Origin of the sequence: Klebsiella sp. R445 (assembly GCF_051131755.1) — a bacterium.
In the GTDB taxonomy this organism is placed as follows: domain Bacteria; phylum Pseudomonadota; class Gammaproteobacteria; order Enterobacterales; family Enterobacteriaceae; genus Klebsiella; species Klebsiella lignicola.
In genome coordinates, this window is the sequence record NZ_CP180446.1 from 4,754,795 (window position 1) to 4,870,137 (window position 115,343).

94 protein-coding genes, 1 tRNA gene and 1 pseudogene (2 of these 96 running past the window's edge) are annotated in these 115,343 nt (G+C 56.6%); 54 read left to right on the forward strand and 42 right to left on the reverse strand.

Annotation, left to right across the window (positions count from 1 at the left end):
- From nuoL to nuoN, 3 genes are all read left to right on the forward strand, one after another.
- Positions 1 to 1,470, forward strand: partial view of an NADH-quinone oxidoreductase subunit L gene (gene nuoL, locus ACMYSN_RS22500; protein ID WP_123755227.1) — the 3' portion only. The gene continues 372 nt to the left of window position 1, outside the view; the window shows 1,470 of its 1,842 coding nt (coding positions 373-1,842); the start codon falls outside the window, past its left edge; its stop codon occupies positions 1,468 to 1,470.
- A 251-nt stretch (positions 1,471 to 1,721) separates the two neighbouring features.
- Entirely contained in the window at positions 1,722 to 3,251 is a 1,530-nt protein-coding gene (gene nuoM / locus ACMYSN_RS22505; protein ID WP_462496218.1) for an NADH-quinone oxidoreductase subunit M, read from the forward strand.
- A 6-nt stretch (positions 3,252 to 3,257) separates the two neighbouring features.
- Positions 3,258 to 4,715: an NADH-quinone oxidoreductase subunit NuoN gene (gene nuoN, locus ACMYSN_RS22510; RefSeq protein WP_123755225.1), complete on the forward strand. Its 1,458-nt coding sequence runs from the start codon at positions 3,258 to 3,260 to the stop codon at positions 4,713 to 4,715.
- 105 nt (positions 4,716 to 4,820) lie between these two features.
- On the opposite strand, the gene rnz is transcribed toward nuoN, so the two are convergent.
- Positions 4,821 to 5,738: an MBL fold metallo-hydrolase gene (gene rnz / locus ACMYSN_RS22515; protein WP_462496219.1), complete on the reverse strand. Its 918-nt coding sequence runs from the start codon at positions 5,736 to 5,738 to the stop codon at positions 4,821 to 4,823.
- Positions 5,739 to 5,790: 52 nt separating this feature from the next.
- Here rnz and ACMYSN_RS22520 point away from each other — a divergent pair, with 52 nt between their 5' ends.
- From ACMYSN_RS22520 to menE, 7 genes are all read left to right on the forward strand, one after another.
- A complete protein-coding gene (locus ACMYSN_RS22520; RefSeq protein ID WP_123755223.1) occupies positions 5,791 to 6,252 on the forward strand; it encodes a GNAT family N-acetyltransferase in 462 nt (153 codons plus the stop codon).
- A gap of 163 nt (positions 6,253 to 6,415) precedes the next feature.
- Positions 6,416 to 7,711: an isochorismate synthase MenF gene (menF, locus tag ACMYSN_RS22525; protein ID WP_462496220.1), complete on the forward strand. Its 1,296-nt coding sequence runs from the start codon at positions 6,416 to 6,418 to the stop codon at positions 7,709 to 7,711.
- A gap of 76 nt (positions 7,712 to 7,787) precedes the next feature.
- The gene (gene menD / locus ACMYSN_RS22530; RefSeq protein WP_462496221.1) at positions 7,788 to 9,458 is read left to right on the forward strand and encodes a 2-succinyl-5-enolpyruvyl-6-hydroxy-3-cyclohexene-1-carboxylate synthase; all 1,671 of its coding nucleotides are present in this window, start codon (positions 7,788 to 7,790) and stop codon (positions 9,456 to 9,458) included.
- Entirely contained in the window at positions 9,455 to 10,213 is a 759-nt protein-coding gene (gene menH, locus ACMYSN_RS22535; protein WP_462496222.1) for a 2-succinyl-6-hydroxy-2,4-cyclohexadiene-1-carboxylate synthase, read from the forward strand. Before menD ends, menH begins: the two co-directional genes overlap by 4 nt.
- A gap of 14 nt (positions 10,214 to 10,227) precedes the next feature.
- The gene (gene menB / locus ACMYSN_RS22540) at positions 10,228 to 11,085 is read left to right on the forward strand and encodes a 1,4-dihydroxy-2-naphthoyl-CoA synthase (protein ID WP_123755219.1); all 858 of its coding nucleotides are present in this window, start codon (positions 10,228 to 10,230) and stop codon (positions 11,083 to 11,085) included.
- Positions 11,085 to 12,050 carry an o-succinylbenzoate synthase gene (menC, locus tag ACMYSN_RS22545; RefSeq protein ID WP_462496223.1) on the forward strand — a complete coding sequence of 322 codons (966 nt, stop codon included), beginning with the start codon at positions 11,085 to 11,087 and terminating at the stop codon, positions 12,048 to 12,050. The genes menB and menC overlap by 1 nt, the downstream gene beginning before the upstream one ends.
- Positions 12,047 to 13,420, forward strand: a complete 1,374-nt coding sequence (gene menE / locus ACMYSN_RS22550; protein ID WP_462496224.1) for a 2-succinylbenzoate--CoA ligase — start codon at positions 12,047 to 12,049, stop codon at positions 13,418 to 13,420. Before menC ends, menE begins: the two co-directional genes overlap by 4 nt.
- Here menE and ACMYSN_RS22555 read toward each other — a convergent pair.
- From ACMYSN_RS22555 to ACMYSN_RS22565, 3 genes are read right to left on the reverse strand one after another with little or no spacing between them, the layout of a single operon-like run.
- Entirely contained in the window at positions 13,417 to 14,934 is a 1,518-nt protein-coding gene (locus ACMYSN_RS22555) for a tripartite tricarboxylate transporter permease (protein WP_123755216.1), read from the reverse strand. The genes menE and ACMYSN_RS22555 overlap by 4 nt on opposite strands.
- A gap of 11 nt (positions 14,935 to 14,945) precedes the next feature.
- The gene (locus ACMYSN_RS22560; RefSeq protein WP_462496225.1) at positions 14,946 to 15,377 is read right to left on the reverse strand and encodes a tripartite tricarboxylate transporter TctB family protein; all 432 of its coding nucleotides are present in this window, start codon (positions 15,375 to 15,377) and stop codon (positions 14,946 to 14,948) included.
- 15 nt (positions 15,378 to 15,392) lie between these two features.
- Complete coding sequence (locus tag ACMYSN_RS22565) at positions 15,393 to 16,373, reverse strand: Bug family tripartite tricarboxylate transporter substrate binding protein (protein WP_123755214.1); 981 nt, start codon at positions 16,371 to 16,373, stop codon at positions 15,393 to 15,395.
- A gap of 423 nt (positions 16,374 to 16,796) precedes the next feature.
- Between ACMYSN_RS22565 and ACMYSN_RS22570 the strand changes: the two genes are divergently transcribed.
- On the forward strand, positions 16,797 to 17,828 hold the full coding sequence (locus ACMYSN_RS22570; protein ID WP_462496226.1) for a linear amide C-N hydrolase: 1,032 nt from the start codon (positions 16,797 to 16,799) through the stop codon (positions 17,826 to 17,828).
- Between the two features lie 31 nt (positions 17,829 to 17,859).
- On the opposite strand, the gene ACMYSN_RS22575 is transcribed toward ACMYSN_RS22570, so the two are convergent.
- The gene (locus tag ACMYSN_RS22575; RefSeq protein WP_462496227.1) at positions 17,860 to 18,399 is read right to left on the reverse strand and encodes a TetR/AcrR family transcriptional regulator; all 540 of its coding nucleotides are present in this window, start codon (positions 18,397 to 18,399) and stop codon (positions 17,860 to 17,862) included.
- Between the two features lie 146 nt (positions 18,400 to 18,545).
- Here ACMYSN_RS22575 and ACMYSN_RS22580 point away from each other — a divergent pair, with 146 nt between their 5' ends.
- The 3 genes from ACMYSN_RS22580 to ACMYSN_RS22590 all read left to right on the forward strand — a co-directional run bounded on the left by ACMYSN_RS22580 (position 18,546) and on the right by ACMYSN_RS22590 (position 21,587).
- Positions 18,546 to 19,265: an SDR family NAD(P)-dependent oxidoreductase gene (locus ACMYSN_RS22580; RefSeq protein ID WP_462496228.1), complete on the forward strand. Its 720-nt coding sequence runs from the start codon at positions 18,546 to 18,548 to the stop codon at positions 19,263 to 19,265.
- A gap of 221 nt (positions 19,266 to 19,486) precedes the next feature.
- Positions 19,487 to 20,161, forward strand: coding sequence for a transcriptional regulator TctD (gene tctD / locus ACMYSN_RS22585; RefSeq protein ID WP_123755524.1), 675 nt, complete (start codon positions 19,487 to 19,489; stop codon positions 20,159 to 20,161).
- Entirely contained in the window at positions 20,148 to 21,587 is a 1,440-nt protein-coding gene (locus ACMYSN_RS22590; protein WP_462496229.1) for a sensor histidine kinase, read from the forward strand. The genes tctD and ACMYSN_RS22590 overlap by 14 nt, the downstream gene beginning before the upstream one ends.
- On the opposite strand, the gene nudI is transcribed toward ACMYSN_RS22590, so the two are convergent.
- Positions 21,564 to 21,989: a nucleoside triphosphatase NudI gene (gene nudI, locus ACMYSN_RS22595; protein ID WP_462496230.1), complete on the reverse strand. Its 426-nt coding sequence runs from the start codon at positions 21,987 to 21,989 to the stop codon at positions 21,564 to 21,566. The genes ACMYSN_RS22590 and nudI overlap by 24 nt on opposite strands.
- 231 nt (positions 21,990 to 22,220) lie before the next feature.
- On the opposite strand from nudI, the gene ACMYSN_RS22600 reads away from it, so the two are divergent.
- Together ACMYSN_RS22600 and ACMYSN_RS22605 are read left to right on the forward strand one after the other, a co-directional pair.
- On the forward strand, positions 22,221 to 22,763 hold the full coding sequence (locus ACMYSN_RS22600; RefSeq protein ID WP_123755210.1) for a YfaZ family outer membrane protein: 543 nt from the start codon (positions 22,221 to 22,223) through the stop codon (positions 22,761 to 22,763).
- 98 nt (positions 22,764 to 22,861) lie between these two features.
- Positions 22,862 to 24,061, forward strand: a complete 1,200-nt coding sequence (locus tag ACMYSN_RS22605; RefSeq protein ID WP_462496231.1) for a competence/damage-inducible protein A — start codon at positions 22,862 to 22,864, stop codon at positions 24,059 to 24,061.
- A 7-nt stretch (positions 24,062 to 24,068) separates the two neighbouring features.
- On the opposite strand, the gene glpC is transcribed toward ACMYSN_RS22605, so the two are convergent.
- From glpC to glpA, 3 genes are read right to left on the reverse strand one after another with little or no spacing between them, the layout of a single operon-like run.
- On the reverse strand, positions 24,069 to 25,256 hold the full coding sequence (glpC, locus tag ACMYSN_RS22610) for an anaerobic glycerol-3-phosphate dehydrogenase subunit GlpC (protein ID WP_462496232.1): 1,188 nt from the start codon (positions 25,254 to 25,256) through the stop codon (positions 24,069 to 24,071).
- Complete coding sequence (gene glpB / locus ACMYSN_RS22615; RefSeq protein ID WP_462496233.1) at positions 25,253 to 26,512, reverse strand: anaerobic glycerol-3-phosphate dehydrogenase subunit B; 1,260 nt, start codon at positions 26,510 to 26,512, stop codon at positions 25,253 to 25,255. Before glpB ends, glpC begins: the two co-directional genes overlap by 4 nt.
- Positions 26,502 to 28,124 carry an anaerobic glycerol-3-phosphate dehydrogenase subunit A gene (gene glpA, locus ACMYSN_RS22620; protein WP_462496234.1) on the reverse strand — a complete coding sequence of 541 codons (1,623 nt, stop codon included), beginning with the start codon at positions 28,122 to 28,124 and terminating at the stop codon, positions 26,502 to 26,504. The genes glpB and glpA overlap by 11 nt, the downstream gene beginning before the upstream one ends.
- Before the next feature lie 273 nt (positions 28,125 to 28,397).
- Here glpA and glpT point away from each other — a divergent pair, with 273 nt between their 5' ends.
- Positions 28,398 to 29,744, forward strand: a complete 1,347-nt coding sequence (gene glpT / locus ACMYSN_RS22625) for a glycerol-3-phosphate transporter (protein ID WP_462496235.1) — start codon at positions 28,398 to 28,400, stop codon at positions 29,742 to 29,744.
- A gap of 71 nt (positions 29,745 to 29,815) precedes the next feature.
- Here the strand turns inward: glpT and yfaE are convergent, their stop codons facing one another.
- The 4 genes from yfaE to ubiG all read right to left on the reverse strand — a co-directional run bounded on the left by yfaE (position 29,816) and on the right by ubiG (position 34,672).
- Positions 29,816 to 30,070 (reverse strand): ferredoxin-like diferric-tyrosyl radical cofactor maintenance protein YfaE, encoded by a 255-nt coding sequence (gene yfaE / locus ACMYSN_RS22630; protein WP_462496236.1) that lies wholly within the window; start codon positions 30,068 to 30,070, stop codon positions 29,816 to 29,818.
- Positions 30,070 to 31,200 carry a ribonucleotide-diphosphate reductase subunit beta gene (gene nrdB, locus ACMYSN_RS22635; RefSeq protein ID WP_462496237.1) on the reverse strand — a complete coding sequence of 377 codons (1,131 nt, stop codon included), beginning with the start codon at positions 31,198 to 31,200 and terminating at the stop codon, positions 30,070 to 30,072. The genes yfaE and nrdB overlap by 1 nt, the downstream gene beginning before the upstream one ends.
- A 100-nt stretch (positions 31,201 to 31,300) precedes the next feature.
- Entirely contained in the window at positions 31,301 to 33,586 is a 2,286-nt protein-coding gene (gene nrdA, locus ACMYSN_RS22640) for a ribonucleoside-diphosphate reductase subunit alpha (protein ID WP_462496238.1), read from the reverse strand.
- A gap of 357 nt (positions 33,587 to 33,943) precedes the next feature.
- A complete protein-coding gene (gene ubiG, locus ACMYSN_RS22645) occupies positions 33,944 to 34,672 on the reverse strand; it encodes a bifunctional 2-polyprenyl-6-hydroxyphenol methylase/3-demethylubiquinol 3-O-methyltransferase UbiG (RefSeq protein ID WP_462496239.1) in 729 nt (242 codons plus the stop codon).
- Between the two features lie 182 nt (positions 34,673 to 34,854).
- On the opposite strand from ubiG, the gene gyrA reads away from it, so the two are divergent.
- Together gyrA and rcsC are read left to right on the forward strand one after the other, a co-directional pair.
- Entirely contained in the window at positions 34,855 to 37,494 is a 2,640-nt protein-coding gene (gyrA, locus tag ACMYSN_RS22650) for a DNA topoisomerase (ATP-hydrolyzing) subunit A (protein WP_462496240.1), read from the forward strand.
- A 169-nt stretch (positions 37,495 to 37,663) separates the two neighbouring features.
- Entirely contained in the window at positions 37,664 to 40,510 is a 2,847-nt protein-coding gene (rcsC, locus tag ACMYSN_RS22655; RefSeq protein ID WP_462496241.1) for a two-component system sensor histidine kinase RcsC, read from the forward strand.
- Between the two features lie 96 nt (positions 40,511 to 40,606).
- Here the strand turns inward: rcsC and rcsB are convergent, their stop codons facing one another.
- Both rcsB and rcsD read right to left on the reverse strand, forming a co-directional pair.
- Complete coding sequence (rcsB, locus tag ACMYSN_RS22660; protein WP_123755198.1) at positions 40,607 to 41,257, reverse strand: response regulator transcription factor RcsB; 651 nt, start codon at positions 41,255 to 41,257, stop codon at positions 40,607 to 40,609.
- A gap of 15 nt (positions 41,258 to 41,272) precedes the next feature.
- Entirely contained in the window at positions 41,273 to 43,930 is a 2,658-nt protein-coding gene (rcsD, locus tag ACMYSN_RS22665; RefSeq protein WP_462496242.1) for a phosphotransferase RcsD, read from the reverse strand.
- An 893-nt stretch (positions 43,931 to 44,823) separates the two neighbouring features.
- Between rcsD and ACMYSN_RS22670 the strand changes: the two genes are divergently transcribed.
- From ACMYSN_RS22670 to mgtE, 6 genes are all read left to right on the forward strand, one after another.
- Complete coding sequence (locus tag ACMYSN_RS22670; RefSeq protein WP_462496243.1) at positions 44,824 to 45,915, forward strand: porin OmpC; 1,092 nt, start codon at positions 44,824 to 44,826, stop codon at positions 45,913 to 45,915.
- Between the two features lie 103 nt (positions 45,916 to 46,018).
- Complete coding sequence (apbE, locus tag ACMYSN_RS22675) at positions 46,019 to 47,071, forward strand: FAD:protein FMN transferase (RefSeq protein WP_462496244.1); 1,053 nt, start codon at positions 46,019 to 46,021, stop codon at positions 47,069 to 47,071.
- A 72-nt stretch (positions 47,072 to 47,143) separates the two neighbouring features.
- Positions 47,144 to 48,208, forward strand: coding sequence for a bifunctional DNA-binding transcriptional regulator/O6-methylguanine-DNA methyltransferase Ada (ada, locus tag ACMYSN_RS22680; protein WP_462496245.1), 1,065 nt, complete (start codon positions 47,144 to 47,146; stop codon positions 48,206 to 48,208).
- Complete coding sequence (alkB, locus tag ACMYSN_RS22685) at positions 48,208 to 48,855, forward strand: alpha-ketoglutarate-dependent dioxygenase AlkB (protein WP_462496246.1); 648 nt, start codon at positions 48,208 to 48,210, stop codon at positions 48,853 to 48,855. Before ada ends, alkB begins: the two co-directional genes overlap by 1 nt.
- A gap of 78 nt (positions 48,856 to 48,933) precedes the next feature.
- Complete coding sequence (locus ACMYSN_RS22690; RefSeq protein ID WP_462496247.1) at positions 48,934 to 50,577, forward strand: multidrug ABC transporter permease/ATP-binding protein; 1,644 nt, start codon at positions 48,934 to 48,936, stop codon at positions 50,575 to 50,577.
- Positions 50,578 to 50,719: 142 nt separating this feature from the next.
- Positions 50,720 to 52,156 (forward strand): magnesium transporter, encoded by a 1,437-nt coding sequence (gene mgtE / locus ACMYSN_RS22695; RefSeq protein WP_462496248.1) that lies wholly within the window; start codon positions 50,720 to 50,722, stop codon positions 52,154 to 52,156.
- On the opposite strand, the gene ACMYSN_RS22700 is transcribed toward mgtE, so the two are convergent.
- A complete protein-coding gene (locus ACMYSN_RS22700; RefSeq protein ID WP_462496249.1) occupies positions 52,119 to 53,366 on the reverse strand; it encodes a SulP family inorganic anion transporter in 1,248 nt (415 codons plus the stop codon). The genes mgtE and ACMYSN_RS22700 overlap by 38 nt on opposite strands.
- A gap of 273 nt (positions 53,367 to 53,639) precedes the next feature.
- Between ACMYSN_RS22700 and mqo the strand changes: the two genes are divergently transcribed.
- A complete protein-coding gene (gene mqo, locus ACMYSN_RS22705; protein WP_123755189.1) occupies positions 53,640 to 55,271 on the forward strand; it encodes a malate dehydrogenase (quinone) in 1,632 nt (543 codons plus the stop codon).
- 47 nt (positions 55,272 to 55,318) lie between these two features.
- On the opposite strand, the gene eco is transcribed toward mqo, so the two are convergent.
- Positions 55,319 to 55,810 carry an ecotin gene (gene eco / locus ACMYSN_RS22710; protein WP_462496250.1) on the reverse strand — a complete coding sequence of 164 codons (492 nt, stop codon included), beginning with the start codon at positions 55,808 to 55,810 and terminating at the stop codon, positions 55,319 to 55,321.
- A 217-nt stretch (positions 55,811 to 56,027) separates the two neighbouring features.
- On the reverse strand, positions 56,028 to 57,137 hold the full coding sequence (locus ACMYSN_RS22715; RefSeq protein ID WP_462496251.1) for an AI-2E family transporter: 1,110 nt from the start codon (positions 57,135 to 57,137) through the stop codon (positions 56,028 to 56,030).
- Between the two features lie 229 nt (positions 57,138 to 57,366).
- Here ACMYSN_RS22715 and ACMYSN_RS22720 point away from each other — a divergent pair, with 229 nt between their 5' ends.
- Both ACMYSN_RS22720 and ACMYSN_RS22725 read left to right on the forward strand, forming a co-directional pair.
- Positions 57,367 to 58,065: an integrase gene (locus tag ACMYSN_RS22720; protein ID WP_462496252.1), complete on the forward strand. Its 699-nt coding sequence runs from the start codon at positions 57,367 to 57,369 to the stop codon at positions 58,063 to 58,065.
- Positions 58,058 to 58,729 (forward strand): RES family NAD+ phosphorylase, encoded by a 672-nt coding sequence (locus ACMYSN_RS22725; protein ID WP_462496253.1) that lies wholly within the window; start codon positions 58,058 to 58,060, stop codon positions 58,727 to 58,729. Before ACMYSN_RS22720 ends, ACMYSN_RS22725 begins: the two co-directional genes overlap by 8 nt.
- 130 nt (positions 58,730 to 58,859) lie before the next feature.
- Here ACMYSN_RS22725 and ACMYSN_RS22730 read toward each other — a convergent pair.
- The 3 genes from ACMYSN_RS22730 to ACMYSN_RS22740 all read right to left on the reverse strand — a co-directional run bounded on the left by ACMYSN_RS22730 (position 58,860) and on the right by ACMYSN_RS22740 (position 61,322).
- Positions 58,860 to 58,936 (reverse strand) — tRNA-Pro (locus ACMYSN_RS22730).
- A gap of 378 nt (positions 58,937 to 59,314) precedes the next feature.
- The gene (gene yejM / locus ACMYSN_RS22735; protein ID WP_462496254.1) at positions 59,315 to 61,075 is read right to left on the reverse strand and encodes a DUF3413 domain-containing protein; all 1,761 of its coding nucleotides are present in this window, start codon (positions 61,073 to 61,075) and stop codon (positions 59,315 to 59,317) included.
- 19 nt (positions 61,076 to 61,094) lie between these two features.
- Positions 61,095 to 61,322: a YejL family protein gene (locus ACMYSN_RS22740; protein WP_015583825.1), complete on the reverse strand. Its 228-nt coding sequence runs from the start codon at positions 61,320 to 61,322 to the stop codon at positions 61,095 to 61,097.
- A 189-nt stretch (positions 61,323 to 61,511) separates the two neighbouring features.
- Between ACMYSN_RS22740 and yejK the strand changes: the two genes are divergently transcribed.
- A complete protein-coding gene (yejK, locus tag ACMYSN_RS22745; RefSeq protein WP_123755182.1) occupies positions 61,512 to 62,519 on the forward strand; it encodes a nucleoid-associated protein YejK in 1,008 nt (335 codons plus the stop codon).
- 52 nt (positions 62,520 to 62,571) lie between these two features.
- Here the strand turns inward: yejK and ACMYSN_RS22750 are convergent, their stop codons facing one another.
- A complete protein-coding gene (locus ACMYSN_RS22750) occupies positions 62,572 to 63,336 on the reverse strand; it encodes a DeoR/GlpR family DNA-binding transcription regulator (protein WP_462496255.1) in 765 nt (254 codons plus the stop codon).
- An 81-nt stretch (positions 63,337 to 63,417) separates the two neighbouring features.
- On the opposite strand from ACMYSN_RS22750, the gene ACMYSN_RS22755 reads away from it, so the two are divergent.
- Entirely contained in the window at positions 63,418 to 64,032 is a 615-nt protein-coding gene (locus ACMYSN_RS22755; RefSeq protein WP_462496256.1) for an NUDIX hydrolase, read from the forward strand.
- A 60-nt stretch (positions 64,033 to 64,092) separates the two neighbouring features.
- Here the strand turns inward: ACMYSN_RS22755 and rplY are convergent, their stop codons facing one another.
- Positions 64,093 to 64,377, reverse strand: coding sequence for a 50S ribosomal protein L25 (gene rplY / locus ACMYSN_RS22760; protein WP_095100671.1), 285 nt, complete (start codon positions 64,375 to 64,377; stop codon positions 64,093 to 64,095).
- 138 nt (positions 64,378 to 64,515) lie between these two features.
- On the reverse strand, positions 64,516 to 66,273 hold the full coding sequence (locus tag ACMYSN_RS22765) for a DEAD/DEAH box helicase (RefSeq protein ID WP_462496257.1): 1,758 nt from the start codon (positions 66,271 to 66,273) through the stop codon (positions 64,516 to 64,518).
- A 160-nt stretch (positions 66,274 to 66,433) separates the two neighbouring features.
- Between ACMYSN_RS22765 and rsuA the strand changes: the two genes are divergently transcribed.
- The 3 genes from rsuA to ACMYSN_RS22780 all read left to right on the forward strand — a co-directional run bounded on the left by rsuA (position 66,434) and on the right by ACMYSN_RS22780 (position 69,034).
- Positions 66,434 to 67,153, forward strand: a complete 720-nt coding sequence (gene rsuA / locus ACMYSN_RS22770; RefSeq protein ID WP_462496258.1) for a 16S rRNA pseudouridine(516) synthase RsuA — start codon at positions 66,434 to 66,436, stop codon at positions 67,151 to 67,153.
- Positions 67,150 to 68,346: a Bcr/CflA family multidrug efflux MFS transporter gene (locus tag ACMYSN_RS22775; protein ID WP_462496259.1), complete on the forward strand. Its 1,197-nt coding sequence runs from the start codon at positions 67,150 to 67,152 to the stop codon at positions 68,344 to 68,346. Before rsuA ends, ACMYSN_RS22775 begins: the two co-directional genes overlap by 4 nt.
- Positions 68,347 to 68,689: 343 nt before the next feature.
- The gene (locus tag ACMYSN_RS22780; RefSeq protein ID WP_123755175.1) at positions 68,690 to 69,034 is read left to right on the forward strand and encodes a YejG family protein; all 345 of its coding nucleotides are present in this window, start codon (positions 68,690 to 68,692) and stop codon (positions 69,032 to 69,034) included.
- 3 nt (positions 69,035 to 69,037) lie between these two features.
- Here the strand turns inward: ACMYSN_RS22780 and yejF are convergent, their stop codons facing one another.
- The 9 genes from yejF to ACMYSN_RS22825 all read right to left on the reverse strand — a co-directional run bounded on the left by yejF (position 69,038) and on the right by ACMYSN_RS22825 (position 80,693).
- Positions 69,038 to 70,627, reverse strand: a complete 1,590-nt coding sequence (gene yejF / locus ACMYSN_RS22785) for an ABC transporter ATP-binding protein (RefSeq protein WP_462496260.1) — start codon at positions 70,625 to 70,627, stop codon at positions 69,038 to 69,040.
- Between the two features lies 1 nt (position 70,628).
- Positions 70,629 to 71,654, reverse strand: coding sequence for an ABC transporter permease family protein (locus tag ACMYSN_RS22790; RefSeq protein ID WP_462496261.1), 1,026 nt, complete (start codon positions 71,652 to 71,654; stop codon positions 70,629 to 70,631).
- Positions 71,654 to 72,748 (reverse strand): microcin C ABC transporter permease YejB, encoded by a 1,095-nt coding sequence (locus ACMYSN_RS22795; protein ID WP_462496262.1) that lies wholly within the window; start codon positions 72,746 to 72,748, stop codon positions 71,654 to 71,656. Before ACMYSN_RS22795 ends, ACMYSN_RS22790 begins: the two co-directional genes overlap by 1 nt.
- 9 nt (positions 72,749 to 72,757) lie before the next feature.
- Complete coding sequence (locus ACMYSN_RS22800; protein WP_462496263.1) at positions 72,758 to 74,563, reverse strand: extracellular solute-binding protein; 1,806 nt, start codon at positions 74,561 to 74,563, stop codon at positions 72,758 to 72,760.
- A gap of 70 nt (positions 74,564 to 74,633) precedes the next feature.
- Positions 74,634 to 76,196: a cyclic di-GMP phosphodiesterase gene (locus tag ACMYSN_RS22805; RefSeq protein ID WP_462496264.1), complete on the reverse strand. Its 1,563-nt coding sequence runs from the start codon at positions 76,194 to 76,196 to the stop codon at positions 74,634 to 74,636.
- A 183-nt stretch (positions 76,197 to 76,379) separates the two neighbouring features.
- Positions 76,380 to 76,952 carry a bifunctional murein DD-endopeptidase/murein LD-carboxypeptidase gene (mepS, locus tag ACMYSN_RS22810; protein WP_462496265.1) on the reverse strand — a complete coding sequence of 191 codons (573 nt, stop codon included), beginning with the start codon at positions 76,950 to 76,952 and terminating at the stop codon, positions 76,380 to 76,382.
- Between the two features lie 425 nt (positions 76,953 to 77,377).
- Positions 77,378 to 78,085 carry a phosphatase PAP2 family protein gene (locus ACMYSN_RS22815; protein ID WP_462496266.1) on the reverse strand — a complete coding sequence of 236 codons (708 nt, stop codon included), beginning with the start codon at positions 78,083 to 78,085 and terminating at the stop codon, positions 77,378 to 77,380.
- Between the two features lie 42 nt (positions 78,086 to 78,127).
- Positions 78,128 to 79,105, reverse strand: coding sequence for a CobW family GTP-binding protein (locus tag ACMYSN_RS22820; protein WP_462496267.1), 978 nt, complete (start codon positions 79,103 to 79,105; stop codon positions 78,128 to 78,130).
- Between the two features lie 121 nt (positions 79,106 to 79,226).
- Positions 79,227 to 80,693, reverse strand: coding sequence for a mannitol dehydrogenase family protein (locus ACMYSN_RS22825; protein ID WP_462496268.1), 1,467 nt, complete (start codon positions 80,691 to 80,693; stop codon positions 79,227 to 79,229).
- 206 nt (positions 80,694 to 80,899) lie between these two features.
- Here ACMYSN_RS22825 and uxuA point away from each other — a divergent pair, with 206 nt between their 5' ends.
- Positions 80,900 to 82,090: a mannonate dehydratase gene (gene uxuA, locus ACMYSN_RS22830; RefSeq protein ID WP_123755165.1), complete on the forward strand. Its 1,191-nt coding sequence runs from the start codon at positions 80,900 to 80,902 to the stop codon at positions 82,088 to 82,090.
- Between the two features lie 77 nt (positions 82,091 to 82,167).
- Here uxuA and yeiP read toward each other — a convergent pair whose 3' ends face one another.
- Positions 82,168 to 82,740, reverse strand: a complete 573-nt coding sequence (yeiP, locus tag ACMYSN_RS22835; RefSeq protein WP_039079953.1) for an elongation factor P-like protein YeiP — start codon at positions 82,738 to 82,740, stop codon at positions 82,168 to 82,170.
- 148 nt (positions 82,741 to 82,888) lie between these two features.
- Here yeiP and ACMYSN_RS22840 point away from each other — a divergent pair, with 148 nt between their 5' ends.
- Complete coding sequence (locus ACMYSN_RS22840; RefSeq protein WP_123755164.1) at positions 82,889 to 83,143, forward strand: YkgJ family cysteine cluster protein; 255 nt, start codon at positions 82,889 to 82,891, stop codon at positions 83,141 to 83,143.
- Here the strand turns inward: ACMYSN_RS22840 and setB are convergent.
- Positions 83,140 to 84,321, reverse strand: a complete 1,182-nt coding sequence (gene setB, locus ACMYSN_RS22845; RefSeq protein WP_462496269.1) for an MFS transporter — start codon at positions 84,319 to 84,321, stop codon at positions 83,140 to 83,142. The two genes, ACMYSN_RS22840 and setB, sit on opposite strands and share 4 nt — an antisense overlap.
- 331 nt (positions 84,322 to 84,652) lie before the next feature.
- Here setB and fruB point away from each other — a divergent pair, with 331 nt between their 5' ends.
- From fruB to fruA, 3 genes are read left to right on the forward strand one after another with little or no spacing between them, the layout of a single operon-like run.
- The gene (gene fruB, locus ACMYSN_RS22850) at positions 84,653 to 85,783 is read left to right on the forward strand and encodes a fused PTS fructose transporter subunit IIA/HPr protein (RefSeq protein WP_123755162.1); all 1,131 of its coding nucleotides are present in this window, start codon (positions 84,653 to 84,655) and stop codon (positions 85,781 to 85,783) included.
- Positions 85,784 to 86,722, forward strand: coding sequence for a 1-phosphofructokinase (gene fruK, locus ACMYSN_RS22855; protein ID WP_123755161.1), 939 nt, complete (start codon positions 85,784 to 85,786; stop codon positions 86,720 to 86,722). It begins immediately after the preceding gene.
- 16 nt (positions 86,723 to 86,738) lie between these two features.
- Positions 86,739 to 88,430 carry a PTS fructose transporter subunit IIBC gene (gene fruA, locus ACMYSN_RS22860; protein ID WP_462496270.1) on the forward strand — a complete coding sequence of 564 codons (1,692 nt, stop codon included), beginning with the start codon at positions 86,739 to 86,741 and terminating at the stop codon, positions 88,428 to 88,430.
- A 102-nt stretch (positions 88,431 to 88,532) separates the two neighbouring features.
- Here fruA and nfo read toward each other — a convergent pair whose 3' ends face one another.
- On the reverse strand, positions 88,533 to 89,390 hold the full coding sequence (nfo, locus tag ACMYSN_RS22865; RefSeq protein WP_123755159.1) for a deoxyribonuclease IV: 858 nt from the start codon (positions 89,388 to 89,390) through the stop codon (positions 88,533 to 88,535).
- 93 nt (positions 89,391 to 89,483) lie between these two features.
- Entirely contained in the window at positions 89,484 to 90,533 is a 1,050-nt protein-coding gene (locus ACMYSN_RS22870) for a YeiH family protein (protein ID WP_462496271.1), read from the reverse strand.
- A 180-nt stretch (positions 90,534 to 90,713) separates the two neighbouring features.
- Here ACMYSN_RS22870 and yieE point away from each other — a divergent pair, with 180 nt between their 5' ends.
- The 4 genes from yieE (at position 90,714) to ACMYSN_RS22890 (ending at position 97,264) form a co-directional block, all read left to right on the forward strand.
- Positions 90,714 to 91,580, forward strand: a complete 867-nt coding sequence (gene yieE, locus ACMYSN_RS22875) for a DNA-binding transcriptional regulator YeiE (protein WP_434669859.1) — start codon at positions 90,714 to 90,716, stop codon at positions 91,578 to 91,580.
- A 191-nt stretch (positions 91,581 to 91,771) separates the two neighbouring features.
- Complete coding sequence (gene lysP / locus ACMYSN_RS22880; protein WP_462496272.1) at positions 91,772 to 93,241, forward strand: amino acid permease; 1,470 nt, start codon at positions 91,772 to 91,774, stop codon at positions 93,239 to 93,241.
- A gap of 312 nt (positions 93,242 to 93,553) precedes the next feature.
- Positions 93,554 to 95,527: a catecholate siderophore receptor CirA gene (cirA, locus tag ACMYSN_RS22885; RefSeq protein ID WP_174507842.1), complete on the forward strand. Its 1,974-nt coding sequence runs from the start codon at positions 93,554 to 93,556 to the stop codon at positions 95,525 to 95,527.
- A 213-nt stretch (positions 95,528 to 95,740) separates the two neighbouring features.
- Positions 95,741 to 97,264 carry an EAL domain-containing protein gene (locus ACMYSN_RS22890; protein WP_462496273.1) on the forward strand — a complete coding sequence of 508 codons (1,524 nt, stop codon included), beginning with the start codon at positions 95,741 to 95,743 and terminating at the stop codon, positions 97,262 to 97,264.
- A gap of 70 nt (positions 97,265 to 97,334) precedes the next feature.
- On the opposite strand, the gene fghA is transcribed toward ACMYSN_RS22890, so the two are convergent.
- Positions 97,335 to 98,171 (reverse strand): alpha/beta hydrolase family protein, encoded by an 837-nt coding sequence (gene fghA, locus ACMYSN_RS22895; protein ID WP_462496274.1) that lies wholly within the window; start codon positions 98,169 to 98,171, stop codon positions 97,335 to 97,337.
- A gap of 266 nt (positions 98,172 to 98,437) precedes the next feature.
- On the opposite strand from fghA, the gene folE reads away from it, so the two are divergent.
- The 7 genes from folE to ACMYSN_RS22930 all read left to right on the forward strand — a co-directional run bounded on the left by folE (position 98,438) and on the right by ACMYSN_RS22930 (position 105,844).
- The gene (folE, locus tag ACMYSN_RS22900; protein WP_462496275.1) at positions 98,438 to 99,106 is read left to right on the forward strand and encodes a tunnelling fold family protein; all 669 of its coding nucleotides are present in this window, start codon (positions 98,438 to 98,440) and stop codon (positions 99,104 to 99,106) included.
- A 16-nt stretch (positions 99,107 to 99,122) separates the two neighbouring features.
- A complete protein-coding gene (gene yeiB, locus ACMYSN_RS22905; protein ID WP_462496276.1) occupies positions 99,123 to 100,280 on the forward strand; it encodes a DUF418 family protein in 1,158 nt (385 codons plus the stop codon).
- A gap of 155 nt (positions 100,281 to 100,435) precedes the next feature.
- A complete protein-coding gene (gene galS / locus ACMYSN_RS22910) occupies positions 100,436 to 101,458 on the forward strand; it encodes an HTH-type transcriptional regulator GalS (RefSeq protein ID WP_462496277.1) in 1,023 nt (340 codons plus the stop codon).
- Between the two features lie 293 nt (positions 101,459 to 101,751).
- On the forward strand, positions 101,752 to 102,750 hold the full coding sequence (gene mglB / locus ACMYSN_RS22915; protein ID WP_462496278.1) for a galactose ABC transporter substrate-binding protein: 999 nt from the start codon (positions 101,752 to 101,754) through the stop codon (positions 102,748 to 102,750).
- Between the two features lie 178 nt (positions 102,751 to 102,928).
- Entirely contained in the window at positions 102,929 to 104,449 is a 1,521-nt protein-coding gene (gene mglA, locus ACMYSN_RS22920) for a galactose/methyl galactoside ABC transporter ATP-binding protein MglA (protein ID WP_123755148.1), read from the forward strand.
- A gap of 15 nt (positions 104,450 to 104,464) precedes the next feature.
- The gene (gene mglC / locus ACMYSN_RS22925; RefSeq protein WP_462496279.1) at positions 104,465 to 105,475 is read left to right on the forward strand and encodes a galactose/methyl galactoside ABC transporter permease MglC; all 1,011 of its coding nucleotides are present in this window, start codon (positions 104,465 to 104,467) and stop codon (positions 105,473 to 105,475) included.
- 234 nt (positions 105,476 to 105,709) lie between these two features.
- Positions 105,710 to 105,844, forward strand: coding sequence for a nucleotidyl cyclase domain-containing protein (locus ACMYSN_RS22930; RefSeq protein WP_462496280.1), 135 nt, complete (start codon positions 105,710 to 105,712; stop codon positions 105,842 to 105,844).
- On the opposite strand, the gene sanA is transcribed toward ACMYSN_RS22930, so the two are convergent.
- The 4 genes from sanA to ACMYSN_RS22950 all read right to left on the reverse strand — a co-directional run bounded on the left by sanA (position 105,836) and on the right by ACMYSN_RS22950 (position 108,779).
- The gene (sanA, locus tag ACMYSN_RS22935; protein WP_123755145.1) at positions 105,836 to 106,549 is read right to left on the reverse strand and encodes an outer membrane permeability protein SanA; all 714 of its coding nucleotides are present in this window, start codon (positions 106,547 to 106,549) and stop codon (positions 105,836 to 105,838) included. The genes ACMYSN_RS22930 and sanA overlap by 9 nt on opposite strands.
- Positions 106,550 to 106,674: 125 nt before the next feature.
- Positions 106,675 to 107,559 carry a cytidine deaminase gene (gene cdd, locus ACMYSN_RS22940; RefSeq protein ID WP_462496281.1) on the reverse strand — a complete coding sequence of 295 codons (885 nt, stop codon included), beginning with the start codon at positions 107,557 to 107,559 and terminating at the stop codon, positions 106,675 to 106,677.
- Positions 107,560 to 107,686: 127 nt separating this feature from the next.
- Positions 107,687 to 108,382, reverse strand: a complete 696-nt coding sequence (locus ACMYSN_RS22945) for a CidB/LrgB family autolysis modulator (RefSeq protein ID WP_434583861.1) — start codon at positions 108,380 to 108,382, stop codon at positions 107,687 to 107,689.
- Complete coding sequence (locus tag ACMYSN_RS22950) at positions 108,372 to 108,779, reverse strand: CidA/LrgA family protein (protein ID WP_123755142.1); 408 nt, start codon at positions 108,777 to 108,779, stop codon at positions 108,372 to 108,374. Before ACMYSN_RS22950 ends, ACMYSN_RS22945 begins: the two co-directional genes overlap by 11 nt.
- 305 nt (positions 108,780 to 109,084) lie before the next feature.
- Between ACMYSN_RS22950 and dusC the strand changes: the two genes are divergently transcribed.
- The 5 genes and pseudogenes from dusC to ACMYSN_RS22975 form a co-directional block, all read left to right on the forward strand.
- Entirely contained in the window at positions 109,085 to 110,017 is a 933-nt protein-coding gene (gene dusC / locus ACMYSN_RS22955) for a tRNA dihydrouridine(16) synthase DusC (RefSeq protein ID WP_123755141.1), read from the forward strand.
- A gap of 356 nt (positions 110,018 to 110,373) precedes the next feature.
- Complete coding sequence (locus ACMYSN_RS22960; protein WP_462496282.1) at positions 110,374 to 111,738, forward strand: carbohydrate porin; 1,365 nt, start codon at positions 110,374 to 110,376, stop codon at positions 111,736 to 111,738.
- Positions 111,739 to 111,914: 176 nt separating this feature from the next.
- A complete protein-coding gene (gene bglG, locus ACMYSN_RS22965; RefSeq protein WP_462496283.1) occupies positions 111,915 to 112,748 on the forward strand; it encodes a Bg1G family transcriptional antiterminator in 834 nt (277 codons plus the stop codon).
- Positions 112,749 to 112,903: 155 nt separating this feature from the next.
- A pseudogene (gene bglF / locus ACMYSN_RS22970) lies at positions 112,904 to 114,875 on the forward strand (PTS beta-glucoside transporter subunit IIABC).
- A gap of 15 nt (positions 114,876 to 114,890) precedes the next feature.
- Positions 114,891 to 115,343, forward strand: the beginning of a protein-coding gene (locus ACMYSN_RS22975; RefSeq protein ID WP_462496284.1) for a glycoside hydrolase family 1 protein. The gene runs 942 nt beyond the window's last position; only the first 453 of its 1,395 coding nucleotides appear in the window; its start codon is at positions 114,891 to 114,893; the stop codon falls past the right edge of the window.

Genomic DNA, 115,343 nt, shown 5'->3' on the forward strand with positions numbered 1-115,343 from the left:
GCCAGCATGGTGGTTCTGGTGCTGGCCGATAACCTGCTGTTGATGTACCTCGGTTGGGAAGGGGTGGGCCTGTGCTCCTATCTGCTGATCGGTTTCTATTATACCGATCCGAAGAACGGTGCCGCGGCGATGAAAGCGTTCGTGGTGACCCGTGTCGGTGACGTGTTCCTCGCCTTCGCGCTGTTCATCCTCTACAACGAACTGGGTACCCTGAACTTCCGCGAAATGGTCGAACTGGCGCCAGCACACTTCGAAGCCGGCAACAATATGTTGACCTGGGCGACGCTGATGCTGCTGGGTGGTGCGGTCGGTAAATCCGCGCAGCTGCCGTTGCAGACTTGGCTTGCGGATGCGATGGCTGGCCCGACGCCAGTCTCCGCGCTGATCCACGCCGCGACCATGGTGACCGCCGGTGTCTACCTGATTGCCCGTACTCACGGCCTGTTCCTGATGACCCCGGAAATTCTGCATCTGGTCGGGATCGTCGGGGCGGTGACGCTGGTTCTGGCAGGCTTTGCCGCGCTGGTGCAGACCGATATCAAACGCGTACTCGCTTACTCCACCATGAGCCAGATTGGCTACATGTTCCTCGCGCTTGGCGTGCAGGCGTGGGATGCGGCGATTTTCCACCTGATGACCCACGCGTTCTTTAAAGCGTTGCTGTTCCTGTCGTCCGGCTCGGTGATTCTGGCCTGCCATCACGAACAGAACATCTTCAAAATGGGCGGCCTGCGTAAGTCTATCCCGCTGGTGTACGTCTGCTTCCTGGTCGGGGGCGCGGCGCTGTCCGCACTGCCGCTGATCACCGCAGGCTTCTTCAGTAAGGACGAGATCCTCGCCGGTGCGATGGCCAACGGTCATATCAATCTGATGGTTGCGGGCCTGGTCGGTGCGTTTATGACCTCGCTGTATACCTTCCGCATGATCTTCATCGTCTTCCACGGTAAAGAACAAATTCATGCCCACGCAGGGAAGGGGATTACCCACCATCTGCCGCTGATCGTGCTGTTGGTTCTGTCGACCTTCGTTGGCGCGCTGATTGTTCCACCGCTGCAGGGCGTCCTGCCGCAGACCACGGAACTGGAGCACGGTCGCGTGATGACACTGGAAATCACTTCCGGGATTATCGCGATTGCCGGGATCCTGATTGCCGCCTGGCTGTGGCTGGGTAAACGCACGCTGGTGACGGCTATCGCCAACAGCGCGCCGGGCCGTCTGCTGGGCACCTGGTGGTACAACGCCTGGGGCTTCGACTGGTTATACGACATGGTGTTCGTGAAACCATTCCTTGGCATCGCGTGGCTGCTGAAACGCGACCCGCTGAACGCCATGATGAACATTCCGGCGATCCTCTCCCGCTTTGCAGGTAAAGGCCTGCTGTTCAGCGAGAACGGGTATCTGCGCTGGTATGTGGCATCCATGAGCGTAGGTGCGGTTATCGTGCTGGCGCTGCTGATGGTATTGCGTTGAGTTTGTTGGCTGGGTGAGCGATTGCCGGATGGCGCTGCGCTTATCCGGCCTACAAACCCAAAAAGAATTTTTAGAATTCGTTGAAAATCTGTTCCTGAGGTACAGGCGTCATCGGCGAAGTCAGACCGGAGACCGCCAGCGCAGAGCAACCGGAGCGTACTAAAGTACGTGAGGATTGCGAGCACTGCCGGAATTCGGACTGCCGAGCGAGATAGCCTGAGCAGGAGTAAATATAAGGGACATACTCAGCTATGTTATTACCCTGGTTAATACTAATCCCCTTTATTGGCGGCTTCCTGTGCTGGCAGACCGAACGCTTTGGCGTGAAGTTGCCGCGCTGGATCGCGCTGATCACCATGGGATTGACGCTTGTACTTGGCCTGCAGCTGTGGATGCAGGGCGGCTATTCTCTGACGCAATCCGCGGGTATTCCGCAGTGGCAGTCAGAATTTGTCATGCCGTGGATCCCACGCTTCGGTATCAGCATTCACCTTGCTATCGACGGCCTGTCGTTGCTGATGGTGGTGCTGACCGGTCTGCTTGGCGTGCTGGCGGTGCTGTGCTCGTGGCGCGAAATTGAAAAATACCAGGGCTTCTTCCATCTCAACCTGATGTGGATCCTGGGCGGCGTTATCGGCGTGTTCCTTGCCATCGACCTGTTCCTGTTCTTCTTCTTCTGGGAGATGATGCTGGTGCCGATGTACTTCCTGATCGCGCTGTGGGGCCACAAGGCGTCCGACGGTAAAACGCGTATCACGGCGGCCACCAAGTTCTTCATCTACACCCAGGCGAGCGGTCTGGTGATGCTGATTGCCATCCTGGCGCTGGCATTTGTGCACTTCAACGCCACCGGCGTCTGGACCTTCGATTACGAAGCGCTGCTGAAGACCCCGATGTCCCACGGCGTGGAATATCTGCTGATGCTGGGCTTCTTTATCGCCTTCGCGGTGAAGATGCCGGTTGTGCCGCTGCACGGCTGGCTGCCGGATGCCCACTCCCAGGCACCGACTGCGGGTTCCGTTGACCTCGCGGGGATCCTGCTGAAAACCGCAGCTTACGGTCTGCTGCGTTTCGCTTTACCGCTGTTCCCGAATGCCTCCGCTGAATTTGCCCCTATTGCGATGTGGCTGGGCGTTATCGGTATTTTCTACGGCGCGTGGATGGCGTTCTGTCAGTACGATATCAAACGTCTGATTGCCTACACCTCGGTCTCCCACATGGGCTTCGTGCTGATTGCTATCTATACCGGCAGCCAGCTGGCGTACCAGGGCGCGGTGATTCAGATGATTGCCCACGGCCTGTCCGCGGCGGGTTTGTTCATCCTGTGCGGCCAGCTGTACGAGCGTCTGCACACCCGTGATATGCGTCAGATGGGCGGTCTGTGGAGCAAAATTAAATGGCTGCCAGCGCTGTCGATGTTCTTTGCGGTGGCGACGTTGGGGATGCCGGGTACTGGTAACTTCGTCGGCGAATTTATGATTCTGTTCGGCAGCTATAAAGTGGTGCCGGTGATTACCGTGATCTCCACCTTTGGTCTGGTATTCGCCTCCGTCTACTCGCTGTCGATGCTGCACCGGGCGTACTTCGGGAAAGCGAAGAGTGAAATAGCGGCGCGGGATCTGCCGGGCATGTCGCTGCGTGAACTGTCGATTGTTCTGCTGTTGGTGGTTCTGCTGGTGCTGTTGGGCTTCTTCCCGCAGCCGATTCTGGACACCTCACATGCTGCGATGAGCAACATTCAGCAGTGGTTTGTTAATTCTGTTTCTACTACAAGGCCGTAATTCGCCATGACAATAACTCCACAACAACTGATCGCACTGCTACCGCTGCTGATCGTCGGCTTGACGGTGGTGGTTGTGATGCTCTCCATTGCGTGGCGACGCAATCATTTCCTCAATGCCACGCTGTCGGTTCTCGGCCTGAACGCCGCGCTGATCTCGCTCTGGTTCGTGGGTCAGAATGGCGCGATGGACGTCACGCCGCTGATCCGCGTCGACGGTTACGCCATGCTCTATACCGGGCTGGTGCTGCTGGCGAGTCTGGCCACCTGTACCTTCGCGTACCCGTGGCTGGAAGGGTACAAGGACAACAGAGAAGAGTTCTACCTGCTGGTGTTAATCGCCGCGCTGGGTGGCATTCTGCTGGCGGGTGCCAACCATCTGGCGGCGCTGTTCCTCGGTATTGAACTGATTTCGCTGCCGCTGTTCGGCCTTGTCGGCTACGCCTTCCGTCAGAAACGGTCGCTGGAAGCGAGTATCAAATACACCATTTTGTCCGCCGCAGCGTCGTCGTTCCTGCTGTTTGGTATGGCGCTGGTGTATGCCAACTCCGGTAACCTGTCGTTCCTGGCGCTGGGCAAGAGCCTGGCCGATAACACCCTGCATGAACCGTTGCTGCTGGCGGGTCTGGGTCTGATGATCGTTGGCCTGGGCTTCAAGCTGTCGCTGGTGCCGTTCCACCTGTGGACTCCGGACGTGTATCAGGGCGCACCTGCGCCGGTATCAACCTTCCTGGCCACCGCCAGCAAGATTGCTATCTTCGGCGTCGTTATGCGTCTGTTCCTGTACATGCCGGTAGGCAATAGCGAAGCGGTACGCGTGGTGCTGGGGCTGATCGCCTTCGCCTCTATCCTCTTCGGTAACCTGATGGCGCTGAGCCAGACCAATATCAAGCGTCTGTTGGGTTACTCTTCTATCTCGCATCTCGGCTATCTGCTGGTGGCGCTGATCGCCCTGCAGAGCGGTGAAATGTCGATGGAAGCGGTCGGGGTTTATCTGGCCGGCTATCTGTTCAGCAGCCTCGGTGCGTTTGGCGTGGTGAGCCTGATGTCCAGCCCGTATCGTGGCCCGGACGCCGATTCACTGTACTCCTATCGCGGCCTGTTCTGGCACCGTCCAATTCTGTCGGCGGTGATGACGGTGATGATGCTGTCGCTGGCGGGTATCCCGATGACGCTGGGCTTTATCGGTAAGTTCTACGTGCTGGCGGTCGGTGTGCATGCACACCTGTGGTGGCTGGTCGGGGCGGTGGTGCTCGGTTCGGCAATTGGCCTCTACTACTATCTGCGCGTGGCGGTGAGCCTGTACCTGAGCGCGCCGGATAAACTGAACCGCGATGCGCCGTCGAACTGGCAGTACAGCGCGGGCGGTATCGTGGTGCTGATTTCTGCGCTGCTGGTTCTGCTGCTCGGCGTGTGGCCGCAGCCGCTGATTAGCCTGGTGCAGCTGGCAACTCCGCTGATGTAATCCCCATGGCCGGGGTTGATACCTCCGGCCCTGAAATCATGCCTGTCAGTCGCAATACTGACAGGCATTTTTTTTGCCTTTTTGTCCGGACCGTTGTTCGACGCGCTACAGGCTGTAGACCATAAAATCCTCGGCCAGCAGCGTGCGGGGAAACAGCTCCCGACACTCCGTCAGCAGACGCTGGCAGCCCTCGGCGTCATAGCGCGAACTGAAGTGGGTGGCGATAAACATGCGCACCCCGGCATCGCGCGCCAGCGCCGCCGCCTGCTGGCTTGAGGAATGCCCGCGGCTATTGGCCTTTTCCGCCATCGCCTGCTCCAGCGTCGTTTCATGCACCATCAGATCAACGCCACGCGCCAGCTCCAGTGCGGCGTCGCAGGGCGCGGTGTCGCCAAAAATCGCCAGCTTCTTGCCGGGTGTCGCCGGGCCGAGATACTGGCTGCCGTCAATCAGCCGTCCGTCTTCCAGCTCTACGGTCTCGCCCTGTTTCAGGCGCTGGAATAACGGCCCCGGCGGGACGCCATCGGCCACCAGGCGGGCGGAATCCAGTGTACCGGGTCTGGCGTGTTCCTCGATGCGGTAGCCGTAGCATTCCACCGGGTGATTGAGCGCAAAGGCGCTGACCCGATATCCCCCTTCATCAAACACCAGACCGGGCCCCACTTCGACAATCGTCAGCGGGTAATCGGTCCACGAGCCGCTCAGGCGCAGGGCGGTTTCGACAAACTCTTTTAGTCCCGTCGGCCCGTACAGCGTCAGCGGCAGCGAGTTGCCCTGCATTGAACGGCTGCACAGCAGGCCCGGCAGGCCGAACAGGTGATCGCCGTGCAGGTGGGTGATAAAAATCTTGTTCAGTTTTCCGGGATGATACGGGGTGTCGAGAAACTGATGCTGGGTTCCTTCTCCACAATCGAACAGCCACATCTCCGCCGCCGTTGGTTGTTGCAAATTCAACACGATAGACGTCATATTACGCGTACGGGTCGGCACGCCTGCGGATGTCCCCAAAAATGTTAATTCCATCGTCCAGTGTCCTCAGGGCCGGGTGAAAAACTCAAGTATACAGGAGCAGTTGATGATTACATGGCAGGATCTTCACCACGCAGAGTTGACCGTTCCACAGCTGTACGCCTTGCTGAAGCTGCGTTGTGAGGTGTTTGTCGTTGAGCAAACTTGCCCCTATCTGGATGTCGACGGGGACGATTTGGTCGGTGAAAACCGCCATCTTCTTGCCTGGCGGGGCGATGAGCTGCTGGCCTACGCGCGGATCCTGAAAAGCGACGATGAATTTGACCCGGTGGTGATTGGCCGGGTCATCGTCAGTTCGGCGGCGCGCGGCGAGAAACTGGGCAATCAGTTGATGCAGCGGGCTGTGGCGAGCTGCCAGCAGCACTGGCCGCAAAAAGCGATCTACCTCGGCGCCCAGGCACACCTGCAGAATTTCTATGCCAGCTTCGGTTTTCAGCCGGTGACAGAAGTGTACGACGAAGACGGTATTCCCCATATTGGTATGGCCCGCGAAGCCAGCGCCGGGTAAACGAATTCGCGTAATCGTTTAAAGAATCTATACTTTTTCACCTTCAGCCTGCCAGCTTTGCTGGCAGCGCCGCCCGGCGTAAAAGCCGCTCCCTCATTATGGGTACTGCAATTTCAGGCTAGTACCCCGTATAATCTGTGGTTTTTATTCTGTGGAGGTTTGCGTGCTGTCTGTTTCCACTGCGCTGGAACGCTTACGTGGCTGTCTGACCGACGATTTCCCGACGTCACCCGGCATGCGAGTTTTTACTCTGGCTTTCCCGCTTGATGATGCCTTTGACCCGCTGCTGTGGTGCGGTCATCAGGCGCAGTGGCCGCAATTCTACTGGCAGCAGCGTTCGGGCGATGAAGAGTTGGCCGCCCTTGGGGCGGTAAAAACCTTCACCTCGCTGAGCCAGGCCCATCAGTTTTTGCAGGAGCAGGCCCCTGAGGATCTGCGTATTTGCGGCCTTAATACGTTCAATCCGCAGGAGGGCAGCCTGTTTCTGCCGCGGCTGGAGTGGCGACGGGTTGCAGGCAAAGCGACTCTGCGCCTGCTGTTGTGGAGCGATGTCTCACTGCACGAAGAGGCCCGCGTGGCCCGCGACTTTCTTGCCACTTTAACTCCCGATCAGGCGTCGCCCGCGACGTTACCCGCGGTACTCCACGAACAGCATTTCCCTGACTATCCACAATGGTGTGCCTTGATTAGCCAGGCAAGCGCGGCAATCGCCGTCGGAGAGATGGAGAAAGTGGTGCTGGCGCGCGCCACGGATCTGCAGTTTGCCGCCCCGGTCGATCCGCTGGCGGTGGTCGCCGCCAGCCGACGTAGCAATCATCACTGTTTTCATTTCATGATGGCTTTTAGCGCTCAGCAGGCTTTCTTTGGCTCCACGCCGGAACGGCTGTGGCGTCGGCGCGGGACGCAGCTGCGCACTGAAGCCCTGGCCGGGACCGTCGCCAGCCATGCCGACGATCGGCAGGCGCAAGGGTTGGCCGACTGGTTAATGAAAGATGATAAAAACCAGCGTGAAAATATGCTGGTGGTGGAGGACATCTGCCAGCGTATGCAGGATGAGGTGTGCTCGCTGGACGTTCTGCCGCCGCAGGTGATACGTCTGCGCAATGTACAGCATCTGCGCCGCTGCATTTGGGGCGAACTGCAGCAACCTGACGATGCCCGCTGCCTGCATCAGCTGCAGCCAACCGCCGCGGTCGCCGGATTACCGCGCCGGGCGGCACTGGATTTTCTTACTCGTCACGAACCTTTCAGGCGTCAATGGTACGCCGGCTCCGCAGGCTATCTGTCGCGGGCGCAAAGCGAATTCTGCGTGGCCCTGCGTTCAGCGCAGGTCGACAACGCCACCCTCCGGTTGTATGCCGGTGCCGGGATTGTCAGCGGCTCCGATCCGCAGCAGGAGTGGCAGGAAATCGAGAATAAGGCAGCAGGACTGCGTTCGTTATTACTGATAAAAACGTAGATAAACGACCCATATCAATACTCCATTGCTTTGTATTACCTATACTTATCCTCATTATTTGATACCGGACAATTTCATGTCAGTAAGCGCATTTAACCGACGCTGGGCGGCGGTGATCCTCGAAGCATTAACCCGCCACGGCGTGCAGCATATCTGCATTGCGCCTGGTTCGCGCTCGACACCCTTAACCCTGGCCGCGGCGGCCAACCGCGCATTGATCCCCCACACCCATTTCGATGAGCGCGGGCTGGGTCATCTGGCACTGGGACTGGCAAAAGCCAGCCGTCAGCCGGTGGCGGTGATTGTCACCTCCGGCACGGCAACGGCCAATCTCTACCCGGCGTTGATTGAAGCCGGGTTGACCGGTGAAAAACTGATTTTACTGACCGCTGACCGCCCTCCGGAGCTGATTGACTGCGGCGCCAACCAGGCGATCCGCCAGCCGGGGATGTTTGCTTCCCATCCGTCGCAGACGCTGTCGCTGCCGCGCCCGTCGCAGGATATTCCAGCCCGCTGGCTGGTCTCGACGATTGATCAGGCGCTGGGTGAGCTGCACACCGGCGGTGTCCATATCAACTGTCCGTTCGCCGAACCGCTGTACGGTGATATGGACGAGACCGGCGTGGCGTGGCAGCAGCAACTTGGTAGCTGGTGGCAGAGCGATAAACCCTGGCTGCGGCAGTCGCTGCAGCTGGAAAGCGAGAAGCAACGCGACTGGTTCTTCTGGCGGCAAAAGCGCGGCGTGGTCGTCGCCGGTCGCATGAGCGCCAGCGAAGGAGTGAAAGTGGCGGCGTGGGCCAAAACCCTCGGCTGGCCGCTGATTGGCGACGTACTGTCGCAAACCGGGCAGCCGCTGCCCTGCGCCGATCTATGGCTGGGGAACGGCAACGCGGTCAGCGAACTGCAGCAGGCGCAAATCGTGGTCCAACTGGGCAGCAGCCTGACCGGTAAACGGCTGCTGCAGTGGCAGGCGACCTGTGAACCTGACGAATACTGGGTGGTGGATAATCTGCCCGGACGACTGGATCCGGCTCATCACCGTGGCCGTCGTCTGGTATGCGCGGTGGATCGGTGGCTGGATCTGCATCCGGCGGAAAGCCGTCAGCCGTGGGCAACAATTATCCCGACGCTCTCCCGCCAGGCCTGGCAGGCCGCAGTTGACAATAGCGAGACCTTTGGTGAAGCCCAGCTGGCTCACAGGATCGCGCGCTACCTTCCGGAACAGGGGCAGTTGTTTGTTGGCAACAGCCTGGTGGTGCGCTTGATTGATGCGCTGTCGCAGCTTCCGGCAGGTTATCCGGTCTATAGCAATCGCGGGGCCAGCGGTATCGATGGTCTGCTGGCGACGGCGGCTGGTGTCCAGCGGGCCAGCGCGCGTCCTCTACTTGCGATCGTCGGCGATCTCTCGGCGCTCTACGATCTGAACTCGCTGGCGCTGCTGCGTCAGGCCTCCGCGCCGCTGGTGCTGATGGTGGTTAACAACAACGGCGGGCAGATATTTTCTCTGCTACCGACGCCGCAGGATGAACGACGCCAGTTTTATCTGATGCCGCAGGAGGTGAATTTCGACCATGCGGCGGCCATGTTTGGCCTCAATTACCATCGCCCGACAAGCTGGGAGGCGCTGGAAGCGGTGCTGGCCGGCGCATGGCGACAGCCAGGTGCTACGGTTGTCGAGCTGGTGGTGGAAGAAACCCAGGGGACACAGACGTTGCAAGCGCTGCTGGCGCAGGTCAGCCGCCTGTGACGCTGCATGCCGTGTGCCAACAAGGTCAGGCGGGTTATCCCTGGCTGGTCTTTTTGCACGGTTTTTCCGGCGACTGCCGGGAGTGGCAAACGGTGGGCCAGCGGTTCGCGGCCTGGCCCCGGCTGTATCTTGACCTGCCGGGCCACGGCGGCTCGCGGGAGGTGGCGGTCAGCGGTTTTGCTGATGTCTGCCAGCTGCTGGAGCAGACCCTCGCGCACCATCAGGTGCAGGATTACTGGCTGATTGGCTACTCGCTGGGCGGACGTATCGCAATGGTCTTTGCCAGCCAGCCGCGACACGGGCTGCGCGGGCTGGTGGTGGAGGGCGGCCATCCCGGATTACAGGATGACCACCAACGTCACCAACGCTATCAGGCCGACAGCGCCTGGGCAGCGCGCTTTCGCCAGCAGCCGCTCGCCGAAGTCTTTGCCGACTGGTATCAACAGCCGGTGTTCGCCTCTCTGAGCGCTACCCAGCGCCAGGCGCTGGTGACGCTGCGTAGCCACAACAGCGGTGAGAATCTCGCCGCGATGCTGGAGGCCACTTCTCTGGCCGTGCAGCCGGACCTGCGTGCAGCTCTGCACACCCGACGCTACGCTTTTCATTATCTTTGCGGCGAATACGACGCCAAATTTCGCGCCCTCGCGAGTGACACGGGGGCAACGACGCATATTATCGATCATGCCGGACATAACGCGCATCGGGACAACCCCGCTGCAGTCGCCGCTTGTCTGGCGCAGCTATTAACGAATTAACCAAAGGACATCCTATGCTCTCTCTTGATGAAGCCATGCTGTACGCCCCTGTGGAATGGCACGATTGCTCCGAAGGCTACACCGACATTCGCTACCAGAAATCGACGGACGGGATTGCCAAAATCACCATCAACCGCCCGGAAGTACGCAACGCGTTCCGTCCGCTGACGGTGAAAGAGATGATTCATGCGCTATCCGACGCCCGCTATGACGACAATATTGGCGTCATCATCCTGACCGGCGAAGGCGATAAAGCGTTCTGCGCCGGCGGTGACCAGAAAGTGCGCGGCGATTACGGCGGCTACCAGGATGACTCCGGGGTGCATCACCTCAACGTGCTCGACTTCCAGCGTCAAATCCGTACCTGCCCGAAACCGATTGTGGCGATGGTCGCCGGGTTCTCCATCGGTGGCGGCCACGTGCTGCACATGATGTGTGACCTGACGATTGCCGCAGAGAATGCCATTTTCGGCCAGACCGGCCCTAAAGTCGGCTCGTTCGACGGCGGCTGGGGCGCATCCTATATGGCGCGGATCGTCGGGCAGAAAAAAGCGCGGGAAATCTGGTTCCTGTGCCGTCAGTACGACGCTCAGCAGGCGCTAGACATGGGGCTGGTCAACACCGTGGTTCCGCTGGCAGATCTGGAAAAAGAGACCGTCCGCTGGTGCCGCGAAATGCTGCAAAACAGCCCGATGGCGCTGCGTTGCCTGAAGGCGGCCCTGAACGCAGACTGCGACGGTCAGGCGGGTCTGCAGGAGCTGGCGGGCAATGCCACCATGCTGTTCTATATGACTGAAGAAGGTCAGGAAGGGCGCAACGCCTTTAATCAGAAGCGTCAGCCGGACTTCAGCAAATTTAAACGGAATCCATAATGCGTCAGGCGCAGGTTTACCGCTGGCAGGTACCGATGGACGCGGGTGTGGTGCTGCGCGAACGGCGGTTAAAAACTCGCGATGGGCTGTTCATTCGTCTGCAGGAGGGTGAACGCACGGGCTGGGGTGAAATTGCGCCGCTGCCGGGGTTTAGTCATGAGTCGCTGGAAGCGGCGGAATCTGCGCTGCTGACGTGGGCGCAAGCCTGGCGACGGGGCGAGGAGATCGCCGGGCCATCGCTGCCTTCCGTGGCTTTCGGCGTCAGCTGTGCGCTGGCAGAGCTGAACGATGAGCTGCCGACGTCGGCGGATTATCGTGCGGTGCCGCTATGTAGCGGTGACCCGGATGAGCTGTTCGCCAGGCTGGCGAGCCTGCCCGGCGAAAAAGTGGCGAAGGTTAAGGTCGGGCTGTATGAGGCGGTCCGTGATGGCATGGTGGTGAACCTGCTGCTGGAGGCGATCCCCGAGCTGACGCTGCGTCTCGACGCCAACCGTGCCTGGACGCCGCTGAAAGCGCAACAGTTCGCCAAATACGTCAACCCGGACTATCGCCAGCGTATCGCCTTCCTCGAAGAACCCTGTAAAACCCGTGACGACTCGCGGGCTTTTGCCGCCGAAACTGGTATTGCCATTGCCTGGGACGAAAGTCTGCGTGAAGCCGATTTTCGTTTTCAGGCGGAGCCAGGGGTGCGTGCGCTGGTGATCAAGCCCACGCTGACCGGCAGCCTGCAGAAGGTGCAGGAACAGGTGGCGGCCGCCCACGCGCTGGGGCTAACGGCGGTGATCAGTTCATCGATCGAGTCGAGCCTCGGGCTGTCGCAGCTGGCGCGGATTGCCGCCTGGCTAACGCCGCAGACCATCCCCGGCCTCGACACCCTGGCGCTGATGCGCGCCCAGCTAATTCGCCCCTGGCCGGACAGCCCGCTGCCTTGCCTGGGCCTGGACGAACTGGAGCCGTTGCTGTGACCTTTAGCGACTGTCCGTGGCGGCACTGGCGCCAGCTGCGTGGCGACGCGCCGGCGCTGCGTTTACACCACCGTATCCTGAGCTGGCATCAGCTGTGCGCCGAGATCGATACGCTGGCATCGGGGTTTCGCGAACAAGGGGTGAGCGAAGGCGATGGGGTGCTGCTGCGGGCCTACAATCAACCCGCCACCGTGCTGGCGTGGCTGGCGCTGCTCCAGTGCGGCGCCCGGGTGCTGCCCCTCAACCCTCAACTGCCCGCTTCACTGCTTGCGGCGCTATTGCCGTCTCTGAACCTCCGTCACGCGCTGGTGCTGAACGGCGAGCCGATGGACCATGGTTATCCGTTGCTGGCGCTGCAACGCGCGGTGGGGGAGTACGCGCTACCGTGGCGCGAAGAACGGCTGGCATCGATGACGCTGACCTCCGGTTCCACCGGATTGCCGAAGGCGGCGGTACACACATATCACGCACACCTTGCCAGCGCGCAGGGGGTGCTGGCGATGATCCCGCTGGCGGCGGACGATGACTGGCTGCTGTCGCTGCCGTTGTTTCACGTCTCCGGCCAGGGCATTGTCTGGCGCTGGCTGCTGGCGGGGGCCCGCCTGACGGTGGCGGAGAAACAGCCGCTGGAGCAGGCGCTGCAGGGCTGTAGCCACGCCTCGCTGGTGCCAACGCAGCTGTGGCGACTGCTCAAGAGCGAAGCCGAGGTGTCCCTGAAAGCGGTGCTGCTGGGCGGAGCGGCGATCCCGGTGGCGCTGACCACCGAGGCCCGCGCCAGAGGGATCCGCTGCTGGTGCGGCTACGGCCTGACCGAGTTTGCCTCGACGGTGTGTGGCAAAGAGGCTGACGGCGCACCTGATGTCGGCCAACCGTTGCCCGGCCGGGCGCTGAAAATCGTCGACGGTGAAGTGTGGCTACGCGGCGATAGCCTGGCCTCCGGCTACTGGCGTGACGGCGAGATGCTGCCGCTACTCAACGACGCCGGGTGGTTTGCTACCCGCGACCGTGGTGAGCTACACAACGGCAGGCTCACTATTCTGGGTCGCATGGATAATCTCTTTTTCAGCGCTGGCGAAGGCATTCAGCCTGAAGAGGTAGAGCGGACGATCGTGGCCCATCCGCAGGTGCAGCAGGTGTTTATCGTGCCGCTGGATGACGTTGAATTTGGTCAACGGCCGGTCGCGGTGGTGGAGTGTGATGTCGGGTGCGATATGGCCACGCTGGCGGCCTGGTCCCAGGATAAGCTGGCGCGTTTTCAGCAGCCGGTACGTTGGCTGACGCTGCCGGAATCGTTAAAAACCGGCGGGATTAAAATCTCCCGCCGGGCGTTACGTGATTGGGTTAATACCGCTGGGCGCGAACCCGATTAGGCCTGATTCGCCTCGGCGCGGCGCTGGCGCTGCTTGCGTAAATAGCGCAGCACCGGGGGAACGATAATCACGGCGATGGCGAGGAACAGCAGGGTTTTAGTGACGCCGCTTCCCCACAAGATCCCGAGGTTGCCGTTGCTGATGGACAGCGCGCGGCGCAGGTTTTGCTCGAGCATTTCTCCCAGCACGAAACCTAAAATCAGCGGAGACATCGGGAAATGCATCTTACGTAGGATGTAACCGAGTACGCCCAGTCCGACCATCAGCAGTAAATCGAAGGTGGTGCTGTGAACGGCGTACACCCCGACGGCGGATACTGCGGCAATCGCCGGCACCAGGAACCACAGCGGGATCGTCAGCATCCGGGTAAACAGGCCAATCAGCGGAATGTTCATGATCAGCAGCATCACGTTGGCGATCAGCAGCGCCGCGATCAATCCCCAGACGATATCCGGCTGTTCGGTAAACATCGCCGGACCCGGCGTGATGTTGTACAGCGTCAGCGCGCCCATCATTACCGCCGTGGTGCCGGAACCGGGAACCCCGAGGGTCAGCATCGGGATAAAGGAGCCGCAGGCGGAGGCGTTGTTGGCCGCTTCAGGAGCCGCGACGCCACGAATATCGCCCTTGCCGAAGTTGTCGCTGTTACCGCTGAGCTTTTTCTCGGTCATATAGGTGATGGCGCTGGCAATCGTCGCTCCGGCGCCGGGCAGGATGCCGACGAAGAAGCCCACGACCGAGGAACGCAACGTCGCCCCGACGCACTGACCGGCTTCTTTGGCATTAAACAGCATGCGCCCGGTTTTACGTACCAGCGTCTGACCGCCGCTGGTGCTTTCCAGCATCAGCAGGATTTCAGATACTGAGAACAGCCCGATGACCACCACGATAAACTGCACGCCATCGGAGAGGTGGACGCTGTCGAAGGTGAAACGGTAGACGCCGGTATTGGCATCCACGCCCACCGTCGCCAGGCCTAAGCCAATTAACGCGGCGAGGAACGACTTCAGCGGGTTCTGCGCCATCATGCTGCCCAGGCAGGCGATAGCGAACACCATCAAGGCAAAGTACTCTGCCGGGCCAAATGCCAGCGACCACTGGGCCAGCACCGGCGCGAACAGAATGATGCCGCCAATGGCGATTAACGAGCCGACGAACGAGCTGACCGCCGAGATCGACAGCGCCACGCCACCGCGCCCTTGTTGCGCCATCGGATAGCCATCCAGCGCGGTCATGATCGCGGCGGCGTCGCCGGGCACATTGAGCAGGATTGACGAGATACGCCCGCCGTACTCGCAGCCAATATAGACCGTGGCCAGCAGGATCAGGGCCGATTCCGCGGGGAGATGTAAGGCAAACGCCAGCGGCAGCAGGATCGCCACGCCGTTAATCGGCCCCAGCCCCGGCAACAGGCCGACAATGGTCCCCACGAAACAGCCGATCAGGGCAATCATCAGGTTCGTTGGCGTCATCGCCACGGCGAAGCCCTGTGAAAGATAAATCCAGGTATCCATAAACTTCTCCGTTAACTTAACCAGACGCCAAGCGGCAGGGTGACATCAAGCAGGGTGTCAAAGGCGTACCATAAGGCGATACCCATCACCGCGCCGGCAACGGCAGTCGCACGGAGCGTGGCGCCAAACAGCAGGCCGATAACGGCGGTTAATAGCGCGGTGGCAAGCGGAAAACCGAGCCATTCAAAGCCCCACGCGTAGAGCATCAGCACCACCACCATGGTCAACAGACGCTGCAATACCAGGCGTCCGGGCCAGGCCACCACATCCGGACGGCGCAACAGCAGCAGCACTGAGCACAGCAACATCAGGCCGATAATCCCCACCGGGAACGGGCGGGGGCCAACGGGCTCATAGGAGTACTCACTGTGAATCTGCCAGGCGATGAACATCCCGCCTATGCATAGCAGCAGCCAGATCCCGGCAAAAATACGATCGCTCATGGCAACCCCCGTAGATTATTTCGCCAGGCCGAAGGCTTTGGCCTGCTCGCGATAGTCGTTGACCTGCTTCTTCACGTAACTATCCAGTTCTTTGCCGTTCATGTTGAATTCAAACAGGCCGCGCAGTTCACGCTGTTTTTTGAACTCTTCGGTTTGCTGGAGCTTCGCGAATTCATCGACCCACCACTGGTAGTCGGCATCGCTGACTTTCGGGCCGACGTAAAAGCCGCGGATAATTGGCCACACCAGGTCGTAGCCCTGCTCTTTGGCGGTCGGGACGTTGGCCAGCGCACCGGGTAAGCGCTCGCTGGAGAAGACCGCCAGGACGCGGATTTTATTGCCCTGCAGGTACGGCACCATTTCGCTCAGATCGCCAGACACCGCCTGCACGTGATTACCCAGCAGGGCGGTCACCGGCTCACCGCCGCCTTCAAATGCGACGTAGCGCATTTTGTGGGGATCGACATTGGCCTTTTGCGCCATCAGCGCGGCTTTCATCCAGTCCTGGCTGCCAATAGAAGCACCGGCACCGATGACGATACTGGCTGGGTCTTTCTCCATGGCGGCGAGAAACGACGGTAAATCTTTCCACGGCGAGTCGGCGCGCACGGCAATCATGCCGTAGTCGGTGCCGACGCTGGCCAGCCAGCGCACATCGTCGACGCCATAGCGGCCAAATTTGCCTTGCGAGAGGTTGAGTAATGAACCGCCAGAGAAGGCCACCACGGTGCCCGGTTCGCCGGGACGCTGCGCGACAATGGCGTTATAGGCCACCGCGCCGACGCCGCCGGGCATGTAGGTGACGCGCATCGGTTTTTTGATGGTGCCGGTTTCCATCAGGCTGACCTGAATCAACTTGCAGGTCAGGTCAAAGCCGCCGCCCGGTTTGGCGGGAGCAATACACTCGGTACGAGACGGTGCTTCAACCGCCCAGGCTGAAGCGGTACAGAGGCATAACGCAAGCGCGCTAAGATGGCGAAGGAGTGGTCTGTTCATAAGCTTCCTCAATCGGGTGCAGGGTCTGTTTATTGTGGTTATGTGAACCAATATCGAGTGACTTGGTTGCGCAATTGTTAAATCAAAAACCTTTCATTTCCCTTTCAATGGCGGCGCAACTTTGCAGGATGTGATAGACCTCTCCAAATTGGATTAGCGGCAAGGGGATAACGTGATCATTGACGTGTCTGGGGTGACGCGTAGCGTGAAAAAAATAATGGGGTCTGCGTTGGCCCCGTTATTTAGCGGTATGATGTGAAAAAGCGAGAAAGTGAACCGGTGAATATCGATGTCAGATTAATTAGTGGGATCATGCAATCATATTAGTACTCAACGTCGTCTTACTGAACCGCGCTGGTGGCGCGGGCGAGGCTGGCAGCAAGACGCAGTGTTCGACAGACCAAATGAACAGAGGGGAAGACAATGTGCACACGGGTTATCTGGCCTGACGCCAATGGTGCGGTGATTGTTGGGCGTAATATGGATTTTCATAAAGATCTGCTGACCAATTTATGGACGCAACCGCGCGGGATCTCTCGTGACGATGGTGTACAGGGGACGCTGAAGTGGACCTCGAAATATGGCAGCCTGGTGGCGACCGCGTTTGACATGATTTCGGTCGACGGGGTGAATGAGCAGGGGCTGGCCGGGCACGTCTTATGGCTGGCGGAATCTGACTATGGTACCCCCGATCCGACACGCACGCAGTTGAGCCAGGCGGTGTGGCTGCAGTACTTCCTCGACAACTTCACCACGGTGGGCGATGCCGTCGCCTGGATCGACACCTCCGATGTTCAGGTGGTACAGCTGGCGGATCCCACCGGCGGGCACCCGCCGGCTATCCACCTCGCGCTCGATGATGCCACCGGAGATTCATGCATCATTGAGTACAGCGGCGGGAAGGCTAGCGTCTACCACAGCCCGGATTACCGGGTGATGACCAACTCGCCGACCTACGACCGCCAGCTTGAACTGGTCAAAACGATTGACGGGCTGGGTGGTGACAGGCCACTTCCGGGTTCTACGCTGGCGAGCGACCGCTTTGCCCGCGCCAGTTACTACGTCAGCCGGCTGAGCCAGCCGCAGACCCAGGTGCAGGCCATCGCGGCAATGTTCAGCGTCATTCGCAATGCGGCGCAGCCGTTTCGCATCCCGGATCCCGGCAAACCGGATGCCTCTCAGACCCTGTGGCAGACGGTGATTGACTTGACCAGAAAACGCTTTGTTTTCGAGTCCACCACCCGCCCGAACATTGTCTGGGTCGACCTTGAGAAGCTGAATTTTGCCGAAGGAGCGCCTCAGATGAAGCTCAACCTGGTCGATGACCTGGCGGTTGAGCAGGGGATCGCCGGAGAGGTCAGCCAGAAATTCACCTCCGGCGCGACGCTGACCTTCCTGACGCTTGAGATGGAAAAACAGATGCTGGCAGCGGCGCACCGAGGGGCCGGGCAGTAGCGCGTTTTTTGTCGCCGCCTGAGCCGCGAGATTACGGGGCGGCGGCCAGACGACGGGCGGCCTCGATCACCGATGCGCGCCGTCTGGCATGTTCTGCTGCGTCGTCACTGCCGGTAAACATGCGCGCCACCTGCGGCACCGCCGACCACCATCCCGCCAGCGCCAGTATCAGAAACGCCAGATGGTCTGGCGCCAGCGCCTGGGTGAGCGCGCCCCGGCTCTGAGCGTCTGCTACTGCCTGAATCTTGTCGCTGTAATACTCCCGCCGCTGCGCTTCGTCCGGCACTTCGCCATCAAACGTTAACCCTTCCCAACGCATCAACCGGCTTAACTCTGGATGCTCACGGTGATAGTCGTAGGCGCGCCCGGCGTAATCGCCAATGTCGTCGGCGGCTAAGGCATCAATGGGGACCGCCTGTGCCACTTTAGCCAGTTCGCTGCGCAGCACGGCGGTAAATAACCCACGCTTGTCGCCGAAATAGTTGTAGACACGTTCTTTGTTGGCTCCCGCCGATTTGGCGATCTTCTCCACCGTGGTGCCATCCGGGCCAAAGCGGGCAAACTCGCTCACAGCCGCTGCCAGAATCCTGCGTTTTGTCCCTTCGGTATCCCATGCCATGGCGTCTGTTGTCCTCGCTGTTTTTACGTTGTGCTCAGCGCTAAAGCATACTAGGATAAACTCCAACGTTGTAGTTGGAATTTAAAAGAGGAGTACCTATGAAGCACACTATTCTGATTTGCGGTTATGGCCCAGGTATCTCCCAGGCCGTCGCCCGCCGCTTTGGTCACGCGGGGCACCCCGTGGCGCTGATTGCCCGCAACGCCGGGCGCCTGACTCAGGCCGTGGAGGCGCTGGCTGAAGAGGGGATTGAGGCGCACGCCTTTCCTGCCGACCTGAGCGATCTGCAAGCCACGGGGCGCGTCATTGCCCAGGTGAGTGGCACGCTCGGGCCAATCGGCATTCTGCACTGGAACGCCTTTGTCGATGTCGACGGTGATCTGCTGAGCACCGCGCTGTCCAATCTGAGCCTGAGTTTTCATCTACGGGTGACCGGCTTTATCGCCGCGGTTCAGGCGAGCCTGGAGGATCTGAGCTCCCTGCAAGGCAGCGTGCTGGTGACCAGCGGGATTATGGCGCTGGACGATCCGCTTATCGATGCCTTCGCGACCGATTACGCCGCGCTGGCGATCGGCGTGGCGGCGCAGCACAAGGCCACCGGTATCCTCAGCAGCACCCTGGCAGCACGCGGCGTGCATGTTGGCGAGGTCATTGTGAATGGCTTTGTTGAAGGTACGCCTGGCGGCACGGGCAAAAGCAATACCGTCGCGCCGGCGGAGATTGCTGCGCGATTCTGGGAACTGCATACCGTACGCCAGACGCACTCGGTGATCCTCGGGAACGGGGTAGCGCTTTCGCAGGCGGCCTGTTACCGCTAATCGTCATGCTGCCCAGAGTCTGTCCGGCAGTAGCGCGGTTTTATGTTAGGCCGCTTGCAATTACGTCGGGCAAATGTTGCAAGTCTGTTGCATTTTGACATGCTCAATTTTCTGCTCGTTCCGCTAACCGTGTATTGCGGGTTAGCCTGCGGATCGGCAGCAGGAAAGAAATGGCATTGAAATAGCATTTATTTCAATACAAACATGGAGATATGTTAAAAATGCGCCTCTTATTAGCCGAGGATAACCGCGAGCTGGCCCACTGGCTGGAAAAAGCGTTAGTGCAGGGCGGGTTTGCCGTGGACTGCGTTTTCGATGGCCGGGCGGCAGACCATCTGCTGCAAAGTGAAAAGTACGCGCTGGCGGTGCTGGATATCGGCATGCCTGGGCTGGACGGTCTGGAGGTGGTTCAGCGGCTGCGCAAACGCGGGCAGACGCTGCCGGTGCTGCTGCTGACGGCCCGCAGCGCCGTGGCGGATCGGGTGAAAGGGCTGAACGTCGGCGCCGATGATTATCTGCCGAAACCCTTTGAGCTGGAGGAGCTGGACGCCCGGCTGCGGGCGCTGCTGCGGCGCAGCGAAGGGCAGGTGCATGAAGTTCAGCAGCTTGGCGAGCTGGAGTACCGCGATGAGGGCTATTTTTTACTGCGCGGTGAGATGCTGTCGCTGACGCCCCGCGAGCAGGCGCTGCTGACGGTGCTGATGTTTCGCCGCCTGCGTCCCGTCTCGCGCCAGCAGCTGTTTGAACAGGTCTTCAGCCTCAACGACGAAGTCAGCCCTGAAAGTATCGAACTCTATATTCACCGTTTGCGTAAAAAACTGCAGGACAGCAACGTGCGGATCACCACTCTGCGGGGCCTGGGGTATGTGCTGGAGTGCGGGAATGAAGTGGCATAAACCGCAGTCGTTGTTTGCCCAGCTGTTGCTGTTTCTCGGCCTGCCGCTGGTGCTCTTATGGGGGCTATCCGCCTTTAACAGCTACGTCAGCGCGCTGCAGGCGGCGACGCAGGCCTACGACCGGACCTTGCTCTCTTCCGCCCGCACCGTGGCCGAGCGGCTGGTGGTGCGCCATGGCAAGCTCGAGGTCAACGTGCCGTGGGTGGTGCTGGACAGCTTCGAGCTCAACATGAACGATCGTCTGTACTACAAGGTGGTCGATCCCCAAGGGAAGGTGATTTCCGGGTTTGACGATTTGCCCGCCATGCCGCCCTCCACGTCGCGCACTCAGCTCTATCCGGCCTTAGCCTGGTTTTATCACACCGAGTATCGCGGCCAGGCGATACGAGTGGCGCGCCTGTTACAGCCGGTGAACGAAGGTGGGATCGTCGGCATGGCGGAAATCTACATCGCAGAGACGCTGCAGTCGCGGCGATGGCTGGCCGGGCAGCTGCTGTTCTCGTCGTGGGTATCCCAGGGACTGCTGGTGCTGTTGACTCTGGTGTTGACCGGCTGGCTGCTGCGGCGGGTGCTGCGCCCGATGCGTCAGCTGTCGGCGCTGATGGTACGCCGTGAACCCGGCCTGCTGACGCCGCTGCCGGAGCTACTACCATGGTCAGAAACCCGACTGCTGATCGTGGCCTTCAACCGCTACATTGACCGCCTGCGGGTGATGATCTCGCGCCAGGAGCGGTTCAGTGCCGACGCTTCCCATCAACTCAAGACTCCGCTGGCGGTCTTAAAAACCCAGGCCTCGGTTGCCTTAGCCAGCGATGATCCGCAGCTGTGGCGCGAAAGCCTGCAGGCCATGCGCACCACGCTGGATGGTACGATCCTGCTGACGGAGCGGCTGTTACAGCTGGCGAGCGTGAAGCGCAAAGAGCAGGGAGAGCGGGCCTTTGCGGTTGTCGATCTGCATGAGATTGCGCAGAACAGCTGTTTTTCTCGGATCCCGCAGGCGAGAAGCAAACATATCGATCTCGGCTACGAAGGGGAGCAGGCGGCGGTGCTGATTGAGGGCGATGGCGTCCTGCTCGGCGAGCTGTGCGCGAACCTGCTCGACAACGCCATTCGCTATACTCCCGCCAACGGCACCGTGACCCTGAGCCTGCGCGATGAGGGAAACAGCGTGGTGATGACCATCGAAGATAGCGGTCCGGGGATTGACGACAGCCAGGTTGAGCAGGCGCTGCTGCCGTTTCATCGTCTGGAGAACGTCGGCGATAACCCTGGTGCCGGCATCGGGCTGGCGCTGGTTAACGATATCGCGCGCCTGCACCGCAGCCATCCGCAGCTGCAGCGCAGCGAAACGCTGGGGGGCCTCAAGGTCAGCCTGCGCTTTCTGAGCGCGGCGTCGAAGCGATCAGAGCAGCCCTTTCAGAGTTAAGGTTTTGCGGGTGGCGACGTTCAGGTCATACAGGGGTAAATCCTGCGGCTTAACCCACGCGTACTCCTGGAATTCCTCGTTGATGGTGACGTCGCGATTGGCGCTGATGCAGTCGAAGATCAGATAGATCATATAAATCTCTTCCTGATGGCCATCGGCAAAGGTTTTCACCCGGACGTCGTCGCTGAAGGTCCACGGGGTAATGCTCACCAGTTGCAGGGCCTCTCCCAGCTCTTCGCGGACCTCTCTGCGCAGCGCCTCTTCGATACGTTCCCCGGGCTCCACGCCGCCGCCGGACAGCGCCCATTGACCGGGGAATACGCCGCGATCGTCCGCCATTTTGCACAACAGATAGTGCCCTTCATGTTGGATCAACGGGCAGACGATAGTTCTTTGGCGCATGGCAGTCTCCTTGAGGTAATGGCCAGAAAAATGACCTGAAGGTGCAGTGTGCGAGCCGCTTACCTAAATCGCAAGCTTCATTGCGACCCTGTTGGCTATCCTGGCGGAAGCAACTGGTTACAATCACGATGGTAAAGGTTGTTTTAGTGGATTGATTCCTTTGCGATCGGCAGTACAATTCTGCGGTTTTTGGGACTTTTTTTGATTCTTGTTTACTGGATAGAGTAAAAAATGAAAAAGCGCGTTTTATTAGGTCTGGCTGGTGTGATGTTCGTTTCCACTGCGGCACATGCGATCAGCGTGACCGGCGAAGCCGGTGAGCATTTCACCAACCTCGGCGTCGGTTTCGGTACCGAATCCGCAGGTCTGGCAGTAACCGGCAACTGGATGCATAGCGATAACGATGGCGATGCAGCCGGTCTGGGCCTCGGCCTGAATATCCCGCTGGGGCCATTCCTGGCAACGGTTGGCGGCAAAGGGGTTTATACCAATCCGAAGAGCGGCGATGAAGGCTATGCTGCGGCGGTTGGCGGCGGCCTGCAGTGGAAAATTGGCGACAGCTTCCGTCTGTTCGGCGATTACTACTACTCCCCGGACTCTCTCTCCAGCGGCATCCAGAGCTATCAGGAAGCTAACGTTGGCGGGAGCTGGACCGTCATGCGTCCGCTGAGCATCACCGCCGGTTATCGCTACCTGACCCTCGAAGGCAAAGACGGCAACAAAGATAATACGATTGCCGATGGTCCGTACGTCGGCGTCAGCGCCAGCTTCTGATTATCTCCCCCGGCGCGGTTTCTTCCGCGCCGTATTCCTGTCTACTCCGCCCGCACCTTACGCTATAGTGTTCCTTCTGGCAGGCAAGGAGTACAAAAATGATAAATGTGGAAATGCTCTCTACCGGCGATGAAGTGTTGCACGGACAAATTGTCGACACCAACGCCGCGTGGCTGGCTGACTTTTTTTTCAATCAGGGATTACCATTAACGCGTCGTAACACCGTCGGGGACGATCTCGATGCGCTGGTTGCGGTGCTGCGCGAACGAAGTGAACACGCCGATGTGCTGATCGTCAATGGCGGCCTCGGGCCGACCAGCGATGACCTGAGCGCGCTGGCGGCGGCTACCGCAAAAGGGGAAGGGCTGATTCTGCACGCCGGATGGCTGGAGACGATGACGCGCTTTTTTGCTGAACGCGGGCGCCCGATGGTAGACAGCAACCGCAAGCAGGCGGAAATTCCCGCCAGCGCCGAGATGATCAACAACCCGGTTGGCACGGCCTGCGGTTTTGCCGTACAGCTCAACCGCTGTCTGATGTTTTTCACCCCCGGCGTGCCGTCGGAATTTAAAGTGATGGTCGAACAGGAAATTTTACCGCGACTGCGCAGCCGTTTCTCTCTCACTGAACCCCCATTGTGCCTGCGTCTGACCACCTTCGGGCGTTCGGAAAGCGAGCTGGCGCAAAGCCTCAATCCGCTGACGTTGCCCGATGGGGTGGTGATGGGCTATCGCTCGTCGATGCCGATCATCGAACTGAAGCTGACCGGCCCGGCAGCCCAGCGCGAGGCGATGCTGGCGCTGTGGCCGGAAGTGAAAAAGGTCGCCGGGGAGAGCATGATCTTCGAGGGGACGGAAGGGCTGCCCGCGCAGATCGCACGCTGTTTGCAGGAGCGTCAGCTCAGCCTGACCCTGAGCGAGCAGTTTACCGGCGGCTTGCTGGCGCTGCAGCTTTCCCGGGCCAGTGCGCCGCTGCTGGCCAGCGAAGTGGTACCGTCGCAGGACGAGTCGCTCGCACAATCTGCTCGCTGGACTGCAGAGCGTCGGGTGAACCATTTTGCCGGCCTGGCGCTGGCAATCGGTGGTCAGGAGGCCGATCACCTGAATATCGTCCTTTCGACGCCGGACGGCACCCATGCGCTACGGGTTAAATTCAGCGTCACCCGCTACAGTGTGCCGGTTCGCCAGGAAGTGTGCGCGATGATGGCCCTGAATATGCTGTGCCGCTGGTTGAACGGTCTGCCGGTCGCCGCTGAGCATGGCTGGATCAACGTCGTGGAGACGCTGTTCGTCGAGTGACCCTCCCTCACGCAGGCGCGTCCAACGCCTGCGCCAGTAACGTAATCGGATGTTCACAGCGTTTGCTGGTGGACATCTCGATTTGCCATTTGCAGGTTTCACAATCGGTGACCACCAGATCAGCGCCGCTGTGCTCAATATGCTGGAACAGCGGGGCGCCGATGGCCTGCGACGCGTCGTAGTTTTCCGACTTAAATCCGTAGGTGCCGGCGATCCCGCAGCACTGAGACTCCAGTACTTCCAGCTGTAGCCCGGGGATCTGCCGTAACAGTTCCAGGGTATACAGCGACCAGCCCATCTTTTCCATATGACACGGGGTGTGGTAGACCACCTTCAGCGGCAGCGAGCGCAGCGGCAAGGGGCGTCCGGCATCGAGCTGGCGCCAGACCCAGCGGGTTGCCAGCTCAACCCGATCGCGAACGTCGTGGTTATCAACGTCCAGCAGATGCGGATACTCGTCGCGCAAGGTGAACGTGCAGGTTGATGAGGTGGCGATGACCGGCAGCGCTTTTTCGCGGATGGCGGCGACGTTGCTCAGCGCCTGTCGGCGGGCTTTGTCGACAAAACCGTTGGCGATAAGCGGCACCCCGCAGCACTTCTCGCGGTTCAGCAACTGCACCCCGGTGCCCATGGCGTTGAGGACGCGGAGCAGGTCGAGCCCGAGCTGCGGGTGGTTGTAGTTGACGTAGCAGCCGTGGAAGAACGCCACCTGTTCACTGAACTGTGCCTGTTTCTGCGCCTGCTGGCGGTAGGCGCGTCGAAAAGTACCAAAGCCATATTTTGGCAGCGTGCGGCGATGGTCTATTTTTAGCGCAACATCCAGCAGTCGGCGAACCGGTTTGAGCCCGGTGGTGGCGTTGACCAGCGGGGCAAACGGGGTGGAAAGGGTGCCCATCAGGTCGGTATGGCTGAGGATCGCATCGCGCAGCGTCGGTTTTTGCTGGCTGTACCGGGCGCGGGCGCGCTGGATAATATCGCCAATCTTGACATCCGAGGGGCAGGCGACTTCGCAGCGCTTGCAGTTGATACAATATTTTAAGGCCTCGTCATACAGCGCACCATCCTTCAGCCGCAGGCGCTCGCCGTCCGGCCCCGCCTGTTTCGGGCCAGGATAGCGGGGATTGACCCGGCTGACCGGACAGCTAGTGGTACAAACCGTACATTTGATGCAGCTCTCAAAGCGGGTATCGTTCATGCGGCACCTCCGGCAAGCTCGTGAATCTGTCGGGCGACGTGCAGGGCGGTCACTGCACACACTCCGCCGCCGCACCCCAGTTGAATCGGGTCGAAACCGCCCAGCAGCGAGCCAATAGCAAACAGATTGTGTAGCGGCTGGCCGTCGAGCTGCGGGCGCAGCATCGCGTCGGTGATCAGGCCGAAGCGTTGCCAGGGCTGAGAGGCGAAGAAGTCGCGCTGATACCAGTTCTCACGCCCGGCGATCTGCTGCAGGTCGAGGCCGAGAATCGGCTCCCGGACCAGGTTTTTGTCGGCGACTAAGCCATTGCTGAAGAAACTGCCGCTGGCCAGCACCACGTAGCGCGGGCGCAGCGACACATCGCCGTGCTGACGCGTCCAGACGGCGGTCACTTGCCCGGCCTGATGGCTGATGCGCGTGACTTCGTCTCCCGCCAGCCAGGTGCCGCCAGTGGCAATAAAACGGCGCTGCAGCTGATTGTGCAGACGCATGCCCGGCACCGAAGGTGGCAAGGTGGGCAGCAGGCGCAGCGGGCAGGGAAGCTGCTCCTGTAGCCAGCGGTACAGCCCGGCATCTTTCAGGCCGAAACAGGCGGGCAGGATCAGCAGCTCGTGGCACTGCGCCAGCGGGCGTAATGCGGCCAGCAGCGCCGGCCAGTGGCGCTCGTCGTCGAGCACCCTCGCGATATTGACGGCGCGAAATTCGCTGGGGTTATCGCGCAGAACATCCAGCATCGTTAAGGCGATCTCCGTCGCGGTGGCGTTCACGCCCTGCTGGCTGAGCGATGCGGCGGCCAGGTGCGGCTGGAAGTCGGCGAAGCCCTCTATGCCGACCACCCCCACACGGCCTGCGGGCAGCGGAGCGACCGGGACCTCCAGCGGGGAGAGCCACGCCGGACGCAGGGTGCCCAGCGGCGTCACGCGTAAATGCGGCTGGTGCGCGTCGCCCTGCATCGCAATGCCGCTGGCGGCCAGCAGCGCTTCGGTCCGGGCGGCGCAGCGCATGACCTGCTCTGCGCCGAGTCGGGCATAAGGATGCGCGGGAAGCTGTTCGGCCAGGCGGGCAATGCCCTGGGCCACATCGGTTACGCGTTCGCCATCGGGAAGGGCGCTGAGCAAATCCAGCGACGCGGAGGAAAAGTGCAGCGCGCTCTGGCCCCGGCTGACGATCAGGCATCGCTGACCGTATTGATTGAGGGCCAGCCCACAGAGCAGCCCGGCCAGTCCACCGCCGATAATCACGCAATCAAATTTCATCCTGATGCTCCTGTTGCAGCCCGCACAGTCCGAGGTAGACCCAGCGGGTGAATTCACTTTCCCGCAGCGCATTGCCCCAGGCGACCGGCTGCACGCCTTTCCAGCGTTCGTTTAAAAATTCAGAGAGCTGGGTCAACGACTGTGCCGGGGTGGTGATATCGAAGCGTTGCAGCAGTCCGGCGGCCCGGCAGGCGCACAGCTCTCCCTGGCAGGTGCCCATGCCGATACGCGTGCGGCGGCGTAAATCGAGCAGGCTGTTGACCGCTAAATTTTCGACGGCGTACTGCACTTCACCGGCGGTGACCATTTCGCATTCGCAGATCAGGCTGCGGTGCTGGCGGGTATCGCCCAGCCAGGCCGGAGTGCGGTCGCCGTGGCGATAGAGGGCGGAGCCGCGCAGCGGTGCGGGGAGCGAGATGATTTTCTTCACCGTCACCTCCGGTGCTTCTGCGGAGCCGGGCAGCGGGGTCTCGGCGGTGGTGCAGGCAACCTGATGGTCGAGCTTGCGGCACACCGCATCCGTCGCCCATTCCGCCATCAGGCGATAGGTCATCAGCTTGCCGCCGGTGATGGTGATAAACCCCTCCATGCCGTCGCGGGCAGCGTGATCGAGCAGCACAATGCCGCGGCTGACGCTGCGCCCGCTGGGGTCATTATCGTTCGCCACCAGGGGACGCACGCCTGAGTAGGCGCGCAGCACCCGGGTACGGCCGAGGACCGGGGCCAGCTTTTCCCCTTCGCGCAGCAGAATGTCGACCTCGGCCGCGGTGACCCGGTTGTCATCAATCTCATGGTCGTCGATATGCACCGAGGTGGTGCCAATCAGCGAAATGGTATCCCCGGGCACCAGAATATCGGCATCGGCGGGCTGGCGGCAGCGGTTGATAACCTGGCGGTTAATACGGTGGTCGAGGATCAGCAGCGATCCCTTGGCCGGGAACATCGCTACCCGCAGATCGGCATATTCGGCGATCCGCTGCCCCCAGATCCCGGCGGCATTGACAACCACGCGGGCGTGCAGCGTGCGGCTTTCGCACTGTTGGGTGTCGTAGTAGGTCACGCCGCTGACGCGTGCGCCCTGGCGGATAAGCCCGGTAATTTCGCAGCCGGTCAGAATGGTGGCGCCATGCTCTCGGGCATCCAGCATATTGGCGGCGCACAGGCGAAAGGGGTCGATAGTGCCGTCGGGCACCTGCACGGCGCCGAGCAGTGCCGGGTTGACGGTGGGCTCCATGCGGCGCGCGTCTTCCGGCGACAGCTGGCGGGTGTCAATGCCGGCCTGCTGGCAGGCGTTGATAAAGGTTTGCTGCCACCCGAGGTCGTCCTCGGGAAGGGTAATAAACAGCCCGTTGGTGGGTTCAACGCAGTGGCGGGCGATGCGGCGCAGGATCCGGTTTTCGCTGATGCACTCCCTTGCCGATTCACTATCGGTCACCGCGTAACGGGCGCCGCTGTGCAGTAGCCCATGGTTACGCCCGGTCGCGCCGGTGGCAATATCGTGACGTTCAACCAGCGTCACCTGCAGCCCGCGGAGTGCACAGTCTCTCGCGATCCCTGCGCCCGTTGCGCCACCGCCGATGACGATGACATCACACTCACGGATTTCGGCCATCTTTCGATCCCTCTACTTTCGTTTAACGCCATTTAGCCATACAAAGCTTATGGTTTGTTTGATTTCGAGCATATTCGAGCATAATTTGCTCGGGATATGTGATTTTATGCTCAAAATGGAATGTTCTGTCATATTTTTGTAACAAAGCGTGCGATGTTTCACAGTATCCGGGTCGGGCTTTGCCTACCATCCCGCCACATCAGAAGTGAGTGATTAGATTAGATTTTTCTTATCGAACTCATCAGCAGAGAAACCATGGCCACGGAGGCTGTTATGTTAACTATTTTTAAACCCGCGCCACATAAAGCGCGCTTACCGGCGGCGGAGATCGACCCGATGTACCGCCGCCTGCGCTGGCAGATTTTCATCGGTATCTTCTTTGGCTATGCGGCTTACTATCTGGTTCGTAAGAACTTTGCGCTGGCAATGCCCTATCTGGTCGAACAGGGCTTTTCGCGCGGCGACCTCGGTTTCGCGCTTTCGGGGATTTCGATTGCCTATGGATTTTCGAAATTCATCATGGGGTCGGTATCCGATCGCTCGAATCCGCGCATTTTCCTGCCGGCGGGTCTGATTCTGGCGGCGCTGGTGATGCTGGTGATGGGCTTCGTCCCGTGGGCCACCTCCAGCATTATGGTGATGTTTGTGCTGCTGTTCCTGTGCGGCTGGTTCCAGGGGATGGGCTGGCCGCCTTGCGGGCGAACCATGGTGCACTGGTGGTCGCAGAAAGAGCGCGGCGGCATTGTGTCGGTGTGGAACTGTGCGCATAACGTCGGCGGTGGGATCCCGCCGCTGCTGTTCCTGCTGGGGATGGCCTGGTTTAACGACTGGCATGCGGCGCTATATATGCCGGCATTTGGCGCGATACTGCTGGCGGTGTTTGCCTTTGCGATGATGCGCGATACCCCGCAATCCTGCGGCTTGCCGCCGATTGAAGAGTATAAAAACGACTACCCGGACGACTACAGCGAACAGCATGAACAGGAGTTGACCGCCAGGCAGATCTTCCGCCAGTACATTATGCCGAACAGGCTGCTGTGGTATATCGCCGTGGCTAACGTGTTCGTTTATCTGCTGCGCTACGGCATCCTTGACTGGTCGCCGACCTACCTGAAAGAGGTGAAGCATTTCGCGTTGGATAAATCGTCCTGGGCCTACTTCCTGTATGAGTATGCCGGGATCCCCGGGACGCTGATTTGCGGCTGGATGTCGGACAAGGTGTTTAAAGGAAATCGTGGGGCGACCGGGGTGTTCTTTATGACGCTGGTGACGATAGCCACCGTGGTTTACTGGCTGAACCCGCCGGGCAATCCAGGGGTTGATATGGCCTGCATGATTGTGATCGGCTTCCTGATCTATGGTCCGGTCATGCTGATTGGTCTGCATGCGCTGGAGCTGGCACCGAAGAAAGCCGCGGGCACCGCTGCCGGCTTTACCGGGCTGTTTGGTTATCTGGGCGGTTCGGTGGCGGCCAGCGCTATCGTTGGCTATACAGTGGACTTCTTCGGCTGGGACGGTGGATTTATGGTGATGATTGGCGGTAGCGTGCTGGCGGTGCTGCTGCTGATCGTGGTGATGATCGGCGAAAAACGTCATCACCAGCAGCTGAAACAGAGTTAATAAAGGACAAAGAAAAAGGGAACGCATGGCGTTCCCTTTATTCCTTCTAGTCCTTCTATTCCTTCCGCTGGTTACATCTCAATTTCGATGTCACCTTGCGCCCGGCAACAGCAGGGCAAAATCTCGCCGGGCTGGATAAACGCCAGCGGTTCGGTCAGCCAGTCTACCTGGCCGGACACCAGTCGCGTGCGGCAGGAGCCGCAATAGCCAGCACGGCACTGATATTCCACGTCGATGTTATGCGATTCCAGCGCGGCCAGCAGGGAAGGGTGTTCATCCTGACACTCAAGGTGAGTGTCAGAAATCTTCAAAAAAATGCGTTTCATCAGAGCTGGAAGTTGCTCAGGTCATCGGCATCAACTTCGGCGTCGATCTGGCCGACCAGATAGGAACTGACTTCGACTTCCTGCGGCGCCACCTGCACGTTGTCGGAGACCAGCCAGGTGTTGATCCATGGGATCGGGTTGGAGCGGGTCTGGAACGGCAGATCGAGCCCGACCGCCTGCATGCGGATGTTGGTGATGTATTCCACGTACTGGCAGAGAATGTCTTTGTTCAGGCCAATCATGGAGCCGTCGCGGAACAGGTAATCCGCCCACTCTTTTTCCTGCTGTGCAGCCAGCACAAACAGGTCATAGCACTCTTGCTTGCACTCTTCGGCGATCACCGCCATCTCCGGGTCATCGACGCCGGAACGCAGCAGGTTCAGCATATGCTGGGTGCCGGTCAGGTGCAGGGCTTCGTCACGGGCGATCAGGCGGATGATTTTAGCGTTGCCTTCCATCAGCTTGCGCTCGGCAAAAGCAAAGGAGCAGGCAAAGCTGACGTAGAAACGGATGGCTTCCAGGGCGTTGACGCTCATCAGGCACAGGTACAGTTTCTTTTTCAGTTCACGCAGGTTAACGGTGATGGTCTGGCCGTTGACGGTGTGCGTGCCTTCACCCAGCAGATGCCAGTAGCTGGTCATCTCGATGAGGGTATCGTAATAGTGGGAAATGCCTTCCGCACGTTTCTGAATCTGCTCGTTGGTGACGATATCGTCAAACACCGTTGCCGGGTCGTTGACGATGTTACGGATGATATGGGTATAGGAGCGCGAGTGGATCGTCTCTGAGAATGCCCAGGTTTCAACCCAGGTTTCCAGCTCCGGAATCGAAATCAGCGGCAGCAGCGCGACGTTCGGGCTACGGCCCTGGATGGAGTCCAGCAGAGTCTGGTATTTCAGGTTGCTGATGAAAATATGTTTTTCGTGATCCGGCAGCGCCTGGTAATCGATACGGTCGCGGGAAACGTCGACCTCTTCAGGACGCCAGAAGAAGGAGAGTTGCTTTTCGATCAGCTTTTCGAAGATGTCATATTTTTGCTGATCGTAGCGGGCGACGTTCACCGACTGACCAAAAAACATCGGCTCAAGTAGCTGATCGTTTTTGGTCTGAGAAAAAGTGGTATATGCCATTAAATGTAGGTCCTGTTGAAATTGTATCGCCCGGCAGCAGGGATGTGCCGGGCTTACAAAACGTCTGGCCGGGTGAGCGTGGCGCGACCCGGCGAGTGTTTTAAATCTTACATGCGCCGCTTTCGCAGCCGTCGTCCTGAATGGATGGCGCCAGATCGTCCTGGGCATCTTCTGCACCATCACGGGTGTTGTGATAGTACAGCGTTTTCACGCCGAATTTATAGGCGTTGAGCAAATCTTTCAGCAGCTGTTGCATCGGCACTTTGCCAGACGGGAAACGCGTCGGGTCATAGTTGGTGTTCGCCGAAATCGACTGGTCGATAAACTTCTGCATGATGCCAACCAGTTGCAGGTAGCCGTCGTTGCTCGGCATTTCCCACAGCAGCTCGTAGTTTGCCTGCAGGGATTCGTAGTCAGGAACCACCTGGCGCAGAATGCCGTCTTTCGACGCTTTAATGCTGACGTGACCGCGCGGTGGCTCAATCCCGTTGGTGGCGTTAGAGATCTGCGAGGAGGTCTCTGACGGCATCAGTGCGGAGAGCGTGGAGTTACGCAGGCCGTGGGTTTTGATCGATTCACGCAATGCTTCCCAGTCGTAATGCAGCGACTCGTTGACGATAGCATCGAGATCCTTTTTATAGGTATCGATCGGCAGGATACCCTGCGCGTAGGTGGTTTCGTTAAACCACGGGCAAGCGCCTTGCTCGATCGCCAGCTCGTTCGACGCCTTCAGCAGGTAGTACTGAATTGCTTCGAAGGTTTTGTGCGTCAGGTTGTTGGCGCTGCCGTCAGAGTAGCGTTTGCCGTGCTTCGCCAGGTAGTAGGCGAAGTTAATCACGCCGATACCCAGAGTACGACGACCCATCGCACCGCGTTTGGCCGCCGGGATCGGGTAGTCCTGATAATCCAGCAGGGCGTCCAGCGCACGAACCGCCAGGACCGCCAGCTCTTCCAGCTCGTCCAGGCTATTGATAACGCCAAGGTTGAAAGCGGACAGGGTACACAGGGCGATTTCGCCGTTTTCGTCGTTGACGTCATCCAGCGGTTTGGTCGGCAGAGCGATTTCCAGACACAGGTTGGACTGGCGCACTGGGGCAACAACCGGGTCAAACGGGCTGTGGGTGTTGCAGTGGTCAACGTTCTGGATGTAGATACGGCCGGTAGAAGCACGTTCCTGCATCATCAGGGAGAACAGTTCAACCGCTTTGATGCGCTGTTTGCGAATGCTGTCGTCTTGTTCGTATTGGGTGTACAGACGCTCGAACTCGTCCTGATCGGCAAAGAAGGCATCGTACAGGCCCGGGACATCAGACGGGCTGAACAGGGTGATGTCGCCGCCTTTCAGCAGACGGGTGTACATCAGCTTGTTGATCTGCACACCGTAGTCCATGTGACGCACGCGGTTGGCGTCGGTACCACGGTTGTTTTTCAGCACCAGCAGGCTTTCGACTTCCAGATGCCACATCGGATAGAACAGCGTTGCAGCCCCGCCGCGAACGCCGCCCTGAGAGCAGGATTTAACCGCGGTCTGGAAATGCTTGTAGAACGGGATACAGCCGGTGTGGAACGCTTCACCGCCGCGAATCGGGCTGCCCAGCGCACGGATGCGACCGGCGTTGATGCCGATACCGGCACGCTGGGAAACGTATTTCACGATCGCGCTGGAGGTGGCGTTGATGGAGTCCAGGCTGTCGCCGCACTCGATCAGTACGCAGGAGCTGAACTGACGGGTCGGGGTACGCACGCCGGACATGATCGGCGTCGGCAGCGAGATTTTAAAGGTGGAGACCGCGTCGTAGAAACGCTTGATGTAATCCAGACGCGTTTCGCGCGGATAGTTGGAGAACAGACAGGCGGCTACCAGGATATAGAGGAACTGGGCGCTCTCGTAAATTTCGCCGGTAACACGGTTCTGGACCAGGTATTTGCCTTCCAGTTGTTTAACCGCGGCATAGGAGAAGCTCATGTCGCGATCGTGGACGATGAACGCGTCCATCTGCTTGAACTCTTCTTCCGTGTAGTCTTCCAGCAGATGCGTGTCGTATTTGCCGTTCTTCACCATCTTAGAGACGTGGTCGAACAGCGCCGGCGGCTCAAACTGGCCGTAGGCTTTTTTACGCAGATGGAAGATGGCCAGGCGAGCGGCGAGATACTGGTAATCCGGTGCATCGCGAGATATCAGGTCCGCGGCGGCCTTGATGATCGTTTCGTGGATATCAGCGGTTTTGATGCCGTCATAGAACTGGATGTGGGAACGCAGTTCTACCTGAGAGATGGAAACGTTATTCAGCCCTTCTGCCGCCCAATCCAGTACGCGATGGATTTTGTCGAGATTGATGCGCTCGGTGCTACCGTCACGCTTTGTCACCAGCAGACTCTGATTCATGTGGATTTTACCTGTCCGTGAGAAAAAATATCCCCCCATTTATCCACAGCACAGCGTTGTGATTAACTCTGTGGATAAATACTATATGTAGGGGGTAGTCGATAAAAGAAACGCTATATGGTGAGTATTTTAGTAAGGATTCTTTTGAGTACAAGGGTTGATTTTGACGTTAATTTGAGGGTGCGGAGGCATAATAATCGCGAAATCCACGCCCCGTAAGGCCTGGCGAAGATGTCAATAAACTGGAAAATAAAAATGAAAATTTGATCGAGTGCTGATTTCTTCAACGGATGCGAAAATTACGCGGCTTGATACCGCGCAATCATCGACTGGTTACCATACGAAATAGTGCTGACGTTATGCGCTTTTTGCGGTTGTATGCAACATATAGTTAACATCTACCCCCGGTGCCAGCTTGAAGGTATTGGTCAGCGGATTGTAATGCAGGCCGGTAATATGCTGCTCTTTGAGAATAGTCTGATCAACCCAACTGATTAGCTCTGCCGGCTTGATGAATTTTTTCACGTCATGGGTGCCTTTGGGCACCATTTTCATCACGTATTCGGCGCCGATCACCGCCATCAACCAGGCTTTACCGTTGCGGTTGATGGTAGAGAAGAAGACCTGGCCGCCGGGTTTGACCAGCCGCGCGCAGGCATGGACCACCGATTGCGGGTCGGGTACGTGCTCCAGCATCTCCATGCAGGTCACCACATCGTACTGCTGGGCATGTTTAGCCGCGTGTTCTTCTACGGTTTCCTGGACATATTCAACCTGAACGCCGCTTTCCAGCGCATGCAGCTTCGCCACCTGCAGAGGTTCAAAGCCCATGTCGAGGCCGGTCACCGTCGCGCCTTCACGCGCCATGCTCTCCGCCAGAATCCCGCCGCCGCAACCGACATCGAGCACTTTTTTGCCAAACAGGCCGCCAGAACGCTGTGCGATATAGCCCAGACGCAGCGGGTTGATGCGGTGTAAAGGCTTGAACTCACCCTCTAAATCCCACCAGCGCGAGGCGACGGCTTCAAATTTAGCGATTTCTTGATGATCAACGTTGTGGGCCACCGGCTGTTTTTCGGCATTCATGGGCGCAATTACTCCTTATCTGTTCAGACTGGCGAGTATATCAGTTGGCTGGCATGAATAAACCGTCTATCCCATCTTGATCCCGAGCGAAAATCATTGGGTATAGGTTTACCCGTATCACCGCGGCTGTGTTATAATTTGCGACCTTTGAATCCGGGACACAGTAGAGGGATAGCGGTTAGATGAGCGACCTTGCGAGAGAAATTACACCGGTCAACATTGAGGAAGAGCTAAAGAGCTCCTATCTGGATTATGCGATGTCGGTCATTGTTGGCCGTGCGCTGCCGGATGTCCGAGATGGCCTGAAACCGGTACACCGTCGCGTGCTTTACGCCATGAACGTATTGGGCAATGACTGGAACAAAGCCTATAAAAAATCTGCCCGTGTCGTGGGTGACGTCATCGGTAAATACCACCCGCATGGTGATACCGCCGTTTATGACACCATCGTACGTATGGCACAGCCATTCTCCCTGCGTTATATGCTGGTCGATGGACAGGGTAACTTCGGTTCTGTCGATGGCGACTCCGCCGCAGCGATGCGTTATACGGAAATCCGTATGTCGAAAATCGCCCACGAGCTGATGGCCGACCTCGAAAAAGAGACGGTTGATTTCGTAGACAACTATGATGGCACGGAGCGCATCCCTGACGTCATGCCGACCAAAATCCCTAACCTGCTGGTAAACGGTTCATCCGGTATCGCAGTCGGGATGGCGACCAATATTCCGCCACACAACCTGACGGAAGTGATCAACGGCTGCCTGGCCTATATCGACGATGAAGACATCTCCGTCGAAGGGCTGATGGAACACATCCCGGGCCCAGACTTCCCGACCGCCGCCATTATTAATGGTCGTCGTGGTATCGAGGAAGCGTACCGTACCGGTCGTGGCAAAATTTATATTCGCGCCCGCGCAGAGGTAGAAACCGACGCCAAAACCGGCCGTGAAACCATCATCGTGCATGAAATTCCGTATCAGGTGAACAAAGCGCGCCTGATCGAGAAAATGGCCGAGCTGGTGAAAGAGAAGCGTCTGGAAGGGATCAGCGCCCTGCGCGATGAGTCTGATAAAGACGGCATGCGCATTGTGATTGAGATCAAGCGTGATGCGGTGGGTGAGGTGGTGCTGAACAACCTGTACTCTCTGACTCAGCTGCAGACCTCTTTCGGCATCAACATGGTTGCACTGCACCATGGTCAGCCGAAGATCATGAACCTGAAAGATATTCTTTCGGCGTTCGTGCGTCACCGCCGTGAAGTGGTAACGCGTCGTACTATTTTTGAACTGCGTAAAGCTCGCGATCGTGCACATATCCTTGAAGCGCTGGCGGTTGCGCTGGCCAACATCGATCCGATTATCGAACTGATTCGCCGCGCGCCGACTCCGGCCGAAGCGAAAGCCGGTCTGGTTGCCCGTTCCTGGGATCTGGGTAACGTCTCCGCCATGCTCGAGCGTGCTGGTGATGATGCCGCGCGTCCGGAGTGGCTGGAGCCAGAGTTTGGCGTGCGTGACGGTCAATACTATCTGACCGAACAGCAGGCACAGGCGATTCTGGATCTGCGCTTGCAGAAACTGACCGGCCTTGAGCATGAAAAACTGCTCGACGAATACAAAGAGCTGCTGGAACAGATTGCTGAGCTGCTGCATATTCTTGGCAGCGCCGACCGTCTGATGGAAGTGATCCGTGAAGAGCTGGAAGCGATGCGCGAACAGTTCGGCGACCAGCGTCGCACTGAGATCACCGCCAACACCGCGGATATCAACATTGAAGATCTGATCAACCAGGAAGATGTGGTGGTCACCCTGTCTCACCAGGGCTATGTGAAGTATCAGCCGCTGACTGACTATGAAGCGCAGCGCCGCGGTGGCAAAGGTAAATCAGCCGCTCGTATTAAAGAAGAAGACTTCATCGACCGCCTGCTGGTGGCCAACACCCACGATACGATCCTCTGCTTCTCCAGCCGTGGTCGTCTCTACTGGATGAAGGTCTATCAACTGCCGGAAGCGAGCCGTGGCGCGCGTGGCCGTCCAATCGTCAACCTGTTGCCGTTGGAAGCCGATGAACGTATTACCGCGATTCTGCCGGTACGCGAATATGAAGAGGGCGTGAACGTCTTTATGGCTACCGCCAGCGGTACCGTCAAGAAAACCGCGCTCACCGAGTTCAGCCGTCCGCGTTCAGCCGGTATCATTGCTGTTAACCTCAATGATGGCGATGAGCTGATTGGCGTTGACCTGACCAACGGTAACGACGAAGCCATGCTGTTCTCTGCGGCCGGTAAAGTGGTGCGCTTTAAAGAAAGCGCAGTGCGTGCCATGGGCCGTACCGCTACCGGCGTTCGCGGCATCAAGCTGGCGGGCGAAGACAAAGTCGTCTCGTTGATTATTCCTCGTGGCGAAGGCGCTATCCTGACCGTGACGCAAAATGGTTACGGTAAGCGTACGGCAGCGGAAGAGTATCCGACGAAGTCGCGTGCGACTCAGGGCGTTATCTCGATCAAAGTGACCGAGCGTAACGGTTCCGTCGTTGGGGCTGTGCAGGTAGATGATTGCGATCAGATCATGATGATCACCGATGCGGGTACCCTGGTGCGTACTCGCGTATCGGAAGTCAGCATCGTCGGTCGTAATACCCAGGGCGTTATTCTGATCCGTACCGCGGAAGATGAAAACGTCGTCGGTCTGCAGCGTGTTGCCGAGCCGGTAGATGACGAAGAGCTGGATGCCATCGATGGCAGCGTAGCGGAAGGCGACGATGAAATCGCGCCAGAAAGCGATGCTGATACTGATGATGACATCGCCGAAGACGAAGAATAATCTTCGGTTGTGATGCCAGAAGGGTCGGGATATCTCCCGGCCCTTTTTGTTTTCCGGTTGTGGTGGGTTGTCGAACGTGAAATCCAGAGAGTATAACGTTGCGACAAGACGTGTTTACCGCTACCTTAACCCCATTCTGTTGAGTCCCTGACGGCCGAGTATCGCCCCATTGAAATATCTTGCCTCTTTTCATACCACCCTGAAGGTTTCGCGCTATTTGTTCAGAGCGCTGGCGGTGCTGCTGTGGATGCTTATCGCTTTCGTTTCAGTGTTCTATATCGTCAATGCCCTGCATGACAGAGAGTCTGAGATCCGTCAGGAATTTAATCTCAATGCCGATCAGGCGCAGCGCTATATCCAGCGTACGGCCGATGTGATTAAAGAGTTGAAATATGTCGCCGGGAACCGGCCGGCAGGCGGTGGCGAGGGTGGTATTTCGCCGTCTGAGAATGGCAACATCGCCATCCCTGATTTCGAACCGCTGTATCCTGATTCCGATTGCGGGACGATGAGCACGACCTGGCGCAACTCCCTGCAATCGCTGGCGTGGTTTATGCGCTACTGGCGCGATAATTTTTCCGCCGCCTATGACCTGAACCGCATCTTTTTGATTGGCAGCGACAATCTGTGTATGGCTAACTTTGGCTTGCGCGAAATGCCGGTGGAGCGAGACCAGGCCTTAAAAGTCCTGCACCAGCGCATCGAACAGTATCGCGATGCCCCGCAAAACGAGCGTGGCAGCAATCTGTTCTGGATAAGCCAGGGCATGCGTCCGGGGATGGGCTATTTTTATGCCTTGACGCCGGTCTACATGGCGAACCGTCTGCAGGCGCTGCTGGGGATTGAGCAAACCATCCGTATGGAGAGCTTCTTTACGCCGGGCAGCCTGCCGATGAGCGTAACGATCCTCGACGATAACGGTCAGCCGATGATCTCCCTTGCCGGGCCGGATAACAAAATCAAGAGCGAAGCCCGCTGGATGCAGGAGCGCATCTGGTTTGGCTATACCGCCGGTTTCCGCGAGCTGGCGATGAAGAAAAGCCTGCCGCCGTCATCATTAAGTATCGTCTATTCGGTGTCGGTCGATCAGGTTCTTGAACGCATCCGGATGCTGATTATTAATGCGGTGATCCTGAACATCCTCACCGGGGCGATCCTCTTCGCGCTGGCACGGATGTATGAGCGGCGGATTTTTATCCCGGCGGAAACCGACGCCCAGCGCCTGGAAGAACACGAGCAGTTTAACCGCAAAATTGTTGCTTCAGCGCCGGTGGGGATCTGCATTCTGCGCACCCTCGACGGTACTAACATTCTGAGTAACGAGCTGGCGCATAACTATCTCAATATGCTGACCCATGAGGATCGACAGCGTTTAACGCAGATAATATGTGGGCAGCAGGTTAACTTCGTTGACGTGTTGACCAGCAATAACACCAATCTGCAAATCAGCTTTGTCCATTCCCGCTATCGCAATGAAAACGTGGCGATCTGCGTGCTGGTCGACGTCAGCGCCCGCGTGAAAATGGAAGAGTCACTGCAGGAGATGGCGCAGGCCGCAGAGCAGGCCAGCCAGTCAAAATCGATGTTCCTCGCGACCGTCAGCCATGAGCTGCGCACGCCGCTGTACGGCATTATCGGTAACCTCGATTTATTACAGACCAAAGAGCTGCCTAAGGGCGTCGATCGCCTGGTCACGGCGATGAATAACTCCTCCAGCCTGTTGCTGAAGATCATCAGCGACATTCTCGATTTCTCGAAAATTGAGTCCGAGCAGCTGAAAATAGAACCGGAAGAGTTCTCGCCCCGTGAGGTGATGAACCATATCTCCGCCAACTATTTGCCGCTGGTGGTGCGCAAGCAGCTCGGGCTGTACTGCTTTATTGAACCCGATGTGCCGCAGTTGATGTCCGGTGACCCGATGCGCCTGCAGCAGGTGATTTCCAACCTTTTAAGCAATGCCATTAAGTTTACCGATACTGGCTGTATCATTCTGCATGTCCAGCGTGCCGGCGACTATCTGCAGATCAGCGTCCGGGACACCGGGGAAGGGATCCCGGCGAAAGAGGTGGTGCGCCTGTTCGATCCGTTCTTCCAGGTGGGGACCGGCGTACAGCGCAACTTCCAGGGCACCGGGCTGGGGCTGGCGATCTGCGAAAAGCTTATCAACATGATGGACGGCGATATTGCCGTCGAGACCGAGCCGGGCATGGGCAGTCGTTTTACCATCCGCATTCCATTATACGGTGTGCAAAACCGCCAGCCGATGAGCGTCGAGGGGCTGGCAGGAAAATGCTGTTGGCTGGCGATTCGCAATACCTCACTGGCGATGTTTGTGGCCTCGCTGCTTAAGTACCACGGCATTCAGGTCTGCGACTATGACGGACAGGCTCCTGGGGTAGATGACATCCTGCTGACCGACGACCAGCCGGATCCGCGCTGGCAGGACGGGGCAACGGTGATTTTCTGCCGCCGTCATATTGGCATTCCGCAAGAGCGAGCTCCGGGCGAATGGCTGCATAGCGTTACAACGCCACATGAGCTGATTCCGCTACTGGGGCATATTTTCCACGTCGCTGTGACCACACCGGAACACGGTCCTGCGCTGGCGGCGCCGGAAACGCACACCGCCAGCAATGACGACATGATGATTCTGGTGGTGGATGACCATCCGATTAACCGCCGACTGCTGGCAGACCAGCTGGGTTCACTGGGGTATCAGTGCGTGACGGCGAACGACGGGGTCGATGCGCTGGCTGTATTGGCTAAACAGCATATCGATATTGTGCTGAGTGATGTCAATATGCCGAATATGGACGGCTACCGTCTGACGCAGCGTATTCGCGAGCTGGGCATGAAGCTACCGGTGATCGGGGTAACGGCCAACGCCCTGGCCGAAGAGAAGCAGCGCTGTCTGGAATCGGGTATGGATAACTGCCTGTCGAAGCCGGTGACCCTCGATATCATCAAGAAGACGTTGGCATTGTATGCCGCCCGGGTACGAAAAGAGAGGGGATAAGCGCCCGATTTTGGGGCGTGGTTTTTGGCGCGTGAAGGCTGGTGGGATTCTTACCCGGAGAAGGCGCGTGGCGCCATCATCCGGGTAGCAGAACAATTACTCTTTGTCGGTGGCGCTCAGCGTCACGGAAGAGAGGTAGTTCAGCAGGGCAATGTCGTTCTCAACGCCCAGCTTCATCATGGCCGATTTTTTCTGGCTGCTGATGGTTTTGATGCTGCGGTTCAGCTTTTTGGCAATCTCGGTCACGAGGAAGCCTTCGGCGAACAGGCGCAGCACTTCGCTTTCTTTCGGCGACAGGCGTTTATCACCGTAACCGCTGGCGCTGATTTTCTCCAGCAGGCGCGCAACGCTTTCCGGGGTGAATTTTTTGCCTTTCTGCAGGGCGGCCAGCGCTTTTGGCAGATCGGTCGGCGCGCCTTGTTTCAGCACGATCCCTTCGATATCCAGATCCAGCACCGCGCTGAGGATCGCCGGGTTGTTGTTCATCGTCAGGACGATGATCGACAGGTCAGGGAAGTGACGCTTGATATATTTGATCAAGGTGATCCCGTCACCGTATTTGTCACCGGGCATCGACAGGTCGGTAATCAGTACGTGGGCGTCTAATTTGGGCAGATTGTTGATCAGTGCAGTCGAATCTTCAAATTCGCCAACAACGTTTACCCACTCGATTTGCTCAAGGGATTTACGAATACCGAACAGTACGATCGGGTGGTCATCGGCAATAATTACGTTCATCGTGTTCATGTATAGGCTACCTTGCTACAGCAAGCTCTTGACGTAGACGTCAATGTCGCTGATATATTTTTCTATGCCTTGCACATCTTTCTCGCGAATCAGATGCTCTAGCGTTTCACATAACTGTTTGCCGGGTATCAGATTAAGCATAGCAAACGCCCCTTTGAGGCGGTGCGCTGTCTGCGCCAGCGCAGCTAAATCGCTGGTTGCCAGTTCAGTATACAGTCTCTGAACATCATCCGGAACCGTGTCGGCAAATAGTGCGTAATAGCCGCTGGCGTGGAGTTCGGCGTTACTTTCGCTTCCAGCAGGGGTGGATTGCTCCTCTTCCTGCGCCAGCTGCTGTTCAATCAGTTGCAGAATCGCTTCCTGCATGGCTGTGCTGATATTAAAGTTGACACACAGTTGTCCTGGGCCAATTTTGCGTATCCCAACCTCATCATCGCTTAAAAGCAAGCCGGAAGCAGTAAGATTAGACGGATTATCTGTTAAAAACAGATCGTATTCTTGACTTGTCAGCCGCTCGTCCGGGGTGATGCAGGTCGCTCCCCAGTTTTCTAGCTGGCGTACCACGATTTTCCGCACTTCCTGGGCGGTAATATCCAGCATCACCACCACATCATCCAGCAGGTGTTCTCCCGCCTCGGCCGCTTCGCCGCTGGCCGGCATTTTGAGATGCAATGAATAGCGGGTGCCCAGCGACTCTCGTGCCTTAATATTCAGCTGACCTCCCAGCTTGCGCGTCAGACGATCGCAGAGCCAGAAGGTGAGGGCGTTGGCTTTGCCATACAGATCGGACTGGGTCTCGTTAAGGAACGGGAAGTGCATGTTGTCGATTTCGTTGCCGGATACGCCGTTGCCGGTATCCAGGATACGGAAGGTCAGCCGGTCGTCGGCCGACTCATCTTTACTCACGTCGAGGGTGATTTTGCCAATTTGCGTGGTGGTCACCGAATATTGAATAAGCATCAACAAGGTGCGGCGCAGCGCGTCACGATCGCCATAACGCTGTTCATTGGCCGGCAGCGCGTTGTTAATCAGCAGCTGTAACCCTTTACGTTTGATCACCGGCAGGACTTCAGGCACCACTTCATCGATCAGTTCCTGAATCGAGAACAGCGCCGACTGGCTTTTCCAGTTGTCGCTCTCCAGCAGATTAGCCAGCTGAATATCATCGACTAACTGCACCAACTGGTCCGCATGTTGCGACAGCCTGCGGCTGTGCTCGATGCCGAGGGCCGCAGCTTCTTCCGCCAGGCTTTGCGCCGGTGCCTTCAGGGCGCTGCCGATATGCGCCATAAATGCCGCGCGACCCTGCTGGTTTTTCTCATACAGACGCTGAGCCTGCTTGAGTTTTTTATTGACCAGAACTTCCCGGTCCTGATCGCGAATAATGAAGATCTGCGTGCGCGGGGCAACCTGGCTGCGATAGAGGCGAATTTCAAACAGCTCGTTGTTGATCGTCGCCTGAATCACCCCCTGATGCTGGTCCGCCATATTGGTAATGTTTTGCAGATTAAGATGCGGCAGCAGGTGATCGGCTATCGGGTTACTGATTATCGTGCGGTTAGTTTCCTGGTCGTGGACCAGCAACCCCAGCGGCAGCAACGAGACAATCTCTTCATTAATGGCGCGTTGGGTGCGTAATTCGCTAGTGGCGGCAGCGGAGACGCCGGTGCCGGTCTGACGCGTGCGGCCGCCATAGTGACGGAAGGTGGTAAAGCCGAACAGGGTTAACGCCAGCAGGCCGATAATCAGCAGCAGCGGTAGCAGAACATTCTGCAGCGATTCCATGATCAAGGTACCGAACGGAACGACCCAAATCAGGCGCATGCCGGTGGTATTGATGCTGGTGGTCATCTCAATTTTGGTGCCGTTAAAGTCGATACTAATGCTATCAGAGACTTCTTTATCTGGACTGGTGGCACTGCTTTGTGCCGGGTCAGGTTCAATCCGGAAATTATCCAGCAGCATGCCGGGCGGTATCAGGTCATTGATCGGTAGATCGAAGGCCACCACGGTCGCCAGGTGTCCCGGCTGGTTAAAGGTGGTGCGCAAGGTGAAATAGTGGCCGTTTTGCCAGGACAGGCGGCGCAGTGACGAAAAGGTTTCTCTCTCGTCGAGGGTGTTGGCCTGCAGCAGCATCTCCGCGCGGCGGGACTCGACGACGCTGGTGATCGTCGACTCTTTAAAGCTGGATGACAGGTCCTTAAGCGGCAGCGTCGACACCAGAATCAGGCTGTTATCCAGGCCGTTGAGGTAGTACATCGACCACGGGATAGTTTCCGCGCCCCACAGGATGTCGAGATAGCTGGAGATTTTTTGCGTCATCTCCAGGGTGGAACTGTCATGGGATCCGAATATCAGCGCTTCGGTTTTGCGCCGCGGTTTTTCCAGGTAATAGACATCCTGCTTCAGGCGCGTTTCCTGTAAACCGTCGCTGGCGGCACTGGTAGAGGTCGCGGCGATATTGTCGTAAATCTGCCAGGTGGCATAACGCCAGCTGTCGATGCGTTTATGTAGCGCATGACTGACGTCGATGACCTGATAACTTTTATCTTTCAGCCAGGTATTGACCGCACTTTGGACCATAACGCCCATCGTCGCCAGCAGGACGATAACCATCAAAATGAAGAAGCGGGTGATGCTGCCAGGCATCAGGGAGAATTTTTTCTGGGTCATCGTGTGGCGAAGCGGCTCATCAATGTGTGTAAGCAGGGCATTGCACCAGGCGGCTGGTAGCAGAGTGAATACTGTAAGCAGTATAAAGGCTAATTTATCAAATCCATACTACAGATTGCCGTTCGTCAACGTTTATACCCTCATCCTTCAAGTTGCCTGGGCGTTGGCTGCACCCGTTCACCCCAGCCACTTACCTGGGTCAGCTCCTGGGGATTTACGGCTTTGCCGCCCACAAGCAACTCGAATTATTTTGGGTACAATCGCGAGAATAATCTTAAAAAATGAACGTCGGTAAGATGTACAGCAATGTTAATATTGTACAATTATTTACGGAATTTCACGGATAAATAGCACTAAATAACAAGAAATTACCATCTTGAGCATTTTCTTATCGGCGAATTGTTTGATTAATAGACGTTATTTTTTTCGGGGATAACACGCGGAAATTCAAGATATGTAAAGAAGGGTAAAAAAAAACCGAATGCAGGGCATCCGGTTCAAATAGGGGTAAACAGACATTCAGAACTGAATGACGGTAATAAATAAAGTTAATGATGATAGCGAGGATTATTCTAGTCGTAAGGGCGGTTTTTGTTTTGTCATTCAGTGCTATACGGATGTTGCGGTATAACTATATGAAGTGTATTGGGAAAATTTATTTTCTTGATTATTGGTGCTTATTTTTATGATTTTTAGTGGGGCAGAAAAGTTCCCTTGAATTTACAAATTGAAACATCTTGTGGGCATTTTGAAACACCTTAGAAGTTTTCGTATCATATTCTTGTTGGATTATTCTGCATTTTACAGCACAATGAATATAGCCGACTGATTAGAAGGGTAATCAGTAAGCAGTGGCATAATAAAAGGCATATAACAAACAGAGGGTTAATAACATGAAAGTTAAAGTACTGTCCCTCCTGGTACCAGCTCTGCTGGTAGCAGGCGCAGCAAATGCGGCTGAAATTTATAACAAAGATGGCAATAAATTAGACCTGTACGGTAAAATCGATGGCCTGCACTACTTCTCTGACGACAAGAGCGTAGACGGCGACCAGACCTACATGCGTATTGGCGTTAAAGGCGAAACTCAGATCAACGACCAGCTGACCGGTTACGGCCAGTGGGAATACAACGTTCAGGCGAACAACACTGAAAGCTCCAGCGATCAGGCATGGACTCGTCTGGCATTTGCTGGTCTGAAATTTGGCGACGCAGGTTCTTTCGACTACGGTCGTAACTACGGCGTTGTATACGACGTAACGTCCTGGACCGACGTTCTGCCGGAATTCGGCGGTGACACCTACGGTTCTGACAACTTCCTGCAATCCCGTGCTAACGGTGTTGCTACCTACCGTAACTCTGACTTCTTCGGTCTGGTTGACGGCCTGAACTTTGCTCTGCAGTACCAGGGTAAAAACGGCAGCGTCAGCGGCGAAGGCGCGACCAACAACGGTCGTACCGCTCAGAAACAGAACGGCGACGGTTTCGGTACTTCTGTAACTTATGACATCTTTGATGGCATCAGCGCTGGTTTCGCGTACTCCAACTCTAAACGTACCGACGATCAGAACGCAATGGTTCTGGGCGAAGGCGACCACGCTGAAACCTACACCGGCGGCCTGAAATACGACGCGAACAACATCTACCTGGCAACTCAGTACACCCAGACTTACAACGCAACTCGCGCGGGTGACCAGGGCTTTGCTAACAAAGCACAGAACTTCGAAGTGGTTGCTCAGTACCAGTTCGACTTCGGTCTGCGTCCGTCCGTTGCTTACCTGCAGTCTAAAGGTAAGGATATGGGCTCCTACGGTGACCAGGATATCCTGAAATACGTTGACCTGGGTGCGACCTACTACTTCAACAAAAACATGTCTACCTATGTTGATTACAAAATCAACCTGCTGGATGACAACAACTTCACCCGTAACGCCGGTATCTCTACCGACGACGTGGTTGCACTGGGCCTGGTTTACCAGTTCTAAGTTGCACGAAGTTTATGAAAAAGGCGCCTCTGGCGCCTTTTTTTATGCCCGGTTTAACCTTGCTGGTGTAATCTTGCCGCCTTAGCAAGAGGAACCTGACTTTATGGATATCACTTTTTTCCGTACCGCGCTGCTTAGCGTCTGCGTACTGCTTTCCGGCTGTGATTCAGCCACCACCTCCAGCGCACCAGCGCGTACCGCCACCGTCCTCGATGGCAAAACCATGGGCACCTTCTGGCGCGTCAGCGTGATTGACGTGGACCAACAAAAAGCCCAGGCGCTACGTCAGAAAGTACAGGCGCAGCTTGATGCTGACGATCGCCTGCTGTCCACCTGGAAAAACGACTCGGCGCTGATGCGCTTTAACCACTCGTCGGGCACTGAACCCTGGCCGGTGAGCGAGGCGATGGCCGATATCGTCACGATGTCGCTGCGCATCGGCGCGAAAACCGATGGCGCCATGGATATTACGGTGGGGCCGCTGGTTAATCTGTGGGGATTTGGCCCCGATAAACAACCGCTGAAAACACCGGATCCGCAACAGATCGCCGCCGCGAAAGCACGCACCGGACTGCAGCACCTGACGGTGATTAACCATGCGGATCGCCAGTATCTGCAAAAAGATATTGCGGATCTGTTTGTCGATCTCTCCACCGTGGGTGAAGGCTACGCCGCCGATCATCTGGCTCGTCTGATGGAGCAGGAGGGTATTTCGCGCTATCTGGTTTCTGTCGGCGGTGCGCTGGTGAGCCGGGGAATGAACGGCGACGGACAACCGTGGCGGGTGGCGATCCAAAAACCGACCGATCGTGAAAATGCCGTCCAGGCGATCGTTGATATCAACGGCCATGGGATCAGCACCTCCGGTAGCTATCGCAACTATTATGAGCTCGATGGCAAGCGGATTTCGCACGTTATCGACCCGCAAACCGGCCGCCCCATCGACCACAAACTGGTGTCGGTGACGGTGATTGCTCCGACGGCGCTGGAAGCAGATGGTTGGGATACCGGCCTGATGGTGCTGGGGCCGCAGAAAGCTCAGGAAGTAGTGCGTCAACAGGGGCTGGCGGTCTATATGATTGTCAAAGAGGGCGACGGGTTTACAACCTGGATGTCGCCGCAGTTCCGCACTTTCCTGGTGGGCGAAAAAAATTAAACCGCAAGAATTCGGGTTTTTATTCACCGGCGCCGATGCAGACTGACGATACACTTAAAGCAGGAGCCCGTTATGAAACCGATAATTGCTGATACCGATGCGCGCCGCTGGCAGGCGGTGTGCGATCGCGATGCGAACGCCGATGGTCAGTTTGTTTTTGCTGTGTTGACCACCGGTATCTGCTGCCGTCCCTCCTGCCGTTCGCGGCGGGCGCTGCGGGTAAACGTGCGCTTTTATCCTGACGTCGAGGCGGCTGTGGCGGACGGCTTTCGTCCCTGCAAACGCTGCCAGCCGGACAATATCGACCCGCAGCAGCAGAAAGTGGACAAAGTCACTCGGGCCTGCCGCCTGCTGGAACAAGATGCGCCGGTGACCCTTGAAACACTGGCGCAAGCGCTGGCGGTCAGCCCGTTCCATTTTCATCGTTTGTTCAAATCAGTCACCGGTATGACGCCAAAAGCCTGGCAGCAGGCGTGGCGCGCGCGGCGTTTACGCGAGGCGTTGGGGCAGGGTGAAAAGGTCACGCCCGCGGTGATGGCCGCCGGTTTCCCTGATGGCAGTAGCTACTATCGCCAGGCCGATGCTGCGCTCGGCATGACAGCCAGTCAGTTTCGCCGCGGCGGTGAAGATATCGATATTGTCTATACCTTCGGCGACTGCGCGGTGGGCCGCTGTCTGGTCGCGGAAAGCGAGCGGGGCGTGTGCGCCGTCCTGCCGGGGGAAGCCGATGGTCCGCTGCTTGATGAGCTTGTCCGCCTGTTCCCCAAAGCGCGGTTGATACCTGGCGATGCGCATTTCCATCAGCGGGTCGCGCAGGTTTTCGCCCATCTGGACGATCACCGCCAGGCCATCGATCTACCGCTGGATATTCGCGGCACCGCTTTCCAGCTGCGTGTCTGGCAGGCGCTGCGCGAGATCCCGGCAGGAGAAACCCGCAGCTACCGCCAGGTGGCGCAGAGCATCGGTCAGCCGCGTGCGGTAAGAGCCGTGGCGGGTGCCTGTGCGGCGAATAAGTTGGCGATCGTCATCCCCTGTCACCGGGTGGTCCGTGAAGGCGGGGCGCTCTCGGGTTATCGCTGGGGAACGGCCCGCAAAGCCCAGTTGTTAACGCGCGAAGCGCACAGTGAGGAGCCGTAATGCTCGATTTATTTGCCGATACGCCTCCCTGGCAAGAGGCGCTGGCACCAGGAGCCGTTATTTTGCGGCGCTTTGCCACCTTGCAGGCGCCGGCTTTGCTACAGGCTATCGCAGAGGTCGCCAGCCGCTCGCCGTTTCGTCAGATGGTGACGCCGGGCGGCTATACGATGTCGGTAGCGATGACCAACTGCGGCACGCTGGGCTGGACCACCGATAACCATGGCTACCTTTATGCACCTGAGGATCCGCTGACCGGGCAGCACTGGCCGCCGATGCCGACGCTATTTGCGATGCTGGCGGCAGAGGCGGCGCTGGCCTGCGGCTACTCGCGCTTTGCCCCAGACGCCTGTTTAATCAACCGCTATCAGCCGGGCGCCAAACTCTCGTTGCATCAGGATAAAGATGAGCGCGATCTGCGGGCGCCGATTGTTTCCGCGTCGCTGGGGCTGCCGGCGGTGTTCCAGTTTGGCGGCCTGCGCCGCAATGACCCGCTGCAGCGGGTGCTGCTGGAGCATGGCGACGTGGTGGTATGGGGCGGTGAATCGCGCCTGTTTTATCACGGTATTCAGCCGCTGAAAGCGGGGGATCATCCGCAGACCGGGGACTGTCGCTATAATCTCACCTTCCGCCTGGCGGGTAATAAATAACAAAAATAAGAATTATTCTTGATGTCATCGCCGGGCCGTTTAAACTGCTGGCTGTTTTGCTTGCCCGGATTACGTGTTATGGAACTCCTCCTCCTTGTTTGGCGCCAGTATCGCTGGCCGTTTATCTCAGTCATTGCTCTTAGTCTGCTCAGCGCGGCGCTGGGCATCGGGCTGATTGCCTTTATTAATCTGCGCTTAATGACCGTGGTCGATACCTCGCTGACGGTGTTACCGGAGTTTCTCGGCTTATTGCTGTTGCTGATGGCGGTGACGCTGGGTTCTCAGCTCGCGTTGACCACCCTCGGGCACCATTTCGTTTATCGCCTGCGCGGCGAATTTATCAAACGGATCCTCGATACCCAAATCGAACAGGTTGAGAAAATCGGCAGCGCGTCCCTGCTGGCCGGACTCACCAGCGATGTGCGTAACATCACCATCGCGTTTGTGCGTCTGCCGGAGCTGGTGCAGGGGATTATCCTGACGTTTGGTTCAGCCGGTTATCTGGCGTGGCTGTCGGGGAAAATGATGATGGTCACCGCGCTGTGGATGGCGCTCACCATCTGGGGTGGCTTTGTGCTGGTGTCTCGCGTCTATAAACACATGGCGACGCTGCGGGAAACCGAAGACAAGCTCTATCACGACTATCAGACGGTGCTGGAAGGGCGTAAAGAACTGACTCTCAACCGGGAACGCGCGGAATACGTGTTTAATCAGCTGTATCTGCCGGATGCCCGCGAATATCGTCACCATATTATCCGCGCCGATACCTTCCATCTTAGCGCGGTAAACTGGTCGAATATCATGATGCTGGGCGCTATCGGGCTGGTGTTCTGGATGGCCAATGGCCTGGGCTGGGCGAACACTGCGGTGGCGGCGACCTATTCGCTGACCCTGTTGTTCTTGCGCACGCCGCTGCTCTCGGCGGTTGGCGCGCTGCCGACGCTGCTGAGCGCCCAGGTGGCGTTCAACAAGCTCCATCGCTTCTCTCTGACGCCGTACCGGGCCGAGTTCCCGACGCCGCAGGCGCATCCTCACTGGCAGACTCTGGAGCTGCGCGATGTCAGCTTCCACTACCCGGACAACACCTTTGCGGTAGGGCCGATTAACCTGACCCTTAAGCGCGGCGAACTGGTCTTTTTGATCGGCGGTAACGGCAGCGGAAAATCGACGCTGGCGATGCTGCTGACCGGGCTGTATCAGCCGGCCTCCGGCGAGATCCTGCTCGATGGTCAGCCCCTGGCGGTAGATAAGCCGGAAGATTACCGCAAGCTTTTCTCGGCGGTGTTCACCGATGTCTGGCTGTTTGACCAGCTGCTGGGAGAAGGCGGGAACGCCGCTGACCCGGCGCTGGTAGCACAGTGGATGGACCACCTGAAAATGACCCATAAGCTGACGCTGGATAACGGCAAAATCGTCGATTTGAAGCTGTCGAAGGGGCAGAAAAAACGGGTGGCGCTGCTGCTGGCGCTGGCGGAGGATCGCGATATCATTCTGCTGGATGAGTGGGCGGCGGATCAGGACCCACATTTCCGTCGCGAGTTTTATCAGGTGTTGTTGCCGCTGATGCAGCAGATGGGGAAAACCATTTTTGCGATCAGCCATGACGATCACTACTTCCAGCATGCGGACCGCCTGCTGGAGATGCGCAACGGCCAGCTGACGGAGCTGACCGGGGAAGAGCGCGAGCTGGCGACCCGTGATGCGGTGGCCCGCACCGCCTGATTATCTGCGCCTGCTGGTCAACAGGGGGCGCGGTTGTTGATTTTTACGCCGTATGAACGCCCCGACGGTTATTTTTTCTCCCTCCTCGCGCTATGCTTATGGCACCTGGCCGCCGCCTGTTCTCAAAAGGATTGCCTGACCGATGTCCGTGTTGCATAAAAAAAGCGCCAGATTGCGTGATGAAGAGCGTGCCCGTCTTATCTGGCTGCTGACCACCGATAAAGCCGTCACCTCGGCGCTGACAGGAAAATTAACCCTCGCCGAACGCTACGACGACGGCACCCTCGCGGACGATCTGGCCGAAGTGGAAGTGCTGGTTTCCCACCTGCCGCCGCCAGACCTGGCCGATGCCCTGGAAGCATTGCCGAACGACGGGCGTAATGCGCTGTGGCAACTGGTTAGCAATGATAAGCGTGGCGAGGTGCTGCTCGAGGCATCCGAGAACGTCTGGGGCGATCTCATCGATAAGATGAGCGACCACGAGCTGCTGGATGCCCTGCAAACCCTGGATATCGACGAACAGGTCTATCTGGTTCAGCACCTGCCGCGAAACCTGACCGGTCGCCTGCTGGCGACGATGCCGCCGGACAAACGCGCGCGCGTGCGGCAGATGATGCGCTATGCCGACAACACCGTCGGGGCGATCATGGAGTTCGAAGTGATCGTCGTGCGCCCGGAAATGACCCTGGCCGCGGTGCAGCGCTATCTGCGGCGGTTGGGAAAAATGCCGGAGAACACCGATAAACTGTTTGTCACCACCCGCAATAAGCTGCTGCTGGGCGAGCTGGAGCTGCAAACCATTCTGCTCAATGATGCGCAAAAGCGGGTAGGCGATGTCATGGAAGGGGATCCGGTGACCTTCCAGCCCCATGAAGCCGCTGAAAAAGTGGCGCGTACCTTCGAACGTGATGACTTGCTTAGCGCCGCGGTGATTGATGCAGACGGTAAGTTAATGGGGCGTCTGACCATCGATGAGATCGTTGATGTGGTGTACGAAGAGACCGACAGCGATCTGCGCGGAATGGGTGGCCTGAGCAGCGAAGAGGACGTCTTCGCGCCGGTCAGCAAAGCGGTGAAAACCCGCTGGGCGTGGCTGGCGGTCAATCTGTGCACCGCCTTTATCGCCTCGCGGGTGATTGATGGCTTTGAACACACCATTTCACAGCTGGTAGCGCTTGCATCCCTGATGCCAATCGTCGCCGGGATCGGTGGCAATACCGGTAATCAGACCATCACCATGATCGTCCGGGCGATGGCGCTGCAGCACATACAGCCCGGCAGTTTTTCGTTTTTGATTATGCGTGAAATGGGTGTGGCGTTGATTAACGGCCTGGTGTGGGGCGGTATTATGGGGGCGGTCACCTGGTGGCTGTATGACGACCCACAGCTGGGCGGCGTGATGACCCTGGCAATGATGCTGAATCTGCTGATGGCGGCACTGATGGGGGTCATTATCCCGATGGTCATGGTCAAACTGGGGCGCGATCCGGCGGTCGGCTCCAGCGTGATGATCACCGCTATCACCGACACCGGCGGGTTCTTTATTTTTCTCGGTCTGGCGACGCTGTTTCTGATGTAACCTGCGGCTTGTTGCGCCAACGCCGTGGAATCAGTGCCATCATCGCAAGTCCTGCCAGAACCCCAATCGCCAGATTGCTGGTCCCGACCGTCGCGCCGACGGTCACCAGCATCACCAGCGTTTCCGGCCACGGATTTCGTGCCAGCTCCGCCGGGCGAAGGCTCTGCCAGCTGAAGGTTTTCGCCGCGACGATCACCATCACCCCGGCCAGCACCACCATCGGAATTTTCGCCATCACTTCGCTCAGGGCGGTTACCAGCAGCAACAGCACCAGACCGGCGGCAATGGTAGAGACGCGGCTGCGTCCTTTGCCCATTTCGACGTTGACGATGGTCTGACCGATCATCGCGCAGCCGGCAATACCGCCATACATCCCCGCCAGAATATTGGCGATGCCCAGCCCGGTACTCTCGCGCGCTTTGTTTGACGGGGTATGGGTCAGGTCATCCACCAGTTTTGCCGTCAGCAACGATTCCATCAGACCCACGAAGGCAATGCTCAGCGCACAGGGCCAGATAATTTGCAGGGTATTCAGATCGAGCGGGACCAGCAGGGCGGTGAAGCCAGGCAGTCCGCCGCTCATTGACCCTTCGTCGCCAACGGTGGGCAGCAGCTGGCCGGTGGTGACGGTAAACAGGGTCAGCAACACAATGGCGATCAGCGGCGAGGGGATGGCTTTTGTCAGGCGCGGCACCCACAGCACAATCAGCAGCGTCAGAACGAACAGGCCGAGTATCAGCGGCTGCTTGCTCCAGAAATGCGGTACCTGGGCAAAGAAGATCAGGATCCCCAACGCGTTGACGAAGCCGGTCATCACCGAATGCGGAATAAAGCGCATTAACCTCGCCATACCGCACAACCCAAACAAAATTTGAATAATACCAGCCAAAATGACAGCGGGCAGAATATAGCCCACACCGTGCTGGTGCACCATCGGCCCAATCACCAGCGCAACCGAGCCGGCTGCTGCAGTAACCATCGCCGGCCTGCCGCCCAGCACCGACATCGCCAGACACAGCACCACCGAGGCAATCAGGCTGACCTTCGGGTCAACGCCGGCAATGACGGAGAAGGAGATCACTTCCGGGATCAGGGCCAGCGCAGTGATCACGCCTGCCAGGGTTTCCCGGGTCAGCAGCGCTGGTGAGCGTAACACGTGGCGAAGAGCGCCGGTTGAAGCGGAAGAAACGTGATTTGAGGCTTGAGGCATAAGCGATTCGCAGGTTGGTCAGCGGCGGCGGCACAAGCCTGGGCTTGTGTGCGGTCTGTCACAAAACAGGGGATGATAGCGCGGGCACGTCACTTATACCAGTACAAAATATGATTTACCGTACACATTTATTAAACATTTTTATAACAGATCTCAAAACTCAACTTAAATTTTAAACAATATTTAAATTTTTGATCTTCGGTGTTACCTTGATTCACGAAATCGTTTCACCTGCGCTAATTATAAAAGCGAGTAAAGTAAGGCTCAAATCCGATGAAAAGAAAGATGGCCGTACCCAGCTCACCGGCGGTTGGTTCGAATACACCTCGGACCAACACCCGCCATGAGCAAGAGACGGATGTACTGTTGATTGGCGGCGGCATCATGAGCGCCACGTTGGGAACCTGGCTGCAGGAGCTCGAGCCGGACTGGTCTATTACCATGGTCGAGCAGATGTCCAGCGTCGCTGAAGAGAGCTCGAACGGCTGGAACAATGCGGGTACCGGCCATGCGGCGCTGATGGAGCTGAACTACACGCCACAAACCGCCAGTGGGATTAACATCGACAAAGCGGTCGATATCAACGAATCCTTCCATATTTCTCGTCAGTTTTGGGCACACCAGGTGACTCGCGGCATACTCAGTAAGCCGAAATCATTTATTAACAGCGTGCCGCACATGAGCTTTGTGTGGGGCGAAGATAATGTCAATTTCCTGCGCGCGCGTTACGCGGCGCTGCAGCAGAGCGAACTGTTCCGCGGTATTCGCTATTCTGAAGATCATCAGCAGGTCAAAGCCTGGGCGCCGCTGGTGATGGAAGGGCGCGATCCACAGCAAAAAGTGGCCGCCACCCGTACCGAAGTCGGGACCGATGTTAACTACGGGGAAATCACCCGTCAGCTGATTGCCGGGCTGCAGACGCACGATAACTTCTCCCTGCAGCTGGGCACCGTTGTGCGCCGCTTTAAGCGCAATGCCGATAAGAGCTGGACGGTGACGCTGGCGGATGCCGACAATCGTCGTCAGAAGCGGGTGATTAAAGCCAAATTTATCTTTATCGGTGCCGGCGGTGCAGCGCTGACGCTGCTGCAGGAAACCGGCATTCCTCAGGCGAAAGAGTACGCTGGCTTCCCGGTGGGCGGCCAGTTCCTGGTCTGCGAAAACCCGGAGGTGGTTAACCACCATCTGGCTAAAGTCTACGGTCAGGCCGAAGTCGGGGCGCCTCCTATGTCGGTGCCGCATATCGATACCCGTATCATCGATGGCAAGCGCGTCGTGCTGTTTGGACCGTTCGCCACCTTCTCAACCCGCTTCCTGAAAAACGGTTCGCTGTGGGATCTGCTGGCATCAACCAACACCTCGAATATTCTGCCGATGCTCAATGTTGGTCTGGATAACTTCGATCTGGTGAAATACCTGATTAGCCAGGTGATGCAGAAAGATAACGATCGCCACGAAGCGCTGCGTGAATACTATCCGGAAGCGCGCAAAGAGGACTGGCGTTTGTGGCAGGCGGGTCAACGCGTGCAGATTATCAAACGTAACGGCAAGAAGGGCGTACTGCGTCTGGGCACCGAAGTGGTCAGCGATGATGATGGTACCGTTGCTGCTCTGCTGGGGGCATCGCCTGGTGCATCTACCGCGGCGCCGATCATGCTGCAGCTGATGGAGACGGTCTTTAAAGAGAAGGTTCAGTCGGCGGCCTGGCAGGCTAAGCTGAAAGAGATTGTTCCGTCTTACGGCATGCGTCTGGATGGTAATCCGGCGGCGATTGAGCAGGCGCTGGCGTGGACCAGCGAAGTGTTACAGCTGCACTACGAGCCGGTGACCGTAGCCGACGAGGTGCCAGAGGCGACGCTGAAACCGCTGTCCGGCGATAAACCGATGGCGGATATCGCCCTGTAAGAAAAGCAACCCGGCGACGCCTGCTGCCGGGTTTTTAGCGCCTGAGCTTAGCGCTCGACGGCATTCCCGGTTGTTTCTTCTGCTTTCCAGATCCGGTATTTCACTTCAACGTTCGCCGGGGTATAAATCACAATCGGCAGCTTGCTGTTGTAGCGCAGCATTGCAGCATCGCCTAATCCGGCAGTGATAAATTTCTTCTCTTTTTTGCCGTCCGGGCAGGCCATCATCGTCGAAATCGGTGAGGTCACTTTATCAAATACGTAGTAATCGTAGCCCCAGCCTTCCAGCGTTTTGCTTTCCAACTGACCGCCGAGACGATGGCGGTTACAGTCAACTTCCAGCGTCTGGCCAATCATCAGCTCAACTTTATATGCCGATTCGTCTGGCTGCTGTGGCAGCTGAATCACCTGACGCTTCATGCCTTGCTCTGCTTTCGGGTACGGCGCAACCTTTTCCAGCGGCTGCTCAGCGGCCAGCGCACCGGTAGAAACACAGGCGATAGCCAGCAGGGAAACGGCAAGTGTAGAGATTTTTTTCACGATTCATGATCCTTTATCATCGAGTTTTAACGGCAGAAGACTAGCACTCTTTTGCTTACTGGTAAGAATTATTTACCAATGTTTTAATTGTACGTAGTTATATATACTGATTTATAAGACTCTTCTGACTGTAGTTTCTGCCATTTCGCCTGTTATGTGATTTAATCTGCTTGTGGGCGTGTTTGGGCTCACCGGGGAGGCTAAACCTCCCCCGAGATTACTCCTCCCGGCTGATTTTTCCTTCTTCAATAAACTCTTCATCAAGCTCATCGGTGTTGCCGGCGTGTTCACGGCCTGACAGCAGGTTCCAGCAGGCGATAAACAGGGCGGCGATCAGTGGGCCAATCACAAAACCATTAATGCCATAAATCTCCATGCCGCCGAGGGTGGCAATCAGGATCAGATAGTCCGGCATTCTGGTGTCCTTGCCCACCAACAGCGGGCGCAGAATATTGTCGACCAGGCCGATGACAATCACGAAGAAACCGACAATGAAGGCGCCTTGCCAGAGCTGGTCAGTGGCGAACAGGAAGATGGCCGCGGGAACCCAGACGATGGCGGAGCCGACGGCCGGAATCAGCGACAGAAACGCCATGATCGCTCCCCACAAAATGCTGCCGTCGATACCGGCGACATAAAATGCGAAACCACCCAGGGTGCCCTGCGCAAGTGCGACCGCGGCGGTTCCCTTGACGGTTGCCCGTGATACGGCGGCAAACTTGGCAAACAGATGATGCTTAACATAGTTAGACAGCGGCAGCGCTTCAAGGATCGTCAGGACCAGATAGGGGCCATCTTTGAGCAGGAAAAACAGCAGATACAGCATAATGCCGAAGCTAATGGTAAAACCGAAGGTCCCTTTACCAATCAAAAATGCGCTACCGGCGAGATACTGCCCCCCTTTAAGGACGGCGTCTGAGAGCTGGCTCTGTATCTGCTGGGCGCTGTCGAGATTATGCTCAGAGAGGAAACTTCTGGCCCAGCCGGGCAGATGGGCGATCAGGTCTGCCACGACGGTCGGAAACCGGGTGTCATTATGCTGAAGTTGGGTGTACACCACGTTCAGCTCGATCGCCAGCGAGGAAATGATGATCGCCAGCGGCGTAAAGACAATCAGGCAAATGATGGCGACGGTCAGAAACGATGCCAGACCGTTCCGCTCCCCGAGGCGGGTGCGTATCTTGTTTTTCACCGGGTTGAAAATAACCGACAGGATCGCGGCCCATAAGATAGCCGAGTAATAAGGCGAGAGAACATCAAAAAAGGCGAGGCTAACCACAAGTAAAATCAGGATAAAAAATCCTTTCGTAAGCCCATTTACTCTCATAGTAATTGTCCAGATGGCAGGCAAGTACGAGGAATAATAGAAGTTATTCCTCGATTTACAATCGGTAAAGTCGCCATTTGTCCTTAATGCGCCAGTGAACAGGCCTGTACAGAAGTACAACTGCCCAGGCTGCGGCGATAAATGCGTAAATTTTGTTCATCTTGAGTGACAATGCTATCTCGCGATATATAATGAATATAACCAATATATCCATTGTGAGGAGGCGACGATGGCAATGAAGGGGAATACCGCGCGCCGTAATGAATCCTTTTTTGACATTAAAACCGTCAACGGTGATGAGCTGCATACTCTGACAACCCACGCCGATTCTGAGTATTTAGTCATTGATTTAGGAACCATCAGCGAACGTCATCGCGGTTTCGACGAAACGCTCAAAGTTGCGATGAACGCTGCAGTCAGTGCGGTTATCGCTTCAATGGGCATAGAGGCGCCAGGCGTGAGAACACGAAAAGCCGCCGGTGCTGCGCCAAAACCTGTGGCGCTATCCGACAGGCAGAGGCGGGTGGAACGTAATGCGCTGCGTCGTGAAGAGCTGAATGCCCGCATTCTTGCGGATTCTGAATGGTTATCAGCAAAAGAGCTCTCGGATAAAGCGCAGTTCAAAAGCTCGAATCCCAGCGCCGGGCCGAATCGCTGGAAATCTGCGGGGCGGATATTTGCCGTTCAGCTTAACGGCAAAGATAAATACCCGGGATATGCACTGGATGAAGGCTACCGCCCGGTACCCGTTGTTAAACAGGTTATCTCCTTATTTGGCGAGAAAAAAACGCCCTGGGGGCTGGCGATCTGGTTTGGTTCAGCCAACAGCTGGCTGGGGGGAAATAAGCCAAAAGATGTACTGAAAACCATGCCGGGTCAGGTGCTGCAGGCGGCACAGGCCGAACTGGATGGAGGGGGGCATGGCTAATGCGGATGATGACGAGCAGGTTGCACGGCAAGTACCTGCTCCAAAGGAAAATCTTACCGCTAATATTGAGACCTGGGTTGCCGGAAAGCCCATTTACAGGATTCACTCATCCGAATTTACGGCGACGCAATTTAATCCGGGCCTGGGGAAGGCTCGTTTTAGTCCAATGCGCAATGGGGTGCCGACACTGTATGGCGGTGTCAGCACCGGCGTGGCGATTATGGAGACCGTTTTCCATGACTTACCCGCTGATTCTGCCGGGATTCCATTTGATTCAGGCAGGCTGGAGGGGAAGGTCCATTCTGTTATTAGGCCTGTGTTGGATCTGAAGCTGGTCGATTTGAATCCTAAAACGTTACGGAAAATGGGGGTTACACGGTCTGAGCTTCTTGATTCTCCGCCAGAGCAGTATGCATTCACTCAGGAATATTCTTTAGCCATCTACCATGCTCATCCGGATGCTCATGGATTGCAGTGGTCATCCCGACAGCATGGCGACACTGCGCTGATGCTGTTTGGCGATCGGATAACCTCGGAGCAGCTGGAAGTGGAGATAGAGTCTGAATCTATTCTGGGCTCGGACACGCTTTTGGATTTGATTGAGGCAGAGGCCGATCAGCTTGGCGTGGTGTTGATTGAACCCTATGGCGGTGATGAACCGTAGGACCAGACGCGCGCCATGGGAATAATGTGTCAGCTGGCTGTCGCTGTACCCAATTCCACCCCATTAACTCCCCGTACGAAAAACAGGCATAAAAAAACCAGCCATAAGAGGCTGGTTAATCTGGGATTTTTGGTCGGCACGAGAGGATTTGAACCTCCGACCCCCGACACCCCATGACGGTGCGCTACCAGGCTGCGCTACGTGCCGACGCGATATCTACAGATTGATGCTATAAAGCAGGAGCTATCCTAGTGTGCTTATGCTTGCCAGTCAACAGCATACAGCCAGCCGGTGGTTTAATTGCTTATCTAATGAGCTATTTGCTATGGCCACGCTATCATCGGTTAACCCACGTTTTTGCGGCAGGTTACGCCGGTTGCTGGTGGCGGGCCTGACGCGATTTTCACCGTCTGTACCAAATGCATTAACGTTCTGGAACGAATCACAACAGAAAACGCTGCGCATGAAAGGCCATCAGCGTGCAATAAGCAACGGCGTCGCGGCGTATTATTTCGGGGATTTTTGATTCCTCTTCCCCGGCGGGATAATCACCGGGGAAGAGGCGGTTGATACGCAGTAGTTTACTCAGTTAGCGATGAAGCGCTTTTCATCGGTGAGTATCTGCAGCAGCAGGCTGAGCTGCGGCTTACGGTTGTCAATCTTCTTACCGTCGCTGTTCCAGGTGCTGTAGGTACCGTTGTGGTTCAGTACCACGGTGACGTCATGCGAGGTGACGGCCAGCGTCTCACTGTTGGCGGCCGTGACCCAGGCACGGCGACGTGCCGGGCTGAACAGGTCTTCACCCTGTGAATACTCATTGGCCGGTGTGGAGACGTGCAGCAGACGCTGCATCAGAGTCGTCATCACATCTTTGTTGTCGGTCAGCGTCGCGATGTTCTGCGCCGGGATCCCCGGCCAATGGATCACCAGCGGTACCTGCAACTGTTCCCGGGACCAGTCAAACTGACCGTGCTGCGGGTTCAACGGCATACCGTGACCTGCGGTGACGATCACCACCGTGTTGTCCAGTTTTCCGCTGTCGCGCAGGGTGCCTAACACCCGGCCAATCTGGCTATCGACATCGCCGGCGGCGCGGCTGTAACGGCGCACGAAGTTTTGCTGCTGGCTGTTTTCAAGCGTAGTGCCGTTCAGCGAAATCCACGAGAACCAGCGATTCTCATCCTGGGCATAGCGGTTCAGCCAGCTAATCCACTGATTGGCAGTCTGCTCATCGCTTTGGGTTTTGGCGACCGGCAGCGAGAAGTCAGACAGCAGCGCCTGGCGGTAAAGCGGGCTGCTGAAGCCATCAGAAGAGAACAGTCCCAGCTGATAACCCTGTTGGTTCAGAGCGGTAATCAACGCCGCCGGAATACGGGCCGACAGTACGCCATCCATATAGCCCGGCGAGATCCCATAGAACAGACCAAAGATGCCGTTATCGGTGGTATTGCCGGAGCTCATATGCTGCGTGAAATTGACGCTCTCTTTGGCGAAACTGGCCAGTTCCGGCATGTTTTTCTCATACCGCGAGTAGTTCAGATTATCGACGGTAATCAGCAGCACGTTATAGCCGGCCCCGAGATCGCGATAGCGCAGGCTGCTCAGCGGGTATTCAACGGAGACCGCTTCCGGCGCCCCTTGCTCGACCAGACGTCGCTGATAATCCTGGGCATCAAGCAGACCGTGTTTCTCAAGGAAACGACGGGCCGTCATCGGATAGGAGAGCGGCAGGTTGGCCCGTTGCATGGTGATCGGGCGATAGAAGTTAGCATCCGCCCAGATATAAATCAGGTGGCTGCTGATAAATGAAATAAAGAACAGCCAGGCGACAGGCCGGGCATAGCGACGGCGGCGCGTCAGGCTGCGTAGCTTCTGCCAGCTCCAGGTCGCAAACAGCATCTCCAGTAAGAAGATGATCGGCACGCTGATAAACATCAGCTGCCAGTCGCGTGCCATCTCATTCTGGTCGGGGTTAATCACCAGTTCCCAGACAATAGGGTTAAGATGCAGGTGGAAACGTGTGAAGACTTCGCTGTCGATCAGCAACAGCGTCATCCCTATCGTCGCCAGGATGGCCGACAGGAAGCGCATTAATCGCTGAGAGACAACGATAAAGGTCAGCGGGAAGAGAATCAGTACATAGCTGGTGAAAACCAGAAAACTGAAGTGACCAACGAGGCTGACGTAAGAGAAAATACGCCCGCCCAACGTCGTTGGCCAGTCGGCGACAAAAAGATAGCGGCTGCCGAGCGCCATGGCCAACAACATGTTGAACAAGGCGAACCAGTGCCCCCAGCTGACCATCTGGGAGATTTTTTCTCGGTAGGGCTGACGGTGAGTCACCATATACAGTTGTTGGTTATCCTTAGTGCGCCGGGTCGTCGTTGATTGAAGACTGCAGAGCCTGGGCAAATGAGCGGGCGATAGCCTGACGTTGCGCTGGCGCGACGCTACTATTGATCAGGTTGGTCACCATATTACCTAGCACCATCAGTGAAAGGTCAACGGGGGCTTTGTGTGTTTCCAGCACGTTGGTCAGCTCACTGAGCAGCTGTTCAACGTGTTCATCACTATAGCGGGATAATTGCGGCATAAATTCGAAATCTGTTTGTTCATGAAAGGGCAACATATTACCGTAGCAGCAGCTTTTTTTCCGCATTTTTTCGCCACGGCGCAAAAGCGCGCAGGATCGCGAGTCTCTGGCTGTCGAAGAGTCACGCGGCAGTTGCGTCGCCGTCCCGGCGGTGGTTGAATACCGGCCGGTCTAAAAGGAGAGTTTAACATGAGTCTGGATATCGACCAGATTGCCCTGCATCAGTTAATCAAGCGTGATGAACAAAACCTCGAGCTGGTGCTGCGTGATTCATTGCTGGAGCCCAACGCGACGGTCGTGGAAATGATGGCCGAGCTGCACCGCGTCTACAGCGCTAAAAATAAGGCCTATGGCCTGTTTAACGAAGAGAGTGAACTGGCACAAGCCCTTCGCCTGCAGCGTCAGGGTGAAGAGGCGTTTCTGCCGTTCAGCCGTGCGGCAACCGGTCGTCTGCGTGACGAACTGGCGAAATATCCCTTCGCAGAAGGCGGTATCGTGCTGTTCTGCCAGTACCGTTATCTGGCGGTAGAGTATCTGCTGGTGGCGGTGCTGAACAACTTAAGCAGCATGCGCGTCAACGAAGATCTGGATATCAGCTCCACCCACTATCTGGATATTAACCATGCCGATATCGTGGCGCGTATCGATTTAACCGAATGGGAAACCAATCCGGAATCGACCCGCTACCTGACCTTCCTGAAGGGCCGGGTCGGGCGCAAAGTGGCCGATTTCTTTATGGATTTCCTCGGTGCCAGCGAAGGGCTTAATGCCAAGGCGCAGAACCGTGGGCTGCTGCAGGCGATTGATGATTTTGCCTCCGATGCGCAGCTCGATAAGTCCGAACGGCAGAACGTGCGCCAGCAGGTCTACACCTACTGCAACGAACAGCTGCAGGCGGGGGAAGAAATTGAGCTGGAGTCTTTATCGAAAGAGCTTGCCGGCGTCAGCGAGAAAACCTTCCAGGAGTTTACCGCGGAACAAGGGTATGAGCTGGAAGAGAGCTTCCCGGCGGACCGCAGCACGCTGCGCCAGTTAACCAAGTTTGCCGGCAGCGGCGGCGGGTTAACGATCAACTTCGATGCCATGCTGCTGGGCGAGCGGGTGTTCTGGGATCCGGCAACGGATACCCTGACCATTAAAGGCACGCCGCCAAACCTGCGCGATCAGCTGCAGCGCCGGACCTCCGGCGGTAACTGACCGTAATCAGCCCCGGCCAGCGGCCGGGGTTGCTCACCTGCTTATCCTCATCCTATTCCGCGCTTGCATGGATCGTCGCGATCCCGTGTCCGGTGAGCTGCGTCTGTAATACCTCGTCCAGCGGGCTGTCGACAATCAACGTACTCGCCAGGGTTAATTCGCCAATCGCGAAGGCGGATGCCGAATTGAGCTTTTCCTGTGACGCCATCACAATAGTCTCCGCCGCCCGTGCTGCAAGCGCTCGCTTGATACCTGCCTCTTCATAATCACCGGTGGTGAAACCGGCACGATGGTGCACTCCGGTGACCCCCATGAAAAACAGATCGGCGTTAATACGCGCGATGCCTTCCAGCGCGCTGGCACCTACGGTCACCACCGAATGTTTAAACAGTCGCCCGCCGATAAGAATTACCTCGATCAACGGTCTGTCGACCAGCGCAACGGCAATTCCCGGGCTGTGGGTCACGATAGTGCAGGCTAAATCCGCAGGCAGATAGCTGACCATGTATCCGGTAGTGGTGCCGCCATCGAGGATCACCACCTGACCCGGCTGGATCAGTGCCGCCGCCTGTCGGGCAATGGCCTGTTTTGAAGCTGTTTGCACGTTTCTTCTTGTTTCAATCGGCGCAATAGCGGCGGAAACCGGCAGGGCGCCACCGTGAACCCGCTGCAGCCTCCCCTCCGCCGCCAGTTCGCGTAAATCCCGGCGAATTGAGTCTTCTGAGACGTTAAATCGTTGGCTTAGCTCGCCGGACATCACCTGTTTTTCGGCGTTGAGGATCTGCAAAATCTGCTGTTTTCGTTGGCTGGCAAGCATGTTTTATCCTGCATGTTTGATCTTGTTTGTGCGTTATTTTGCATGTTATGGTGCTTGCTGTCACCTCATCAGGGGAAAAAAATGCAAAGTGAGATACCGCAGGTTCGTCATGTTCAGGAAACGTTGCTGTCCGATAACTGGTACACGCTAAAAAAATATACCTTTGAATTGCTGCGGCGGGACGGCCGGTGGCAGGAGCAAAGCCGTGAAGCCTACGATCGCGGCAATGGCGCCGTGATTCTGCTCTATAACCGGGCGAAGCAAACGGTGGTGCTGATTCGCCAGTTCCGCTTTCCGGTGTGGATTAACGGCCACGATGGCTTGCTGATCGAAGCGGCCGCCGGGCTGCTGGATAATGCCTCACCGGAAGATCGCATTATCGCCGAAGCGGAAGAGGAGACTGGTTTTCGCGTCACGCGGATCGAGCCGGTGTTTACCGCCTACATGAGCCCGGGTTCGGTCACCGAGAAACTCTATTTTTTCATTGCCGAATACACGGCAGACGATCGCTGCGGCGAAGGGGGAGGGCTGGCGGCGGAAGGGGAAGATATCGAAGTGCTGGAATGGCCGTTAACCCAGGCGCTACAGGCGATCCGTGATGGTATTATCGTGGATGCGAAAACCATCATGCTGCTGCAACATCTGGCGCTGAATGCGGGAACGCTGCTGGCGCCGGAGCAGGGTAACAGGCTATAAAACAAAACGCCCCGGACCTTGCGGACTGGGGCGTTTGCCACTCAACTTAACTTTCGGCGATTACGCGCGAACGAAGTCGATGTGAGACAGTTTTGGCTTGAACGGGTGACGCTGAACAGCCTGAACTTTTACTTTTTCTTCTTTGCCATCGATAACGATGGTCAGAACTTCACCGTAGAACTCAGCTTTACCCTGAATGTTCCACAGTTTGTCCTGGTCCAGCTCAATTGCTACCGGAGTAGCTTCGCCGCCATAAATGATGGCCGGGAATTTGTTAGCTGCACGCAGGCGGCGGCTCGCACCCTTACCCTGCTCTTTACGTACTTCTGCGTCGATAGTAAACATTGATATCTCTCTATATTTAAATCCTGCTACAGGCGACCCAGCAGCAGGCAGATGATCTGCTTTGCGAATGCAAAAGCGGGCGGCATTATATCCGCCTGTGGCGCTAACGGCAATGAAAACCTCAGTCGCGAAGCGCGATTACCGCAGTTCGCCGGCCCGGCGAAAACGGCCCTGATAGTCGAAGACTTTTTCCCGCACCTGCCAGTATTGCCCTTTCATGCGGGCGACCACGAAGTCCGGATGGCGCAGCAGCGGCTGCTGGGCGAGAATATCGGCCGGCGTTATCCAGCGCAGCGGGATGCCCGGCGTGCGGGTATGTGGGCGGATAAACAGCTGCTCAAACGCGGTGCGCTGGGCCGGGGTTTGTAGGCGGAAGCGTTCGCTGACGTCGGCGCCGTCTTCATCGTAATAGGTGATTTTCAGCCACGGGCCTTTGTCGTCGGCGCCGTGCTGCAGGTCCATACCACTACAGCGCAAGACCAGCGCGTCTTTAAGCTTCAGCGCCGCCTTCAGCATATCATCGGGGTCCACCAGAATGGTGTCGCACTCGCGGCAGCGGCGGGCGGCAATATCATTTTCCGCATTACACTGCGGGCAGTTTTTAAAGCGAAAGCGAAAATCACACTGCTCACGATGGCCTTCATCATCGTCAAACCAGCCCTGGCAGCGGCGGCCAAAATGCTCGATCAGCGTGCCGTCGGCGGTGGTTTTTCCCCAGAAGGTATTGGCGAAACCGCAGGCCGGGCAGAAGACCTGCACCGGAACGTTGTCGCTCTTGCCTTTTGGCGTGCCAACTTCCGGCGCGTAGAGGTCATGAGGATTGCCGGCATAGTCGAGGATCAGGCAGTCGGTTTTGCCCGGCGCCAGGCGCAGGCCACGGCCGACAATCTGCTGATACAGGCTCACCGATTCGGTAGGGCGCAGAATGGCGATCAGATCGACATGTGGTGCGTCAAACCCGGTGGTGAGAACCGCCACGTTGACCAGATAGCGATACTGCTGCGCCTTAAAGGCCTCGATAATACGATCGCGCTGCGGGCCCGGCGTCTCACCGGTAATCAGCTCGGCCTCACCGGCGGGTAGCAGGCCGGTAATTTCCCGTGCATGTTCGACGGTGGAGGCGAAAATCATCACCCCTTTGCGCGTTTGGGCAAACTCCACAATCTGGCTGATAATGTGCGGCGTGATGCGCTGCTGCTTTTTTAGCTCGAGGTTGAGGTCAGCTTCACTAAACAGCCCGTTATTCTGCGGCTGCAGGCGGCTGAAATCATACTGCACCACCGGCATATCCAGGCGTTCCGGGGGCGTCAGAAAACCGTGCTTAATCATGTAGCGCAGCGGCAGCTCGTAGATACAGTCGCGAAACAGCGCCTTTTCGTCGCCGCGCACCATGCCATGATAATGAAACTGGTAGATCCAGCCTTTACCGAGCCGGAACGGCGTGGCAGTCAGTCCGAGCAGGCGCAGTTGCGGATTGACCTGCTGCAAATGGCTGATAATTTGCTGATACTGGCTGTCGTCGTCATCGCTGATGCGGTGGCATTCATCGACAATCAGCAGGGAAAATTCGCTCTGAAAGCTTTCGAGGTTGCGGGCTACCGACTGCACGCTGCCGAAGACCACCTTGCCGTGACTCTCCTTGCGTTTCAGACCGGCGGCAAAAATATCCGCCTCCAGCCCGAGGGCGCAATACTTGGCGTGGTTTTGCGCCACCAGCTCTTTAACGTGCGCCAGCACCAGCACACGACCCCGCGCCAGGCGTGCCAGTTCGGCAATAACCAGGCTTTTGCCGGCGCCGGTGGGCAGGACGATAGCGGCAGGTTCATGATGGCGACGAAACCAGGCTAGCGTGGCGTCGACCGCCTCTTTTTGATAGGGGCGTAGTGTAAAAGTCATAGCGTTTCGGGCGTTAATCAGTTGGCAAAGAGGAGTCGCCGACAGTATGCCACGAATTTTTTCCCTTGAGTGGCGTTAAGAGCCCGTTATACTAGCCAATGAATTTCTTCTTTTTCGGGCGTTTGCCCGCTCCAGCATTATTACAGGCTAAAAAAATCTCATGCGACTTGATAAGTTTATCGCTCAGCAACTTGGCGTCAGTAGGGCTATTGCCGGGCGTGAAATCCGCAGCAGCCGCGTTCTTGTGGATGGCGAGATCGTCAAAGATGCGTCGTTCAAGCTCCTGCCGGAGCACGACGTGGAATTTGACGGCAACACCCTGACTCAGCAGAACGGCCCGCGCTACTTTATGCTCAACAAGCCGCAGGGATACGTCTGCTCCACGGATGACCCCGATCATCCGACGGTCCTCTATTTCCTCGATGTTCCGGTGGCGTACAAGCTGCATGCCGCAGGCCGACTGGATATCGATACCACCGGGCTGGTGCTGATGACCGACGACGGGCAGTGGTCCCATCGCATTACTTCTCCGCGTCATCACTGCGAGAAAACCTATCTGGTGCAGCTGGAAAACCCGGTGGATGACCAGACGGCGGAGCAGTTTGCCCACGGCGTTCAGCTGCACAATGAAAAAAGCCTGACCAAGCCGGCGGTCCTGGAAGTGCTGACGCCAACGGAAGTCCGCCTGACGATCAGCGAAGGACGCTATCATCAGGTGAAAAGAATGTTCGCGGCGGTCGGTAACCGCGTGGTCGGTCTGCATCGTGAACGTATTGGTGACATTATGCTGGATGATGATCTGGAACCTGGCGAATACCGCCCGTTGACGGAAGCCGAGATCGCCAGCGTTGGCCTCCCACAAACACGGAGTAAAGCGTGACGGCAAAGCAGAATTCTTCACTGGGGATTGTGTTTATTCTTGGCCTTCTGGCCATGTTGATGCCACTGTCGATCGATATGTATCTCCCGGCGCTGCCGGTGATATCGGCACAGTTTAACGTGCCGGACGGCAGTGCGCAGATGACGCTCAGTACTTATATTCTGGGCTTCGCGCTAGGCCAGCTGCTGTACGGTCCGATGGCAGACAGCATCGGTCGTAAGCCGGTGATCCTCGGGGGAACGCTGATTTTTGCCGCGGCGGCGGTGGCCTGTGCGCTATCACAGACCATCGAAATGCTGATTACCATGCGCTTTTTCCACGGCCTGGCGGCCGCGGCGGCGAGCGTGGTGATCAACGCCCTGATGCGTGACATCTACCCGAAAGAAGAGTTTTCGCGAATGATGTCATTCGTCATGCTGGTGACGACGATTGCACCGCTGGTGGCGCCCATGGTGGGCGGCGCCGTGCTGGTGTGGTTCAGCTGGCATTCTATTTTCTGGATCCTCGCCGTGGCGGCGCTGCTGGCCTCTGCGATGATAGCCTTTTTCATCAGCGAAACGCTGCCGGTTGAACGGCGGCAAAAGTTTCGTCTACGCACCACGCTGGGTAATTTCGCCACCTTGTTCCGTCATAAACGGGTGTTGAGCTATATGCTGGCGAGCGGCTTCAGTTTTGCCGGGATGTTCTCGTTCCTCAGCGCCGGTCCGTTTGTGTACATTAATATTAACCACGTTTCGCCGCAGCACTTTGGTTACTATTTTGCCCTGAATATCGTCTTCCTGTTCATCATGACCATTATTAACAGCCGCTTTGTCCGGCGGGTCGGGGCGGTGAATATGTTCCGGGCCGGGCTGTGGATCCAGTTTTTGATGGCTGTCTGGATGGTGGTCTGCGCGCTGCTGGGAGTTGGCTTCTGGGCGCTGGTGCTGGGCGTTGCCGCGTTTGTCGGCTGCGTGTCGATGGTTTCGTCTAACGCCATGGCGGTGATTCTCGATGAGTTCCCGCATATGGCGGGTACCGCCTCTTCGTTGGCCGGGACATTCCGTTTTGGTATCGGGGCAATTACGGGGGCGCTGCTGTCGATGGCGACCTTTACCACTGCCTGGCCAATGCTGATTTCAATTGCGTTCTGTGCCAGCTGCTCGATCCTGTTCTATCTCTACGCCAGCCGACGGCGAAAAACCGCACATTAGTATTTCTTAACATTCCTTCCTGAAGGGGCGATTTCCGCCCCTTTTTTGATGCACATCAAGCACGATGAGCTTCATTCTTCTGTGATTTGTTTCTTTTATGTAAAATCAATTAGTGTAAAAAGTCGCATTGTTGCGATAAAAAAGTTGTTTTGGATCACAGAAACGGGTACATATAGCCCCGATCTGTTTCCGCAGCGAAACTATAAAGTTCTGGATTATAAGTCGTTAGCCCTGGTGTAATGCGGGTGTAAACGTTTTCTATGCGGATGCAGGACTATTTGTCAACAATGTGTTAATATTGATGTAAATTTATTGTGAAGCATTTTGCTTCCGGGGAAACTAAGTGAATACACAGCAACTCTCTATCGTACACCGTCTGCCGCAGAGCTATCGTTGGCTCGCCGGTTTTGCGGGTTCAAGAGTTGAACCGATTCCGCAAAACGGCGCACAGAGCGAAAACAGCCTCGTTGCGTTGAAGCTGCTCAGCCCGGATGGCGAGAAGGCGTGGCCGGTTATGCATAAGCTCAGCCAGGCGCTCAGCGATATCGAAGTGGATTGTTCCATCGTTGAATGTGAAGGCGAACCGTGTCTGTTTGTGAATCTGCAGGACGAGTTTGCGGCAACCTGTCGACTGAAAAATTTCGGCGTGGCGATCGCTGAACCTTTCTCGGGTAACAACCCATTCTGACCTTCAGCCCAGCGCCAGAAGCTGGCGGGTATACGCCTGCTGCGGAGCGGTAAACACGCGTTCGCACTCTCCCTGCTCGACAATCTCCCCATGCCTGAGCACCATCACCTGATGACATAACGTGCGCACAACGCGCAGATCGTGGCTGATAAAAATATAGGCCAGCCGGTGCTTTTTCTGTAATGCTTTCAGCAAGGTCAGAATTTGCGCCTGAACGGTCTTGTCCAGTGATGAGGTCGGTTCATCCAGCACGATAAGCTGGGGTTTCACAATCAGCGCCCGGGCGATGGCAATACGCTGACGTTGGCCGCCGGAAAACTCGGCGGGGTAGCGAAAACGCGTTTGCGGATCGAGCCCGACTTCCTGCATCGCCTGTACCACCGCTTGTTCACGCGCGCTCGCGGTTAACGTTGGCTGGTGGACGCGCAGCCCTTCCTCAATAATCTGCAAGACGTTCAACCGGGGATTCAGCGATGAGTTGGGATCCTGGAAGACGATCTGCATGCGCCGACGTAACGGCAGCATCTGCCGACGAGTGCGCCCCTGTAAGGTCTCGCCGGCGAAAACGATCCCCCCCTCAGAGGCGATAAGACGCAGCAGCGCCAGACCGGTGGTGCTTTTCCCTGAGCCGGATTCACCCACCAGTCCGAGCGTCTCTCCGGCCCGCAGCTGGAAGTTGAGCGCGTTGACTACCCGGTTATGATCGACCACCCGGCGGAGGATCCCTTTGCGCACCGGGAACGCGACGCTCAGGTCGTTGGCCTGAAGCACCAGCGGCGCATCGGCGGCCAGCGGCACCGGATGACCGGAAGGTTCGCTATCCAGCAGGCGTTGAGTATACGGATGCGCAGGGGCGGCAAACAGGCTGCGGCAGTCGTTCTGTTCGACGCAGTGCCCGTGCTGCATCACTGCGACGCGGTCGGCCAACTGGCGGACAATGCTTAAGTTATGGGTAATAAACAGCAGACCCATATTGAGTTCGTTTTTCAGCTCACGCAGCAGCTGCAGAATTTGCGCCTGCACCGACACATCCAGCGCGGTGGTTGGCTCGTCGGCAATCAACAGCTCCGGGCGGGTAAGCAGCGCCATGGCAATCATCACCCGCTGGCGCTCGCCGCCGGAAAGCTGATGTGGGTAGTCGGCCAGCCGACGCAGAGGCTGGCGGATCCCTACGCGATCGAGACAGCTGAGGATCTCCCCCCGCGCTGCTTCTTTACGCATCCCGCGATGCAGAGACAGCACTTCATAGAGCTGCTTTTCCAGGGTGTGCAGCGGATTGAGTGACACCATCGGCTCCTGGAAAATCATCGCAATGCGGTTGCCGCGGACCTGGCTCAGGGTGCGTTCATCGGCGTGCAGCAGCGATTGCCCGTGAAAGCGAATGTCGCCCCCGGGATAGCTGACCGGCGGCGCAGGAAGCAGGCGAAGCACCGACAGGGCGGAGACGCTTTTACCGGAGCCGGATTCGCCGACCAGCGCCAGGGTTTCACCAGCGGCAATCTGCAGCGAGAGGTCGCTGACGACAACGTTGATTTTCCCTTGCTGGCGAAAGGCGATGGACAGGTGGTCGATCTCTAACAACGGCTGGGTCATGTTATACCGCCTTACCAGGATCGAAGGCGTCACGGACGGCTTCACCAATGAAAATTAATAACGTTAATAGCACCGCCACCGACAGAAACGCGGCGATACCCAGCCACGGCGCCTGCAGATTGTTTTTGCCTTGCAGCAGCAGTTCCCCCAGTGAAGGCGAGCCTAACGGCAGGCCGAAGCCGAGGAAATCCAGCGAGGTCAGGGTGGTGATGGAGCTGCACAGGATAAACGGCAGGAAGGTCAGGGTCGCCACCAGCGCGTTGGGCAGCATGTGGCGCCAGATGATATGGCGATCGCTGACCCCCAGCGCCTGGGCGGCACGGATGTAGTCATAGTTACGGGTACGCAGAAACTCCGCGCGCACGACGCCTACCAGCGTCATCCAGCCAAACAGCACGGTAATGGCCAGCAGCCACCAGAAGCCTGGCTGTACCACGCTGGAGAGTAAAATAATCAGGAACAGGGTTGGCATCCCCGACCACACTTCAATAAATCGCTGCCCCCAGAGGTCGATCTTTCCGCCGTAGTAGCCCTGTATCGCCCCAGCCAGCACCCCCAGCACGCTGGAGAAAAAGGTCAGCATCAGGCCGAACAGCAGCGAGATCCGCGTGCCGTATAAAATCCGGGCCAGCACATCGCCGCCGTTGGCATCGGTCCCCAGCCAGTTGCGTGCCGAGGGCGGTGAAGGGAAGGGGGCGTCGCTGGCGAAGTTGATGGTGGTGGCGCCAAAATGGACCGGCGCCCACAGGACCCAGCCGTTGTCATGCAACTGTTGTTGTAGCCACGGGTCCTGATAGTCGGCGGCGGTGGCGAAAGGGCCGCCAAAGGTGGTTTCGCTGTAATTTTTGAGGGCCGGTAGGTACAGGCTGCCGCGATACTGCACCAGCAGGGGGCGGTCGTTGGCAATCAGCTCCGCGCAGAGGCTACAGACAAACAGCAATAAAAACAGCCACAGCGAGACGTAGCCGCGACGATGCTGGCGAAAGCGCGCCCAGCGGGCCTGATTAGCAGGGGTCAGAAAAGACATCAGCGGCCCTCAAAATCAATGCGGGGATCGACCAGCGTATAGCAGATATCACTGACAATATTCAGCAGCAGGCCGATCAGCGTAAATATGTACAGCGTCCCGAACATCACCGGGTAATCGCGGGAGACGGTCGCTTCGTAGCCCAGCAGCCCCAGACCATTGAGGGAGAACATCACCTCAATCAGCAGCGAGCCGGTAAAGAACATACTGATAAACATCGCCGGGAAGCCGGCGATCACCAGCAGCATCGCGTTGCGGAACACGTGGCCCCATAGAATACGTTTTTCACTGACCCCTTTGGCCCGGGCGGTGACGACATACTGCTTGCGGATCTCATCCAGAAAACTGTTTTTGGTCAGCATGGTCAGCGCCGCAAAACCGCCGATGACCGTTGCCAGCACCGGCAGCGTAATATGCCACAGATAGTCGAGGATCTTTTGGTACCACGACAGGCTGTCGAAGTTGGCCGATACCAGCCCGCGCAGCGGGAAGAGATCGAAATAGCTGCCACCGGCGAAGACCACGATCAGCACAATGGCGAACAGAAACGCCGGGATGGCATAGCCAATTATCATCAGCGTGCTGCTCCAGATATCGAAGCGGCTGCCGTTATGCACCGCTTTACGGATCCCAAGCGGGATCGACACCAGATAGATAATCAGCGTGCTCCACAGGCCGAGGGTGATGGAGACCGGCAGGCTGTTTTTAATCAGCTGTAAAACCGATGCGCTGCGAAACAGGCTGTCGCCAAAATCGAAACGCAGATAATCGCCGAGCATTTTCAGGTAGCGCTCGTGGAGCGGTTTATCGAAGCCGTAGCGGCGGGTGATTTCGGCAATCACCTCCGGGTCCAGGCCGCGTCCGCCGCGATAATGCCCTTCGCTGATATTGCTGACGCCGGTGCGCGCGTGGCTGGCGGTCATGCCGCTTTCTCCGGCCCCCGGTAAGCCGCCGCGATTGTCAAATTCGATGGCGGAAATGGCCTGATCGACCGGGCCGCCGGGGGCAATTTGCACAATAAAAAAGTTGATCGTGATGATCGCCCACAGGGTGGGGATAATCAGCAGTAACCGGCGGATCAGGTATGCGCCCATCGTGATTCCTTACCGTCTGTCCGCGGGCAGTTTTGCCGCTTTGTTGTCGTCATACCACCAGCTATCAAACCCGTACGAGTAAACGGGACGCGTCTGCGGGAACGAGAATTTATTCCAGTAGGCCGTTCTGTCCTGCGCCATATACCACATCGGCAGCATGTAATAGTTCCAGGTGAGCACCCGGTCCAGCGCGCGTCCCAGCGGCAGCAGCTTCTGTTTATTGCCCTGCCAGCGGATGATCTGCGCAATCAGTTGGTCCACTTCCGGGCTCTGGACGCCCGGGGCGTTGTAGCTGGAGTGAATATACGATGAATCCCAGGAGATTTGCAGGTCAGTGCCGGGCCATGGCGTCGCGCGCCAGACGTTAGGCATCATGTCGTAATCGCGGCTGCGTCGACGGTTAGTGTACTGCGAATTATCAACCTGGCGAATATCCATGGTGATCCCCAGGCGCTGGAGATTATGCCGGAACGGCAGCACCCAGCGATCGTTGCTGCCGGAGGAGAGCAGCAGTTCGAAGCGCAGCGGTTTACCGGTGACTGCATTGACCCGCCGCTGGTTTTTGACTACCCATCCGGCCTGGTTCAGCAGGGCATCCGCCTGCAGCAGGTTGGCGCGGTCGAACCCATCGCCGCTGGAGCGTGGCGGTTGATAAACGGTGGTGAAGACCTCCGGCGGCAGCGCTTTTTTCATCGGCGTCAGCAGGGCAAGCTCTTCGGCGTCAGGCGGCTGACGGGCGGCGTATTCGGTATTCTGGAAGTAGCTGTTGCTGCGGCTGTAGGCGCTATAGAACAGCGCCTTGTTCATCCATTCGAAATCGAAGGCGAGGGTCACCGCCTGGCGGACCCGGCGGTCGCTGAAGACCGGGCGCTGGATATTAAACGCCAGCCATTGGGTGTCCTGCGCCGAGGTATTCTGGTAGGTATCTTTGACGATATAGCCCTGGGTAAAGTTGCGCCCGACGTAACGGGTGGCCCAGTTTCTGGCGACGGCCTCTTCGCGCCGGTCGACGGCCCCGGCCTTAAAAGCCTCAAAGGCGACGTTATCGTCGAGATAATAGTCGTAGCGCAGGGTGTCAAAATTCCAGCGCCCGCGGTTCACCGGAAGATCGGCCGCCCAGTAGTTTTTGACCCGCGAGTAGACAATGTATTGCCCCATCCGCCAGTCGGTAATGCGGTACGGGCCGCTGGCCAGCGGCGGCGTGGAGAGCGGATCGCTGAGCTTATGCTGACGCCAGAATGCCTCCGGCATCACCGGCAGGGTCAGCAGGCCCAGCATGTTTTCTTTTCCGGGCTGCCCGAGCGTGATGCGCACGGTGCGCGGGGCAATAGCCTCTACGCTCGTCCCCTTGTAGAACAAGCGAAACTGCGGCACCCCTTCGGTCATAAATTTGTGGAAGGTAAAGGCGACATCGCTGGCGCTAATCGGGCTGCCATCATGAAAGCGGGCGTGGGGATTGAGGGTGACCTCCATCCACGAGAAATCGTCGGCGTAGCGGGCGCGCTCGGCAATGAGCGGGTAATAGCTGCCGGGTTCGTCGTCGGAGGTGGTGAACAGCGTATCGTACAGAGCCTCGGTGCGGACACCTGGGTTACCGCGTAGCGCGTAGCGGTTGAAATTGTCGAAGGTGCCGATGGCGGCATTGACGATAGTGCCTCCCTTCGGTGCCGCCGGGTTAGCGTAATCGAAGTGGCTAAAATCGTCGCGGTACTTCGGTTCACCAATGATCGAGAGCGTGCTGCTCTCTTGAATAGTTTGCGCTCGGCTGTTCAGGCTCAGCAGGGTCAGGAATACCAGGCAGACGCGGACAAACATAACCAGATTCTTATCCTTAGTGAGCAGGCCAGATGCTGGCCTGCCTGCAGAGTGGCATCATAAGGGAAGGCTAGCGGTTGGCAAAATATTTTGCCGGTTCGTCATGCGCTTCCAGCAGCATTTCCAGCGAAATCGGGCGGCTCAGCCAGTAGCCTTGCAGGTAGTGTACCCCCTGCTTGCGGAGCCACTCGGCCTGTTCCGGCGTTTCGACCCCTTCAGCAACGGTCAGGAGCTTCAGGCGCCTGCTCAGGGTCAGGACGGCGTCCAGCACCGGCGAGGTGACGGTTTCGGTCCCGATAGCCTGCACAAAGCCGCGGTCGATTTTCAGGTAGTCAAAGTTATAACGCTCAAGATAGATCAGCGCGCTGTGCCCGGTACCAAAGTCATCGATCGCAATTTCAAAACCCTGCTCATGCAGCCAGTCAAATATCGCCAGCGATTTGTTTTTATCGATCATCGCCCGTTCGGTTATTTCCAGCACCACATTGAAGTGGTTGGCGGGCATGGCGGCGGCAAACTGGCGGAGGTCGTCCTGAAAGCCATCGGCATGGAGGTGGGCAGGGGAGATGTTAAGCCCAAGCTTGGTTCCTGCCGGCAGGATCGTTTTCAGCGTTGGCGCGTCACGGGCGATCAATGAGAACAGATGATGGGTGAGCGGAACGATCATTTGCTGGGTTTCGGCGAGGTTAATAAATACGTCCGGGGGGATCTCTCCGCCTATCGGATGTCGCCAGCGCATCAGCACTTCGACACCGCTGATATGCAGGGTATCGGCTTTCACCACCGGCTGGTAAACAATATAAAACTGGTTTTTGTTAATCGCCGTCTGCAGCTCTTTTCGTGGGTCGGAGCGCAACGTGAGAATGTAGTAACCAATCAGCCCCGCTAGCAGGCCGCTAACCATTCCCAGCAGAAGGGCAAACTGCATATTCTCCGACAGCCAGCTGTTGGCATAGAGATAGACCTTCAACGGCAGGCCTTTTATTTCCAGCTGGCGAATGGGTTGCGTTGACATGGTCTTTGGGTCAACGAGGCGGTTGTTAAAGGTGGTCAGGGCGAGGTTATTCACGACCAGTGCAATACCGCTGAAATCATCCTGACGGGCGGTATAGAGAAAATAGGGGAGCAGGTTGGTATTGACGGAGACGAATACGTCATCATTTCCACCGTGCGGGCTGCGTATCCACAGGGCCAGCGCGGCGCTCTTCGGCATCATGGGCGTTCCTGGCAGGAGCTGCATGTCTACCGGTTTACTGATATCCAGCCTCGGAATCAGCTCCGTCAGCGGCGAGTCCATCGGCCCGGTGGCGGAAGAGCAGAAGGCCTTGCCATCTTTGACCAGCAGAAAAGCGCGAACGTTTGGGCTGAAGGCCGCTTTGGCGGTCAACCCGGAGGCGATATTTTCACAGTTCTGGTCAACCAGCGGCTGCAGGTCGGCAATGGTCTTGTTGAGGTCGTGAAAATAATTCGTCAGAAAGACGCTGATGTTATCGATGACGCTGTCAAAGCGCTCAGATCGACTGTGGTAAATCGCCATAAACTGAATGCTGCCGGCGAGCAGGGCGGCGATGATTCCAATGAGTATGCTGTTCAGCCAGATGTTCCGTCGGGGCGATAGATAACGGGTAAGCATAGCCTGTAGTCTGTCCGTGTTAATGAGTCACGCCAATGGGTTGATAGAAAATACTTTTTCTATCGTCACTAAATAGAGATAGCCTATATTGCGGCGTTTACCGGTAAATGGGCAAAAAAAAACACTGCCACAGCAGTGTTTTTTATCTGAACGTCAGCCAAGGGTAACTGACGGCAGAAGAGATTACGAGCGGCTCAGAACTCGACGCGCTTCGTTATAGCGCTTTTTCCAGTAAGGTTCGTTCATGCTGGAGATGGTCACACCGCTGCTGGTGGAAGCATGTACGAACTGATCGTTACCGATATAAATGCCTACATGACGACCCGTTGACCCTGCGCGGAACAGCACTAAATCACCGGTGCGCAGCTGAGAACGTGAAATCGACTTGCCGGAATCTTGCTGCTCAGAGGTCGAGCGCGGCAGTTCCAGACCAAATTGTTCGCGGAAGGTACGCTGTACAAACGCGGAACAATCAATACCCTTACGGGTGCTGCCGCCGAGGCGGTAACGCACGCCTTTCCAGCTGGCATACTGGTCCATCAACTTGGTCTTAACGTTCAAGTTGCTGACCATCTTTTCAAATTCATCCTGAGAAGCTTGCAGTGATGATAAATCGCCACTACCCACAGCATGCGTCTCAGAATGCATATTCTTCGCGGTACTACTTGTCGAACTACAGGCAGAAAGCAACACTGCCACTGCTATTGCGGGAACCACCCGCAAGATATATCTCAAAATCGGCTGAGATTTGACCATGTTGTTTGTTTTCCCTTGTTGTCCTTAACGACAATGTCGTTATAAAAAATGCCAAACGTGTTAGAGCCTAAATACCTGCCAGCAATGAGACAATTCCTTAAATCCAAATTTGTGGGATAACGCACAAATTTAATTTTGAGCCAGAATATATTGCTGAAAAGGCAAAACGAGAACGAGATTACCCTATCAACCGGGGGATGGCGAGTGGTTTTGCGCGATTTCTTATAAGAAATTTTGCGTCTAAAAGTGAATCATCGGGAAAGCGCAAAATAGCGTCAATGACGGGTAAAAAATATGCAATTACTTCTTTTGTAAGATGATTAATGTGACACGAAGATGACCATCACGACAAAAAGTGGCAAAAGCCGATAAGGGGACCGAGAACGATCCCTTATGGATAATATTAATAATTTGTAACGGTTGGGTTAATTTTCACCCTTTTTACCCGGCAGCGTGCGATCAAACCAGCCCACCAGAATATCGCTTAATGGTGTCAACAGAACCCAGGGGGCACCAATCAGCAGGGCGGTTAATGAGCCAACGGCAATATCGGTAAACCAGTGGGCGCCAATCATCACCCGCGGGAAGGCGAAAATAACAAAAATAGCGAGCGCAATCGCCAGTGCCCGGCGGCCAAAATAGCGCCACATAAAGGCGGCGAATATCAGCAGCATCATTCCGTGGTCACCGGGGAAACTGTCTTTCGACGCGTCTTTGGTCGGGAAAGAGACGACATCGCTGACTTTCACAATTCCGCTGAACGACAGGGAAGGGCTGGCGCGTTTAACCGGCATCAAATGCTGCGCCAGCTGGTTAATAATCACCGCGGAAAGCAGCATCACCAGGCCGATAATCACGATCCGGCGGCGCCCGGCGCTCTGCTCTTTCAGCCAGAAGCTGAGCATCAGGCAGCCCATTGCCAGCAATGAGCAGCCATCGAAGGCGCGGTTATTGATGATCGCCAGCAGCCAGGCCCAGGCGTGGTTGGTCCCCACACTCTGGTTAAAGAAGTGGAAGATAGCGGAGTCCAGCGGAAACCAGAAACCGTGATTCGCGGGCAGATACCACGATAAAAACAGGGCGAAGCCGGCAGCGTTCAGCAGCAGGATCAGGGGTAATCGATTTTTTAACATAACGGTCGCGAGTTGTGTAAAACGGCGGAAAACATAACCGCCTTAACTTAAACGAAGTTTCAACAAAGAGGCTTGTAACGCGTTCCAGTCGGCCTCGGAAGCACTAATGAGCTCTATTCGGCTATCCGGCGGTGCGACGTTTTGGGTCTCAATATGCAGGTCAAGCCCCTGGCGATTGATACGGACCAAACCTTCCGCAATGCGTAACACGCCCTTCACGCGCTCAACCGGCGCCAGGCGCGCCCACTCCAGCAGCCCAATGGTGTCAAAGGTGGTCTCGGCATCAAAGATCCAGCCGCAGGCCTGATAGCCCTGGCCGCTGTTGAGGCTGCGCCGCCAGCGCTGGTGCGCCGGCAAGCTCAACGCGCCCAGGCCCTTTGTGGCGCCGTGGCTGTGCGCATGTTCGGCGCTGGTCGGCAGCGGGGCAACATTATGCCGTGGGAGGTCCAGCAGCGCCGGGTCGATGTTGCCTTGCGTCGCCGTGACGTGCAGACGTTCACCGCCATAGTCCTGCCACCAGGCCTGAAAGGCCTGTTCGCTGTCTGCCGTCATGCGGTCCGTTTTATTGCTGATGATAATGTCAGCCGCGGCAAGCTGATCGCGGAAATTATCATTCGCCAGCACTTTGCTATCGAGCAGCTGACGGGGATCGAGGACGCACAGCGTTGCCCGAAGATCGATCCATGGTTCGTAGACGGCGGCGGTGAGGATATCGAGAATTTGTTTAGGGTGGCCAAGCCCGGTGGGCTCAATCAGCAGACGATCCGGTTTTCCCTGGCGTAGCAGGGTGTTCAGCCCAACCTGCATCGGCAGGCCGTTGACGCAGCACATGCAGCCGCCGGGGATCTCTTTGAGTAGCGCACCGCTTTCGGCCAGCAAGGCCCCGTCGATACCCACTTCGCCAAACTCATTAACCAGCACGGCCCATTTTTCATCTGCAGGCTTATGGGCCAGCAGATGAAGAATCGAGGTCGTCTTACCGCTGCCGAGAAACCCCGTGATCAAGTTTGTTTTGGTCACATTTTCTCCAGGACGCAAATGTAATGTTGTAACAGTTACGACTATCCTGACGAAAAAATGACGAAAAGAGAAGAGGAAGGGCGGGCAGAAAAAAATTCTGCCCGCTAAACAGCAGAAATTGTTAAATCTGCACTAGCGTAGCGATGGCCTGGCGAGCGCCAGAAACCGACAGCTGGTGCCAGGCGGCGCTAATGTCAGCGACAAACTGCGCATTGCGCGGCAGATCGCGGCCAAAGATCTCTTCCAGCGAGAGCAGGGCGTTAACACGCTCCTCCTCGCAACTGCCGGCGACCAGGGCCTGAATCTTCTCCGCCAGCGGGTCACGAACATCAATAGCCTGACCGGCATCGTCCACGCCGCTGACGTAGCGCATCCAGCCGGCGACACCAAGCGCCAGTAACGGCCACTGACTGCCGCGCTCAAGATGCACGCGAATGCCGTCCAGCATGCGCTGTGGCAGCTTCTGGCTGCCGTCCATCGCAATTTGCCAGGTGCGATGTTTCAGCGCCGGGTTGGCAAAGCGGGCGATCAGGCTGTCGGCATAGGCCGTCAGGTCAACGTTTTCGATGGTCAGCGTCGGCGCCTGTTCATCAAGCATTAAGCGGCGAGCGGCGGTGCGCAGGACTTCATCCTGCATACAGTCGCTGATATGCGCGTGGCCTGCCAGGTAGCCAAGATACGCAAGGAACGAATGGCTACCATTGAGCATCCGTAGCTTCATCTGTTCCCACGGCAGAACATTGTCGGTCATCTGCACGCCGGCGGTTTCCCACGCCGGGCGACCGGCAACGAAGTTGTCTTCGACGACCCACTGAATAAACGGCTCACAGCTGATGGCGCAAGGATCTTCTACCCCCAGCGCGGCGCGGATTTCAGCCAGCGACTCGTCGGTGGCGGCAGGCACGATACGGTCCACCATGGTACCGGGGAAGCTGACGTGTTCAGCAATCCACTGCGCCAGTTCCGCGCTGCGCTTTTGCGCCATGCCGAGGACGGCATTTTTAACGACGTGGCCGTTATCAGGAATATTATCGCAGGAGAGCACTGTAAACGGCGCCAGGCCTCGTTCACGACGGCGCGACAGCGCTTCGACCAGAATGCCCGGGACCGACTGCGGCAGCGTCGGGTTTTCCAGATCGTGAATAATCCGCGGCTGTGTCAAATCCAGTGAACCCGTCGCGGGGTCAATGCAGTAGCCTTTCTCGGTGATGGTCAGCGAAACGATAGCCACCTGCGGCTCGCAGAATTTCTCAATAATGGCGGGCAGCGAGTCCAGTTTGGCGTTCAGGCATTCGTGAACCGCGCCCACGACAATCGGCTGATTGCCTGCGGCCCCTTTTTCCAGCACGGTGAACAGGTGGTCCTGCTGGCGAAGCTGGCTCATTAGCTTATCGCCACTGAACAGACTAATTTCACAGATCCCCCAGTCTCCGCCACCGGCGTTGAGTACCCGATCCGTTAGCAGGGCCTGGTGCGCGCGGTGAAAGGCGCCAAAACCAAAGTGCACAATACGCGAACGCAGCTGGCTGCGATCATACTGAGGAAGTTGCACGTTTTCTGGCAGCGTAGCTGTCGCAATAGTCGTCATTCTTTATACACCTGATTAACCAATGATTAACAAGGTCAGTGTAAAGTTATATGACAACAAATTAAATTGGTAAGCCGTATTTATCCGCTTAGTGTGAGCTGGATCAATCAATCCAGCGGGATTCATTGATCCTTTACAATAAGCATGTATGGTAGTCGTCATTGACGTTGAGATTATTGGTATAACAACTTTGAGAGGGCATAGCGATGGAGCAAACCTGGCGTTGGTATGGACCGAACGATCCGGTATCGCTTGATGATGTACGACAGGCGGGCGCAACTGGAGTTGTCACCGCACTGCACCATATTCCTAACGGTCAGGTCTGGCCGGTTGAAGAAATTCAACAGCGGAAGGCGCTGTTGGCGGAAAAAGGGCTGACCTGGTCAGTCGTTGAAAGCATTCCGGTACACGAAGAGATTAAGACCCATAGCGGGCAGTGTGCGACCTGGATTGCCAACTACCAGCAGAGCATTCGCAACCTCGCGGCCTGCGGGATTGATACCGTATGCTACAACTTCATGCCGATTCTCGACTGGACGCGTACCGATCTGGAATACCAGTTGCCGGACGGCTCGAAAGCGCTGCGTTTTGACCAAATCGCCTTTGCGGCATTTGAGCTGCATATCCTTAAGCGTCCCGGAGCCGAAGCAGATTACAGCGAAGAAGAGCAGCGCCAGGCGCAGGCCCGATTTGCGGCGATGAGCGCGGCGGAAATCGACAAGCTGACCCGTAACATCATTGCCGGTTTACCGGGCGCTGAAGAGGGCTATACCCTCGACCAGTTCCGCGCGCGTCTGGCGGAATACGATCATATTAATAAAGCGCAGCTGCGCGATAACATGGCCGTGTTCCTGCGGGCCATCGTGCCGGTGTGTGAAGAAGTGGGCGTACGGCTGGCCGTTCACCCGGACGATCCGCCGCGTCCGATCCTCGGCCTGCCGCGTATCGTCTCGACCATCGAAGATATGCAGTGGCTGAAAGAGACCGTGGACAGCATCAACAACGGCTTTACGATGTGTACCGGTTCTTACGGCGTGCGTGCCGATAACGATTTGGTGAAAATGGTCGAAACCTTCGGCGACCGTATCCACTTTACGCATCTGCGTTCAACCTGCCGCGAAGAGAACCCAAAAACCTTCCATGAAGCGGCGCACCTGACCGGTGACGTCAACATGGTGGCGGTGGTGAATGCGATTCTGAGCGAAGAGCTGCGCCGTAAACGCGCCGGCGATCTGCGTCCGATCCCGTTCCGTCCGGATCACGGTCACCAGATGCTGGACGATCTGCGTAAGAAAACTAACCCAGGTTATTCGGCGATTGGCCGTCTGAAAGGGATGGCGGAAGTACGCGGCGTTGAGCTGGCGCTGAAGATGACTAAATACCCGGAACTGCTGTAATTTCAGCACCCGGGAAATCAAAAGGACAGCCTGAGGCTGTCCTTTTTGCTATGGGGACTGTGCGGCGCCGGAGGTGGTTAGTCAGCGCGGCCCATATAGCGGCTTTCTTCGATATGGATACGAATTTTCTCGCCGGTGGTCAGGTATTCCGGAACCTGAATCACCAGGCCGGTGCTCATGGTCGCCGGTTTGGTGCGTGAGCTGGCGGAAGCGCCTTTAATGCCCGGTGCCGTTTCGACGATTTCCAGGTCCACGGTCTGCGGCAGTTCCAGTGCCAGCAGCTGGCCATCCCAGGTCAGAACCTGCATGTCAGGCATGCCGCCTTCCGGAATGAACAGCAGCTCTTCTTCAATCTGCTCTTTGGTGAAGGTGTACGGCGTGTAATCTTCTTTATCCATAAACACGTACTCGTTGCCATCAACATAAGAGAAGTCAACGAAGCGACGGGTCAGGGTCACGGTATCGACGATATCGTCGCCTTTGAAGCGCTCTTCCACTTTCAGGCCGGTACGTACGTCAGAGAAACGCATTTTGTACAGCGTTGCTGCGCCACGGGCGCTCGGTGACTGAATATCGATATTCTTCACAATCAGCAGCTTGCCGTTGTAATTCAGCACCATACCTTTTTTAATTTCATTCGCTCTTGGCATTGCAGTAATCCTGTGACTTAACGGTTCAAAAAATATCGCGTAAAACTACTCGTGCCGGGCCTTTCAGGCAAGAGGAATTCGCGAGTTTTGCTATCTCCGGATAAAACGTTTAGGCTGAGCCGTGAACCGCAACATCAAGAGAATCATTATGGAATGTCGTATCGATTGCGGTGCCTGCTGTATCGCCCCTTCCATCTCATCGCCCATCCCCGGAATGCCTGACGGCAAACCAGCAAACACCCGCTGTGTTCAGCTGTCGTCCGACAACCTGTGCAACATCTTTACCTCGCCATTAAGGCCAAAAGTGTGCGCCAGCCTCCAGCCCGCGCGCGAGATGTGCTCGACCAGCCGTGAGGCGGCGATGACCTATCTTTTGCAGCTCGAAGCGAGCACCGCGCCTTAAACGTCTTTAATCCGCCACAGGCAGACCAGCGAAGCCACGCCCATGCCGAGAGCTATCCAGAATACCGCGTGATAGCTCCAGATTTCCGCCACTACACCGGCCAGTGAACCGGCGATAATCCAGCCAACGCGGGTGGTATTGGTATACAGCGTGGTGGCGGCACCGGCCTGGCCTGGCATCAGGTCCTGGAAATAGAGCATGCCAATCCCGGCAAGAATGCCGATGAAGATTGCGTTCAGCGCCTGCATCGCCAGCAGTAACACCGGGGTGTCCACCAGCAGCATACCGACGTAAAACAGGATCCCCGCCACCGCCGCGAGGCGCATCAGAAAACGCTTACCAAAGCGCCTCGCGTAATAGCCGGCGATCAGCATGGTCGGTATCTCCAGCCCGGCGGCGGTCCCCATCATCAAGCCGGCCAGCTTCTCGGACAGATGCAGCTCATTAATGATGTAGAGCGGCATATTAATAATGTACAGGCTGTTAATGCCCCACATTAAGGTGCAGACGCTGAACAGCAGCAGCGCATCGCGACGGTGGGTGCGTGGCGCTTCCAGATGGCCCACCACCGCCTGTTTCTCTTTGCGCATGCTGGGCAGAAACCACCAGACCATCGCCGCGCAGACCACAAAGGCGACGGCGGCGCAGAGATACATCACGGTAAAGCCAAACCCCATCGCCAGCGCGTAGGCCAGCGGCGGGCCGATAACCCATGCCAGGGAGACCTGGGCGCGCAGAATCGAGCTGAACATCACCGCTTCACGGCCGGTTTTATCGGCATGTTCACGGGCAAGGGCGAACATCTGCGGGTTGGCGGTGGAGCCGAAGCTGCTGAGGAACACGCCGACAAACAGCAGAATAAAGTAGTTGCGGTTCCAGGCGAACAGCAGGCAGGCGAGGATCCCGAGCATACAGCAGACGACGATGAGCTGCTTACGATCGCCCTGGCGGTCCGAGCGTCCGGCGAGAAACTGGCTGACCATAATCCCGATGACCGCGCTGCCGGTAAAAAAGAAGCCAACCATCGCCGGGCGGACATGCACCTCATTGGTCAGGAACAGGCTCAGGGTCGGCGTTTGTAGGGCGCCTGCAATGCCCGTCAGGAAGGCGACAATCAGGAAGGCTGAGGAGGTTAAATCGAACCCACGACGAGGGAGGGCGGTGCTACTGTTTTGCATGTGCGGCTATCTGTGTGGGTGAGAGCAGCGGAGTTTACGCCGCGCCTCAGAAAATGAACAGTAGTATGGTATCAAAAAATAAAAAGCAGTTTCAAATTAGGCGCTTCAGCAAAATGCTGAAGCCGGGCTAAATTCCAGACCATGGCTTCAGCAAAAATGTGCAGTAGCTCTAAATTCTGTTATCAGGATGCTAACAGAACTTGCGCGGTGGGTAAGAAAGGTACAGACTCATTGAAACGTTTCAGCGTCATCGGGAATATCTCTGTCAGGAAGATGGCGCTTTTTTTCTCAAAGCAGCTGAAACGATTCAACTCAGCAGGAGAGGAGAACCATGTTCCAGTTATCTGTGCAGGATATTCATCCCGGCCAGCAGGCCGGTAATAAAGAAGAGGCAATTCGTCAGGTTGCAGCCGCGCTGGTCAGCGCAGGTAACGTGGCGGAAGGTTACCTCAACGGGATGCTGGCTCGCGAGCAGCAGACCTCCACTTTCCTTGGCAACGGCATTGCTATCCCACACGGGACGACCGACACCCGCGACCAGGTGCTGAAAACCGGCGTACAGGTTTATCAGTTCCCGCAGGGCGTGGCCTGGGGCGAAGGGCAGACCGCCTACGTGGCAATCGGCATTGCCGCCAGCTCCGATGAGCATCTCGGTCTGCTGCGTCAGCTGACGCACGTGCTAAGCGATGATTCGGTGGCCGAGCAGCTTAAGTCAGCGACCACCGCTGAAGAGCTGCGCGCCCTGCTGATGGGTGAAAAGCAGAGCGAAGTGCTGAAACTGGATAACGACACGCTGAGCCTCGATATCGTCGCCAGCGACCTGATGACCTTACAGGCGCTGAACGCCGCGCGTCTGAAAGAAGCCGGCGCCGTTGACGCGTCCTTTGTCAGCCGCACCATTAATGACAAGCCGTTGAACCTTGGTCAGGGCATCTGGCTGAACGACAGCGCGGAAGGTAACCTGCGCAGCGCGGTTGCGGTAAGTCGTGCCGCCAACGCATTTACCAGCGATGAGCAGCCGGTTTCCCTGTTGATCACCGTGGCGATGGCCGATGAACAGCCTACTGCGGTGCTGAACCGCCTGAGCAATCTGCTGATCGACAAAAAAGCTGACCGTCTGCTGACATCCGATGGCGCAACCCTGCTGGCGTTGCTGACCAGCGATGACGCCATTGCCGACGACGTGCTGAGCGCCGAATTTGTGGTGCGTAATGAGCACGGGCTGCATGCCCGTCCAGGCACCATGTTAGTGAACACCATCAAACAATTTTCCAGCGACATTACCGTCACTAACCTCGATGGTTCCGGCAAGCCGGCCAACGGCCGCAGCCTGATGAAAGTCGTGGCGCTGGGTGTGAAGAAAGGTCACCGTCTGCGCTTTACCGCGCAGGGTGAGGATGCGCAACAAGCGCTGGATGCGATTGGCGAAGCGATCGCCGCAGGCCTTGGGGAGGGCGCATAAATGAGCAGACGTGTAGCAACAATTACTTTAAACCCGGCATATGACCTGGTGGGTTTTACGCCGGAAATTGAACGCGGCGAAGTGAACCTGGTTCGTACCACCGGCCTGCATGCTGCCGGTAAAGGCATCAACGTGGCGAAAGTGCTGAAAGATCTCGGCATTGACGTCACCGTCGGGGGCTTCCTCGGCAAAGACAATCAGGATGGTTTTCAGCAGCTGTTCAGCGAGCTGGGCATTGCCAACCGTTTCCAGGTGGTGCAGGGCCGTACCCGTATCAACGTCAAGCTGACGGAAAAAGATGGCGAAGTGACCGATTTTAACTTCTCCGGCTTTGAAGTCACCCCGGCCGACTGGGAACGCTTCGTTAATGATTCTCTGAGCTGGCTGGGTCAGTTCGATATGGTCTGCGTCAGCGGCAGCCTGCCGTCCGGCGTCAGCCCGGAAGCCTTCACCGACTGGATGGTGCGCCTGCGCAGCCAGTGCCCGTGCATTATCTTTGATAGTAGCCGTGAAGCGCTGGTCGCCGGTCTGAAAGCCGCGCCGTGGCTGGTGAAACCGAATCGTCGCGAACTGGAAATCTGGGCTGGCCGCAAGCTGCCGGACATGAAAGATGTGATTGACGCGGCCCATGCGCTGCGCGAGCAGGGGATTGCCCATGTGGTTATCTCCCTTGGCGAAGAGGGCGCGCTGTGGGTTAACGCCTCCGGGGAATGGATCGCGAAACCGCCTTCAGTGGAAGTGGTCAGCACCGTGGGTGCCGGCGATTCCATGGTAGGCGGCCTGATCTACGGTCTGCTGATGCGTGAATCCAGTGAACATACTTTACGCCTGGCGACCGCCGTGGCGGCACTGGCGGTCAGCCAGAGCAATGTTGGTATTACCGATCGTACCCAGTTGGCCGCAATGATGGCGCGCGTCGACTTAAAACCCTTTAATTAACAGCAGGAGAGGCATAATGAAAACGCTGCTGATTATTGATGCCGGACTTGGCCAGGCCCGCGCCTATATGGCGAAAACCCTGCTGAGCACCGCCGCGACTAAAGCGCACCTTGAACTGACAGACAACCCGAACGATGCCGAACTGGCGATCGTCCTCGGTACCGCGTTGCCGGCCGACAGCTCGCTGAACGGTAAGCAGGTGTATCTCGGTGATATCAATCGCGCCGTGGCACACCCTGAACTGTTCCTCAGCGAAGCAAAAGGTCATGCGACCACCTATACCGCACCGGCCACGGCGGCGCTGCCGGCGGCAACCGGCGGTGCAAAACGCATTGTGGCCATTACGGCCTGTCCGACCGGCGTTGCGCACACCTTTATGGCGGCTGAAGCCATTGAAACCGAAGCCAAAAAACGTGGCTGGTGGGTCAAAGTCGAAACCCGCGGTTCCGTGGGCGCCGGCAATGCGATTACTCCAGAAGAAGTCGCGCAGGCGGATCTGGTCGTTGTGGCTGCCGACATTGAAGTGGACCTGGCGAAATTTGCCGGTAAGCCGATGTATCGCACAACCACCGGCCTGGCGCTGAAGAAAACCGCGCAGGAGCTGGATAAAGCGGTTGTGGAAGCGAAACCGTACCAGCCTTCGGGCCAGGGCAGCCAGCAGGCTGACTCGGCGAAGAAAGAGGGTGGCGGCGCCTATCGTCACCTGCTGACCGGCGTGTCCTATATGCTGCCGATGGTGGTGGCCGGCGGTCTGTGTATCGCGCTCTCCTTCGCCTTTGGTATCAAAGCCTTTGAAGTCAAAGATACTTTGGCAGCCGCGCTGATGCAGATTGGCGGTGGTTCAGCCTTTGCGTTGATGGTGCCGGTACTGGCAGGCTTTATTGCCTTCTCGATTGCTGACCGTCCTGGCCTGACGCCGGGCCTGATCGGCGGTATGCTGGCGGTCAGCGGCGGTTCCGGTTTTATCGGCGGGATCATCGCCGGCTTCCTTGCCGGTTACGTTGCAAAACTGATCAGCACCAAATTAAAACTGCCGCCGAGCATGGAAGCGCTGAAGCCGATCCTGATCATTCCGCTGGTTTCCAGCCTGATCGTCGGCCTGGCGATGATCTACCTGATTGGTAAACCGGTTGCCGGCATTCTGGCAGGCCTGACCCACTGGCTGCAAACGATGGGTACGGCGAACGCCGTCCTGCTGGGCGCTATCCTTGGGGCAATGATGTGTACCGATATGGGTGGCCCGGTGAACAAAGCAGCCTACGCTTTCGGTGTTGGCCTGTTGAGTACCCAAACTTACGCCCCGATGGCGGCCATTATGGCTGCCGGTATGGTGCCACCGCTGGCGATGGGTATCGCGACGCTGGTTGCCCGTAATAAGTTTGATAAGGGTCAACGTGAAGGCGGTAAAGCGGCACTGGTACTGGGTCTGTGCTTTATCTCTGAAGGGGCGATTCCGTTCGCTGCCCGTGACCCGATGCGCGTCCTGCCATGCTGTATCGTTGGTGGCGCGGTGACGGGTGCCATCTCCATGGCGATTGGTGCCAAACTGATGGCGCCGCACGGCGGTCTGTTTGTGCTACTGATCCCTGGCGCGATTACCCCGGTGCTGGGTTACCTGCTGGCGATTATCGCCGGTACCCTGGTGGCCGGTCTGTCTTACGCCGTGGTGAAACGTCCGGAAGTTCAGGCAGTCGAAAAAGCGGCCTGAGTCGTCGACAGATGAACCGCTAAAACAAAAAAGCAAAGGGCCGATAGTTCGGCCCTTTTTTTGATCCTGCTGGTCTGCGCCCTCGAAGGGGAGCGGCGATAATCAGGCTGAAGCTTCTTCCGTCTGCTGCGCCCGCAGCCAAGCAATCTCTTCCGCCCAGATATCCGGGTTAATGGTTTCCAGAATCAGCGGGATGCCGTCAAACCGGTTGTCCTGCATGATCCAACGAAACGCGTCGTGACCAATGTTGCCTTCACCGAGGCTGTGGTGGCGGTCAACGCGGCTGCCGAAGGCGCTTTTGGCATCGTTAAGGTGCATGCCGCGCAGATAGCGGAAGCCGACAATGCGCTCGAAGTCAGCAAAGGTCTTCTCACACTCCTCGGCGCTGCGCAGGTCATAACCGGCGGCAAAAGCGTGGCAGGTATCAATGCACACCCCGACGCGGGATTTATCTTCGACACCGTCGATGATGGCCGCGAGATGTTCAAACTTAAATCCGAGGTTGCTGCCCTGGCCGGCGGTGTTTTCAATCACCGCGGTGACCCCTTCGGTTTTAGCCAGCGCAATATTAATCGACTCGGCGATACGCGCCAGACACTCGTCTTCCGGGATCTGCTGCAGGTGGCTGCCGGGATGGAAATTGAGGAGCGTCAGCCCGAGCTGCTGGCAGCGGCTCAGTTCATCAATAAAGGCATCGCGGGATTTTTCCAGCGCGTCGGCCACCGGGTGACCGAGGTTAATCAGGTAGCTGTCGTGGGGCAGGATTTGACCAGGACCAAAGCGGTATTTTTCGCAGGCGGCTTTGAATTCAGCAATGGTCTCGTCGCTCAGCGGAGCGGCTCGCCATTGGCGTTGGTTCTTGGTGAACAGCGCGAAAGCCGTTGCTTCAATCTCGGCGGCGCGAATGGCAGCGTTGGCCAACCCGCCTGAGGCACTGACGTGCGCTCCAATATATTTCATAAAAAAACTCCAGTTAAGCCGCTGGGGGGAGGGTAATGATAGCGGCTTAACTGAAGAGTTACATCAATGAATGATGATGGACAGGTGCTGGGGTTATGCCATCAGGCTGTGAACCCCCAGGTTGATAACGCCGCCACCGACAATCAGCCAGACGAACAGCATCAGGGCCATCAGCAGCGGTTTGGCACCGGCTTTTTTCAGGGCGCTAACGTGAGTGGTCAGTCCCAGAGCCGCCATCGCCATCGCCAGCAGCACGGTGTCGAGGGTGACCAGCATGTCGACGACCGCTTTTGGTAGCAGGTGGAAGGAGTTAAACACCGCTACCAGGATGAACAGGATGGCAAACCACGGAATGGTGATTTTGCTTTTTTCACCATGACCTTCCGGTGCCAGTTGTTTCACCCGTGCTGCCAGGAACAGCAGGAACGGAGCCAGCATCATCACGCGCAGCATTTTGGCAATCACCGCCGCGTTTTCCGCATCCGGGCTGATGGCGTGACCTGCAGCAACTACCTGCGCCACTTCATGCATGGTCGACCCCATATAGATGCCATAGGCTTCTGGTGTGAACCAGTGCGCCAGCATCGGGTACATCGCCGGGTAGAGGAAGATGGCCAGGGTACCAAAAATCACCACCGTCGCCACCGCTACGGTCACTTTACTGGCTTCGGCTTTCACCACCGGTTCGGTTGCCAGAATCGCCGCCGCACCGCAGATGCTGCTGCCGGCACCAATCAGCCAGCTGGTATGTTTGTCCAGACCGAAAATCTTCTGCCCGAGGAAGCAGGCGATAAAAAAGGTGCTGGTCAATGTCAGCACATCAATGGTGATCCCGCTGACGCCCACGTCGGCAATCTGGGCGAAGGTCAGGCGAAAACCGTATAAAATAATACCGAGACGTAACAGGTACTGTTTGGCGAAGATGACGCCGCCGTCGCAGGACTGCCAGAGCTTAGGATAAATCGTATTACCGATAACCATACCGAAGAGGATGGCCAGCGTCAGCGCGCTGAAACCGGCGCCCGCGATAGCGGAAAAACTGCCTGCCCACAGCGCGGCGCCGGTCAGTACGGCGGTGAGCGCCAGTCCAGGGGTAAAGTGCCACAAGGTGCGATGTTTAGTCGGTAAAGTGAATGCTGTCATAACCTTCTCCTTTGTCTGGCTAAAAGGTTACGCCGCGCTGGTTTAAAAATAAAATTGATTATATATTTATAATCAATCGGAATAAGTGGTAAATACGGACTTTCGCGGTCCAGAATGTTATTTTCCCCAGGTTACGTCGGGTTATCGGATACTCGCGCTGGAAGACGGGCAGGATGAGTTATGCATATCACGTTACGACAGCTGGAAGTGTTTGCTGAGGTGCTTAAGAGCGGTTCAACCACCCAGGCCTCGCAGATGCTGGCGTTGTCGCAGTCGGCGGTCAGCGCCGCCCTGACCGATCTGGAAGGGCAGCTAGGAGTGCAGTTGTTCGACCGCGTAGGGAAGCGGCTGGTGGTGAACGAACACGGGCGGCTGCTCTACCCGCGGGCGTTAGCGCTTCTGGAGCGCGCCATCGAGATAGAAGAACTGTTTCGCGGCGACAACGGCGCGATTCGGGTTTATGCCAGTAGCACCATCGGTAACTATATCCTGCCGGAGATCATCGCCCACTACCGTCGCGATTTTCCCGACCTGCCTCTCGAGCTGAGCGTGGGGAATAGCCAGGACGTAATCAATGCGGTCGCCGATCTGCGGGTGGACATCGGGCTTATCGAAGGTCCCTGCCATGCGGCAGATATTATTGCCGAGCCGTGGCTGGAAGATGAGCTGGTGGTGTTCGCCGCCCCGGACTCGCCGCTGCTGCAGGGCGAGGTCACGTTGCAACGTCTGGCAGAAGCGCCGTGGATTTTGCGTGAGCATGGCTCCGGCACGCGCGAGATCGTCGACTACCTGCTGCTGTCGCATTTGCCAGCATTTCATCTGGGGATGGAGCTGGGGAACTCGGAGGCTATCAAGCACGCCGTGCGTCACGGACTTGGCATCAGCTGCCTTTCCCGGCGGGTTATCGCCGAGCAACTGGAGGTCGGGTCACTGGTGGAGCTGACGGTGCCGCTGCCGAATCTGACCCGCACGCTGTGGCGGATTCACCATCGGCAAAAGCATATTTCCAAGGCATTACAACGTTTTCTGCATTACTGCCAGGTGTAAATCACCGGCCAGGTATGGCTTCATTATCGTGAGGGAGCGAGGGGGGATCGCTGGCAATTCCGGGGATTAGTGCTTTACTAATAATTTATGATCGATCATGAAGCTCTCTTATAACTTCGCATTTGTACCGGATAGAACCCGGATCGTCTGCTACAATCGCGCCTCGTTTTTTGGATGGATAGCATTTTCACATGGTTTCGGATACTAAAACCACAGAAGCGCCCGGCTTACGCCGTGAATTAAAGGCGCGCCACTTGACCATGATCGCAATCGGCGGTTCCATCGGTACAGGTCTTTTCGTTGCATCTGGCGCAACGATTTCTCAGGCAGGCCCAGGCGGCGCTCTGCTCTCTTATATCTTAATCGGTCTGATGGTCTATTTCCTGATGACCAGCCTTGGCGAACTGGCGGCATATATGCCGGTCTCCGGTTCCTTCGCGACCTACGGTCAAAACTACGTTGAAGAAGGCTTTGGCTTCGCGTTGGGCTGGAACTACTGGTACAACTGGGCCGTCACCATTGCCGTTGACCTTGTAGCTGCACAGCTGGTGATGAGCTACTGGTTCCCGGATACCCCCGGCTGGATCTGGAGCGCGCTGTTCCTCGGGATTATGTTCCTGCTGAACTGGATCTCGGTGAAAGGGTTTGGCGAAGCGGAATACTGGTTCTCGCTGATCAAAGTTGCCACCGTCATTATCTTTATTATTGTCGGCGTGATGATGATCGTCGGTATCTTTAAAGGTGCGGAGCCTGCGGGCTGGAGCAACTGGGCGATCGATGATGCGCCGTTTGCCGGTGGTTTCGCGGCGATGATCGGCGTGGCGATGATTGTCGGCTTCTCGTTCCAGGGCACCGAACTTATCGGCATTGCGGCCGGTGAGTCTGAAAACCCGGAGAAGAACATTCCGCGCGCGGTGCGGCAGGTGTTCTGGCGTATCCTGCTGTTCTATGTGTTCGCGATTCTGATCATCAGCCTGATCATTCCGTATACCGACCCAAGCCTGCTGCGTAACGACGTGAAAGACATTTCCGTCAGCCCGTTCACCCTGGTGTTCCAGCACGCGGGGCTGCTGTCAGCGGCGGCAATCATGAACGCGGTCATCCTGACGGCGGTGCTGTCGGCGGGTAACTCGGGAATGTATGCCTCAACGCGTATGCTCTATACCCTGGCCTGTGATGGTAAAGCGCCGCGTATTTTCTCAAAGCTCTCCCGTGGCGGCGTGCCGCGCAATGCGCTGTATGCGACGACGGTGATTGCGGGGCTGTGCTTCCTGAGCTCGATGTTCGGTAACCAGACCGTCTATTTGTGGCTGCTCAACACCTCGGGCATGACGGGCTTTATCGCCTGGCTGGGGATTGCCATCAGCCACTATCGTTTCCGCCGCGGCTACGTGCTGCAGGGTCACGATCTGAACGACCTGCCATATCGTTCAGGATTCTTCCCGCTGGGGCCGATCTTCGCCTTCGTGCTGTGCCTGATCATTACCCTGGGCCAGAACTATGAAGCGTTCCTGAAAGATACCATTGACTGGGGCGGTGTGGCGGCAACCTATATCGGTATTCCGCTGTTCCTGGTGATCTGGTTTGGTTACAAGCTGGCAAAAGGCACCCGTTTCGTCCGCTATAGCGAAATGAAGTTCCCGCAGCGCTTTAAAGGCTAACGCCCGGCAAAACGCGGGGCAGTGGTGATAAAACCCTCTTTTATAAGAGGGTTTTTTTACGCTCGTCATAACTTACAAACTGATACAATTCTCCATAATTTTATTGATAATGGAAATCATTATCTTTATCATCCTCGCATATTCAGGATGAAGCCAATCTCCATAGCTTGCAGGCCATAACCGCCGGCAAGAGGTGACCAGCCACGTCAACGGTAAAACTATTCCGCGCGCGCCGCCTATGAGCAGTGCGCCGACTGTACGTGTTAATTGCACCTTTTGTTTGATTCGTTATGAACCTCATGGAGATATGGAATGTTCAGGTTAAACCCTTTTGTCCGGGCGGGATTGTGCGCATCCGTCGTATCGCTGGCGTTTCCGGCCCTTGCCGAAGTCAATGAAGAAACGCTGGTGGTCACCGCCGCGGCGACGGAACAGAGCGTGAAGGATGCGCCGGCCAGTATCAGCGTCATTACCCAGCAGGATTTACAGCGCCGCCCGGTTCAGAACCTTAAAGATGTTCTGCGTGATGTGCCTGGTGTACAGCTCACCAACGAAGGCGACAACCGCAAGGGCGTCAGTATTCGCGGCCTTGACAGCAGCTACACGCTGATCCTGGTTGACGGCAAACGCGTGAACTCTCGTAACGCCGTCTTCCGCCACAACGATTTCGATTTAAACTGGGTCCCGGTTGACGCTATCGAGCGGATTGAAGTGGTGCGCGGGCCGATGTCCTCGCTGTATGGCTCCGACGCCCTCGGCGGCGTGGTCAACATCATCACCAAAAAAGTCGGCCAGAAATGGACCGGCACGCTGAGCGCCGATACCACCATTCAGGAACACCGCGATCGCGGGGATACCTACAACGGCCAGTTCTTCACCGGCGGCCCGCTGATTGACGGCGTGCTGGGCATGAAAGCCTACGGTAACCTGGCGAAACGCGCCAAAGACGATCAGCAGGCCTCCAGCAACGCCGCGGGCGAAACGCCACGTATCGAAGGCTTTACCAGCCGCGACGGCAACGTCGAGTTTGCCTGGACCCCAACCGATAACCAGGACATCACGGCCGGCTACGGTTTTGACCGCCAGGACCGTGATTCTGACTCCCTGGATCGCAACCGCCTTGAGCGCCAGAACTACTCCCTCAGCCATAATGGCCGCTGGGATATGGGCAACAGCGAACTGAAGTTCTACGGCGAAAAAGTCGATAACAAAAACCCAGGGCAGGACGGCACGATCACCTCCGAAAGTAACGCCATCGACGGTAAATATGTGCTGCCGCTGGGGGTGATTAACCAGATGCTGACCTTCGGTGGGGAATGGCGCCACGATAAGCTGAAAGACCCCGTTAACCTGAGCAGCGGTGGGAAATCCACTTCCGCCAGCCAGTACGCGCTGTTTCTTGAAGATGAGTGGCGTATTTTCGAACCGCTGGCGTTAACCACCGGCATTCGTATGGATGACCATGAGACCTACGGCGATCACTGGAGCCCGCGTGCCTACCTGGTCTATAACGCGACCGACACCGTTACCGTGAAGGGCGGCTGGGCAACGGCCTTTAAAGCGCCGTCGCTGCTGCAACTGAACCCGGACTGGACCACCAACTCCTGTCGTGGCTCCTGTAGCATCATTGGTAACCCGGATCTGAAACCGGAAACCAGCGAAAGCTTCGAGATTGGCCTGTACTACCGCGGTGAAGAAGGGCTGCTGGAAGGCGTGGAAGGCAGCGTGACCACCTTCCAGAATAACGTCGACGATATGATCGATATTCTGCGTACTTCCAGCGCCAGCGAAGCGCCGGGCTATCCGAACTTTGTCGGCTGGAAAACGGTCAATGGCAAACGCGTGCCGGTATTCCGCTACTTCAACGTCAACAAAGCGCGTATCAAAGGGGTGGAAACCGAAGTGAAAGTGCCGTTTGGCGACGAATGGAAGCTGACGGTGAACTACACCTACAACGATGGCCGCGATCTCAGCAACGGTGGGGATAAGCCACTGCAGTCGCTGCCGTTCCATACCGCTAACGGCACGCTGGACTGGACGCCGCTGGATGACTGGTCCTTCTACGTCACCGCAAATTATACCGGCGAGCAGCGTGCGGTCAGCGCCACCTCAAAAACGCCGGGAGGGTACACCATGTTTGACGTCGGTGCCGCCTGGCAGGTGACGAAGAGCGTGAAACTGCGTTCCGGCGTGCTGAACGTCGGGGATAAAGACCTGAGCCGCGACGACTATAGCTACACGGAAGAAGGTCGCCGCTACTTTATGGCCGTGGATTACCGCTTTTAATTAACCCGCCAACCGGGCAGTCGCGATCGCCGGCTGCCCGCTATTATTGTGCCTTTGTTTTCCCGTCGCACAGAACCATGCGCGGTGCAAAATGGCGTATACACTATTAGAGAGAGACGCAGCCATCCTGCTCCTGGATGGCTGATGCCCTCCTGATATTTCATGCTGACGTTATTTCTCAACTCGAATCGCTATTGATAGAGAACAATAATAATGCGCAACGTCATACTTCCGGCTTTGGTTGCGGTACTTTTTTTTAGCGTCGGTGTGTTTATTTTAAATATGCAGCTCTGGTATTTAGCCAGAATAAATAACACCAGCGCGGCCTATCAGACAGCAAGAAAGATCAACGTCTTTCTGGATGAAGCGCGAGATGCAGCTACCACCGCGCGCGATGTCGCCCTCAAAGGGTGTACGCCGGAAGGGCAGTTTCAGCTTGGCACCGAGGCGGCGCTGAAGCCGCACCTCAGAACGTTATTGATCATCAAAGGGGATAAAGTATGGTGTTCCTCGCTCCCCGGTAACCGGGTGCTGCTTTCCCGCCTTCACTATTTACCGCCAGAGCCGTTAATGCTTATTGCGGCGATGAACACCATGAATAACCGCCCGGTGCTGGTCTATCAGCAGATCTCCGGGAACGTCAAAATTATTATCAGCATCAGCGACGTCCATATTCGTGATGCCCTGAACAGTAATGTGCAAAATACCGCGTTTTCATTAGTGGTGGGTGATAAGGCGATTGGCTATACAGGGGACGTCAGAAAAGCCAGCCTCAGCGCGGCCACTACCGGTTTGTTTCAGTCGGCCGACTTTCCGTTTGGTATCGAATATAACCTGCCGCCATTTTTTAGCGCGAAGCGCATGATTCAGCAAGGAGCGGGTTTGTTGGTCTTTATTTTGTTTGTCTCTTGCGCACTGGCGTGGCTATTGTTGAAGTACGCCAATAAATACACCACCCCCGAAGATACGCTGCGCAAAGCGATTGCCAACGGCGAAATTGTCCCGTTCTACCAGCCGGTGGTAAACGGGCGAACCGGGGCGATCTATGGTGTCGAGGTGCTGGCCCGCTGGAAGCATCCGCAAATTGGGATTATTTCCCCGGTGGCGTTTATCCCGCTGGCGGAGCGAACCGGGCTGATCATTCCCCTGACCCAAAGCCTGATGACTCAGGTAGTCTCGCAGATGAACAAACTTAGCGAGAAACTGCCCGATGGTTTTCATATTGGGATCAACTTCAGCGCGTCGCATATCAGCTCACCGCTGTTTATGGCGGATTGCCTGAAATACCGGGATGGTTTTCTCAACCAAAATTTGAAACTGGTGCTCGAAGTGACCGAGCGCGAACCGTTGCATGTGGATGAGCAACTGATTGCCAATCTCAATACCTTACACGCCCGCGGTTTTTCCATTGCGCTGGATGATTTTGGCACAGGGTATTCCGGGTTGTCCTATCTGCACGATTTGAATATTGACTACATCAAAATTGATAAGAGTTTTGTCGGGCGGGTTAACGACCTTGAAGAATCGACGAAGCTTCTGGATTGCGTGCTGGAAATGGCGCGCAAGCTCTCCTTACGGATTGTCGCGGAAGGTGTCGAGACGCAGGAGCAGCTCAATTATCTCAACGGGAAAAATGTCACCTTATTGCAGGGGTACTATTTCTTTAAACCGGTTTCTTACGTCGACTTTATTAAAATATTGCTTTCTAAGAAGAAAGAAATGGTGGTTCTTGAATAAGAGTCTACAGGGATAGGCGCGAAGCTGCGGTGGCGAGAGCCGGTGCGCCGCGAGGCGCACAGGCGGTACGTCAGCCCAGCAGATAGCGGGCGTGGAAGCGTAAATGGTCTTCGATAAACGACGCGATAAAATAGTAGCTGTGATCGTAACCCGGCTGGATCCTCAGGGTTAACGGCCACGCTTTCTGGCGCGCGACCTCTGCCAGCACCGCTGGCTGAAGCTGTACTGCCAGGAAGGTATCGCCATCACCCTGATCAATTAAGGTCGGGATGGCGTCGGTGGCCTGGCTTGCCTGCAGCAATGCACAGCTGTCCCACGCCTGCCATGCCGAAGTATCGGCACCCAGGTACGCGCTGAAGGCTTTTTGTCCCCACGGAACCTGCGTCGGGTTCACGATAGGGGCGAAAGCGGACACGCTGACAAAACGGCCCGGGTTTTTCAGCGCCATGATCAGCGCGCCGTGGCCGCCCATGGAATGGCCGCTGATCGCGCAGCGCTCGCCGACGTTAAACTGCGAGTGAATCAGCGCGGGCAGTTCGTCGCGCACGTAGTCATACATGCGGTAATGTTCGGACCACGGGGCTTCGGTCGCGTTAAGATAAAAGCCGGCACCTTTACCAAGATCCCAGCCGCTATCGTCAGCGACGTTATCGCCGCGCGGGCTGGTATCCGGCATCACCAGGACAATGCCCAGCTCGGCGGCGATTCGCTGAGCGCCGGCCTTGGTCGTGAAGTTTTCATCATTACAGGTTAACCCTGACAGCCAGTACAGCACCGGCGGTGCGGTTTCTGTCTGTGATGGGGGTAAAAAGATGCTGAAGGTCATTGGAACATTCAGGGTGCTGGAGTCGTGCCGCCAGCGTTGCTGCCGGCCTTCGTAACAGCGGTGCTCTTCAAGCAATTCCATGCCGGGCTCCTCAGGAAGATAAGTGCGCGTGACAGGCCATAATACAGATATTTCATGTGCCCGTGAGCAACTTTCACTTTCTCCTTTCAGCAAGATATTGCATCATTAATGCAACTTTTAGCCAACATGCCTGTGCTGGCTGATAGCTAACGCAAATTTCAACAATTAACGTTTCGGCTACTGGATTATGTGCGTCACCTCACGCACAATGGATGCAAACTTTGCCCTCATAGAGCAAAGAGCGCGACACCTGCAGGAGAACCTAAATGTCAGCACTGAGTAAAGAAGCCATACTCGTTCATGAAGCGCTGGTCGCTCGTGGGCTGGAGACGCCGTTGCGTCCGCCAGTAAAAGAACTTGATAATGAAACGCGCAAGCGCCTGATAGCCGGACACATGACCGAGATTATGCAGCTGCTGAATCTTGATCTGACCGATGACAGCCTGGTGGAAACCCCACGACGCATTGCCAAAATGTACGTTGACGAGATTTTTTCCGGTCTGGATTATGCCAGGTTCCCAAAAATCACCGTTATTGAAAATAAAATGCAGGTCGATGAAATGGTCACCGTGCGTGATATTACGCTGACCAGCACCTGCGAACACCACTTTGTCACCATCGACGGTAAAGCGACGGTTGCCTATATTCCGAAAGACTCGGTGATTGGTCTGTCGAAAATTAACCGTATCGTGCAGTTCTTCTCGCAGCGCCCGCAGGTTCAGGAACGTCTGACCCAGCAGATTTTAACCGCGCTGCAGACCCTGCTTGGCACCAACAACGTGGCGGTATCGATTGATGCAGTGCATTACTGCGTCAAAGCGCGTGGCATCCGTGATGCAACCAGCGCCACCACCACCACCTCGTTGGGCGGTCTGTTTAAATCCAGCCAGAACACTCGCCAGGAGTTCCTGCGCGCCGTTCGCCATCACAACTAATCAAAGGGCAGGTTACATGGAGAGAAATGTCACGCTGGATTTTGTGCGCGGCGTGGCCATCCTCGGTATCCTGCTCCTGAATATCAACGCCTTCGGCCTGCCGAAGGCGGCTTATCTCAATCCGGCCTGGTCCGGGACTTTCACCTCAAGCGATGCCTGGACCTGGGCGATCCTCGATCTGTTTGCGCAGGTCAAATTTCTGACGCTGTTTGCCTTGCTGTTTGGTGCCGGGCTACAGATGCTGCTGCCGCGCGGCAAACGTTGGATCCAGTCGCGTTTGACGCTGCTGGCGCTGCTGGGCTTTATCCACGGCCTGTTTTTCTGGGATGGCGACATCCTGCTGGCCTATGCCTTAGTCGGGCTGGTGACCTGGCGAATGGTGCGCGATGCCCATCACCTCAAATCGCTGTTTAATACCGGCGTTGTGCTGTACCTGATTGGCGTTGCGGTGCTGGTGCTGCTGGGACTGATTTCCGGCGGTGCGCCAAACCGCTCATGGGTGCCTGATGCGGCGAATTTACAGTATGAGCAATACTGGAAGCTCAACGGCGGGATGGAAGCGGTGAGCAATCGTGCCGATCTGCTTTCCGATAACCTGCTGGCGCTGGGGGCGCAATATGGCTGGCAGCTCGCGGGGATGATGCTGATGGGCGCGGCATTGATGCGCAGTGGCTGGTTAAAAGGGCAGTTTAGCCTCAGCCACTACCGGCGCACCGGTGCATTGCTGATTGTGGCCGGCATGGCGGTAAATATCCCTGCTATTGTTGCCCAGTGGCATCTCGGCTGGGATCCGCGCTGGTGTGCGTTCCTGTTACAGGCACCGCGTGAGCTGGGCGCCCCGTTACAAACCATCGGGTATGCTGCGCTGGCGTGGGGCTTCTGGCCACGGTTGTGTCAGTTCCGGCTGGTGGGGGCGATAGCCTGCGTCGGGCGGATGGCGTTAAGCAACTACCTGCTACAGACGCTGATCTGTACCACCATTTTCTACCGCTTTGGCCTGTTTATGCAGTTTGACCGCTTGCACCTGTTAGCCCTGGTGCTGCCGGTGTGGGCTATCAATATAACCTTCTCGCTAATGTGGCTGCGCTATTTCCGCCAGGGGCCGGTGGAATGGTTGTGGCGTCAGCTAACACTTCGTGCGTCAGGCACCTCATCGAAAAACACATCCAGATAACGATCTCGATCACAATCATTAACAAAACGGATGTAACCGTTTCCAGGCTTGTGACATCACTCACGTAGTGGGCCGCAGGTCGCTGCCAGAATAGCCACCTTGCTGAACACAGGAGGTGGGTGTGGCGTCTTACAATTTTCTTAAGGTCGGTGAGCATGATCACCATTCGTGATGTCGCCCGTCAGGCGGGTGTTTCCGTGGCGACCGTCTCACGTGTGCTGAACAACAGCGCGCTGGTGAGCCCGGATACACGGGAAAATGTAATGAAAGCGGTAACGCAGCTGGGCTATCGGCCGAATGCCAACGCCCAGGCGCTGGCGACGCAGGTCAGCGATACCATCGGCGTAGTGGTGATGGACGTCTCGGATGCCTTCTTCGGCGCGCTGGTCAAAGCGGTGGATACCGTCGCGCAGCAGCATCAAAAATATGTGCTGATCGGCAACAGCTACCATGAGGCGGAAAAAGAGCGTCATGCCATTGAAGTCCTGATCCGTCAGCGCTGTTCCGCCCTGATTGTTCACTCCAAAGCCCTGAGCGATGCCGAACTAGGCGACTTTATGGAGCATATTCCGGGGATGGTGCTGATCAACCGCATCGTGCCCGGCTACGCCCATCGCTGCGTCGGACTGGATAACGTCAGCGGCGCGCTGATGGCTACGCGAATGCTGCTCAATCATGGTCATCAACGCATCGGCTACCTCTCTTCAAACCACGGCATTGAAGATGACTATATGCGCCGGGAAGGGTGGTTTAAGGCGTTGCAGGAGCAAAACATTATCGCGCCGGACAGCTGGGTCGGCTCAGGAACGCCGGATATGCAGGGCGGGGAAGCGGCAATGGTCGAACTGCTGGGGCGTAATTTAGGCCTGACGGCCGTCTTTGCCTATAACGACAGCATGGCTGCCGGGGCGCTGACGACGCTGAAAGATAACGGCATTGCGGTACCGCAGCATCTGTCACTCATTGGCTTCGATGATATCCCGATTTCGCGTTACACCGACCCGCAGCTGACCACGGTGCGTTACCCGGTGATGTCGATGGCAAAACTGGCTACGGAGCTGGCGTTGCTGGGGGCGGCCGGCAAGCTGGATCATGAGGCGCGTCACTGCTTTATGCCAACGCTGGTGCGTCGTCATTCCGTGCTGCAACGGCAAAGTGCGGGGCCGATCACTAACTGATGATGCGGCGTTATGTAACCGCTTTCAATCTGTGAGTAAATTCACAGTATATTAACATTCAACTGATTATGATGGCCGCGTTTACTAGTCTGAACCACTCTATCACGGTGACTAATCACTTTTACCGTAGGAAAAAGGCGTTAAACGCGTAATAAAGTCGTATTTCTGGAGCGTTACCCTACATGGAAGACAGAATTACAGTCGTGAACATGGTTGTGCGGTAACTTTTATGTAACAGATGCCGCCCGCTATTTTCACACCAACGACCCTGCATAAAAAAAACCGGAGATTCCATGAATAAGAAGGTGTTAACCCTGTCTGCTGTTATGGCGAGCATGTTATTTGGCGCCGCGGCGCACGCAGCTGATACCCGCATCGGCGTAACCATTTATAAATATGACGACAACTTTATGTCGGTGGTGCGTAAGGCTATCGAAAAAGACGGCAAATCAGCGCCGGACGTGCAGCTGCTGATGAATGACTCGCAGAACGACCAGTCAAAACAGAACGATCAGATTGACGTCCTGTTGGCGAAAGGGGTGAAAGCGCTGGCCATCAACCTGGTGGACCCGGCGGCTGCGGGTACCGTTATCGATAAAGCACGTGGTCAGAACGTGCCGGTGGTGTTCTTTAACAAAGAGCCGTCCCGCAAAGCGCTGGATAGCTATGATAAAGCTTATTACGTCGGGACCGATTCAAAAGAGTCCGGCGTAATTCAGGGTGACCTGATTGCCAAACACTGGAAAGCAAACCCGAACTGGGATCTCAACAAAGATGGTCAGATTCAGTTTGTGCTGCTGAAAGGCGAGCCAGGACATCCGGATGCTGAAGCACGTACCACCTACGTGATTAAAGAGCTGAACGACAAAGGCTTCAAAACTCAGCAGCTGGCGTTAGACACGGCGATGTGGGATACCGCGCAGGCAAAAGACAAGATGGACGCATGGCTGTCTGGCCCGAACGCCAACAAAATTGAAGTCGTTATTGCTAACAACGACGCCATGGCGATGGGTGCTGTTGAAGCGCTGAAAGCACACAACAAGAGCAGCATTCCGGTGTTCGGCGTCGATGCCCTGCCTGAAGCGCTGTCGCTGGTTAAATCCGGTGCAATGGCCGGTACCGTGCTGAACGATGCCAACAACCAGGCTAAAGCGACCTTCGATCTGGCGAAAAACCTGGCTGACGGGAAAGAACCGGCGGCAGGCACCAACTGGAAGATTGAGAATAAAATCGTCCGCGTTCCTTACGTTGGCGTAGATAAAGACAATCTGAGCCAGTTTACCGGTAAATAATTATTGAGTTACGGGCGCGGATTATTATCCGGAGTACTTAGGCGGCAGGACAGTTAATGTTGCTGCAAGCAGAAAGACTCCGGGTATTCCCGCCCGATTATTCCTGATACAGAACCAGATCCTGACTTCGGCGTTCATTCGTCGGTTAGGGTGTGCATGAACGCAGCCAGGTATAACTATGGTCAGCAATAATAGCGAACGGTCAGGCGAATTTTTGTTGGAAATGAGCAACATCAACAAATCGTTTCCTGGCGTCAAGGCGCTCGATAATGTCAATCTGAAAGTCCGTCCTCATTCTATTCATGCATTAATGGGAGAGAACGGTGCGGGCAAATCAACATTATTAAAATGCCTTTTTGGGATCTATCAAAAAGATTCCGGCAGTATTCTTTTTCAGGGTAAAGAGATCGATTTCCATTCGGCGAAAGAAGCCCTGGAAAACGGTATTTCAATGGTGCATCAGGAATTAAACCTGGTATTGCAACGTACCGTGATGGACAACATGTGGCTGGGGCGTTATCCCACCAAAGGCGTGTTTGTCGATCAGGATAAAATGTATCGCGATACCAAAGGGATCTTTGATGAACTGGATATCGATATCGACCCGCGCGCGCGCGTCGGTACGCTGTCAGTATCGCAGATGCAGATGATTGAAATCGCTAAGGCGTTCTCCTATGACGCGAAAATCGTCATTATGGACGAGCCGACTTCGTCGCTGACGGAGAAAGAGGTCAATCACCTGTTTAAGATCATCCGTAAGCTGAAAGAACGCGGCTGCGGCATTGTCTATATCTCGCATAAGATGGAAGAAATTTTCCAGCTGTGCGATGAGATTACCGTTCTGCGCGACGGTCAGTGGATTGCCACCCAGCCGCTTGAAGGCCTGGATATGGACAAGATCATCGCCATGATGGTTGGGCGTTCCCTTAACCAGCGCTTCCCGGACCGTGAAAACAAACCGGGTGAGGTGATCCTTGAAGTCCGCAACCTGACGTCGCTGCGCCAGCCGTCGATTCGCGACATCTCTTTCGACCTGCACAAAGGCGAAATCCTCGGCATTGCCGGGCTGGTGGGAGCCAAGCGTACCGATATTGTGGAGACCATTTTCGGTATCCGCGAGAAATCGGGCGGCACCATTACGCTGCACGGTAAGAAAATAAATAACCATAGCGCCAATGAAGCGATTAACCACGGCTTTGCCCTGGTCACCGAAGAGCGGCGCTCCACCGGGATTTACGCGTACCTGGATATCGGTTTTAACTCACTGATCTCCAATATTAAGAAATATAAAAACAGGGTTGGCTTACTGGACAATTCGCGCATGAAAAGCGATACCCAGTGGGTAATTGATTCGATGCGGGTGAAAACCCCCGGCCAGCATACGCAAATTGGTTCATTGTCCGGCGGTAACCAGCAGAAAGTCATTATTGGACGCTGGCTATTAACCCAGCCGGAAATTTTAATGCTTGATGAACCCACGCGCGGAATCGATGTTGGCGCGAAATTCGAGATTTACCAGCTGATTGCTGAGCTGGCGAAGAAAGAGAAAGGGATCATCATTATCTCCTCCGAGATGCCGGAGCTGCTGGGTATTACCGACCGTATTCTGGTGATGAGCAATGGTCTTGTCGCCGGCATTGTTGAGACAAAAACTACTACGCAAAACGAGATTTTACGTCTTGCGTCGTTGCATCTTTAAGAGCAGGGGCTTCTCATGAGCGCGTTAAATAAAAAAAGTTTTCTCACCTACCTGAAAGACGGTGGGATTTACGTTGTTCTTTTGGTTTTGCTGGCCATTATTATTTTCCAGGACCCTACGTTTTTAAGTTTGCTGAACCTCAGTAACATCCTGACCCAGTCCTCGGTGCGTATTATTATCGCCCTCGGCGTGGCCGGGCTGATTGTTACCCAGGGGACTGACCTGTCTGCCGGACGTCAGGTGGGCCTGGCGGCGGTTATTGCTGCCACCATGCTGCAGGCCGTCGATAATGCCAACAAGGTGTTCCCGGATATGGCAACCATGCCGATTCCGCTGGTGATCCTGCTGGTCTGCGCGATTGGTGCCATTATCGGCCTGATTAACGGTATTATCATTGCTTACCTGAACGTGACGCCGTTTATTACCACGCTCGGTACGATGATCATCGTTTATGGTATTAACTCCCTGTACTACGATTTTGTGGGCGCCTCGCCGATCTCCGGTTTTGACAGCCACTTCTCGCAGTTTGCCCAGGGGTTTGTGGCACTGGGGACCTTCCGCCTGTCGTACATCACGTTCTACGCCTTGATTGCGGTGTTCTTCGTGTGGATCCTGTGGAATAAAACCCGCTTTGGTAAAAACATCTTTGCTATCGGCGGTAACCCGGAAGCTGCCAAAGTCTCTGGCGTCAACGTCGCGCTGAACCTGCTGGTGATTTATGCGCTGTCCGGCGTGTTCTATGCTTTCGGTGGTCTGCTGGAAGCGGGGCGTATCGGCTCGGCGACCAACAACCTCGGCTTTATGTACGAACTGGATGCCATCGCGGCCTGCGTGGTCGGTGGCGTATCGTTCAGCGGTGGTGTGGGTACCGTGTTTGGGGTGGTGACCGGGGTTATCATCTTTACGGTAATCAACTACGGCCTGACCTATATCGGCGTAAACCCTTACTGGCAGTATATTATTAAAGGGGCGATTATTATCTTCGCCGTCGCGCTGGATTCCCTGAAATACGCGCGTAAGAAATAATATTCCGCAGTGAAATCGCCCGCGCCAACCGCGCGGGCTTTTTTGTTTCACTCGTAAGCGCCGCTGAACTAAAGTCCAAAATTAGATAAATAAACCCGGGGCAATAATTCTCTTTTCCTCGGTTTTTTTTAAATTACAAAGCATTGTCGATGAAAAAACCGCGGAGCAATTTTATAGCATTATGCTTGAGGACCCCTACGCGGAGAAATTCCTCTCCTCAGCGCTTCATTTGGCGTGAGCTATTATCGCGGCCATCCTGATTATCAAAAAATGGTCGATGAGGCGGATAAAGCGCTGTATGAGGCCAGGCATCCTGGCGGTAACCGGGCGGTTGAATTTAGCGATTATACCAGCGGGGCGTTACTTTGACTTTTGTAACTCCAGCAACTGCTCTGGCGTAACGGCCGGATAGGACTGAGCGCCCTCAGGCACTTCCTGCAGGGTAGGGATCGGGATCAGCGGCCCTAAAAAACGCGGTTCGCGTTTGAAAATATAGAGATCCGCCAGCGCGCCGAACCGGGCGCCAAACTCACGCAAACGCACGCTCCACATATCTTTCGGCGACGGCACCGCATAGCACTGGGCCTGAATCCCCATATGCAGGGCGATAAACAGTGCCCGCTCGCAGTGGAAGCGCTGGGTGATGATAATAAAGTCGTTGGTATCAAACACTTTCCGGGTGCGCACAATCGAGTCGAGGGTGCGGAATCCGGCGTAATCGAGGACGATATCCGCCGGGTCAACGCCGCCTTTAATCAAATCCCGGCGCATGGTCATCGGCTCGTTGTAGCTCTGTAGTGCATTGTCGCCGCTCAGCAGCAGATAGTTGACCTTGCCGCTGTTATAGGCGTTGAGTGCGCCCTGAATCCGGTAGCGATAATATTGATTGATAACCCCGGTGCGGTAGTATTTCGCGGTGCCGAGCACCACCCCAACCTGGCGATAGGGCAGATCCTGCAGCTCGTCATAAATATAGGGGGCGGTTTTCCAGCTCATCCAACGGTCAAGACCCAGCACGGTCAACAGCAGCAGGCCGAACAGGACTAACAGGCTGTATAACACACGCTTTAACATTCACCGGGCTCATGTGGATAAGGGAAACATCAGGCTACTTTACCCGTCGGGCAAGCGCAAGAAACCATCGTTTAATTGCGGGGTTTTTCAACAATGCGGGCTAAAAAGCCCGCATAACACGCTATTTAGCCGAGCAGTACCCGGTCAATGCTGTAACAGCCTAGTGCTTTCAGCGTTGCCGCGGTGGCATCCCACTGAATCAGCGGTGCGTCGGCTTTTTCGGCCAGCACCGCGCGCTGAATATCCGGATAGTCGTATCCGTTAAGGCTCAGCAGATTCAGGGCGCCCTGCAGTGGCGGCAGCGTCGGGTTAAAGGCGGCGTTTTCCGCATAGCGACCGGAAAAAATGGTCCCGTCTTTCAACTCTAGCGCCACCCCAGACGGGGAGTTGCTGTAAGGCATATGGCAGGCGTTGGCCGCCTGAATCGCCGCCTGCACCAGCGCATCACCCACCAGCGGGAAACCGTGATCTTGTTCATCCATCAGCAGCGTTTTGATCTCCAGATCCTTCGGACCGAAGGCATCCGGCAGATAGTGCTGGAGCGAATGCGCTTCGCGGCCCGGCAGATGAATCCGCAGCAGCTGGCTGCTGTTCAGTTCATTCATAAACTGACGGCAGTGGCCGCAAGGGGTGTAGTTAACGGTAATGGCCTGCAGGGATTTTTCACCGCGCAGCCAGGCGTGGCTGATGGCGCTCTGTTCGGCATGGACGGTTTGCTGCATGGTAGCGCCGAGGAATTCCATATTGCCGCCGAAATACCAGGTGCCGCTGATACCGCGGGCGATAGCGCCAACGTTAAAATGAGACAGATCGGCACGGGCGCAGGCCGCCGCAAGCGGCAACAGCGCGAAAGCCAGCGCGTCTTCATCCAGACCTGTCGCATTTCGCAGCGTCGCGACCTGACCGGCATCCAGCAAAGCCGGAAAATGCGGGTCGCTCAGCATCGGGGCGATGGCCGCTTGCAGATCTGCCGCCAGAAGGGGAAGCGCAGCTTGAAAACGTGGGTGCATGGCGTAGCCTCTTAACAATGTAATGGGAATCTAGTGTACGGGCGTCAATCGCCCGTATATGTGACTAATATCTCATTGTTAGTGCAACTTTTAATTGTTGCACTGATAGGTGTGATGTAAATCACATTTATCCGACTACTGCCAGAATGACCGGGAACAAGAAGGGGGCGACCAGGGAGGTAATAATCCCACACAGCACCAACGCCAGCGAGCTGAATGCCCCTTCCTGATAGTCCAGTTCTGCGCAACGGGCGGTGCCGAGGGCATGCGAGGCGGTACCCATCGACAGACCACGGGAGGCTTTAGTCCGGATGCGCATCAGGTTCAGCAGGGTATGGCCAAAGACCGCCCCGAGAATACCGACGAAAATCACGCACACTGCACTAATGGCCGGAATACCGCCGATACTGCCGCTGACCGCCATGGCAATCGGCGTGGTCACTGATTTAGGCATAATAGAGGCGGCGATTTGTGGCGTGGCCCCCATCAGCAGAGCGACGGTTGTCCCCGTTACCATGGCGACGACGCTGCCGATAAAGCAGATGGTAATGATGGATTTCCAGCGGGCACGGATCTGGTGCAGCTGCTCATATAAAGGAAAGGCCAGCGCGACGACCGCAGGCTGCAGCAGATCGTTGAGGATCTTGCTGCCCTGAAAATAGCGATCGTAGGAAATACCGCTGATCAGCAGAAAGGGGATAATCACCACCATTGCCACCAGCAGGGGGTTCAGCAGCGGGAATTTAAAGCGTGCGGCCAGTTTGCGGGCGAGGAAAAAAACGATCAGCGTCAGTGGCAAAGACCACCAGATTTCATGCATCATCTTTGACTTCCTCTTTTTGACCGACCACTTTACGCTCGCCGTGGACCAGGTGAGAGCTCCAGCTCACCACCAGGAAAACCACTAAGGTACTGATGGTGCAAGAAACCGCCACCGGACCAAGCTGAGCACGCAGTAAATCCCAGTACTGCATGACGCCGACGCCGATAGGCACAAACAGCAGCGCCATATAGCGAATCAACACGTTACAGCCGGGGTTGACCCATTTGGGCGGCATAATTTGCAGCGCCAGCAGCACAAACAAAATCAGCATCCCGATAATGCTGCCCGGAATGGTAATCGGCAGCAGGGAAGCAATAAAAATCCCGGCGTATAAACAGGCGTAAATCAGGACAAAAGCCCGTAGGTACTGCCAGATAATATTCAGCGATTTACTCATGGTAATAACCCTTGATGAACCGAATTCATCATACAATTAAACCTTGAAATGTGCTACCGATCACATCATGAATTATACGCATACCTGGGATAGCGCAATGGAACCTTCCATGAGATGGCAAACATGGCGATGGCATCGCCGTGAAACGGCACAGTGCCAGAGGTAGCATAACACCGTTATTGAGCGCGTGTGGTCCCGGGACCACCTCGCGTCCCGGTAAGCGTAGCGCTTCACACATTGATTGCTTTCAACCGACGAACAGAGACGCTACCATAGCGCCTCTTTTTTCCCCCCGGGTAACAATAATGCGTGTTTTACTGGCGCCGATGGAAGGCGTGCTCGATTCGCTGGTGCGCGAGTTGCTGACCGAAGTGAATGATTACGATCTCTGCATCACCGAGTTTTTGCGGGTGGTGGATCAGCTGCTGCCGGTAAAATCGTTTTACAGGCTGTGCCCGGAGCTACACCACCACAGCCGCACGCCCTCCGGTACTCGCGTACGCGTTCAGCTGCTTGGGCAGTATCCGCAGTGGCTGGCAGAAAATGCCGCGCGGGCGGTGGAGCTGGGATCCTGGGGCGTCGATCTTAACTGCGGTTGCCCGTCTAAGCTGGTGAACGGCAGCGGCGGCGGGGCGACGCTACTTAAAGACCCGGAACTGATTTATCGCGGCGCAAAGGCGATGCGTGAAGCGGTGCCGGACGATTTGCCGGTGACGGTGAAAATTCGCCTCGGCTGGGACAGCGGCGCCCGGCAGTTTGAAATTGCCGATGCGGTACAGCAGGCCGGTGCGACGGAGCTTGTCGTGCACGGGCGTACCAAAGAAGACGCCTATAAAGCCGAACGGATCAACTGGGCGGCTATCGGTGAGATCCGCCAGCGTCTGACCATCCCGGTGGTCGCGAACGGTGAAATCTGGGACTGGCAAAGCGCCCAGGATTGCCTGGCGGCAACCGGTTGTGATTCGGTGATGATTGGCCGCGGGGCGCTTAACGTGCCGAATTTAAGCCGGGTCATCAAATATAACGAGCCGCGGATGCCGTGGCCGCAGGTGGTAACGCTGCTGCAAAAATATACCCAGCTGGAAAAGCAGGGGGATACCGGGCTGTATCATGTGGCGCGCATCAAACAGTGGCTCAGTTATTTACGCAAAGAATATAGCGAAGCGCTGGTGCTGTTTAATGAAATTCGCACCCTCAAAACATCCGCAGAAATCGCCACCGCGATTGCCCGCTATTAGGTTGGATTGTTAATCTGCTCACACTTTATTACTTAAGGACTTTCTGTTGATGGGCATTTCCTCAACAGAGTGATATTGTTGGGTTCTAATATTCAGGGTTGCTACTGATAACAGGCAAAACCTAAGCACTTACGCCATGCGTGGCGGGAGTGCTTAGGTTTTTTTTTGCTTTTTATTCTTGAGAGAAATTAATGGCTATATAAAACAACGGGTTATTTTTATTCTGGGTTCATCAATCAGGCAGTTTTATGACTGACGGACACCTTTTGCAGAAAATAAAAAAAGAACATGAATAACGGGCGAATTTATTGCCTGCGGACCGCTATTACCTTTACTCAGTCACAATGGATATCGTTATGCACAACAATAAAATAAATCCTCTGCTGTTGGTGATGACATTTTCACTGTGGGCGCCAGGGGCGCTGGCAGCAGAAACAGAAAAATGGAACGGCACGGTATTAGGTTTTGAAAAACCACAAACCGGTTTACTTGGTGATATGTTGGGCATTCGGCCCATCCTCGAAGATAACGGATTTAATTATAATCTCGGCTACCTGAATGAAATGGGCTATAACGCCGGTGGCGGATATAACCATGATAAACATCTGGCCTATATCGATCAGGTGGCATTGACCTTTACCCAGGACCTCGAGCGCTGGACCGGGATTCCCGATGCGCGTATCGAAGGCAATATTGTTAACCGCAATCATAACGACGATCTGACGACCAAACGGCTGCAGGATCCGCGGGTCAATTTTAACGACCTGACTCAGGAGAGCTGGGGCGGACAGTCGATTACCCGCCTTGGCTGGCTGACCTTTGCCCGTAGTTTTGATGACCGCCGCCTGACCTGGCGTATCGGTATGATGAACAAAGTCCAGACCTTCGATCAGATAATCCCCTGTGATTTCCAGACCCTGATGCAGTGTGGCGGCAAGTCGGCAAACTCAATGACGTGGAACAACTGGAACGTCCACACCTGGGGGACGACGCTGGAATATAAACTGACGCCGGAATTAACGCTGAAAGGCGGCATCATGGAGCAAAATCCAGAGGCCTCTTCCCGCAGCCACGCGTGGAGCTGGTCAACCAAAGGCAGTAAAGGCATTTTGCTGCCGGTCGAGATTGAAGCGCGTCCGGTGATCAACGGACTTTCCGGCGCCTATAACCTCGGGGTGTTGTTCACCAACGCACCGCAAAGCGATCTCTATACCGGAAAATCCGGCGGTCCAGGGGCCAGCGATCCCGAAGGATACGCCCAGCATAACCGCACCTGGTTCCTTTATACCGGGATGAACCAGCAGGTAACCCGTCATGCCGACGATCCCAACCGCGGGATGAGCGTCTCGCTCAGCGCCGGGTTCGGTGACCAGCGCAGCAACTACATTCATACCACCGCCGCCGCTTCTATGCGCTATCGTGGGCTGTTTGACGCCCGTCCGCAGGACTGGTTAGGCTTTGGCGTCACCTACATTGATATGAGCAGCCACTACGCCCGCAACCAGCAGTACATGAACGAGGTCAGCGGCGCCACGGATTACTACGATGCAAACTACCAGCCGGTGGCCGGTCATTCGGTGAATGCCGAACTGTACTATCGCCTGCGTCCGCTTTCATGGCTCGAACTTCAGCCTGGCCTGCAGTACTGGCATCGCCCGGGCGGCGTCGCCCAGACTCAGGATGCCTGGGTCATCGAGTGGAAAACGGTGGTGACTTTCTGACAGCCGGCCGGGCGACGGGCATTTAGTCGCGATCTGTATCACGTTTTTTTGTTTCGTTAGTTGAGACAAACAAAGAAGTTGTTACAGTGCGGGAGTTGGATTGCTACTGCTGCGGCAGGCAAAACCTGATTTCTGGCATTTGTCGGGGGTCAGGTTTTTTTGTTTTTGGGGTTCATATGCAAATCGCCAAAGTTCTTAATAATAATGTGGTGGTTATTCTGGACGAGCAGCGACGCGAGCAGGTAGTGATGGGGCGCGGGTTGGCCTTTCAAAAGCGCGTCGGTGACACTCTGGATGAAAGTAAAATTGAAAAAGTCTTCGCGCTGCACAGTGATGAACTGGTGGGACGCTTAGGCGAATTACTCAGTCAGATACCGTTAGAAGTCATGACCACCTGCGACCGGATTATTGAACTGGCGCGCGGGCGGTTGGGGAAACTGCAGGAAAGCCTGTACATCACGTTGACCGACCACTGTCATTTTGCCATCGAGCGGCAAAAAAATGGGGTGGCGCTGCGCAACGTGCTGCTGTGGGAAATTAAGCGGCTCTACCCGAAAGAGTTTGAGCTTGGGCAGGAGGCCCGCGCCATTATCGCCCGGCGGCTCGGGGTGGAGCTGGCGGAAGATGAAGCGGGCTTTATTGCCCTGCACCTGGTCACCGCGCAACTCAACAGCGAAATGCCGGAAGTAATGCACGTGACGCGGGTGATGCAGGAGATCCTGCAGCTGGTGAAATATCAGCTCCAGCTAAATTATGACCAGGAGTCGCTGAGCTACCAGCGCTTTGTCACCCACCTGAAGTTTTTCGCCCAGCGCATGCTGACGCGCACGGTGGTGGAAGATGATGACGTCACGTTGCACAGCGCGGTAAAAGAAAACTACGCCAAAGCGTGGAAATGTGCGGAAACCGTGGCCCGTCATCTGCAGAAAAGCTACCAGCGAGCGCTGACGACGGAAGAAATTATGTTTCTCGCCATCCATATCGAGCGAGTGAGAAAAGAAGGGCGCTGAACCCTTCTAACGATACCCAAAATAATTCGAGTTGCTTGTCGGCGGCAAAGCCGTAAATCCCCAGGAGCTTACACAGGTAAGTGGCTGGGTGAGCGGGTGCAGCCAACACCCAGGCAACTTGAAGGATGAAGGGGATAAAACTGGATTGTTACTGCATAACGCAGGCAAAACCTGAGCGCGACGCCTTTCCCGGCGTGGTTCTCGGGTTTTTTTTATTTTTATACTCAGTCACTGCTGCCGGCAGGCAGCGGAAGAAAGGAAAACAGCATGGAATACAAAGCACTCGCGCAGGATATTCTGAGCCGGGTTGGCGGCAAAGAGAATATTGTGAGTCTGGTTCACTGCGCCACACGACTGCGCTTTAAACTCAAAGAGAACAAAAAGGCCGACGCGGAAGGGCTGAAGACTAACCCTGGCGTGATTATGGTGGTGGAAAGCGGCGGCCAGTTCCAGGTGGTGATTGGCAACCACGTCCACGATGTCTGGCAGGCGGTACGCAACGAAGCGGGCCTCACCGATGATAGCGAGCCAGTGGCAGATACTGGAGAGAAAACCTCGGTACTGGGCCAGGTGATTGATGTGGTTTCCGCCATCTTCACACCGTTTATCGGCGTACTGGCGGCATCGGGGATCCTCAAAGGGCTGCTGGCGTTGGCGGTGGTTTGCGGTTGGTTGGTGCCGCAGCAGGCAACCTACAAAATCTGGTTCGCCGCCAGCGACGCGCTGTTCTTTTTCTTCCCGCTGTTTCTCGGCTATACCGCCGGTAAAAAATTCGGCGGCAATCCGTTTATTACCATGGTGATCGGTGGTGCGCTGACCCATCCGCTGATGATCCAGGCCTTTGAAGGCGCTCAGCTGCCCGGCGCTGAAGCGAGCTATTTTCTCGGCATCCCGGTGACCTTTATCAACTACAGTTCCTCGGTGATCCCGATTATCCTCGCCTCGTGGTTAAGCTGTTGGCTGGAGCGTAAAGGCAACGCGTTGCTGCCGTCGGCAATGAAAAACTTCTTTACGCCGCTGATTTGCCTGGTGGTAGTGGTGCCGCTGACCTTCCTGGTTATCGGCCCGGTGGCCACCTGGTTAAGCCAGCTGCTGGCCCACGGCTACCAGATTATCTACACCGTGGCGCCGTGGCTGGCGGGGGCCGCCATGGGCGCGCTGTGGCAGGTCTGCGTGATTTTCGGCCTGCACTGGGGGCTGATACCGCTGATGATTAACAACCTGACGGTACTGGGCCAGGACTCGATGCTGCCGATGCTGCTGCCGGCGGTGATGGGGCAGGTTGGCGCGGCGCTGGGGATCTTCCTGCGCACCCGTGATGCCCGGCAAAAAGTGCTGGCGGGATCTGCGGTTTCCGCCGGGATCTTTGGGATTACCGAACCGGCGATTTATGGCCTGAACCTGCCGCTGCGCCGTCCGTTTATCTTTGGCTGCGTGGCCGGTGCCATCGGCGGGGCGATTGTCGGCCTGAGCGACAGCCACGTCTACTCCTTTGGCTTTGCCAATATTTTCACCCTCGCGCAGATGATCCCACCGCAGGGCATCGATGCCACCGTCTGGGGCGGGGTGGTCGGTATTGTTGCGGCGCTGGTTATCTCCTGCGTGCTGACCTTTGTCGCAGGCCTGCCGGGGAGCCGCACCGAGCCTGCTGGCGTGCCGATTGGTCCTGTTGCGGAAAACGCGATCCTCGCACCGATGTCCGGCACCGCGCTGGCGCTGGATCAGGTTCCCGATAGCACCTTCGCCAGCGGCCTGCTGGGGCAGGGCGTGGCGATTATTCCCGCCGTCGGCAAGGTGATTGCGCCGTTCTCCGGGGAGGTGGCGTCACTGTTCCAGACCAAACACGCGATAGGTCTGCTCAGCGATAGCGGCATTGAACTGTTGATCCACGTTGGTATCGACACCGTGAAGCTCGATGGCGCGCCCTTTACCGCCCACGTTAAAGAAGGCGACCGGGTGAAGGCCGGCGATCTGCTGCTCGAATTCGATCGTCAGGCTATTCTGGACGCCGGTTATGACCTGGCGACTCCCATTATTATCAGCAACAGCGACGATTATCGTAGCGTCGAGATCGTTTCCACCAGCGTGGTCGATGCCGGCCAGCCGCTGTTGTCCGTCATCCCTTAATCACAGGAGAGAAAGATGAAGACATTTCCACAGACCTTCTTATGGGGCGGTGCGACCGCTGCCAATCAGGTAGAAGGCGCTTATCTGGAAGAGGGCAAAGGATTATCCACCTCGGACGTCCAGCCGCACGGTGTCTTTGGCGAGGTTGTTGAGCGCGTGCCGGGCGACAGCGGGATCAAAGATATCGCGATCGATTTCTATCATCGCTATCCGGAAGATATCAGCCTGTTCGCCGAGATGGGGTTCAACTGCCTGCGGGTGTCGATTGCCTGGACGCGTATTTTCCCCGACGGCGACAATGCCGAGCCTAATGAAGCCGGGCTGGCGTTTTACGACCGGCTGTTTGCCGAAATGGCGCAACACAATATCACTCCGCTGGTCACCTTATCGCACTATGAAATGCCGTGGGCGCTGGTGAAAAACTACGGCGGCTGGGGCAGCCGCGAGGTGATCGGCTTCTTTGAACGT

What these genes read in the sequence shown, in the direction of transcription:
- nuoM (WP_462496218.1), top strand. Translation starts at nt 1,722, where the DNA reads ATGTTATTACCCTGGTTAATACTAATCCCCTTTATTGGCGGCTTCCTG.
- nuoN (WP_123755225.1), top strand. Translation starts at nt 3,258, where the DNA reads ATGACAATAACTCCACAACAACTGATCGCACTGCTACCGCTGCTGATC.
- rnz (WP_462496219.1), bottom strand. Translation starts at nt 5,738, where the DNA reads ATGGAATTAACATTTTTGGGGACATCCGCAGGCGTGCCGACCCGTACG.
- ACMYSN_RS22520 (WP_123755223.1), top strand. Translation starts at nt 5,791, where the DNA reads ATGATTACATGGCAGGATCTTCACCACGCAGAGTTGACCGTTCCACAG.
- menD (WP_462496221.1), top strand. Translation starts at nt 7,788, where the DNA reads ATGTCAGTAAGCGCATTTAACCGACGCTGGGCGGCGGTGATCCTCGAA.
- menB (WP_123755219.1), top strand. Translation starts at nt 10,228, where the DNA reads ATGCTCTCTCTTGATGAAGCCATGCTGTACGCCCCTGTGGAATGGCAC.
- menC (WP_462496223.1), top strand. Translation starts at nt 11,085, where the DNA reads ATGCGTCAGGCGCAGGTTTACCGCTGGCAGGTACCGATGGACGCGGGT.
- ACMYSN_RS22555 (WP_123755216.1), bottom strand. Translation starts at nt 14,934, where the DNA reads ATGGATACCTGGATTTATCTTTCACAGGGCTTCGCCGTGGCGATGACG.
- ACMYSN_RS22560 (WP_462496225.1), bottom strand. Translation starts at nt 15,377, where the DNA reads ATGAGCGATCGTATTTTTGCCGGGATCTGGCTGCTGCTATGCATAGGC.
- ACMYSN_RS22565 (WP_123755214.1), bottom strand. Translation starts at nt 16,373, where the DNA reads ATGAACAGACCACTCCTTCGCCATCTTAGCGCGCTTGCGTTATGCCTC.
- ACMYSN_RS22570 (WP_462496226.1), top strand. Translation starts at nt 16,797, where the DNA reads ATGTGCACACGGGTTATCTGGCCTGACGCCAATGGTGCGGTGATTGTT.
- ACMYSN_RS22580 (WP_462496228.1), top strand. Translation starts at nt 18,546, where the DNA reads ATGAAGCACACTATTCTGATTTGCGGTTATGGCCCAGGTATCTCCCAG.
- tctD (WP_123755524.1), top strand. Translation starts at nt 19,487, where the DNA reads ATGCGCCTCTTATTAGCCGAGGATAACCGCGAGCTGGCCCACTGGCTG.
- ACMYSN_RS22590 (WP_462496229.1), top strand. Translation starts at nt 20,148, where the DNA reads ATGAAGTGGCATAAACCGCAGTCGTTGTTTGCCCAGCTGTTGCTGTTT.
- nudI (WP_462496230.1), bottom strand. Translation starts at nt 21,989, where the DNA reads ATGCGCCAAAGAACTATCGTCTGCCCGTTGATCCAACATGAAGGGCAC.
- ACMYSN_RS22600 (WP_123755210.1), top strand. Translation starts at nt 22,221, where the DNA reads ATGAAAAAGCGCGTTTTATTAGGTCTGGCTGGTGTGATGTTCGTTTCC.
- ACMYSN_RS22605 (WP_462496231.1), top strand. Translation starts at nt 22,862, where the DNA reads ATGATAAATGTGGAAATGCTCTCTACCGGCGATGAAGTGTTGCACGGA.
- glpC (WP_462496232.1), bottom strand. Translation starts at nt 25,256, where the DNA reads ATGAACGATACCCGCTTTGAGAGCTGCATCAAATGTACGGTTTGTACC.
- glpB (WP_462496233.1), bottom strand. Translation starts at nt 26,512, where the DNA reads ATGAAATTTGATTGCGTGATTATCGGCGGTGGACTGGCCGGGCTGCTC.
- glpA (WP_462496234.1), bottom strand. Translation starts at nt 28,124, where the DNA reads ATGGCCGAAATCCGTGAGTGTGATGTCATCGTCATCGGCGGTGGCGCA.
- glpT (WP_462496235.1), top strand. Translation starts at nt 28,398, where the DNA reads ATGTTAACTATTTTTAAACCCGCGCCACATAAAGCGCGCTTACCGGCG.
- yfaE (WP_462496236.1), bottom strand. Translation starts at nt 30,070, where the DNA reads ATGAAACGCATTTTTTTGAAGATTTCTGACACTCACCTTGAGTGTCAG.
- nrdB (WP_462496237.1), bottom strand. Translation starts at nt 31,200, where the DNA reads ATGGCATATACCACTTTTTCTCAGACCAAAAACGATCAGCTACTTGAG.
- nrdA (WP_462496238.1), bottom strand. Translation starts at nt 33,586, where the DNA reads ATGAATCAGAGTCTGCTGGTGACAAAGCGTGACGGTAGCACCGAGCGC.
- ubiG (WP_462496239.1), bottom strand. Translation starts at nt 34,672, where the DNA reads ATGAATGCCGAAAAACAGCCGGTGGCCCACAACGTTGATCATCAAGAA.
- gyrA (WP_462496240.1), top strand. Translation starts at nt 34,855, where the DNA reads ATGAGCGACCTTGCGAGAGAAATTACACCGGTCAACATTGAGGAAGAG.
- rcsB (WP_123755198.1), bottom strand. Translation starts at nt 41,257, where the DNA reads ATGAACACGATGAACGTAATTATTGCCGATGACCACCCGATCGTACTG.
- rcsD (WP_462496242.1), bottom strand. Translation starts at nt 43,930, where the DNA reads ATGACCCAGAAAAAATTCTCCCTGATGCCTGGCAGCATCACCCGCTTC.
- ACMYSN_RS22670 (WP_462496243.1), top strand. Translation starts at nt 44,824, where the DNA reads ATGAAAGTTAAAGTACTGTCCCTCCTGGTACCAGCTCTGCTGGTAGCA.
- apbE (WP_462496244.1), top strand. Translation starts at nt 46,019, where the DNA reads ATGGATATCACTTTTTTCCGTACCGCGCTGCTTAGCGTCTGCGTACTG.
- ada (WP_462496245.1), top strand. Translation starts at nt 47,144, where the DNA reads ATGAAACCGATAATTGCTGATACCGATGCGCGCCGCTGGCAGGCGGTG.
- alkB (WP_462496246.1), top strand. Translation starts at nt 48,208, where the DNA reads ATGCTCGATTTATTTGCCGATACGCCTCCCTGGCAAGAGGCGCTGGCA.
- ACMYSN_RS22690 (WP_462496247.1), top strand. Translation starts at nt 48,934, where the DNA reads ATGGAACTCCTCCTCCTTGTTTGGCGCCAGTATCGCTGGCCGTTTATC.
- mgtE (WP_462496248.1), top strand. Translation starts at nt 50,720, where the DNA reads ATGTCCGTGTTGCATAAAAAAAGCGCCAGATTGCGTGATGAAGAGCGT.
- ACMYSN_RS22700 (WP_462496249.1), bottom strand. Translation starts at nt 53,366, where the DNA reads ATGCCTCAAGCCTCAAATCACGTTTCTTCCGCTTCAACCGGCGCTCTT.
- mqo (WP_123755189.1), top strand. Translation starts at nt 53,640, where the DNA reads ATGAAAAGAAAGATGGCCGTACCCAGCTCACCGGCGGTTGGTTCGAAT.
- ACMYSN_RS22715 (WP_462496251.1), bottom strand. Translation starts at nt 57,137, where the DNA reads ATGAGAGTAAATGGGCTTACGAAAGGATTTTTTATCCTGATTTTACTT.
- ACMYSN_RS22720 (WP_462496252.1), top strand. Translation starts at nt 57,367, where the DNA reads ATGGCAATGAAGGGGAATACCGCGCGCCGTAATGAATCCTTTTTTGAC.
- ACMYSN_RS22725 (WP_462496253.1), top strand. Translation starts at nt 58,058, where the DNA reads ATGGCTAATGCGGATGATGACGAGCAGGTTGCACGGCAAGTACCTGCT.
- yejM (WP_462496254.1), bottom strand. Translation starts at nt 61,075, where the DNA reads ATGGTGACTCACCGTCAGCCCTACCGAGAAAAAATCTCCCAGATGGTC.
- ACMYSN_RS22740 (WP_015583825.1), bottom strand. Translation starts at nt 61,322, where the DNA reads ATGCCGCAATTATCCCGCTATAGTGATGAACACGTTGAACAGCTGCTC.
- yejK (WP_123755182.1), top strand. Translation starts at nt 61,512, where the DNA reads ATGAGTCTGGATATCGACCAGATTGCCCTGCATCAGTTAATCAAGCGT.
- ACMYSN_RS22750 (WP_462496255.1), bottom strand. Translation starts at nt 63,336, where the DNA reads ATGCTTGCCAGCCAACGAAAACAGCAGATTTTGCAGATCCTCAACGCC.
- ACMYSN_RS22755 (WP_462496256.1), top strand. Translation starts at nt 63,418, where the DNA reads ATGCAAAGTGAGATACCGCAGGTTCGTCATGTTCAGGAAACGTTGCTG.
- rplY (WP_095100671.1), bottom strand. Translation starts at nt 64,377, where the DNA reads ATGTTTACTATCGACGCAGAAGTACGTAAAGAGCAGGGTAAGGGTGCG.
- ACMYSN_RS22765 (WP_462496257.1), bottom strand. Translation starts at nt 66,273, where the DNA reads ATGACTTTTACACTACGCCCCTATCAAAAAGAGGCGGTCGACGCCACG.
- rsuA (WP_462496258.1), top strand. Translation starts at nt 66,434, where the DNA reads ATGCGACTTGATAAGTTTATCGCTCAGCAACTTGGCGTCAGTAGGGCT.
- yejF (WP_462496260.1), bottom strand. Translation starts at nt 70,627, where the DNA reads ATGACCCAGCCGTTGTTAGAGATCGACCACCTGTCCATCGCCTTTCGC.
- ACMYSN_RS22790 (WP_462496261.1), bottom strand. Translation starts at nt 71,654, where the DNA reads ATGTCTTTTCTGACCCCTGCTAATCAGGCCCGCTGGGCGCGCTTTCGC.
- ACMYSN_RS22795 (WP_462496262.1), bottom strand. Translation starts at nt 72,748, where the DNA reads ATGGGCGCATACCTGATCCGCCGGTTACTGCTGATTATCCCCACCCTG.
- ACMYSN_RS22800 (WP_462496263.1), bottom strand. Translation starts at nt 74,563, where the DNA reads ATGTTTGTCCGCGTCTGCCTGGTATTCCTGACCCTGCTGAGCCTGAAC.
- ACMYSN_RS22805 (WP_462496264.1), bottom strand. Translation starts at nt 76,196, where the DNA reads ATGCTTACCCGTTATCTATCGCCCCGACGGAACATCTGGCTGAACAGC.
- mepS (WP_462496265.1), bottom strand. Translation starts at nt 76,952, where the DNA reads ATGGTCAAATCTCAGCCGATTTTGAGATATATCTTGCGGGTGGTTCCC.
- ACMYSN_RS22815 (WP_462496266.1), bottom strand. Translation starts at nt 78,085, where the DNA reads ATGTTAAAAAATCGATTACCCCTGATCCTGCTGCTGAACGCTGCCGGC.
- ACMYSN_RS22825 (WP_462496268.1), bottom strand. Translation starts at nt 80,693, where the DNA reads ATGACGACTATTGCGACAGCTACGCTGCCAGAAAACGTGCAACTTCCT.
- uxuA (WP_123755165.1), top strand. Translation starts at nt 80,900, where the DNA reads ATGGAGCAAACCTGGCGTTGGTATGGACCGAACGATCCGGTATCGCTT.
- yeiP (WP_039079953.1), bottom strand. Translation starts at nt 82,740, where the DNA reads ATGCCAAGAGCGAATGAAATTAAAAAAGGTATGGTGCTGAATTACAAC.
- ACMYSN_RS22840 (WP_123755164.1), top strand. Translation starts at nt 82,889, where the DNA reads ATGGAATGTCGTATCGATTGCGGTGCCTGCTGTATCGCCCCTTCCATC.
- setB (WP_462496269.1), bottom strand. Translation starts at nt 84,321, where the DNA reads ATGCAAAACAGTAGCACCGCCCTCCCTCGTCGTGGGTTCGATTTAACC.
- fruB (WP_123755162.1), top strand. Translation starts at nt 84,653, where the DNA reads ATGTTCCAGTTATCTGTGCAGGATATTCATCCCGGCCAGCAGGCCGGT.
- fruK (WP_123755161.1), top strand. Translation starts at nt 85,784, where the DNA reads ATGAGCAGACGTGTAGCAACAATTACTTTAAACCCGGCATATGACCTG.
- fruA (WP_462496270.1), top strand. Translation starts at nt 86,739, where the DNA reads ATGAAAACGCTGCTGATTATTGATGCCGGACTTGGCCAGGCCCGCGCC.
- nfo (WP_123755159.1), bottom strand. Translation starts at nt 89,390, where the DNA reads ATGAAATATATTGGAGCGCACGTCAGTGCCTCAGGCGGGTTGGCCAAC.
- ACMYSN_RS22870 (WP_462496271.1), bottom strand. Translation starts at nt 90,533, where the DNA reads ATGACAGCATTCACTTTACCGACTAAACATCGCACCTTGTGGCACTTT.
- yieE (WP_434669859.1), top strand. Translation starts at nt 90,714, where the DNA reads ATGCATATCACGTTACGACAGCTGGAAGTGTTTGCTGAGGTGCTTAAG.
- lysP (WP_462496272.1), top strand. Translation starts at nt 91,772, where the DNA reads ATGGTTTCGGATACTAAAACCACAGAAGCGCCCGGCTTACGCCGTGAA.
- cirA (WP_174507842.1), top strand. Translation starts at nt 93,554, where the DNA reads ATGTTCAGGTTAAACCCTTTTGTCCGGGCGGGATTGTGCGCATCCGTC.
- ACMYSN_RS22890 (WP_462496273.1), top strand. Translation starts at nt 95,741, where the DNA reads ATGCGCAACGTCATACTTCCGGCTTTGGTTGCGGTACTTTTTTTTAGC.
- fghA (WP_462496274.1), bottom strand. Translation starts at nt 98,171, where the DNA reads ATGGAATTGCTTGAAGAGCACCGCTGTTACGAAGGCCGGCAGCAACGC.
- folE (WP_462496275.1), top strand. Translation starts at nt 98,438, where the DNA reads ATGTCAGCACTGAGTAAAGAAGCCATACTCGTTCATGAAGCGCTGGTC.
- yeiB (WP_462496276.1), top strand. Translation starts at nt 99,123, where the DNA reads ATGGAGAGAAATGTCACGCTGGATTTTGTGCGCGGCGTGGCCATCCTC.
- galS (WP_462496277.1), top strand. Translation starts at nt 100,436, where the DNA reads ATGATCACCATTCGTGATGTCGCCCGTCAGGCGGGTGTTTCCGTGGCG.
- mglB (WP_462496278.1), top strand. Translation starts at nt 101,752, where the DNA reads ATGAATAAGAAGGTGTTAACCCTGTCTGCTGTTATGGCGAGCATGTTA.
- mglA (WP_123755148.1), top strand. Translation starts at nt 102,929, where the DNA reads ATGGTCAGCAATAATAGCGAACGGTCAGGCGAATTTTTGTTGGAAATG.
- mglC (WP_462496279.1), top strand. Translation starts at nt 104,465, where the DNA reads ATGAGCGCGTTAAATAAAAAAAGTTTTCTCACCTACCTGAAAGACGGT.
- sanA (WP_123755145.1), bottom strand. Translation starts at nt 106,549, where the DNA reads ATGTTAAAGCGTGTGTTATACAGCCTGTTAGTCCTGTTCGGCCTGCTG.
- cdd (WP_462496281.1), bottom strand. Translation starts at nt 107,559, where the DNA reads ATGCACCCACGTTTTCAAGCTGCGCTTCCCCTTCTGGCGGCAGATCTG.
- ACMYSN_RS22945 (WP_434583861.1), bottom strand. Translation starts at nt 108,382, where the DNA reads ATGATGCATGAAATCTGGTGGTCTTTGCCACTGACGCTGATCGTTTTT.
- ACMYSN_RS22950 (WP_123755142.1), bottom strand. Translation starts at nt 108,779, where the DNA reads ATGAGTAAATCGCTGAATATTATCTGGCAGTACCTACGGGCTTTTGTC.
- dusC (WP_123755141.1), top strand. Translation starts at nt 109,085, where the DNA reads ATGCGTGTTTTACTGGCGCCGATGGAAGGCGTGCTCGATTCGCTGGTG.
- ACMYSN_RS22960 (WP_462496282.1), top strand. Translation starts at nt 110,374, where the DNA reads ATGCACAACAATAAAATAAATCCTCTGCTGTTGGTGATGACATTTTCA.
- bglG (WP_462496283.1), top strand. Translation starts at nt 111,915, where the DNA reads ATGCAAATCGCCAAAGTTCTTAATAATAATGTGGTGGTTATTCTGGAC.